Here is a 115,343-nt window from a genome sequence, read left to right as displayed (position 1 = left end):
AGTCAGCCGTTGACCGGCAGCCAGTTCAGCGGCTGGAACCACCTGGCCGGCGTCTACAACGCTTCGGCGCACACGATGAACCTGTACGTGAACGGCGTCCTGGTCGCCAGCGCTCCCTTCACCGCGACCACCAGCTTCACCGGCAGCATGGTGATCGGCGGCGCGGCGAAGTGGCAGACCATCGACACGGACTTCCTGAACGGGGACATCAGCGACGTCGTGGTCTACAACGGCAAGGCACTGGATCTCAGCGGGGTCCAGCACCTGTACATGGCCACCGCGCAGAGCGGTTCGCTGCCACCGGTCAGCGGTTCCGGACCGACGGCGCGGCTGACCCTGTCCGCCAACCCGGTGCTCGCCGGGAAGCCCGTGACCGCCGACGCCTCGGGATCCACCGCCGGCACCGCCGCGATCACCGGCTACACGGTCGACTTCGGTGACGGCACCGTGGTGGGCCCGCAGACCACGGCCTCCGCGAGCCACACCTACACGAACGCGGGTACCTACACCTACACCGTCAAACTCACCGTCACCGACGCCGCGGGCAACATCGCCATCACCACGGCACCGATCACCGTCGCGCCCACCGGCATCGTCGCGAACCCCGGGTTCGAGACCGGGTCGCTGGCCGGCTGGCCGCAGTCCTACAGCGCGACGGTCGCCGCCGCGCCTCGTTCGGGCTCCTACGCCGCCCAGATCACCGTCCCGGCCGGACAGGCCACCGGCGCCGCGGTCGAGCAGGTCATCAGTGGCCTGACCCCGAACACCCGCTACCACCTCAGCGGCTGGGTCCGCACGGACGGAGGCACCACCATCCTGGGCGCCAAGGGCTTCGACGCCACCGGCGACGACAGCAGCAACGTGACCACCGCGACCGACTGGGTCCAGATCAACAACCCGTTCACCACCGGACCGGCCGGCACCAGCGTGGACGTCTTCTGCTATCGGTCCTCGGTCGGCACCTCCAGCTGCGACGACATCCAGGTCGAGCCGGTCCCGGCGACGCCGGGCGCGGTCACCAACACCGGCCTGGAAACCGGCGACCTGGCCGGCTGGACCGGCTCGTACCAGGCCGGCCTGACCACCGCCAACCCGCACGGCGGCGCCTACGCCGCCCTGATCACCGCGCCCGCCGGCAGCGACGCGGCGCTCGAACAGGTCGTCACCGGCCTGACCCCCAACACCACCTACACTCTGCGCGGCTGGGTCCGCACCGACGGAGGGACCACGATCCTGGGCGCCAAGGACTACAACGCCGCCACCGGCGACAACGAGGACGCCACCACCACCAGCACCGGCTGGACCCTGCTCACCGACCAGTTCACCACCGGAGCGACCGACACCAGCGTCGACATCTACTGCTACCGATCCACGGCGGGCGCCTCCGCCTGCGACGACATCACCCTCACCAGCCCGTGACCGGACCGGTGCCGAGCGCGGGATGATCCGTCCCGCGGGAACGACGGTGGCCTCCCCGCGAATGTTCTCGCGGGGAGGCCACCGTCGTCTGTACGGCCCGGTGCGGCGGACGCCGCCGCATCGGGCCTTGCGTGCTCAGGCGGCCCGGCGGGGCAGCTTCCATCCCGGGCGCGGGAAGTGGCACGTGTACCCGTTCGGGTAGCGCTCCAGATAGTCCTGGTGCTCCGGCTCGGCCTCCCAGAAGGGCCCGGCCGGCGCGACCTCGGTGACGGCCTTGCCCGGCCACAGGCCGGAGGCGTCGACGTCGGCGATGGTGTCCAGGGCGATCCGCCGCTGCTCGTCGTCCAGGTAGAAGATCGCCGAGCGGTAGCTGGTGCCGATGTCGTTGCCCTGCCGGTCCACCGTCGACGGGTCGTGGATCTGGAAGAAGAACTCCAGGATCGTCCGGTAGTCGGTCTGCGAGGGGTCGTAGACGATCTCGATGGACTCCGCGTGCGTCCCGTGGTTGCGGTAGGTCGCGTCGGGCACGTCACCGCCGGAGTAGCCGACCCGCGTCTCCAACACTCCCGGCTCGCGCCGGATCAGCTGCTGCATTCCCCAGAAACAACCGCCGGCCAGAATGGCCTTCTCTGTGCGCTCAGGCGCCGTCATCGCTCTCCGCTCCTCTGCCGAATACTCACCCTACGGTGAGTTGAGCATCTCGCGGGCTCCGCGCATTCCACCGCATCCGTCGCACCCGACACTTCAGTCGCTCCCGCCCTTCGGAGCCACTCCGGTAGCACGTCATCCGGGGCAATATCCTGCGACCCCTTTCGAAAGAACCGTTTCGAGCGTAGCGTTTCGAAACGTGTCTTCCGACGAGCGCCCGCACCGCGAACTCACCGATCCCAAGGCCATGCGCGCGATCGCGCACCCGACCCGGCTGGCCATCCTGGAGGCGCTCACCCGGCGCGAGCCGCTGACCGCGACCGAGGTCTCGGAGATGGTCGGGGAGTCACCCACCAACTGCGCGTTCCACCTGCGGACCCTGGCCAAGTACGGGTTCGTGGAGGAGACCGAGGGCGGCGCCGGCCGGCGGCGGCCCTGGAGGCGGGCGCACATCGGCTTCAGCTTCGGGGACAGCGGCACGGCCGCGCCGGAGGCGCAGATCGCGGTCGACGCGCTCAGCTCCCTGCTCTGGGAGCGGTCGCTCAGCCGGCTCGCCAAGGTGAACGCGCTGCGCCACGGCTTCCCCGAGGACTGGCGGAAGATCACCGGCGTGTCCGAGACGGTGTTCTACCTCACCCCCGAGGAGGCCGAGAAGTTCCAGGAGGAGCTGCGGGCCGTGCTGTTCCGGTACCACGAGCGCCTGGAGGACCCGAGCCTGCGGCCGGCCGACAGCTCGCCGATCGAGCTCATCCAGTTCACGTTCCCGTTCGACGCCACCCGGACGAAAGGCGACTGACGCCATGAAGGCCCTGCTCGGCCACCGCGACATCCGTCTGCTCGTACTCGCGCGCTTCGTCGACATGCTCGGCGACAACATCATGTGGTTCGCGCTCGGCATCTGGATCAAGCAGCTGACGGGCAGCAACTCCGCGGCCGGGCTGTCCTTCTTCGTCTTCATCCTGGGCAGCCTGTTCGGCCCGGTCGGCGGCGTGTTCGTGGACCGGGTCCGCCGCCGGCCGCTGATCATGGGGCTGAACGCGGTCACGGCGCTGACGGTGCTGCCGCTGCTGCTGGTGCACGACCGGGGCGGGGTCTGGCTGATCTACCTGGTGATGTTCGGCTACGGCCTGCTCAGCAACGTCACCGGCACCGCACTGACCGCGTACACGCAGACCGTGGTCCCCGACGAGGAGCTCGCCGAGGCCAACGGTCTGATCCAGACCGTGCTCCAGGGTCTGCGCCTGGTCGCTCCGCTGATCGGGGCCGGGGTGCTCGCCCAGTACGGCATCAGGCCGCTCGTCATCGGCGACGTCGCCACCTTCGCGCTCGCGGCGCTGCTCCTGCGCGCCATCTCCATCCACGAGGAGGCGCCCGCGCCGCGTCCGGAGAAGGCGCGGTTCACCGCCGAGCTGTCCGCCGGGGTACGGCAGGTCCTGGACACCCTGGTCCTGCGCCAGGCCACCGCGGCGGTCATGGTGGCGGTGCTCGCGTTCGGGTTCTCCGAGTCGGTGATGTTCGCCATCGTCGACCAGGGGCTGCACCGGCCGCCGGCCTTCCTGGGCGTGATCTCCTCGGTCCAGGGGGTCGGCGCCATCGTCGCGGGCCTGCTGACCGGACGGCTGACCCGCCGGCTCGGCGAGAGCCACGTGATAGCCCTGGGAATGGGCGCCGCGGGGCTCGGTTTCGCAGCTTGCTGCGTTCCGTCCGTGTGGGTGGTGGGCCTGGGCGTGATGTCGATCGGCGTCTGCCTGCCGTGGATCATCGCCGGGCTGATGACGCTGCTCCAGCGCAACACGCCGTCGGAGCTGATGGGTCGGACCGGCTCCGCCGTCGGCGTCATGATCGCCGTCCCCCAGACCGCCGCCATCGCCCTCGGCGCGGCGCTGATCGCGGTGGTCGACTTCCGGGTGCTGCTCGGCACGATGACCGCGCTGATGGCCGCCGGATCGCTGTACCTGATCACCCGCGGGGTGCCGGCCCCCGAGCCGGGCCAGACCGATCCCGTCCCGGCACACTCGGCCTGAACCCGGCCTGAACCCGGCCTGGACCCGTTCTGGACCCGTTCTGGATCCGGTCTGATTCCCGCCTGGAGCGGTCCCCCGATCGTATGCCTCGTGGTGGCTATCGGTAGAAGCCTGATGTTTAATCAGGACTTATAGACCGGTAGTCCTACATGTGTTGGGGCGGTGAGGGTATCCAGTGTCCCGCCTGGGGACGGGGGAACGCATGGACGCCGAGATCCAGCTGCTCGGCCCGCCGCGGGTCACCGTCGGGGGCGTTCCCGTCGACATCGGCGGCGCCCGCTCCGACCGGGTGATGGCCGCCCTCGCGCTCAGTCCCAACACCGTGGTGCCGATCGGCCGGCTGGTCGACGTGGTGTGGGACCGGCCGCCGCGGTCCGCCCGCCAGCAGGTGCACACGACGGTCAGCCGGCTGCGCAGCCGGATCCCGACCGGGCGCGGGGTGGAGATCGTCACCGCCAAGTCCGGGTATCTGTGCGTGGTCGGAGCCGACCGGGTCGATCTCGAAGTGTTCCGCGCGGGCGTCCAGGAAGCCCGCAAACTCACGGCGCTGGACCGGCCCGAGGAGGCCGCGCGGACCCTCGAACGGGGGTCCGCTTTGTGGCGGGGCGAGCCGTTGTCCTTCCTCACCGGACACTACTTCGAGAGCGTCGCGCTGAGTCTGACCGAGGAGCGGATCGCCGCGACCGAGATGTTGTTGGAGCTCAGGATCGCCGCCGGGGACGGGGCCATGGTGGTAGGCGAGCTCATCCAGCTGGTCGAGGAGTACCCGCTGCGGGAGTCGCTGCGGGCCACGCTGATGTCGGCGCTGCACCAGTCGGGCCGCTCGGTGGACGCGCTCGCGGTCTACGAGAACTGGCGCCGGGAATCGGCGGAGGCGTTCGGTCTGGATCCGGGGCGCAAGCTCCAGGAACTGCACGCCCGGATCCTGCACGGCGGACCGGAGCCGGCCGTCGGCGCGGCGCCGGAGTTCCCGGCCGGAGCCGGCGGCGGGCCGGCGGGATCCGCCGGCGCCGAGGACGGCTTCCCCGACGACGGCTTCACCGCCGACGCGGCGCGCCCGGCCAAGCGCTACCTCCCGCACGACACCAGGGACTTCTCCGGACGGCGGGACGAGCTCAAGAAGCTGGTGGAGCTCGCCGCCGCGGCGGACCCGTCGCAGCTGCTCATCGTCGCGGTGACCGGGATGGGCGGCGTCGGGAAGACCGCGATGGCCGTCCGGTTCGCGCATTCCGTCGCCGCGGGGTTCGGCGACGGGCAGTACTTCGTCGATCTGCGCGGGTTCTCCGTCGCCTCCGGTCCGCTCGGCGCGGCCGAGGCCCTGGGCATCCTCCTCCGGCAGAGCGGCGTGCCCGGCGACGCCGTCCCGCCGGACCTGGACACCAGGAGCGCGCTGTGGCGGGCCCAGCTGGCCGGACGCAGGGCCCTGATACTGCTGGACAACGTCGTGGACGTGGAGCAGGTCCGGCCGCTGCTGCCGGGGGACGGCGGGTCGCTGGTGGTGCTGACCAGCCGGCGCCGCCTGGTCACCCTCGTCGGGTCGTCGTCGGTGTACCTGGGGCCGCTGGCCCAGGAGGACGCGACGGCGTTGTTCATGCGGATCGCCGGCGCGGAGCGGCTGGCGCAGGACGTGGCCGGCGTGCGCGAGGTCGTCGACCTGTGCGGCCGGCTCCCGCTGGCCATCCGGATCGGCGCCGCGCGGTTCCGCGAGCGGCCCAGCTGGACCCTGCCCCACCTGGTGCGGCTGCTCCGCAGCTCCGGCCAGCGGCCGTCGGTCCTGGAGACCGACGAGGCCGGAGTCGGCGCGGCGCTGGCGTTGTCCCACCGGCACCTGAGCAAGGAGCACGCCCGGCTGTTCCGGCTGTTGAGCGTCCACCCCGGACGCACCTTCGACACCTACGCCGCCGCCGCCATCGCGGACCTGGACGAGGACTCGGCGCTGGCCGGGCTGGAGGCGTTGTTCGACGACAACCTCATCCTCCAGGACCGCCTCGGGCACTACCACTTCCACGACCTGGTCCGCGAGTGCGCCGCCGAGCTCTGCTCGGAGATGGATTCCGAGGCCGACGCGCAACGCGCCCACGATCGCCTCGTGGACTTCTACACCGGCTGCGCGATGCAGTGGAGCCGGGGGCTGGCCCAGGGCCCCTGGGCGAAGGTCCCCGAGTCCCAGGCCGCGGACGGCCAGACCCCGCCGACGACCCTGGGCCGGGCCCGGCACCTGCTGTCCGAGAACGGCGCCAACCTCCTGGCGACTGCGAGGTCCGCGTTGCGCCGGAGTCCGCCGGAGCAGGCATGGCGGATGGTCTGCGCGCTCCAGCCGTACTTACGGATGCGCAACTATCCGGACGACTCCCTGGAGCTGTTCGAGCAGGCCGCGGCCCGGGCCCGCAGCGTCGCGGACGTGCAGGGCGAGGCGCTCTGCCTCATGGGCATGGCCCTGGTCCAGCGCGAGCGGTTCCTGGTGGACCCGGCGGTGGCGAGCCTGACCGCGGCGCGGAAACTGAGCCGTCGCGGCCACGACTGGGAAGCCGAGATGTACCAGCTGATCGAGCTGGGCATCGTCATGATCCACGGCGAGCGGTTCGCCGAGGCTCGCAGTGCTCTGCGGCAGGCACAGGAGGTCGGCGAGGTGCTCGGAGCCGGCGACGAGATCCTCGCGACGATCCACACCCACCTCGGCGTCGTCGCGCGCGCGACCGGCCACAGCGCCGAGGGCCTGGAGCACCTGGAACGCGCGCTGGCGACGCACACGGCGCTCGACGCTCCGCTGCTCCAGGCGTTCGACCACCTGACCGTCGGGTGCCTGCTGCTCCAGGACCGGCGGTTGGCCGAGGCCGAGGACCGGCTGATCGCGGCCTGGCATCTGGAGCGCGGCCACCAGGGCAGCGAGGGCCGGATCACCGCCACCGCCCTGGCCTGGCTGGCGGTGTCCCGCCGGCTGCGGGGAGACCGGCGGCAGGCGCTGGACCACGGCCGGACCGCGCTCGCGATGGCCTGGGAGGACCGCATGCCGGACGTCGCGTGCGCGGCGTTGTGCGCGATCGGCGAGGCCTGTCTGGACAGCGGTGACCTGGAGGGCGCGGAGACGTCCTTCCGCCAGGCGGCCCGCCAGGCCGCGGAGCCCGTGCTGCGCTCGGCCGAGGCCCGGGCCGAGGAGGGGCTCGCGCACCTCGCGCTGCGGCGCGGCCGGTTCCAGGAGGCGGAAGGACGGTTCAAGTCCGCCCTGGAGCTCTATCCGCCGGACGCCGTCGGAGCCCGGAACCCTTGCTTCCACCTGCTCGGCGACAACGCCGACACGGCGTGGTGCATGCGCTGCTCACTCGACTGACTCGACTGACTCGACCGGCTCGACTCGCTCGACCGACTCGACCGACTCGACTCGCTCGACTGACTCGACTCGCTCGACCGGCTCGACCGGCTCGTCCCGGCCGGACCTGTTGCCGGCCGGTTTCCGAGGTCGCAGACCCGGAATGCCGCCCGGTTCGATCATGCCGGATACCGGTGGCCTGCACCGTCGCTGACGGCTACTCGCGCGCTATCACGGGGATCCTCTCGCCCGGCGCCCTCGCGCGGCGCCGGGACACAAGGCTGCCAGTGGGCGGGAGTGCGGGTTCGGACATAGCCCGGTGATAGGGCACCGGTAGCCGGGCGGGCAACAATCATCAGAGTTCGGATCAAAACATGATTCCCGTTCTTTTCGGCGGTCAGACGGCGGCGCCGACACGGCGGTGCCCCCTGGACCCCGGGCTCCCCGGACGGCGCCGGCGTTTCCGTGTTCCACGGAGGCCGCCGGCGGTCCATGGACGGTCTCACTACCGCGTGCGCCAGTTCTGATCGGACTGACCACGCGTCCACTCGGTGACAGAAGGGTTGAACCGACGTTGAACCAAGAGGCGTTCCGGCACCTGCGCATCCAGCGGGGCCTGACCCAGGAGGAACTGTCCTACCGGTCCGGTGTCAGCGTCCGGACCATCCGCAACGTCGAATGCGGTCTCATCGAGCGACCGCGGCGCAAATCGGTCGACCTGCTGCTCGACGTGCTCGACCCCGAGCACCGGCACGTGCACCGGGCGCCGCTGGACCGGATCAGGCCGGGGACCGGGGCCTGGCGCGGCCCGCGGCCGCCCCACACTTCCTTGGTCGGCCGTGCGCAGGAGGTGCGGGAACTGGCCGATCTGGTGCTCGCCAACCAGGTGGTCACGGTCACCGGCCCGGGCGGGGCCGGCAAGTCGCGGGTGGCGCTGGCGGTGGCGGAGAACGTCGGCCCGCGGTTCGCCGACGGCGTGGCCGTCGTCCAGCTGGGCTCGGTCCCCCGCGAGCAGGACCTGGATCCCGAGTCGGCGGTGAAGCACGCCATGGAGGCGGTGCAGGACCTGCTGGCCGGCGCCGACGGCCCGGACCGCCCGGACCTGCTGCTGGTCCTGGACAACGCCGAGCACCTGGCGGCCACGGTGCCGGCGGTGGTCAACCGCCTGCTGAACGAGCATCCCCGGCTGCACGTGCTGGTCACTTCGCGCCGGGCCTGCCCGCTGCACGGCACCAGGATCTGGGAGCTGCGGCCGCTGTCCGCCGAGGCCGCGGTGGAGCTGCTCACCGAGCGGGTGCCGATGAGCTGCCCGGCCCTGGACCTCTCCGACGAGCAGCCCCGGCTCGCCGAGCTCACCGCGCGGCTGGACCGCCTGCCGCGCCTGCTGGAGTTCGCCGCGCACCGGCTGCGGACCACACCGCTGTCGCTCCTGCTGTCCCATCCGCACGGGATGGCGCTGCTGGGTTCCACGGACACCTCGGTGCTGCCGCACCAGCGCGGCGTCGAGGACAGCCTGCGGTGGAGCCTGGACCTGCTCGACGAGCGGCACCAGCAGGTGCTGGCCCGGCTCGCGAACGCTCCGGAGGGCGCCGCCCTGGACGTCGGCGACGCGGTGGCCGCCGGGTTCACCGTCGCCCAGACCATGGAGCTGCTGGCCGATCTGGTCGACGCCTCGCTGCTGGAGGTGAAGCGGGGCCGCAGCTACGAGTACCGGATGCTGCGGCATGTCAGGGCCCTGTTGGCGGACTCCGGGGCCCGCGAGGACCCGGCGGGCGGCCCGGCAGACGGCCCGGCAACCGACCCGGCAACCGACCCGGTGACCGGCCCGGTGACCGGCCGCGTGACCCGCCCCCGGACCGAACCGGCGACCGACCCTGTGACCGACCGTGTGACCGGCCGCGTGACCGGCCCCCTGACCGACCCGGCCCGGCGGCCCGGGACCGCCCCCCGCTGCGAACGCTGATTGCTGCCGGTTGCCTGTCAGTTGCCTGCCGCGCGGCCGGCACTGCCGGGTACGACGGCTAATCGCCGCCGGTTCTGCCTGTGACGGCGCGCCGCCACCGGCGACGATGAATTGCGGCCGGGCAATCGCACCGGTCCTCGGATTCGCCGGGCAGTCGGGCAGCGGCCGGGCCATGGCCAAGCAGTGGCCGGGCCGTCGTCGATCAGTCGTCAGGATGGAGCACGGCCATGCGCATCGTTGTGGTGTCCGGCGCGTCGAGCGGGATCGGACGCGCCACGGCGGAGAGGTTCGCCCGGGCCGGCGACCAGGTCTACAACCTGGACGTGACCGCGCCGCCGGACTTCTCGCCGGAATTCGCGGCGGACCTCGCGGCGGACCTCGCGGCGGACGCCGGCGGGATCCGGTGGCTGGAGACCGACGTCGCGGACTGGTCCGCCGTCCAGCGGGCCATCGCACACGTACACGACGAACACGGCCGGATCGACGTGGCGATCGCCAACGCCGGGATCAGCGTCCGCCACGGGGTCCTGGACATCGCCTGGGACCAGGCGCGCCGCGTCGTCGACGTCAACCTGCTCGGCGTGCTGGGGCTGTGGCAGGCCGCGGCGCGGCTGATGGTGGCCGACGGCGGCGGGGTACTGCTGGCCACCGCCTCGGTCAACGGACACCGCGGCTTCCCCTACTACGCGGACTACAACGCCACCAAGGCCGGGATCGCGGCGCTGTGCCGCACCTTCGCGGTGGAGCTGAGCCCGGTCGTGCGGGTGGCGTGCGTATCGCCGGGCGCCGTGCTGACACCCATGCAGCTGGCCGAGTACACCCCGCAGATGCTGGAGGACGTCAACGCGCGGATTCCGGCGGGACGGCACGCGGAGCCGGCGGAGATCGCGGAGGCCTTCCACTACCTGGCATCGGCCCCGGCCCGGTTCATCACCGGTCAGGAACTCGTCATCGACGGCGGTGAGATCGCCGGTTCCATGACCTCCGACAGCGGGACGGCGGTGGCCGCCCGGTCCGGCCGCCGGTAGCGGGTCGGCGAGCATTCGAGAAAGGTCAGGCAACCATTGTGCGCACCGACGAGTACCCGCTGAGCGCGGCCGAGGTCGACGACCTGCGGGTGGTGCTGGACGAGCTGGGCGGGGGCGGACTGTCGCCGACCGACCCGGATTTCTATCAGAAGTACCGCGGCTGCCACGAGCTGCTGCCCCGCGGGGTGCGCCGCTTCCTGTCCGGCTTCCGCGACGCCGAGGACTCCACCGCGTGCGTGGTGAGCGGGTTCCCGGTCGACGACGCGGCGCTGGGGCCGACGCCCGGCCACTGGGAGCGGGCCGACGGCCGGGACGCGACCCTGCTTCCGGACCTCTACCTGGCCATGTGCGGGTGGACCCTCGGCGAGCCGTTCGCGTGGGCGACGCTCCAGTGCGGCCGCCTGGTCCAGGACATCCTGCCGATCAAGGGCGACGAGCGCCGGGAGAGCGGGCACGGCAGCGAGGCGTTCCTGAGCCTGCACACCGATGACGCGTTCCGTCCCGACTCCCCCGACTACCTCCTGTTGTTCGGCCTGCGCAACCGCGACGCCGTGCCCACGTTCGTCTCCGCGTTGCGCGATGTGCGGCTGAGCGGGTCCCAGCGGCGGGTGCTGACGGAGCCGCGGTACCACATCGTCCCGGACCACGAGCACATCAGGCAGCTGGAGCAGCGCGCCCCCGGTGATCCGGCGTTGTTGCGGGCTCTGGAGATGCGCGACCGGCCGCAGCCGGTCGCGGTCCTCTTCGGCGATCCGGACCATCCGTTCATCCGGCTGGACACCCCGTTCATGTCCTGTGCCGGCGAGGACCCGCAGGCGCAGGACGCGCTGTCGGCGCTGCTGGCCGAGCTCGACCGGGTGCGGCGGCCGCTGGTCGCGCAGCCGGGGACGCTGCTGGTTCTGGACAACCGGAGCGTGGTGCACGGGCGGGACTCGTTCAAGGCCCGCCACGACGGTACCGACCGCTGGCTGCGCAAGGTCATCGTCGGCCGCCGGGCGCCGGGGTCGGCCGGGCAGCCGCTCGACCGGGTGCGGCTCTGACCGCCGAATCCCTGTCCGTGCCGCAGACCGCTTCCAGAAGGGGACGAGATGAACCAGGCCAGCCGCGTCGCCGACCTGCCGGAGCCCGCCGAGCCGCGGACCGCCGGGTCGCGGAGCAACGGGTCGCAGAGCACTGGATCGCAGAGCACTGAGTCAGAGGCGTTCGGCGCCGCGATTCAGGACTCGGATCCGGCCGGGGCGCGGGCGCACCGCCGGCGCGAGGAGCTGCTGTGCGGGCTGTTCGCGCAGGTGTTGGGCCTGGCCGAGGTCGATGCCGAGGACGACTTCTTCGACCTGGGCGGGGACTCGGTCGCCTCGATCCGGCTGCTGGCCGCGACCAGCCGCGCCGGCCTGCTGCTGGAGTACCGCGACGTCTTCGAGCTTCGGACGCCGGCCGAGCTGGCCGCGGTCGCGGACGAGGTGCCGGTCGGCGAGGCGGAGCCCTCAGGGGCGGCGGAGGACGTACCGGATCCGTTGGCCGACGCGGACCCGCGCGAGCGTTCGGAGATCCTGGACGCGTTCGGGCCGGGGGTCCAGGTGTGGCCGGTGACCCCGCTCCAGGAGGGCCTGCTGTTCCACGCCGCGTACGACCATGGCGCGGCGGACCCGTACCTGGTGCAGCATCCCTTTCGGATCACCGGTGCGCTGGATGTCCCGCGGTTGCGGGAGGCGTTCGCGAACCTGCTGCGCCGGCATGCCGGTCTGCGGGCCGGATTCGTGACGCGCCGGGACGGCGAGGTGGTCCAGGTCGTCCCGGCGGAGGTGGAGCTGCCCTGGCGCGAGGTGGACCTGTCGCTGGCGCCGGACGGAGGCCGGGACGAGGTCGCCGCGCTGCTGCGGCGGGACCTGCGGGAGCGGTTCGATCCGGCGGCGCCGCCGCTGCTGCGCGTGACGGTGGTGACGACGGCGCCGCGGGAGTATCTCCTGGTGGTGACCAGCCACCACGTCCTGTGGGACGGCTGGTCCACTAATCGGGCCCTGGCGGACCTGTGGTCGCTGTACGAGGGTGCCGAGCTTCCCGAGGCGGTGCCGTTCAGCGGGTACCTGTCCTGGCTCGCGCGGCAGGACGCCGAGTCCTCGCTCGCGGTCTGGGACGAGGCGCTGGCCGGGCTGGAGGAGCCGACGCTGGTCGCGCCCGGCCTGGACGGCGCGCTGTCCGGGACTCCGGGCCGGGTGGTCGCCGAGCTGAGCGAGGCGGAGAGCACGGCGTTGCTCGACGTCGCGCGGGAACGCGGCCTCACCCTCAACACTCTGATGCAGGGAATGTGGGCCCTGCTGCTCGCGGACCTGACCGGCTCCTCGGACGTCGTCTTCGGCGCGACCGTCTCCGGCCGCCCGCCGGGGATCCGCGGCGTCGAGGACATGGTCGGCCTGCTGATCAACAACGTCCCGGTGCGGGTCCGGGTCGATCCCGCCCAGCCGCTGGAGGACCTGCTCGCGCAGATCCAGCGGCAGCAGGTGGCGCTCACGCCGCACCACCACGTCGGGCTGCCCGCGCTCCAGCGGCGGACCGGGCACGGCCGGCTGTTCGACACCTCGACGGTCTGCCAGAACGGACCGGGCGACGACCGGTCGCTCCGGGCCGCCGGCCTGTCGATCAGCGGCCGGGACGCCGACGAGGACGAGGGCTTCACCCACTTCCCGCTGAGCCTGGAGGTGTTCCCCGGCGATCGGGTGCGGATCGAGCTCAGCTTTCGGCCGGAGGCCTTCGAGGCCGGCTTCGTCCGGGCCCTGGCCGACCGGGCCCGGCGGGTCTTCGAGATCATCGCCGCCGACCCGGGCCGGGCGGCCGGCCGGATCGACCTGCTGACCGCGGCCGAGCACGCGGTCCTGGACGCTTACAGCGGCGTGGACGGCGTCGACTGCGAAGCGGTGCTGCCGCCGTTGTTCCAGGCCCAGGCCGCGGCCACCCCGCACGACACCGCCGTGGTCGCCGCGGACGGGAAGCTGAGCTTCGCCGAGCTCAACGAGCGCGCGAACCGGCTCGCCCACGCCCTGATCGCCCGCGGCGCCGGGCCCGACGACCTGGTGGCGGTGCTGCTGCCGCGGACCGCCGACGCCGTCGTGGCCTGGCTCGGCGTGCTGAAGGCCGGCTGCGCCTATCTGCCGGTCGAGCCGGGCTGGCCCGCCGACCGCGTCGCGGCCATGCTCGCCGACGCGCGCCCGGCGGCGATGGTGACCGACGCCGACCACGCGCCGCCCGGGGATCTGCCGGTGCTGCGCGTCGATCAGGTCCAGCTGCCCGGGCACGGCCTGCCCGCGCACGATCCGACCGACGCCGACCGGGTCCGTCCGCTGCTCCCGTCGCATCTGGCGTTCGTCATCCACACCTCGGGCTCGACCGGGCTTCCGAAGTGCGTCGCGCTCACCCAGCGCGGCGTCGTGAACATGTACCACGGCCAGAACAGCGGCTACATGGACGAAGCGGTCGTCGCCGCCGGCGGCCGCCGGCTGCGCGTGGCCCTGGTGTCCGGGTTCGGATTCGACGCCGCCTGGGCCGACCTGCTCCGGATGGTCGCCGGCCACGAGCTGCACCTGATCGACGAGGAGCTGCGCAAGGACGCGGCCGCCCTGATCGACTACTCGGCGCGGCACCGCATCGACTCGCTGAGCGTCACGCCGCTGTTCGCCACCCAGCTGCTGGCCGCCGGCCTGCTGACCGCCCCCGGCCACCGGCCCGGCCTCATCTCGCTCGGCGGCGACCTGGTGGACGAGGGTCTGTGGACCGAGCTGGCCGAGAGCGGGGTGCCGAGCTACAACTTCTACGGCCCCACCGAGTGCACGATCGACTCGACGTTCAGCCTGATCGCCGCCGGGACCCGCACCCACGTCGGCCGTCCGGTCGCCAACGGCCGCGCCCACATCCTGGACAGCACTCTGCGACCGGTGCCGCCCGGGGCCCGCGGCGAGCTGTACCTGGCCGGTCCGGGCCTGGGCCGCGGCTACCTGAACCAGGCCGCGCTGACCGCCGAGCGGTTCGTCGCCTCGCCCTTCGGCCCGCCCGGATCCCGGCTGTACCGGACCGGCGACCTGGTGCGGTGGACCGCCGAGGGCGACCTGGAGTTCCTCGGCCGTGCCGACGACCAGGTCAAGATCCGGGGCTTCCGGATCGAGCCGGGCGAGGTGGAGGCCGTGCTGCGGGCGCACCCCGGGGTCCGGGAGGTCGCCGTGGTGGCCCGCGAGGACCGGCCCCGGGTCAAGCGGCTGGCCGCGTACATCGTGCCGGCCTCGGCATCGCAGGGCTCCTCCGGCGGTGCGGACGCCGCCGAACTCCGTGCGTACGCCGCGACGCGGCTGCCCGACTACATGGTGCCGGCCGCGTTCGTGATGCTGGACGCGCTGCCGCTGACCAGGACCGGGAAGGTGGACCGGCGCGCGCTCCCGGTGCCGGAGTTCACCGGGTCCGGGGCCGCCCGCCCGCCGCGCGACGTGCCGGAGCAGGTGCTGTGCGACCTGTTCGCCGACGTTCTGGGCGTCGCCGACGTCGGCGTCGACGACGACTTCTTCGAGCTCGGCGGCGACTCGATCACCTCGATCCAGCTGGCCGTCCGCGCCCACCGGTCCGGACTGCCGCTGGCGCCTCGGGACATCTTCGAACGCCGGACCGTCGCGGAACTGGCGTCGGCGGCGCGGGACCGGCCGTCCGACGCGGCGGGCCCGCGGGCGTCCGCCCGCCTGGCGGATCCGCTGGCGGACGCCGATGCCCAGGAGCGGTCGGAGCTGCTGGCCGCCTTCGGCCCCGGCGCCGAGGCGTGGCCGGTGACACCGCTTCAAGAAGGAATGCTTTTCCACGCCGCCTACGACCGCGAGAGCGTCGACCCGTACACCACGCAGATGCTGTCGGACCTCGAAGGCGTTCTGGACGTGCCGCGCCTGCGGGAGGCGTTCGCGGGCCTGCTGGCCCGGCACGCCAGCCTGCGGGCCGGCTTCGTGACGCGCCGCAGCGGCGAGCTGGTGCAGGTCGTCCCGGCGCGCGCGGACCTGCCCTGGCGTGCGGTGGACCTGTCGGACCTGGCGCCGGACGAGCAGCGGGCCCGGCTGGCCGAGCTGCTGCGGCGCGACCGCGAGGAGCGGTTCGATCCGGCGGTGCCGCCGCTGCTGCGGGTGACGCTGGTGACCACGGCGCCCGAACGGCATCTGCTGGTGCTGACCGGCCACCACGTCCTGTGGGACGGCTGGTCCAACGCGCGTGCGCTGGCGGATTTGTGGTCCCTGTACGAAGGGGCGGAGCTCCCCGAGGCGGTGCCGTTCACCGAATACCTGTCCTGGCTCACGCACCAGGACGCCGAGGAGGGCCTGGCCGCCTGGGACCGGGCCCTGGCCGGCCTGCCGGAACCCTCGCTGGTCGCGCCGGAGGTGGACGCCTCGCTGCCCGCGCTGCCCGGGGTGATCGCCGACGAGCTGGGGCCGGAGGCGACGGCGGCGCTCGTCGCGGCCGCCCGCGCGCGCGGACTGACGCCGAACACCCTGGTCCAGGGGGTCTGGGCGCTGGTGCTCGCGAGCCTGACCCGGCAGCCGGACGTCGTCTTCGGGGCGACGGTCTCCGGCCGCAGCCCCGAGGTCCCGGGCATCGAGGACATCGTCGGTCTGCTGATCAACACCGTCCCGGTGCGGGTCGCGCTCGATCCCGCCATGCCGTTCGCCGAGTTGCTGGCCACCGTGCAGAAGCAGCAGGCCGCGCTGAGTCCGTATCACCACGTCGGGCTGCCGGCCATCCAGCAGCGCAGCGGTCGCGGCACGCTGTTCGACACGTCCACCGTCTTCCAGAACGCGCCCGACAACGACGGGTCCGAGCCGGCGACGGGACTGCGGATCAGCGGGCGCGAAGCCGACCAGCAGGTGGCCGGCGTCCACTATCCGCTCAGCCTGGTCGTCGTCCCCGGCCCGAACTGGCGCGTCGAGCTGGGCTACCGCGAGGACGTCTACGACCGGAACGCCGCACAGCGGGTGCACGACCAGGTCCTGCGGCTGCTGGCGGCCTTCGCGGCCGAGCCGGACCGCGTCATCGGACGGCTGGATCCGCTGTCCGGGTCCGAGCGCGCCCTCGTCCTGCGGACCCACGGCGCCGGTCCGGTCCCCGCGGCCCCGGCCGGATCCGTGGTGGAGCTGTTCGCCGCGGTGGTGCGGCGGACTCCGTCGGCGACCGCGCTGGAGTGCGGCGAGGTCCGTGTCTCCTATCAGGAGCTCGATGAGCGTGCGGACGCTCTGGCCGCGCGCCTGACCGGGCTCGGGGTGGGGGCCGAGGACCGCGTGGGCGTGCTGGTGGAACGGTCGGTGGAGGCGGTGGTCGCGGTCCTGGCCGTGGCCAAGGCCGGGGCCGCTTACCTGGCGCTGGACCAGCGGGCGCCGGCCGAGCGGCTGCGCCTGATGCTGGCCGAGGCCGGGGCCGGGGTGCTGATCACCGACGCGACGTGGCGGGCCACGGCTCAGCTGGTACACGACGGCGCGCTGGTGACGGTCGGCGGACCGGATGCGGCGCAGCCGCCGGAGCCGGAGCCCAGTGCCCTCCCTGGGGCGAACACTGACACGAGTGCCGGGCCGGTCACGGCCGCCGCGCCGGACCGCCGGATCCACCCGGACCGATTGTTGTACGTCGTCTACACCTCCGGCTCGACCGGCACCCCCAAGGGCGTGGGCGCCCGGCACCAGGACGCCGTCGCCCTGGCCTTCGACAGCCGCTTCGACGGCGCGGCCCATGAGCGGGTGCTGATGCACTCCCCGTTGTCCTTCGACGCCTCGACGTACGAGATCTGGGTGCCTCTGCTCCGCGGCGGCACGGTCGCCGTGCTCCCGCCCGGCGACCTGGACCCGCGGACGGTGCGCCGCGCCGTCGCCGAGCACCGGCTGACCGCCGTGTTCATGACGACGGCGCTGTTCCGGCTGATCGCGACCGACTCCCCCGACGCCCTGACCGGCCTCCACGAAGTGTGGACCGGCGGCGAGGCGGTCCCGCCGGACGCGGTCCGCACCGTGCTCCAGGCCTGCCCCGGCCTGGCGGTCGTCGACGTCTACGGCCCGACCGAGGCCACCACCTACGCCACCGCGCACCGGCCGCTGACGGCGTCCGACTCCGTCCCGGACCGCCTGCCCATCGGCCGGCCGCTGGACGACACCCGGGTCTACGTCCTCGACGGCTGGCTGCGCCCGGTCGGGGCCGGGGTGCCCGGCGAGCTCTACATCGCCGGCGCCGGAGTGGCGCGCGGCTACCTCGGCCATCCCGGCCTGACCTCCGACCGCTTCGTCGCCGAGCCGTTCGGCCCGCCCGGCTCCCGGATGTACCGCACCGGGGACCTCGTGCAGTGGGACGCCGACGGCGCCCTGGTCTTCCTCGCACGCGTGGACAGCCAGGTGAAGCTGCGCGGGTTCCGGATCGAGCTGGGCGAGGTCGAGGCCGCGCTGGCCGCGCATCCCGCGGTGCGCGACGCCGTGGTGGTGGTGCGCGAGGACCGTCCCGGCGACCGCCGGCTGGTCGGGTACGTCGTGCCGATCGCGCCGGGCGACGCGAGCGGCCGGGACGGCCAAAACAGCCAGGACAGCCGTGGCTACCAGGACGGCCCAGGCGTCCCGGGCGACATCGACCTCGCCGCGGTGACCGAGTTCGTGCGCCGCCGCCTGCCGGCCTACATGGTCCCGGCCGCGCTCATGGCGCTCGATCAGGTGCCGCTCACCGTCAACGGCAAGGTCGACCACCGCGCGCTGCCGGTCCCCGAGGTCGAGGCGTCCACGGCCGGCCGGGGGCCGCGCACCGTGCCCGAACAAGTACTCTGCGACCTGTTCGCCGAGGTCCTGGGGCTGGAGCGGGTCGGGATCGACGACGACTTCTTCGACCTGGGCGGCCACTCGCTGCTGGCCATGCGGCTGACCAGCCGGGTGTGGACGGCCCTCGGCGCGCAGCTCACGGTCCGCACGCTGTTCGAGGCGCCGACGGTGGCCCGGCTGGTCCAGCGGTTGCGGGACGCCGGAGCGGCGCGCCCCGCACTGCGCGCGCTGCCGCGCCCGGACCGGATCCCGATGTCGTTCGAGCAGCGCCGCCTGTGGTTCCTCAGCGAGCTCGACGGCGCCGTCGCCTACAACATCCCGCTGGCGCTGCGGCTGACCGGACCGATTGACGACGAGGCGCTGCGCACCGCGCTGGCCGACGTCGCGGACCGGCACGAGGTGCTGCGCACCGTCTTCCCGGCCGCCGACGGCGGCGGGTACCAGCAGGTGCTCACCGGGCCGGCGGCGCGGCCGGAGCTGCGGATCGTGGCCACCGACCCGGACCGGCTGGCGGCCGACCTGGCCGCGGCCGCCGACGAGCCGTTCCGGCTGACGCACGAGCTCCCGATCCGGGCGTGGCTGTTCGGACTGGGGCCGCAGGACCATGTACTCCTGCTGGTCGTGCACCACATCGCCTGCGACGAGTGGTCGCTGGAGCCGATGCTGCGCGATCTGGCCGACGCCTACGAGGCGCGGCGGCGCGGCGCGGTCCCGAACCTGCCGGTGCCGCCTGTGCAGTACGCCGACTACGCCTTGTGGCAGCGGGACATGCTCGGCCGGGAAGACGACCCGGCCAGCCTGGCCGCCCGCCAGTCCGACTTCTGGCGGCGGACCCTGGCCGGCATCCCCGCCCAGCTCCCGCTGCCGTTCGACCGCCCGCGGCAGGTCGACGCCGCTCCCGTGGCCGGGATCGTCTGGTTCGCGATCCCCGCGCCGGCCGCCTCGGCGCTGGCGACGGTGGCCCGCGCCGGCGACGCCACGCTGTACATGGCGCTGCAAGCCGCGGTCGCGGTGGTGCTGTCGCGGTCCGGCGCCGGGGACGACATCCCGCTGGGCACGGCCACCTACGGCCGTCCCGACGAGGCGCTGGACGGTCTGGTCGGCTTCTTCGCCAAGACCGTGGTGCTGCGCACCGACCTGGCGGGCGAGCCGACGTTCGCCGAACTGCTCCAGCGGGTGCGCGAGACCGACCTGGCGGCGTTCGCCAACCAGGACGTGCCTTTCGAGTCCCTGGTCGAGGCGCTCAACCCGGAGCGCCTGCCCGGGGTCAACCCGCTGTTCCAGGTGAGCGTCTCGATGCAGACCGGCGGGTGGACCGGGCTGGAGTTGGCGGGCGTGGAGGCCGCCTGGCAGGACGCCGGTCCGGGCCTGGCGCCATTCGACCTGTCGTTCGTGTTCGACCAGCCGGGACCGCACAGCACCGATGGCGCCGCGGACAGTCCGGCAGCGCCGATCACCGCCTCGCTCCGGTACCGCGCCGACCTGTTCGACCAGGCGACGGCCGAGGACCTGGCCGACCGGGTGGTGCGGGTGATCGAGCAAGTGGGCGCGGCCCCGCGGACCCCGGTCGGCCGACTCGCCGTCCTGGCGCCCGAGGAGCGGCACCGGATGCTGGTCGGGTGGAACGCCACGGCCCGATCCGTGCCGCGAGTGACGCTGCCCGAACTCTTCGGGGCCCAGGCCGCCCGGACCCCCGACGCCCCGGCGCTGGTGTTCGGGGACGTCGTCCTGAGCTACGCCGAGCTCGACCGCCGTTCCAGCCGCCTGGCCCACGAGCTGATCGCCCGCGGCGCCGGCCCCGAGCGGCTGATCGCCCTGGCCCTGCCGCGCTCGGAGCAGCTCACCGTGTCCATGCTGGCCGTGCTCAAGGCCGGTGCGGCCTACCTGCCGATCGACCCGGAGCTGCCCGCCGAGCGCATCGCGTTCGTGCTCGGCGACGCGCAGCCGGCGGCCGTGCTGAGCACCGGGACGGTGGCCCCCGGGCTGCCGGTCGGGTCCGACACGCCGGTGCTCCTCCTGGACGACCCGGCGCTCGCGGCGGAGGTCGACCGGCGGCCCGCCGGCGCCCCGGCCGACGCCGACCGCATCAGCCCCCTGCTTCCGGCGCACGCCGCCTACGTCATCTACACGTCCGGCTCGACCGGCCGGCCCAAGGGCGTGGTGGTGTCGCACGCCGGAGTCCCGAGCATGGTCGCGTCCCAGGCGGCGGAACTGGCCGTGGACGGGGACTCGCGGGTGCTGCAGTTCGCGCCGGCGAGCTTCGACGCCTCGGTCTGGGAGACGTGGATGGCCCTGGCCACCGGCGGCTGCCTGGTCGTGGCCGCGGAGGCGGACCGCACGGCCGGCGACGGCCTGGTCGACTTCCTGCGGCGGCACCGGATCACGCACGCGACCCTGCCCCCGGCCGTGCTGCTCGGCACCGACTTCGACGCCGACGTGGCCGCCGGGGCCACCCTGGTGACCGCCGGCGAGGCGTGCACCAGGCAGGTGGCCGAGGCGGCCCGCGGGTTCGGCCGCGTCGTCAACGCCTACGGCCCCACCGAGTCCACGGTCTGCGCCACCATGCACCGGCTGGACCCGGGCCGCCCGGCGGCCGCGGCGCCGATCGGCCGGCCGCTGGCCAACACCCGGGTCTACGTCCTGGACCAGGCGCTGGCCCCGGTCCCGGCCGGAGCGCCCGGCGAGCTGTACCTCGCCGGCGCCGGACTGGCCCGCGGCTACCTGAACCGGCCGGGGCTGACCGCGGAGCGCTTCGTCGCCGACCCCTTCGGCGCGCCCGGCGAGCGGATGTACCGCACCGGCGACCTCGTGTCCTGGTCCCGCGACGGCGAGCTGGTGTTCCTCGGCCGGACCGACGAGCAGGTGAAGGTCCGCGGGTTCCGGATCGAGCCGGGCGAGATCGCCTCGGCGCTGACCGGGCACGACGCGGTCGCCCAGGCCGCGGTGGTCGCGCGGGAGGACCGGCCGGGCGACACCCGCTTGGTCGCCTATGTCGTGCTCGCGGCGGACGCCGCCTCCGGGACCGGGATCGGCCCGTCGGAGCTGCGGGACCACCTCGCCGAACGGCTGCCGGGCTACATGGTTCCGGCCGCGGTCGTCGTCCTCGACGCCCTGCCGCTGACCCCGAACGGGAAGCTGGACCGGGCCGGCCTGCCGGTGCCCGGTACCGGCTCCGGCCGGACCGACGGACCGGCCGGGCCCGCCTCGGCCCCGGACGCCGGTGTCGCCGCCGATACGGACACCGGCGACGACGCCGACGGCCGCACCGCGACGCTGAGGCGGCTGTTCGCCCAGACCCTCGGCGTGGAGCGGGTCGGCCCCGACGACGCGTTCTTCGACCTCGGCGGCCACTCGCTGCTGGCGGTCCGGCTCATCGGCCGCGTCCGCGCCCTGCTCGGCGCCGAGATCAGCATCCGGACGCTGTTCGAGGCGCCGACCCCGGCGGCCCTGGCGGCCCGGCTCGACGACACCCCGAGCGACCCCTTCTCGAACGTCATCGAGTTGCAGCGCGGCACCGGCCGCGGCCGGCCGGTCTTCTGCTTCCACCCGATCGGCGGACTGGCCTGGTGCTACTCGGCGCTGCTGCCCCACCTGGACCGCGACCAGCCGGTCCACGGCATCCAGGCGACCGAGAGCCACGGCCGGTTCCAGCCGGTGGCGTCGCTGGCCGAGCTGGCCGACCGGTACGTCGACCTGATCACCGCGACCCATCCGCACGGGCCGTACCTGCTCATGGGCTGGTCCCTCGGCGGCGCCCTCGCCTACGAGGTGGCCGGGCGGATCGAGGCGGCCGGCGGCCAGGTGGACCTCGTGGTGATGTTCGACTCGCGGCCCTACGAGCGGGCGCTGACCGCCGGCGCGGACACCGACGACTTCGTGGACTGGGTCGCCGGGGAGGTCCTGACCAGCGGCGGCGACGCGGTGCTCGGCGAGCGCCAGAGCAGGGCCCTGATGGACGCGGCACTGGCCATCGGGACCGTGCTCGGACCGCCCACGCCGGACGGCTACAAGGGACGGGTCCTGAGCTTCGCGGCCTCCCGGTCGGTCGCGGAGCTGGGGTCCGCCGAGGCGGCGTGGAGCCCGTTCCTGCGCGACGTCGAGCACCACACGGTCGACGCCGACCACGGCTCGATGATGACCAAGCCGGTCCTGGACCAGGCCGGTCCGGTCCTGCGGGCCGCCCTGGCCGAGCTGCCCGCCACCGACTGACGAAGCACTGGCCGGGACACATTCTCCAGAGAAAGGATCGTGGGAGGTGTCAGCACACCACGAAGGACAGGGGCTGCGGGACCGGGCCGCGCTGATCGGCTCCTGGCGGGCCGGGGCGGCGCGGGGCGCGGACATCCCGGACCCCGACGAGCCCCGCCCGCTCGGCGACGACCGGTGCGTCTTCATCCGGCCGGTGCTCGGTCCGCGCAGCAAGGTGGTCGCGGGCGCCTACTCCTACTACGACGCGTCCGAGGACACGGACGGCTTCGAGCAGGCCCGGGTCCGGTACGCGTTCGGCGCCCAGCGGCTGATCATCGGGAAGTTCTGCGCCATCGCCGCCGGGGTGACCTTCCTGATGGCCGGTGCCAACCACGTGTATCAGGGCCCGACCGCGTTCCCCTTCGCCACGTTCCCCGGCGACTGGCAGGCGGCCCTGCTGGATCCGCTGATCGAGCGGGGTCCGGCCGGCAAGGGCGACACGGTGATCGGCAACGACGTCTGGATCGGCCGCGGCGCGACCGTGCTGCCGGGCGTGACGGTCGGCGACGGCGCGATCATCGGCGCCGGCGCGGTGGTCGCCTCCGAGGTCGGCCCTTACCAGATCGTCGCGGGCAACCCGGCGCGGACCATCCGCTCCCGCTACGCGCCGGACGGTGTCGCCGCGCTGCTCGCCGCGCGGTGGTGGGACTGGCCGATCGACGTCGTGTCCGCGCACCTTCCGGAACTGGTGCTCGGCACTTCCGACGGCGTGCTCGGCGTGGCCCGCGCGCAGGGGCTCGCCGCCGAGGTCCGGTCATGACGGCGCTGTCGCCGGCGGACCCGGCCGCGATCGCCGCGATCGCCGCGATCGACCTGGCGGACCAGGACTTCGCGACGCGGGGCGACGCCGAGCAGGTGTGGGCGCTCCTGCGCCGCGAGCGCCCGGTCCACTGGAACACCCGGCCGGACGGCACGGGCTTCTGGGCGGTCACCCGCTACCACGACACCCTGCGGGTCCTGCGGGACTCCACGACGTTCCGGTCCGGCCAGGGGATGCGGCTGGACCACAATCCCGCCGCCACCGCGGCCGCCGCCGACAAGCTGATGATCGTCGCGGACGCTCCCCGGCACGCCAAGATCCGGCGGGTGGTCGCCTCCGCGTTCACCCCCCGGATGGCGGCCCGGCTGGAGGAGAACATGCGGGAGACCGTCCGGCAGGAGCTGGCGGCGATCGGCGACGGCGAGCCCTGCGACTTCACCGACGTGGCGTCCGTGCTGCCGCTCTCCGTCATCTGCGACATGCTCGGCGTGCCGCGGGCCGACTGGCCGTTCATGCTGCGGTCCACCCGGGTCGCCTTCGGCGAGTCGGACTCCGATCCGCTGGAGCGGCTGGAGGCGCACGCCCAGGTCCTGGAGTACTACCAGGACCTGGTGGCCGAGCGCCGCCGCCGGCCCCGCGAGGACGTCATCAGCACCATGGCCGGCGGCAGCGTGGACGGGGTCCCGCTCACCGACGAGGAGATCTTCCTGAACTGCGACGGCCTGATCTCCGGCGGGAACGAGACGACGCGGCACGCGAGCGTCGGCGGGCTGCTGGCCCTCATCGACCGCCCGGACCAGTGGCGGGCGGCGAGCGCCGCGCCGGAGGGTCTGGACGCGGTGGCCGACGAGATCCTGCGCTTCACCTCCCCGGCCATGCACGTGCTGCGCACGCCGTGCCAGGACACCGAGATCGGCGGTCAGGCGATCCGCGCCGGGGAGCCGGTGACGGTCTGGATGCCGTCGGCCAACCGGGACGAGGCGGTGTTCGACGATCCGGACCGGTTCGACGGGGCGCGGCACCCGAATCCGCACCTCGCCTTCGGGATGGGGCCGCACCACTGCCTGGGCGCCACGCTGGCCCGGATCGAGCTGCGGGTGCTGTTCGAGGAGCTGTTGCGGACCTTCGCCTCCGGGGAGCCCGCCGGGCCGGCCCGGCGGCTGCGCTCGACCCTGATCTGGGGCTACGAGTCCGCCCCGGTGCTGCTGCACCGGCGGTGAGGCCTGACGCCCGCCCTTCGCTGACATCCGACGCCTGACACCCCATCGAGAGGAACGTTGATGACCAACCCCTTCGACGACGCCGAGCAGCCCTTCCTGGTGCTGGTCAACGACGAGGGCCAGCACTCGCTGTGGCCCGCCTTCGCCGAGGTGCCCCAGGGCTGGGACACCGTCCACGGTCCCGCTGCCCGCAATGAGTGCGTCGACTACGTCACCGAGAACTGGACCGACATGCGGCCCAAGAGCCTGATCGCCGCCATGGACGCGGCCGGCTGAGCGCGGGGACGAGATGACGGACACCTCCCACGCCGAAACGGTCCGCCGCGGCTACGACTTCATCGACGCCGGCCGCTTCGACGACTTCTTGGCGTGTTTCCACGACGACGTGCGCTACGTCCGGCAAGGCGTCGGCGACCTCCGGGGCTTGGCCGCGATGAGCCGCTTCTACAAGCACGACCGGCCGATCGCCAGCGGGAAGCACGAGCTGGAGAAGATCATCTCGGACGGCCCCTGGGTCGCGGTCCGGGGCCGGTTCGTGGGGACTCTCAAGGACGGCACCGAGGCCGACTTCCCGTTCACGGACTGGGTCCACTTCCGTGGCGACCTGATCGACCTTCGAGAGACCTTGTTCCCCGCCAGGTAGCTCTGCCGATCCGAGCCGAGCCGGGATGACCGCGACAGCGAGGCCGCGGTCGTCCCGGCTCTTTCGTTCAGGTCACTAGGGGTTCGGCAGAGCGTCGCGGTCCACGGTGCCGTGCCGGCCGAGCGGAAGCCGGGCCAGGACGACGATGTCCGAGGGCACCTGGTGCGGCGGCAGCACGGCGAGGCAGAACCGGCGCAAAACCGCTGGATCAAGCCGTGCGGACCGGCGTCCGACGACGTATGCGGTCAGACGCCGGTCGCCGCCGGGCTGCTCCCGGGCCACCACGATGGCCTGCGCAACGTCCGGATGCGCGTACAGCCGGTCCTCGGTACGAGCCGGGGAGGCCGGCAGGCCCCGGACCGCGACGCGCTCATCGCGGCGGCCGAGGAACTCGATCTCGCCGTCGGCGCGCACCCGGGCCAGGTCTCCGGTCCGGAACATCCGCGCCGAGGGCACGAAGGGGTCGGCGAGGAAGGACTGGGCCGTCAGTCCAGGACGGTCCAGATAGCCGCGGGCCAGGCCGACCCCGGCGATCATCAGCTCGCCGGGCACGCCGACGGGTGCGTGGGCCAGCCCATCGTCGAGCACGTACAGGCGGACGCCGGGGACCGGGCGGCCGAGGATTCGGCCGTCGTCAGTATGCTGACCGGCGCGGCGCCGGACGGCCAGTCCGGCCGCCTCGGCCGTGCCGTAGACGTGGTCCACGAGGACGTCCCGGCTGATCAGGGCTCGGGTGTGCGCCGGGCTGCCCGGCTCCGCGCCGACGACGAGGGTGCGCAGGTTGTCGAGAGCTTCGGGCCCGGGCTCCAGGGCTGCCGGCAGTCGGCCCCCGGTGAGCCACGCCGACGTCGCGTCCTGCGGATGCAGGACGACGCGGGCACCGCTGGCGAGTGCGGCCCACAGGTGGAGAACAGCGGGAGCCGATTCCGGCGGGGCGGCCAGCAGATGAGCCTGGTCGGGGTGATGGTCGGTGGCCGCCACGAGACCGGCGATGTTCGCGTGCGTGAGCTGGACCGGTTTCGGTGGGCCCGTCGCCCCGGCGGTGAACACGATGTAGGCGGCGTTGTCCGGGTGGATGGTGTGTCCGGGCCGCGGCGCCGCCGGGGAGCTGAGCTGCTCCCAGGTCAGGACCGGAAGTTCCGCGAGCGCCGCGTGGTGGTTGGCGCTGGCCGCCGCATCAACGCTTATCACCACGTCGGGGCTGGTGGCCGCGAGGATTTCCGCGAGGTGCTCGGCCGACTGCCCGGCTTGGCAGAGCACGACGACCTGACCGGCGCGCAGGACACCGAGCGCGGCCACGACGGCGTCGATGCCGTGCGGGAGGTGGATCGCGATCCGGGCCTCCGGTCCCGCCGACACGGCGAGGTGGCCGGCGATCCGGGCCGACGCGGTGTCCAGGTCGCGGTAGGTCAGCTGCCTGCGACCGTCGTCCAGCGCGATCGCGTCGGGCTGCCGCTCGCACTGGCGGGCCAGCAGCTTCGGCAGTGCCACCACAGTCCCGACGCCGGGATCGGCGCCGGTCAGCGCCTCGGCCAGCCGGTCGCGCTCCGTCGCGGTGAGCAGCGGCAACCGGTCCACCGGGAGGTCGGGCCGCCGCAGCGCCTGCTCCACGACCGTGAGGTAGTGCCGGACCAGCCGGTCGACGGTGTCCGCGTCGAACAGGGCCGTGGCGTATTCGGCGACCCCGGCCAGGCTCCCGTCGGGGCGCTCCTCAAGATCGACGAGAAGGTCGAACTTGCTGGTGCCGGTGGCGGCCGGCAGCCGCTCGACCGCGAGGCCGGGCAGCGGCCACGAGGAGGTGCGGGCCGTCCGCAGCGCGAAGTCGAGCTGGACGAGGGGGTTGTGCGCGGCGCCGCGCACCGGACGCACCGCTTCGACGACCCGGTCGAGCGGGAGCTCGGGATGCTGGAGCGCGTCCAGGACCGTCTCGCGGGTCCGGGCCACCACGGTGTCGAAATCGGGCCGGCCGGCCAGATCGGCGCGCAGCACCACAGTGTTGACGAACAACCCGATCAGCGGCTCGGTGTCCGGATGGTCGCGCCCGGCCACCGGCGTCCCGACGCCGAAGTCGGACATCCCGGTGCAGCGCTGGACCAGGACGGTGAACGCGGCCAGCAGGACCATGAAAGCGGTCGCGCCGCGCTCGCGCCCGAAGGCGGTGGCGCGCGCCACGAGCTCGGCCGACACCGTGAACTCCCGCCGGGCGCCCCGGACGTCCCGCCGCGCGGGCCGGGGGTGGTCGGCGGGCAGCTCCACGATGGTCGGCATGCCCGCCAGCCGCTCGCGCCAGTACTTGACCGCGGCGTCCAGCTGTTCGCCCTGTTCGCGCTGCCAGAGAGCGACGTCGCTGAAGGTGACGGGGAGCTCTGCGAGGGTGTCGCCGCGCTGATCGGTGGGCGCGGCTTCGACGGCTTCGCCGTAGAAATGCGCGAGTTCGGCGGCGAGCAGTGACACCGACCAGTCGTCGGCCGCGATGTGGTGCAGGGACAGCATGAGCACGTGGTCGTCCGGCGCGACGCGGCCCAGCGCGACCCGCAGTGGCGGCTCCTTCGCCAGGTCCACGCCCTGTTCGGCCTGCTCGCGGACGAACCGTTGGATTTGTGCCTCAGCGATGTCGCTGACCGGCGGCAGCACCGGACCGGCCGGGTCGACCAGCAGCACCGGCTCCCCGTCGTCGTCCTCGACGATGCGGGTCCGCAGCGGCTCGTGCCGGTCGACGACCGCCGTCAGCGCGGCTACCAGCGCCGGAAGCCGCAGCGGACCGCGGATGCGCAGCGCGATCGGGATCATGTACTCCGCCGTGCCCGGCTGCAACCGGTCAATGATCCACAGCGGCCGCTGCAACGGTGACAGCGGCGCCGGACGGTGCTGGGCCGGCTTCTCGATACCGTCGGTCGATCGCTGGCCCGGCTCCCCCGGCTGGCCTGGCTGGCCTGGCTGGCCCGACTGCCTTGGCTGGCCCGGATGCCGGACGGAGGCGGATCGCAGTGACCTCCCACCGGAACCCTCGGAACCCGCGGCCCGCCGGGCCCGCTCCACCTCGACCGCCAGCAGCGCGGCGGTCGGCGCGTCGAACAGCGTCCGGGCCGTCAGCCGCACTCCGACCCGCTTTCCCAGCCGGCCCACCACCCGCGCCGCGGCCAGCGAGTCCCCGCCGAGAGCGAAGAAGTTCTCCTCGGGCCGGACCTGCGACAGCCCCAGCACCTCGCCGAACAGTTCGCAGACCAGCTCCTCGTCCGGGGTCGCCGCGGCGCGCCCCGACGGAACGCCGCGTTCCGGCGCGGGCAGCGCGGCGCGGTCGAGCTTGCCGGTCGCGGTGCGCGGCAGCGCAGGAAGCGTCAGGAAGCGAGCGGGCACCAGATGCGCCGGGAGCCGCTGGTCGACGTACGCCCGCAACCGGGCCTCGTCCACGTCGCCGACGACGTAGGCGATCAGCCGCGTCGCGGCGCCCTGCCCGAACGGCACCACGACGGCCTGCGCGACCGCGGGATGGCCGGTCAGCACCGCCTCGATCTCGGCCGGCTCCACGCGGAAGCCCCGGACCTTGATCTGCTGGTCCGCCCGGCCGAGGAACTCCAAGGCGCCGTCGGCCCGCTCCCGCACCAGGTCCCCGGTCCGGTACATCCGCTGCCCGGGGGCGCCGAACGGATCGGGGACGAAGCGCTCCGCCGTCTGCCCCGGGGCCCCCACGTAGCCGTACGCCAGCCCGGAGCCGGCCATGTAGAGCTCGCCCGCCGTGCCCGGGGTCACCGGGCACAGCTTGTCGTCGAGCACGTACCCGGTCTTGTGCGCGATGACCCGGCCGACCGGGATCGACGCGGTCGCGACGTCGTGCGGCGTGATGGTGTGGCAGCACGTGAAGATGGTGTTCTCGGCCGGGGAGTAGCCGTTCACCACCCGCACTCCGGGGTGCTCGCGCAGCAGGCGGTCGATGTGCGTCAGCGAGGCGCGCTCGCCGCCGGTGAGCACCTGCCGCAGGCCCGCGAACATCGCCGGGTGCTCGTCCAGCAGGAAGTTCAGCAGGCTGGCCGAGACGTAGACCGTCGTCACGGCGTGCGCGACGACCAGCGCGGCGATCTCCTCCGGTTCCGGGGAGCCCCCGGACTGCAGGACGCAGACGCCTCCGGACAGCAGCGGGCCGAACAGCTCCAGGGCGAAGGCGTCCCAGGACACCGGCGAGCACTGCAACCACACCTCGTCCGGGCCGAACTCCGCGTAGTCCTGCCCGACGAGCGTGGCCGCCAGGGCGGCGTGCGAGGTCAGGATGCCCTTGGGCGCGCCGGTGGAGCCGGAGGTGAACATCACGCACGCCGGGTCGGCGGCCCGGGTCCGCACGGGTTCTCGGCCGGGGTCCCGGACCGGGTCCGGGGCACCGTCGTACCCTGCCACCTCTTGGAACGGCACCGCGCGCGGCAGGTCCCGCCCCTGGGTCAGCACCACCGCGGCGTCCGCCGCCGCGACGACGCCGGCCAGCCGCCGGTCCGGGAAGGCCGGATCCAGCATCGTGTAGGCGCAGCCCGCCTTGAGCACCCCGAGCACGGCCACGACCAGGTCGATCCCGCGCTCCAGGCAGACGCCCACGGTCCGGCCGGGCGGCACGCCGCGCGCGGTCAGGCCGCGCGCCAGCCGGTCGGCCCGCTCGTCCAGGTCCGCGTAGCTGAGGTGCTCACCGGCGTGCACAAGCGCGGTCGCCTCCGGGCGCGCCGCGGCCTGCCGCCGGAACAGGTCGTGCAGGCCGCCGGAGTCGGTGCTCACCGCTCGGCGCCCAGCAGCCGTACCGGACGCAGCCAGCCGTCGGGGTCGGCGGCGCGGCCGTGCTGGACGTCGACCAGCCGCTCGCGCAGGGCCAGGGTCACCGGCCCGGGCCCGCCGTCGCCGATCGTCCACTGGCGGTCCGCGTCCCGCAGCCGCCCGATCGGCGCGACCACGGCCGCGGTGCCGCAGGCGAACATCTCGGTGATTGCCCCGGATGCGCAGTCGGCCAGCAGCGCGTCGATCGGGACCCGCTCCTGGCGCACGCGAAAGCCCATCCGGGCGCCGAGGGCCAGCAGCGAGTCGCGGGTGACGCCGGGCAGGAGCGTGCCGGTCAGCTCGGGGGTGACCAGCTCCGCCTCCGGTCCCCGGCCACGGACCAGGAACACGTTCATGCCGCCCATCTCCTCCACCCACCGCCGCTGCCCGGAGTCGAGCCACAGCACCTGCTGGCAGCCGGCCGCGGCGGCCTGCTGCTGCGCCACGAAGGAGGGCCCGTAGTTGGCCGCGCACTTGACGTCGCCGGTGCCGCCGGGCATCGCGCGGCTGTGGTCCCGGCTCACCCACACCGACAGCGCGCCCGGCTGGTCGCCGAAGAAGCCGCCGGCCACGAAGGCCAGCACCAGGAAGCGGTACTCGTGCGAGGGGCGCAGCATCAGGTTCGGCTCCGAGCCGTACATCACGGGCCTTATGTACAGGCTCAGTTCGTCGTCACCGGCCGGCAGCTCGTGGCCGTCGGCGGCGACCAGCTGGTCGATCGCCTCGACGAACATCCGGGCCGGCAGCTCCGGCATGGCCAGCCGGCGCGCCGAGCGCTGGAACCGGTGGGCGTTCTCCCACGGCCGGAAGACCGCGATCGCGCCGTCCGGCTGCCGGAACGCCTTCATGCCCTCGAACACGACCTGCGCGTAGTGCATCCCGAGCGTGCCGGGATGGGTGGGGATCGGGGCCAGCGGGAGCAGCTCGGAGGGCCGCCAGCCGTCCTGCGGGCTCCAGACGGAGCTGGTCATGTGCCCGGTGAACATGTCGCCGTGGCCGACGCGGGCCGAAGCCGCCGGGGCCTGCGGCGCCAGGGTGATCTCCTCGGTCATTGCGGTCCTCTCACCTGTACTCGGAAATCTTCCGGATCTGCGCGGGGCGGGGTTCACGGCAGGGGCCGGTCAGCACCGGCGGACGGTAGGCCGGGCAGCACCGTTCGACGGCGGCGGCCAGCGGGAGCAGGTCGGCCAGGCGCGACGGGCCGAACACCGACACCCCCAGCGGCAGACCGCCGTGCTCGGCCGCCGGGAGCGAGACGTTGGGATAGCCGGCCAGCGCCGCCAGCGCGGAGCTGGCCACCGGGCGCGGGTCCGGGCGGCCCGGGACCAGCGGCCAGGCCGGCGGATTGGTCGGGGCCAGGACGGCGTCCACGCGGTGCAGCGTGTCGTCGAGCAGGCGGCGCGCCCGGATCCGGGCCGCCCGGCCGGCCGCCGAGCGCCGCGCCCGGTCCTCGGCCGACAACGCCGCGGTCGCCTCGAACAGCCCCTGGTCGAACAGCCGCAGCTCCTCCGGGTCGGCGCGGTTCGCCGCGATCAGCGCCGCGAGGTTGTCCGGCACGCCGGGCCGGGTGCGCAGATACGCCTCCAGCGCGGCCGGGAACTCGGCCTGCATCGCGACGGCCGCGGTCATGATCAGGCCGGCGTACTCGGGGAACCGCACCTCGACCACCTCGGCGCCGACCGCCCGGACCGCGTGCGCGGCCGTCACCAGGGCGGCCGGCGGCAGCCCCGGGACGTGCCACAGCCCGAACCGCCGCCCGGCCAGCGGCACCGGCGCCGCCGCCAGCTCCGGGCGGCCGGTCAGCTCGGCCAGGCACAGCGCCGCGTCGCGCAGCCGGGTGGCGAACAGCCCGACGGCGTCCTGGGCCGGGGCGATCGGGACCACGCCGGCGCCCGGCAGCAGGCCCGGCTCCGGCTTCACGCCGACCACGCCGTTGGCCCCGGCCGGGCCGACGATCGACCCGTCGGCCTCGGTGCCCAGCGCCAGCGGCGCCATCCCGGCCGCCACCGCGGCCGCCGATCCCGCCGAGGAACCCCACGGGCTGCGGTCCGGGGCGTGCGGGTTCCGGGTCTGGCCGCCGACGCCGGACCAGCCCTGCGGCGCGTCGTGGGACCGCAGGTTGCCCCACTCGCTCAGGTTGGTCTTGCCCAGCACCACCGCGCCGGCCTCCCGCAGCAGCCCGACCACCGGGGCGTCGCGCAGCGCCGGCCGGCCCACCAGCAGGCGGGAGCCGGCGGTGCAGTCCAGCCCGGCCACGTCGATGTCGTCCTCGACCAGGACCGGCGTCCCGGCCAGCGGCGAGCGCGCCCGGCGCTGCTCGGCCCCGGCGGCCTGGTCCAGGGCTGTCGGATCGATCGCCAGCACCGCGTTCACCAGCGGGTCGTAGCGCTCGATGCGGCTCAGGCAGTGCAAGGTCAGCTCCAGCCCGCGGCGGGCGGTTCCGGTCGGCCCCGGCGCGGCCGCGCTCACGGCCGGCGCACGGCTTCCGGCTCCGGTACCGCCGGCCGGGGGCGCGCCGGCTGCCAGAGGTCCTCGGGCCGCAGGTCGCCGGGCGCGTACCGGCCCAGCGCGCTGATCAGCATCCGCATCTCCAGCGCCAGCGCCTGCACGAACCGCTCCAGCCCGGCGGCCCGGTCCTCGTCGGACGCGAGCAGCGCAGCGCGTCCGAGCCCGACCGCGCGGCAGCCCAGGGCCAGGGCCTTGACCGCCCGGGCCCCCTCCCACATCCGGCCGGACGCGAGCAGCGCCCCGGCGAAGCCGTCGTCGGGGCCGGCGCTACTGCCACCGCTACCGCCACTGCCACTGCTGCCGCCGCCGATCCGCGCCAGGCATTCGCCCAGCGGCAGTCCGACGTGATCCAGGAAAGCGTTCGGGGCCCAGCCGGTACCGCCCTCGGCGCCGTCCACCGTGACCGCGGCCGCGCCGGCCTCCCACGCCACCGCCGCCGCGACGGCGACGTCGCGGGCCGGAGGCAGCTTCACCCACACGTGGGCGCGCGGGAAGTTGTTGCGCATCAAGCGGATCTGCTGGCGCAGGATCTCCTCGGTGTACGTGCCCGGGCTGCTGCTGCGCAGCGACGCGCCGGTGCCGTCCACCGCCTCCAGCTGGTAGATCCCGCGCAGCCGGTCCGCCGTCGCCGGATCCACCAGCGTCATGCCGCCCAGGCCGGGCTTCGCGCCCTGCCCGACCTTGAGTTCGAAGGCCAGCCGGCCCGAGGCCAGCAGCGGCAGCGCCGACGGATCGCTGTAGACCAGGTTCCAGACCTCGGCGTCGGCGTCCTCAGTGCTCTGCTGCACCACGACGCCGCCGAACCCGTCCGGCAGCGCCTCGCCGTACGCGCGCATGCGCCGCAGCATGGAACGCTCGGCGTCGTCGTCGGCGGCGCGGCCGTAGCCGCCGTGCGGCACCACGTTCTCGCCGATCACCATCGGCAGCCCGAGCCGCCCGGCCTGCCGGCTGGCCGCGGCCCCGACCTCGGCGCTCGCCGCGCGGGTCGAGCCGAAGGCCGAGACGTACACCGGCAACGGCGAGCGCAGCCCGCCGACGTCGGTGGTCAGGTCCACGTCGCTGTAGAGCGGCTCGCGGCCGAGGTCGATCAGCTTCTCCAGCCGCTGCGGCATGAACACCGGCGGCACCAGGCGGGCCTGGTCCAGCGGGTCCGGCGATCCCGGCGATCCCGTGTCGGCCGACGCCGCGTCGCCGCTGTACGGCGCCCCGCCGAACAGCACCGAACCGTAGTCGGCGCCCGGCGGGAAGACCGCGGCGGCGCCCGCGCGCGCCCGGTGCCGTACCTGGTCCTCCGGGAACCCGTCCGCCCGAAGCGCGTTCACGCCGAGACCACCCCCGGCAGCTTGGGGAACATCGTGGCCTGCCACACCGCGTCCAGTCCCGCGATCCAGCGGGTCAGCCGCTGCACGCCGATGCCGAAGCCGGCGCTGGCCGGGATCCCGCCGCGCACCAGATCGAGATACCAGCCGTACTTGGCCGGGTTCTCGCCGGTCTCGCGCATGCGGGAGATCATCCGCCGGTAGTCGTACTCCCGCTCGCTGCCGCTGCACAGTTCGCCGTAGCCCTCCGGCGCGATCAGGTCGAAGTTGCGCAGCGAGCCCGGGTCCTCGGCGTTCTCGCGGTCGTAGAACCCGCGCGAGCCCTTGGGGTAGTCGGTGACGAAGAAGGGGCGGGGGGCGTCGGCGGACAGCAGCCGCTCGCCCTCCCAGTCGATCTCGGCCAGCGGGTCCTGCCGGTGCCCGAGGTCGTGCAGCCGCTGGACCGCCGCGCGGTGCGTGATCCGGTCGAACGGCTGGTCCAACCAGGCCGCCAGCGCGTCGCGGTCGCGGCCCAGCTCCTCGAGCCGGTCCTTGGACCGCTCCAGCACGCGGCGCACGGCGTGCGTGACCACGCCCTGCGCGACCGCGGTGGCCTCGTCACGGCTCGCGCCCGCGATCTCCACGTCCAACTGGTGGAACTCGGCCAGGTGCCGCGCGGTGTTCGCGGTCTCCAACGGCTCCAGGCGCACGTTCGGCGCGAGATAGAAGATCTTCTCGAACGACAGCAGCGACGCCTGCTTGTAGAGGATCGCGCTCGTCATCAGCTTGTAGCGGTGGCCGTAGTAGTCGATGTCGACCTGCTTGGACCCGCGCGCGCCGGGGTCGGTGACCGGTCCGATGACCGGCGCCAGCAGTTCGGTGAAGCCCTGGTCGGCCAGGTACTCGCGGGCCGCTTGCAGGATCGCCTGCTGGATCGCGATCGCGTCGCGGGTCCGGGTCGCCTCCAGGTGCGTGCGCAGGTCCGGGGGGACCGCGGCCGCGGCGGCGTCCGAGGCGATCTGGATGGTGGTCATCGTCCACTCCCGAAGGTCGATGGGTAGGGGTCCAGCCGGCGCCGGTGGAACTCCAGATCGGCCAGCAGCGATCGCAGGCCGACCGCGGCGCGCCCCCGGGCCGCGCCGGCCAGCGGCATGCGGCCGACGTCGCACCACTCCAGGCGGCCGTCCGGGCCGATGGCGCACCGGCTCTCGTTGCGGTTGTCCGGGTGCAGGCAGTACGGCACGTCGAGCAGCCCCTGCTCGAACGCCGCCGGCAGCGCCCGCGCCACGGTCGGCGCCAGGCTCAGCACGGTCTCGATCAGAGTTCGTGCTTGCTGGTACACCTCGGTGTCGCGGACCGTGGTCTTCGCGGCGTCGGCGGCGGCAGCACCGGCATCGTCGGAAGCACCGGCAGCACCGGCAGCGTCCGCAGCGCCGGCAGCGACCTCGGCGCCGGCGGCCACCGCGGTCCGGTGCGCCACCCGCAATGCCTCGACGTTCTCCTGGATCGTCGGGATCCGGTGCGCCTCGGCGACGGTCTTCACGATCAGCCGCTCGGTGCCGGTGCGGACCGCCAGCCGGGCGCTCTGCCGGAGCAGTTCCTCGGCGCCTTCGGGGCTGCGCGGATACAGCCCCATGAACGTGTACAGCACGACGTGCCAGTCCACGCCGGGCAGGAACTCGGCGCACAGCAGCCGCAGCGCGGCCAGCGCCTCCACGTCCTGCTCCGGACAGGTCTGCTGGGCATAGCTGGCCGACATGCTGGTGATGCCGTGTTCTGCGAAGAACGCGCACTCCAGCACCGAGATCGCGACCAGCAGTGCCGGCGGGCACAGCTGCCCGAGCATGCACCCGCCGAACGTCTCCAGGTGGCAGCGCACGCCGCGGTCGGCCTGCCGGGCCAGCAGCCGGGTCGCCCGCGACCAGGCCCGGACCGACTCCCGCAGCGGCACCCGGCTGTAGGGCAGGCAGTACGACACCGGCCCACCCTCGGTGGCCTCCACGCCCGCGGCCAGCATCGTCCGGAAGATCCGCTCCGGGCGCGGCGAACCGTGCCGCACCTGGAGCGGGAACCCGGGCCCGGCGATCCCGGCGAGCATCCGCGCGGTGCCCCGCGCGCCCTCGGCGACCAGCGGATACCCGTTCAGGTCCAGGCCCGCGGCCCGGGCCATCGCGGCCCGCTCGTGCTCGCCCTGCCGAGTGAAGCTGTCCAGGGTGACCGTGCCCACCGCGGGCACGCCGGCCGCGCGCACGGCCAGCAGCCCGGCCCGCATGACGGCCGGGTCGCCGAACCCCATCCGGGGCTGCACGATCAGTGTGCCCGCGCGCCGCCGCGCGGCCACGAACACACTGAAGGGCGCGTGCTCCACGGTCATCGCACCCGCTCGGCCCGGGCCGCGACGAAGGCCCGGAACCGGGTCAGTGCCCGCTCGGCGGACGCCCCGACCGGGAACACTCCGTCGTAGCCGAGGTCGCGCAGCTCGGCGCTGGGGTCGGCGTCGGCCTCCCCGTGCACGCCGAGCGAGCCGCCGATCACCACCGGCAGCCCGGCCAGCTCCGGCTCGGCGCGCAGTGCGGTGATCAGCCGGGCGGCGTCGATCCCGCCGAGCCCGTTGACGGTGCTGACCACCACGCAGTCCGGCGGTTCGGCCCGGCACTCCTGGAGCACCAGGGCCACCGGGGAGCAGGCGCCGAGGTTGCGGACCGTGTGGCCCATCTCCTCGATCAGCAGCTGCATCGCCACCAGGTTCCACATGTGGGAGTCCGACGGCAGCGTGCACAGCACGAAGGTCAGCGGCCGGCTCGCGCCGGGCTCGGCCTGGGCCGCGCCGGCGAACTCCATACCCGGCCCGCTCACTGCTGCTTCGCCAACAGCACACCGAACTGCAGTCCGGTGGAGTCCGCCCGCGGGTCCGGCTCGGCCGCGGCCTGGACCGTCAGGCCCAGACGCTCGAACATCTCGTCCCACCACGCCCGGGTCTGGAGCCGCTGCTGCGTGATCGAGTGGATCAGGAAGTAGGGGTTGTAGAAGTTCAGCGCCAGACCGTGGCTGCCCATCACCGGCGACAGCGGCTGGTGGTCCATCTCCACGATCAGCCAGCGCGCGGCCGGATACCGGTCGAACACCGCGGTCAGCAGGTCCTCCACGGCCTGCTGGCCGTCCTGCTCCATGACCTCCTGCAGCACGAAGGCGGTCATGAAGCAGATCCCGGCGCCGCCGTCGGGCAGGTCGAAGTCGACCACGCTCTGCGCGCTGCCCTTGACCAGCTCCATCCGGTCCTGGAGGCCCAGCTCGGCCCGGCAGCGCTCACCGAGCACCACCGACTCGGCGTGCGGCTCCACGCCGGTGCCGGACAGCCGGGGGCGGGTCACCAGCACGTCCATCAGGAAGCTGCCGTCGCCGCAGCCCAGGTCGATGATCCGCCGCAGTCCGTCCTGCGCGGTGTCGAGCAGGTTCTGCACCAGCGGCAGCGCGTCGTAGCCGCCAATGCCGCAGCTGCCCTCGCCGACCTTGGTGGTGTTGCGGGTGGCATACCGGGTGCCGTCCCGAAGCACCGCGCCGAGCTGGTCCATCGACGGCGCGTAGCCGCCGACCAGCATCTCGTACCAGGGGGCGAACGTCAGGACCTCCCGGCCCTTGGCGCTGAGCGACCAGCTGTCGCCCTCCAGCACCGTGTAGCCCTCGTTGCGCAGGTAGCGCAGCACCGCGCCGGTGCGGTACGGGTCCAGGTCCAGCCCCTCGGCCAGCTGGTCGGCGCCGCTGCCCGGCGCCTGGCGCAGCGCGTCGAGCAAGCCCTCGTGCATGGCGTGGTGCAGCGCCTGGGCCAGGAAGAACTGGCGGACCGGACCGGTGTGGTCGATCAGGCGGCGTTCGAAGTCGTCGGTCAGCGTGGGAGGCAGGTTGCCGGTGGTGGACATGGTCGCTTCAGCCTTTCGTCGTGGTCGTCACGCGGCCGAGGGCGTCGGCCAGGCGCTTCTGGTCGTCCGGGGCGCCGACGCTGATCCGCAGCCAGCCGGGCAGGCCGAGCACGGCGCAGTCCTTGACCCGGACCAGGTCGCGGTCGCATTCCCGGGCGAGGGCACCGGCCAGGGCCGGGGTCGGCCGGGCCAGCACGAAGTTCGTCTCGCACTCCACGACCTCGTCGAACAGGCCGCTGTCGCGCAGCAGCGCGCACAGCGCCGGGCGGGCCGTGAGCACGTGGTCGGCCAGCCGGACCATGAACTCCGGCTCCTCCAGCAGCCCGAGCGCGGCGTTCAGGCTGACCGCGTCGATCGGCATGAACCGGCGCATCGGCTCCAGCCGGGCGATCGTGGCCGCGTCCCCGACCAGGCAGCCGATCCGGATGCCGGCCAGGCCGGCGGCCTTGGAGAAGCTGCGGTAGACCAGGCGGCCGGGCGGCAGGCCGCCGGTCAGCGCGCTGGGCCGGGAGGAGAACTCGACGTAGGTCTCGTCGATCAGGACGAACTCGGCGCTCAGCGCGTCGATCCAGTCCTGGGGCAGCAGCAGCCCGATCGGGTTGCCGGGCTGGGCCAGGTAGACGATGTCGCCGGCGCCGAGTCCGGCCGGCGGCGCCGGCGGCTGCCAGCGCTCGTCGAGCTCCATGGCACCGAACGGCTTGCCCATCGCCGCGGCGCGCTCGGGATACCCGTCGAAGCCGGGCTGCACGCTCCAGGCCCGGTCGACCAGCGACAGCGTCACGTCCACGGCCTCGTCCACCCCGGAGGTGAGCAGCACCTGCTCGCGCGCCACTCCGAGGTGCGCGGCGCAGGACGCCGCGACCGTCTCCATCAGGCCGCGCGGATAGCGGTGGAGCCGGCCGGCCGCCTCCATGATCCGTTTCACCGCCATCGGCGGCGGGCCGATCGGACTCTCGTTCCAGTCCAGCAGAGCCTCACGGTCGTCCGACACGTGTGCTGCCACCATGGTCGCCTCCTGTACTACTCGCGGGCGCGCCGAGGACGAGATCGCCGAGCGGGCGCGCGATGGCCGGGATGTTGGGCGGATCGATGACGAAGAAGTGGTCGCCGGGCAGCGCCAGCACCTCGCAGCGTCCGGTGGTGCACGCCGCCCAGCCGGGCAGCAGGCTCGCGTCCACGTACGGGTCCTCGGTGCCGCCGAGGACCAGCAGGTCCTGCTCCAGCACCACCCCGTCCGCGGTCGCCCGCCAGGCCTGGGTGCCGAGCGCGGCGTCGCTGCGGAAAAGGGTGATCAGCTTCTCCCGCCAGAACGTGTCGGACAGCAGCTCCGGAGCGGTGTTCCCGGCGGCGGCCAGGAACTCCACGATCTCGGTGTCTTCCAGGTCGGCCGCGTCCCACGGCCCCCCGGGCGGGTCCTGGCCGCTGACCACCAGGCCGCCGAACAACTCCGGGTGGCGCAGAGCCAGCACCACGGCGAGGCTGGCGCCCATACAGTGCCCGAACAAGGTCGTCGGCACCGGCTCCCGGGCGGTGAGCTCGGCGACCACCGGCTCGACGATCTCCTCGATGCTGCCGGCGGGCGGCTCGCCGAACCGGCGCTCCCGGCCCGGCAGCGACACGCCGAGCAGCTCGACGTCCTCCGGCAGGCCGGTCAGGACCGGGCGCAGGGCGGTGGCGCCGGCGGCGGCGTAGGGGACGACGACGAGGCGGGAGCGCACCGGGCCTCCGGCGCGGCGCAGCGGCGAGAGCCACTCCGGCTTCGCGGCTGGTCGGTCACGCCGGGGCATGGGTGGTCGCCTCCTTGGGGGCGGTGTTCGGGGCGGCGGTGTTCGGGGCGGCGGTGGCCAGGTTGGCGGCGGTGGCCGTGTCGGTGTCATCCGCGTCGTCGGCGTCGTCCGCGTAGTCCGCGTCGTCCGCGCAGAGGACGGTGACCAGGTCGTCGATGGCCGGATAGCTGTAGAGGTCGCTGATGGTGATGTTCCAGTCGGGCAGGGTGCGGCTGAGGATGGCCTGCACGCGGATCAGCCGGAGCGAGTCGCCGCCGACGTCGAAGAACCAGTCGCTGCCCCGGAAGTCGCGGTGGCCGAGGACTTGCTCCCAGGCGTCGGCGATGGCGCGGGTCAGGCTGTCGTCAGCGGTGTCGACGGGAGTGTCGGCTCGGGTGTCAGCGGGAGTGTCTTCAGGGCGGTCAGAGTGATCGCGGCTGTCAGGGTTCTCCTCGGCCGGCGGCTCCGGGAACGGCCCCGCCAGCGCGGCGAGCCGGTCGACGTCGAGCTTGCCGTTGCGCGTCACCGGGAACTCCTCGACCGCCGCCCACTGCTTGGGCCGGCTGTAGCCGGGGAGGTGGAGCGCCGCGAACGTCCGCAGATCCGGCGGCAACGCGTCGCCGTGGAACGGGACCACCGCGGCCAGCAGCACCTTGTCGCCGTGCTCGCCGGGGACCACGGCCACCGCCGCGTCCCGGACGGCCGGATGCGCGCGCAGGATGCCCGCGACGTGGTCGGGCTCGACCCGGAAGCCGCGGATCTTGACCTGCCGGTCCCGGCGCCCGACGTACCGCAGGAAGCCGTCGCCACCCCACCGGACCAGGTCGCCGGTGCGATACAGGCGCCTGCCGTCGGGCCGCCCGAAGTCGCCGAAGGACGAAGCGGTCTCCTCCGGCAGCCCGGCGTAGCCGTCGGCCAAACCGTCGCCGTACGCGTAGAGCTCGCCGACGGCGCCCGGCGGGACCGGGCGTGCGGAGTCGTCGAGGACCAGCACGCCGGTGCCGTCGATCGGCCGGCCCACCGGCAGCGCGGCACCGGCCTCGGCCGGGTCGCCGACGTGGTGCACGACGGTGAAGCTGGTGTTCTCGGAGTGGCCGAACCCGTTGGTGATCGTCAGGCTCGGGCAGGCCCGTAGCACCTGGCGCACCTGCGCCGTCGGCACGACCTCACCGCCGGTCAGCACCTGCACCGCGCTGGTGAAGGCCTCCGGCTGGAAGTCCGCGACCAGGCGGAACAACCCGGACGACAGGTACAGGCCGGTAACGGCGCGGTCGGCAAGGAAAGCGGTCAGAGCGTCGACGGCGATGTGGCCCTCGGGGAAGATCTCCAGAGTGCCGCCGGCCAGCAGGACCGGGAACACCTCCAAGGTGAACGCGTCGAACGCCATGGGCGCGATGCGCAGGAACCGGGCGGTCGCGCCGGGCCGCAGCCAGGTCGCGCGGCGGGACAGGCGTACGACCGCGCGACACGGGATCACGGCGCCCTTGGGGCGGCCCGTGGTGCCTGAGGTGAAGGTCAGGTAGGCGGTGCGTGCGGGGTCCGGGGCTGCGGGGGCGGGGGCCTTTGGTGCGTCGTGGGCGTCGCGGGCGTCGCGGGCGCCCTGCGCAGCGCTGGTACCAGCCGGGGCGAGCACGATCCGGCCGCTCGCCGCCTCGCCCAGCACCGCGACCCGATCGGCGTCGCCGACGATCACGCGGACCTCGGCGGTGTCGAGGATCAGCGCCGCCGCCGCGGGCGGCATGTCGGTCTCGATGCCGACGTAGGCCGCCCCGATCCGGATCAGCGCCGCGACGGCGACGATCTGCTCGGCCGACCGGCGGACCGTGACCGCGACCCGGTCCCCTTCGCGGACTCCGACGGCGGCCAGGTCGGCGGACAGATCCTCAGCTGCCGCAACGAACTCCGCGTATGTCAGAGTCCGGTGTTCATCCCGCAGGGCGATCGCGTCCGAGTGCTCGGCGGCGGCCTGCTCGATGAGCTGCCAGAGCCCGTCTGTGGAGTCGACGTCCGGGCCGTGTTCGACGGCTGCCACACGCTCGGCCTGCTCGGCGGTGACCGTGGTGATGTCGGCGAGCGCGCCCCTGGGGTCGGCGATCAGATCCGACAGAGCTTGTGTGAAGCTGCCTATCAGGTCCGCGGCCTCTTGCGGGGACAGGACCGAGGCCGCGTACTCCAGTTCCAGCGTCCGGCCCTGGTCGTGGGCGCGCAGAACCGCGTCGCCGTCGATGCCGCCGAGCCGGGCGGGCCGTATCTCGAACCGGGTGGGGCCGGCGTGCACAACCCGCGGCTCGCCGACGGTTTCGAAGGCGAACTGCACCAGCCGGCGGCGCACGGCGTTGACGTCGGCGTTGGCATCGGCATCGCCAACGGCGTCGAGCGCGTCGGCCAGGTCGTCGAAGGCGATGCCGTTGTAGCGCCGAGCCTCGGCCATCGCTCGGGCGGTGTTTTCGAGGTACTCGGCGACGGTGGCATCCGGCGCAAGCTCGCAGGCGACCAGGCCGGTACCGTCGGCGGGCTGCGTCTCGACAAGAAGCCGGCCGACCCCGGCACGCCGACCGACAGTCAGAGCCCAACCGGCCAGCAGCACGGTGTCGAGCGGCACGTCAACGCGCTGCGCCAGTTCCGCGCAGCCTGCGTACAGCTCGGGGGACGGGGCGAAGGGCAGTCGTGCGGCGACGAAGGTCTGCGTCGCCGGGCGCGTCAGATCGCTGGGCAGTTCCACGACGCCGGGCCAGGCGGCTAGGTGCTGCACGCGCTCGGCGAGCAGGTCCGCGGTCGCGGCTGCGGTGACCGATGCGGACTCCGGCACGGCCGCCGCTTCGTCTGCGGGGTCCGAGGTAGTCAGGCCACGATATTCGGCCACGAGTTCGTCCCACAGACGCGTGGTCTCCCGAACACCGACAACGGCCTGGTGCGCCAGAAGCGTGAGCACCGCAAGCTCGGGCCCTACGTGGCAAAGCACGAAGACAACCGGCGGCCGCTCGAATGGCCGCAACAGCACAGCCGCCGCCGGAAGCAGCAACTCCTCAGCGACCTCGACGGGATCGGCCGCACTCGCCGGCAGTTGCTGCTCCAGCAGCGTCGGCTGCCACCCAGCGACCACCCGGCTTCGCGGCTCGCTTCCGCTATCGCCATTGCCATCGGTGTCGCCATCGGTGTTGCCATCCGTGTCGCCATCACCGGTGAAGACCGTGCACAGCGCCGGAAAACGCTGACCGAGCCGGCCCAGAGCTTGGCGCAGCAGGTCACCATCCAGCGGTCCGACCACCTCGGATGCGACCACCAGATGCCAGGGCGAAACCCCACCACCGGTGTCGACACTCAGCATCCTGCGCCGGGCACGGCCGACCCAGCCGTCACCGCCGTCCGAAGCATGCATGTGGGACGCCCTTCGTCAACGCGAGTCCCGCCCGCGGGTTCGCCACGGTCCACGCTCGGTCCATTGCATGCCGCGTCCGCAGACAACCGCCAGGCAACGCATCGGCAAATCTCCGACGTTCCCAGCAGCAGATGCCGGTCGGGGCGCCGACCAGGGCGGTTCGGTCGTGATGAGCGCTGTCTGCGCGATCGCCGAATCACCGCCTCAGCGGCGGGCTTCCATTCACAGGTCTCGGCGATGACTCTCTGTTTCGCTGCCCTGCCTCAGGCGCCTTCGAGGATCTGCGCCAGCCTCTCGGTGTCGGCGAGGTAGCGCTCATAAGGGAAGTCCGCCCTGAGCAGGCCCTCGCGCAGCTCGTCGTACAGCGGCTTGCCGCTGTCGTGGAACGCCTTCCGGCCCGCCTCGGTCGTCTCGACCAAACGCCGCCGCGCGTGCTCCGGATCGACGCGCACCTGCACGAGCCCAGCGGCCTCCAGCGGGCGCAACGCGCGGCTGACCGCCGGGTCGGAGACCGACATCGCCTGCGCCAGGCGGTGCTGCGTCGCGGGCTCGATCTCCTCCAGCGTGCCGAGGAGCCGTATCTGGCTGTAACTCAGGCCCGCCGCGTCGTCGGTCCGTCTCCGGGTGGCCTCGCCGAGGAGGTACACCACGCGGTGCAGCAGGTCTGCGAGCCCGTCGTCCATGAGACGAGCCTACCAGAAGTGTTGCGCGGTTAAAATTAACCATGCAAGATTCGAACCATGGACACCGTGACCTACACCCTCAAGTCCGCATTTCCCCTCTTCTGGATCCTGCTGGCCGTGGCTGGCGCGTTCGTCCGCACCCGCCGCAGCCCCTCGCAGCGAGCCGCGCTACAAACCTGGCAACGCTGGTGGGCCGTCGCCGCCCTCGGTTGCAGCAGTCTCTGGATGACGGCGGCCTTCCTCATCGGACCCGACACCATGGCCGACGCCATCGGCTTCACCCGCAGCCCGTTCCAATTCGAGATCGCCTTCGCGAACCTGGCGCTGGCCGTCATGGCCTTCCGAGCAGCCTCGCGCTCTGCCACCCCCCGCGAACGCCTCACCATCGGTATCGTCGCCGGCATGTTCCTCTGGGGCGCGGCCATCGGCCACGTCTACCAGTGGTTCGCCCACGCCGACCACCAACCGGGCAACACCGGCGGCGTGCTGGCGACCGACATCCTGCTCCCGGCGGTCATGATCTTCCTGGCCTGGCGCGAGCAGCGGCTGCCGGCTGCTGAGGCGGTTGCGCCGCCGGTACGGGCACAGCTCGCGAAGCACGCGTGACGAAGGACTAAGAACTTAAGGACTAAAGACTGAGGCGGCGCCCGCAAAGCCTGTTAAGGCGCGGGCGCCGCCGTCAGCGCGTCTTGGCCGCTCACTCGAACTCTGTCGAACAGTGTCAGCCGTTGGATTCACGCAATTTCGGAGAGAATGGCCAAACCTCCGTGAAGGCATCCCGCGGCACACCAGGCGGCAGAGCGTTGGAGATCGAGATGTACGCCTCGCCCCACGGCAACGTGACCCGCCAATCATCGAACTGGTCCAGATCAGAGTTGCAGTAGCGCACCAGCAGCTTGATCAACTGACGCATCTCATCGTCACTGAGCCGTTCCGTAAGCTCCTCCGCCATGGTCACATGATCCCACTAGCGAGGGCCGCCGCAATGACCGGCCCATCACAGACCCCCGCTTCATAAATCTATGGATCACTTGGTAGTAAAAGGGCGTTTCTCCCCAGCAAGTCACCAAAGATCTTGGATGATCTTGATCGACATGTGTATGCCCGGAACCACCTTTCGGTCCGGGCGTCATTCACTGATGCTGGAGGATCCATGCGTCCTGTTTTCCGTTCACGAACACGCGTGCTGGCCCTGGGGCTCGCACTGACAGCGACTGCCGCCCTTTCGCCCATGGGCTCCGCGAGCGCAGCGAACTCCTACGAGTGGGCCGCCCTGGGCGACTCCTACACCGCCGGCGGCTTCGTCGGAGACCCCCTGCCGGCCCTGGGCGACGCATCACGCGACGGCTGCGACCGCACCACCAACGCCTACCCCGACGTCGTCGACCGCGAGCTCGCCGAATTCCCGCCCGGCAAGCCCGTCCACCTGACCAACGTCAGCTGCGGCAACGCGACAATCGCCGACATCGCGACGGCGAAGCAGAAGCCGATCAGCCCGGTCCAACCGCCCGCCGACGGCTGGCCCGCAGTGGACACACAAATCCAGCGAGCTCACCTCACCACCAACACCGACGTCGTCACCATCGGCGTCGGCGGCAACAGCCTGCCCTTCGGCGGCATGCTCCTCACCTGCCTCCAGCAAGGCGCAATCGGCAAGTCCTGCCGCGACCACTTCACCAATCCCCCCGCCGGCGAGGAAAGCGTCCAAGAAAAGCTCGCCCGCGTCCAGGACGAGTACATCGAAATGCTGGCCCACGTCCACCAGGCCGCCCCCAACGCCAAGGTGATCACCGTCGGCTACCCCGCAGTACTGCCCGAAGCAGGCACCACCTGCACCAAGTTCAGCCTCACCCAAGTCGGCTCCATCAACGCCAGCGACATCGACTGGCTCCGCGAAGACGTCCTCAAGCAACTGAACAACACCATCGAGCGCGTCTCCAACTTCTTCGGCGACCGCTACGTCGACATCTACTCCTCCAGCATCGGCCACGACGCCTGCCAGCCCGCAGGCACGAAGTGGGTCGAAGGCATCTGCGGCGACGCCGCTGACTACTGGCCATCCAGCCTCCCCGGAACCCTGCTGAACTGCACCCTCCTCAAAAAGCGCATCACCCTGGTCCACCCCAACGCAGCCGGCTACGCCAACACCGCCGCGCACGTGGAACGAGCCATCCGCATCGCCCTGCTCGAAAGCTGATTTGCCGGGGAAGCGAATCAGGGCCGGTGCTGTCTGTTGGTAGGACGGTACCGGTCCTGGCGATCCCCAACGGAGCTGATCTTGCGGTGCTTGAACACCACTGCCGGGCGTGCCAGCTGAGGCAGCACCAAGTCGAACAGACGTCCACGCCGTCCGGCGCAGGAAGCCGGCGTTCGCCGGTCACGAGCCGACCCCCAGCATCACAGTGACAACACGACCACGACATGGATCACTGACATGGATCACTCGAACTCGTTGCGCGGGTCGGCAACGATATCGAGAAGGGTCTGGATCTCGCTGGTGGCGGGAAATTCGTCGCGGAGATGCCAGCGAACCCGCTGCTCGCACCACGCCGCGACACAGTCCTGATCAGCCTGCGAGATCGTCATGGCTTCAGGCTATGCGGTGCCGTGGAGACACCTGCCATTGGCACATTTGCAGAATCGGCGATGCCAGGGCTTCACACACGCGGCCAGCCATAGGCCAATCGGTTCGTTCTTGAAATTTCTGGAGATCGCCCCAGCAAAGAGAGATCATCCCCCTCTTGATCGTTAGCAGGCACCCGGCTGCCCGACCCCCCGCGCAGATATCTATTAAGGAGCTGATTGCGGATCGCGGAGGAGTCGCGAGCTGAGGACGAAACCGGCTCAGCCGCTACTCAAGTGGCTTACCGATCGACCGTCGGCGATCAGCGACTTCGGCTGTATAGCGCTCCCACTCGTCGAGGAAGTCGTCGTACTCTGCCAGGCCATCGCGGCGAGTCAGCTCACCAACCCAGTTCCGCGTCATCCGCGAGTAGGTGCGTCCACGCGACGTGCGAAGCCACACGCTTGCCGCTTCGCGGCTTTCGCCGTCGAGAACCAGGTTGAACTGATACAGGCGCTGGGAGCACAGGCGGGAGTCCCGAATCAGAGTCGCCTCGTCTTTGCTGCTGCGTCTGAGCTCCCACGGGACGCCAGAGGGTGATCGGTACGTTTCGGCCGGGTCAGCCTGGCTGAACGGTGCCAACGGGTGGGCCGGCGATGGGACCAGCGGCTTGTCGGGGTCCGGCTTGTCGAACCAGATGCCCCGTGCGATGGCTTCGACGAACTGATCGTGGAAGCTGAACAGGTAGTGCTGGTGGGTATCGAGCAGAGGCGTCCGGTAGTGGTGGTTCTCGTAGGCGTCGCGTTCGGCGAGCCACGGCGAGTCGGTGACCTCGAACACCCACTCTCTGGTCGCCACCGGCGCGGTGAGCGGAACGTTTCGTGGATACGGCAGGTGCTCCCCGCGTGACCCGCGAACAGCATCGAGATCCTCGAACGTCACCCGCCCCAGGCCGCCTTCGTCAGGAAGCAGAGAGAAGTAGATGGCGTTCGGCGGGTAGTCCTCGTCATCGGGGAACAACGGAAGATGGCCGAATGCCAGCCGTGGGGACAGCACCGAGTCAGCCTTCATCGGAACAGTGAGCGGACGAGCACTTGGGAACATGCGCGGAAGGGTACGTCAGCACGCCGCATCGGCTCACCATGGTTTCTGCGCTACGCAGCCTCGGCGACGAAGGCGGAGACGATACCGCTCAAGCTGGTCGATGAAGACCGGGCCGCGACTCGTCGGGCTTCTTCGCAACCCTGTACTACACCGGGCTGCGGCCGAGTGAAGTACTCGCGCTGCGGCTTCAGGACTGCACGCTTCCAAATTACGAGTCGCCCTTGGCCAAACGGCCCCATGATCTTCGCCCTGCCTGCCTGTCCCCCTGGCTGAACGCGGGTATCACCGCACCGCAAGTCGCCGAGTGGGCCGGCCACAGCGTCGAGATGCTGCTCAGCACCTACGCCAAGTGCATCGACGGCCAAGAGGAACTCGCACGCAAGCGCATCGAGGCGGCTTTGGAGTGGAGCGAGCCGGAGGCGGATGAGGACGCCTGATCGGGCCGACACTTCACCACGTATTCGCCACAGACAGCACCAAACCACGATCCAAAGCGAGTTTGGATGAGACCCGGCGTTCGAACACCCGTGGACGCAAAAACGGCCCTGACCTGGCGGTCGGGGCCGTTACCTGCTTGCGCGAACACCCCGGAGGATGTTCTTTGTGGAGCTTAGGGGACTTGAACCCCTGACCTTTTGTCTGCCAGACAAATGCTCTACCAACTGAGCTAAAGCCCCATCTGGTCCCCCGGCGAGATCTTCCGATCGATCTTGCTGATCTCCCCGGCGGGCGTTGCCTATATTAGCCAGACCTGGGGCGGGAAGGGAAATCGATTCGCGACCTGGGGTTTTTGGGTGGGGTTCGGGGGTGGGGTGGGGGTCGGTGGGTGGCGGGTTGCGGCGGTGTGGGGGCCGGCGGCGGCACTGGGGGTGGTGCGGGTGTTTTGGGCCGGGGTGGCGGAGAAGTATTCGGATGTGCGGATCATCGTGCCGGGTGTGGGTGGGTGACTGCTGTTCGGTGCGGTGGGTCTGTTGGCGGTGGGGTTGGTGGGGTTGGTGCGGCGGGTGTGGATCGGGTTGTTCCAAACCGGGGTGTGGGGGTGGGTGGGGGCGCGTGCGCGGGCGTGTGCAAGCCGGACGTCAAGTGAACGGCAAGCGGGATGGCAACCGGGGGTGGAAGCACTCTTGTGCAGACGGAACGGCCGAGGTCAGTTGCGGTTCGCTTGCCACCTGGGCGGTTGCTGGCCGGACAGCGGAGTCGTGGTCGGGGTGCCGTTTGCGGCTAGGCGCCGTGTCGGGGGGCCTACTCCGGGGGCGCGGGGGTGTTTGACGGGAGGAGGGGCGATGAGCCCGCAGTGTCAGGACCAGGACTGGGTCAAGAGCAGTTTCAGTGGTGGCACGGTCGACAGCGTGGAGGTGCAGCTGGTCGATGGTGAACGGGGGGTCGAGGCCCGGGTTCGTAGTAGTCGACAACCTGATGGGCCGGTGCTGGTGTTCGATCGTGCCGGCTGGGAGGCCTTCGAGCTGGGTGTGTTCAATGGCGAATTCACCATGCCGCGCTAGGAGAGGGTCGGGAGCGGGTCGGGAGGGGGCTTGGGAGTAGAGCGAGGGGAAGGCTGAGGACGTGGCGCGGCCCGGGCGGAGGTCATCCGTCCGGGCCGCGCGGCGTTCGGGGGTGTGGTGCGGGGGGTGTGGTGGCGGAGCGGGTCAGGCGGTGAGGGTGGGCTGTGCCTGAGCGGCGGGCGTGGTGGCGTCGGGTCCCGGGGCGTCCATGTGGTGGATGAAGGTCGCGGGGCGGACGGTGAACTGGCGCTGGACCGGGGCGGCGTCAGGGCCGCCGTTCATGTGGTGGATGAAGGTCGCGTCGTGGATGACGTACTGCGCCTGCGGCTGGTGCTGAACCTGCTGAACCTGCTGAGCGGGTGCGGTGCCGCGGGTGGCGGCCGAGGCCTGGGTGGAGGCACCGCTGATAATGATCAAACCTGCCGCCAGGGTGGCGACAGGTGCGGATATCCGCTTCACGCAACGACTCCTATTCGTTCAGAATGAACTTTCGCGCCATGGTCGTTTTCGCCATGAATCGCGCGTATGGTGCTGGGATATTTGCGTTACGGGCAGGAATGAGCACAAGGCCAGGTCAGGCACCATCGCCTACTTGACCATAGGGCAATCCTAGTGAGCCCTTCTCGGGAAATCCAAATGAAGAAATTCTCATTTCTTGCATTGTTTGGCCACGGCGTGCGGGATTCCCCCGACTGCCGCGGGTTTGATTCAGTGATCATTCGGGGAGGCCAGGCCAGGGCAATGTCCCGAGGTTTTCCACCGCCGGAGGATCATTCCGGCGGCCATGACGTGCGGGGTGTGGGGAATGGCTTTGCGGATCAACGTGGCGGCGCAGCGGCGACTACGAGAGATCCAATCGCAGCTGTTGCTGGCCAGGCGGGCGGCCGAGCTCTCGCAGGTGGCGCTGTCCAGCTTGGCGGGGGTGTCGAACCGGGCGTTGCAGGACTGGGAGCGGGGATCGGACGCGCCGAATCTGGATCACCTCATCAGTTGGGCGCGGGAATTGGGATTCCGGTTGGTGATCACGGAATCCCCGGGGGCGAGTCCGCCGCTGCCGCCGGTGGAGCCCGGTGACGGGGAGACGTGGGAGGCATGTGAAATGCGGCGGCTGGCGATGCCGTTGCGGGCCCAGCGCATGATTCGGAAACTTACACAAACAGATCTTGGCTTGTTGCTCGGGGTGAGCAGATCATCCCTGCAGCGCTGGGAAGATGTGCAAATGTTTCCGCGGTCGATCGCATTGATCGTCTGGGCCGACCGCCTGGGCTGCCGGGTGGAATTGGAGCCTGTTGCCTCCTAGCGGACGCCATTTGGCAGGAACCGCCTCTGGAGTCCGATAAGCGGCGGTGCGACCATTGGTGGCAGAGCGACGTCCTGCAAGTGCACGAGGGGGGCACCCATGCAGTACAACGTGCTCGGTCCGGTCGGCCTCGTCCTCGAAGATCGTTTCGAGGAGGCCGGTACGACCAAGGAACAGGCCGTATTGGCGATTCTGCTCATGGAACGCGGTCGCGCGGTCTCCGCGCGGACGCTCGCCGACCGGCTGTGGGACGAGCACCCACCGGAGAAGTTCAAAGCCACGCTCCAGGCCTACATCTCCCGGTTACGCCGGCGGCTGCGCGAGGCCGGGCATCAGGCCGAGGTCATCACCAGCAGCCGGGCCGGATACCGGATGGACGTCCCGGCCGGCGCGGTCGACGTCCACCGCTTCGATCTCCTGGTGTCGCAGGCGCAGGCCCGCGCCGGGGCTGATCCGCAGTCGGCCAGGAAGTTGTTCCGGCAGGCGGAGACGCTCTGGACCGGCGAGCCCCTGGCCGGTCTGGCGGGAGTGTGGGCGGACACCGTTCGCAGGGTCCTGACCGACAAGCTCCGGACCGCCGTGCTTCGGCGCATCGAGCTGGACCTGCGCAGTGGCGGCAGTGCCGACGACGCGGTGGCGGAGCTCACGGAGCTGTCGTCCGGCCGGATCGACCAGCGGGTCACGGAACTGCTGATGACCGCCCTGGACGGGGCCGGGCGTCCCGGCGACGCGCTGGCGCTGTACCGGGAGGTCCGGGAGCGGCTGCGTTCCGAGACCGGGACCGACCCGCGCCCTGAGTTGCGGATGCTGCACCAGCGGCTGCTCAACGGGACAACGTCGCAGCGCCCGCTCGCAGCCGGAGCAGCCGGGGCGGCCGGAGCAGGCGGCGCGGCCGGAACACCAGGAGCGACCGGCGCCCCGACCCCCGTCGACACCCTCGATCCCGACCCGCCCCACGTGGCCGGGCGCGAGGAGGACCTGGCCGCCCTGGTCGACGCCGTGACCGCGGACCTGCGGCCCGGGACGCGCGGCGCGCTGTTCGCGGTCGACGGCCTGGCCGGCATCGGCAAGACGACGCTCGCCGTGCACGCCGCGCATCGGCTGCGCTCGCGCTGTCCCGACGGCTCGTTGCAGATCAATCTGCACACCCACGACCCGCATCTCCCGCCGGTGGATCCACGCCAGGCGCTGACCCAGTTGCTGGAAGCGGTCGGGACGCCGTGGCGGCAGCTGGGCCGGGCGGACACGCTTCCGGCGCTGGCCGCCCTCTGGCGCAAGCGGACGAGCGGCCGCCGGTACCTGATCGTCCTCGACGACGCCCAGGACACGGCCCAGATCGAGCCGTTGATCCCGGCGGCGGCCGGCACGATCGTGCTCGTCACCTCCCGGCGGCGCCTGACCGGGCCCTCCGGGATCCGGCAGCGCACGCTCGGTCCGCTGCCCGACGCGGCGGCGACCGAGATCCTGGCGCACATCACGGACCGCACGCTGGCCGACGACGACGACCTGGCCCGGTTCACCCGGAGCTGCGGCGGCCTGGCGCTGGCCATCACGGTGGCCGCCGGGCATCTGCGCAGCCGGCCGGTGTGGACGGTCGGCGACCTGGTCGCGCGGTTGTCGACGACCTCGCGGGCGCTGGCCGAGGATCCGCTGACCGGCCCGATCCACACCGCGTTCGCGATGTCGTTCCAGGCGTTGAGCGCCCCGCTGCGCGATCTGCTGCGCTACATCGCCGCGCATCCCGGCCCGGACATCGGCTTGCCGGCCGCGGCCGCGATGTCGCGCGGCGAGCCGGCCGACACCGACGTCCGCCTGGACGCGCTGGTGGACCACCGGCTCCTGGACCACACCAGTTCGCACCGCTATCGGCTCCACGACCTGCTGCGCCAATACATCCTGGCGCAGGCCGGCGAGGAGGAGCTCCAGGACAACCAGCAGGGTGTCGACCGGGCCATCGCGTTCTACGAGGCGGCGAGCGCCCGGGCCGATCACGCCCTGCACCCGCGCCGTCGGGCGCTGGCCTACCCGGCGGCTTCGGCGCCGTTGGAGGGGGTTCGTCTGGACACCGCCGAGCAGGCGCGGACGTGGCTGGACGACGAGCAGCTCAATCTCGCCGCGGTGACGGGGTGGGCGGCGCAGGCGGGGCGGCGGGGCCAGATCGGGCTGCTCCCCCATGTCCTCGCGCAGCATCTGGATCGCAGGGGCCTGTGGCAGCAGGCGTTGCAGAGCATTGAGCCGATGATCGACGTTCCGGTGACAGAGACCGAGACCGAGACAGAGGCCGAGACAGAAACAGAGACAGAGACGGAACCAAAGGCGGAAACGGAAGCGGAAACGACTGTCGCAGCTGACGCCGAAGCCGACGCCGTCAGAGCGCGTTTACTCACCGACCAGGCAGGCATGTTCATCAGGACCGACGAGTTGGAGAAGGCGCTGCGGGCCGGGCACGCCGCCTTGGCCATCTGGGACGTCCTCGGCGACCGCTACGGCCAGGCCGACACCCACTTCCAGATCGGCCGCGCACACTACGTCGCGGAGGACCACGACCAGGCGGTCCGCGCCTACAGCACCGCCGCGGCGCTGTACGAAAGCCTCGGCGATGCGAGCCGGGTGGCGGTGACCGAGAACCTCTGGGCCGTCGCGACCTTCTTCCAGGGCCACCACGACCAGGCCTTCACCCGCGCCAACCAAGCATTGGCGATCGCCCGACGGCAGAACGACCTGGCAGTGATCTGCGATGTCCTGATCAACCTGGGCGAGCTGCACCGGCGCGTCGATCACCATCATGAGGCGCTGGCCTGTTTCCAGGAGGCGCACACGCTGTCCGGAACGCTCGGCGATCCGTTGATCACCGCCGTGCTGGGCAACAACATCGGAGCCGTGTACGAGCACGCCGGGGACCACGTCCGGGCCCTGGTCTCGTGCCAGGCGGCGTTGCAGGGGTTCCGGGCGCTCGGCGACCATCGCAGCGAGATCGACAGCCTCATCCTGGTGGCGTCGGCGCACACCCATCTCGCGGACCACCCGGCGGCGTTCGAGGCTCTGCGGCTCGCGGCCGAGCTGGCGCAGCAGACCCACGACCAGCGGCGTCAGTGCGAGGTGCATCTGGCAGTGGGCAGCACGCATCTGGCGGTCGGCGACACGTCCCAGGCGATCGCGGCGTACAACGCGGCGCTGGGCGTCGCGCGCCAAGCGGCGGCGTTGTTGGAGCAGACGCAGGCGCATCGTGCGCTGAGTGAGCTGTTCACGAGGCTGCGCAAGCTCGGGCTGGCCCAGGAGCACCGGCAACAGGCGGAGGCGATCGATCGGCGGCTGGTGTAGCGGTGTGAGTAGGCCGTATGCGTTCGACCCGCCCTTGACGTGCCCAGCGTTGCTACGCTGTGCGCTCCGGACCGTAAAGTCCCGAGTTTCGAGGAGTTGACGCGCATGAGCGCGGGTGGCAGTACCAGGGCCGTTTTGGCGGCCTTGGGAGCCAATGCGGGCATCGCGGTGAGCAAGTTCGTCGCGTTCGCCTTTTCCGGATCCGCGTCGATGCTCGCCGAGGGCGTGCACTCGATCGCCGACTCCGGGAACCAGATCCTGCTGCTGATCGGCGGCAAGCAGGCGAAGAAGAAGCCTGATCCGGAGCATCCGTTCGGCTACGGCCGGGAGCGGTTCGTCTACGCGTTCCTGGTCTCGGTGGTGCTGTTCAGCCTCGGAGGGTTGTTCGCCCTGTACGAGGGGTGGCACAAGATCGTCCATCCGCGCCCGGTCGACGACTGGTACTGGGCCGCCGGTGTCCTGGTGTTCGCCGCGGTGCTGGAGGGCAGCTCGTTCCGGACGGCGGTGAAGGCGGCCGAGGGGCTGCGCAAGGGCCGCTCGTGGATCGGGTTCATCCGCCACGCCACGACCCCGGAGCTGCCGGTGGTGCTTCTGGAGGACTCCGGCGCGCTGCTCGGGCTGGCCCTGGCGTTGTTCGGGGTGCTGACGTCGGTGGCCACCGGCGACGGCCGCTGGGACGGCGTGGGCACGGTCGGCATCGGACTGCTGCTGGTGACGGCCGCGCTGGTGCTCGCGGTGGAGATGAAGAGTCTGCTGATCGGCGAGGGCGCCGGACGGCGGGACGTGGCGGCGATCCGGCAGGCCGTGGTCGACGGCGGCACGGTCCTGGACGTGATCCACCTGCGGACCATGTATCTGGGCCCGGAGGAGCTGCTGGTCACGGTCAAGGTCGCGGTGCCGGACGACGACTCGGCGGGGCAGGTCGCCAAGGCGATCGACGCCGCGGAGGTGCGGATCCGCGCCGCGGTGCCGGAGGCGAAGGTGATCTACATCGAGCCGGATGTGCGACGGCCGGGGCCGCTGCCGGAGATCACGGGCTAGAAGCGTTAGAAGGTCCAGAAGCGCTAAAAGCGCTAAGCGCTAGAAGTCAGAAGGCAGTAGGTACCGAACGGTCGGGTGCTGGGCTCTGGACAGTGGCGCTCGTTCGCTACAACGGCTCTTTCGACCACTGCCAGTTGTTCCTCTGACGCGTCCACGCGAGGCGCGGCCACACCACGAACACGCCCAGCACCCACAGCGGCACCGCAAAAGCCGTCGCGAACGTCACGGCGTAGTTGTGCGCGAGGCTGGCCACCACCGCGATGAACAGTCCGAAGCCGGACAGCAGGTACGCCGGCACCATGCGCTCATGTTCCACCAGGAAGTACGTCAGGAACAGCCCTGCCACCGCCTCGAGTGCCACGGTGACGGCCAGACCGATCAGGAACCCGGCGTCATCGTTGCTGACGTGCCGGGCAGGGCTGTCGCTGGTGGCCACGTCGCCGTTCCCCTCCGTGCGGATGACGGCGCACCGGCCGTGCCACAGGATCGCCGTGACCGAGTCTCCGATGTCGGGTGCGAGGTAGGGCTTGACGTCGGTGGCGATCGGCGCGCCGCCGGCCAAGGTCAGCGTGACCGTCGCGATGCGGTTCTTGCCCGCGGTCACCCGAACCGCCGCCACGACCGCCGGGACCTCGGCCTTGCATGAATCAGCACGCTGAGCAACCGTCGTGCGCTCATTCGCGGTACCGGTGCACAGCGGCGCGGCGTCGAAGCGTAGCTTGTCGTCGTTGGCACTCTTCAAGGTGAAGGCGGCCCAGACCATCGCCATCGCCAGCGCTCCGGCGAGGACCGCGAAGACGCGGCCGATGCGGCGAGCGGAATCCGGCGTTATGGCCTGTTGCTTCCTTGCCATGCGCACTCCCCGTTTTTCCCGCCACTGGCACAACTACTGCGTGCTCAGTAGCCGTCGGCCGAAATCACGTTCGCTGTCCGGCCGATCGCACGTACTTCAGCATACTGATTGGGCTTCGATCCTCTATCGCCGCTCGTAAATGAGCAACGGGCACGCTTCCGCTCTGGCCCATTAAAGCCAAAGCATTGACACAACAGGCGTCGTTCACCAGACTCTCGCGGCGACGGCCGGCACATCCGTCCCGGACCACCTCCGGGGCGATCTGCCATTCCGCCCCACCGGGCGGACCGTTTTCGATGAGGACGATGTGACCTCTCTCGCCACCGCACCCGCCCCTCCCCGTCTCGCTCTCGCGCCGCCGGTGGACCTCAACGGCCACGGCCACTATCTGCACTGGGGCATCCTCCAGGTCTCCGTCGCCAACCTGGTCGTGGTCGCGGTCATCGCGGTCGCGTTCGTGCTGGCGTTGATCGTGCCGTTCCCGCGGCCGAGGGGACGGGGCGGACGATGACCGAGCAGTTCGCCGGGCCGACCCAAGAACCCGTCCAAGAACCCAGCCAAGAAGCCACCCCCGGCCCGGACTCCGGCGGCTGGACCGGTGCCCTGCGCCGCCGCCTCTTCGAGGCCCTGCCTCCGGAGCGCCTCCTCCCCGACACCCAGCCCGCGTATGTCGCCTCCTGGGCCTACGTCTTCGGCGTCCTGACCCTGACCGCGTTCCTGACCGTCGTCGCCACCGGTGCCGTGCTGGCGCTCAAGGGCGCGGCCTGGTGGCACGTGTCCGGCACCGGACACTACGTCAATAGCCTGCATCTGTGGTCGGTGGAGCTGTTCATGACGTTCATGTCGGTGCACCTGATCGCCAAGTTCTTCATGGCGGCCTGGCGCGGCAAGCGTGCCATGACCTGGATCACCGGGGTCGTGGCGCTCGGCTGCTCGGCCTTCACCGCGCTGACCGGCTACCTGATCCAGCAGAACTTCGACTCGCAGTGGATCGCGACGCAGGCCAAGGACGGGCTGAACTCGATCGGGGTCGGCGCCTACTTCAACACCATGGACTTCGGCCAGATGATCGTGTGGCACGTGGCGCTGCTGCCACTCGTCGTGTCCGTCATCGTCGTCTGGCACATCCTGCTCGTGCGCCGACGCGGCGTCGTACCGCCGCTCCCCTTGCCCGGCAGCGCTCCTCGCCACGTCTCGGAAACCGCCGCGGAAGCGGAGGTGTCAGCATGAGGCTCCGTACCCGCCGCCTTGGAAGCACCGAACCGGACCCGTACTCGTTCGGCTCCCGTCCCTACGACCTCGTCAAAGAGTTCGTCCTCGCCCTGGCAGCCGTCGTGGTGCTCACCGTCGCGCTGGCCGCCGTCTTCTCCTCTCCGGACGTGAAGCCGATGACGATCGCCTCCTGGGCGAACGCCGATCCGGGCGACTTCACGACGACCGCCCTCGCCGAGCTGGACGGCTCCAGCGACACCGCCGGCTACGGGCCGCCCTACAACACCGCGTCGGACGGGCAGAAGCTCGGTCCGTTGGCGCTGGCGAAGGCGGCGGGCGTCACGCATCCGATCGACACCGCCGAAGCCTTCGTCGTGCGGCCGTTGGAGTCGGTACCGCAAAGCCCTGTGGTCGCCGACGCGCTCCACACGTGGACTTCCGCCGGCCCCGACCAGCAGACGAAGTGGACGGACGCCTACTCCGACGCCCTGACCAAGGCCGACGGCGACCTGTCGAAGATCGCGCCGGGTGACTACGGTCCAGTGCCGACGATGCTGGCCGGGCTGACCTACCAGGCGCAGAACGGCTCGCTGGACAGCGAGCTGCTCGCGGAAGGCGGCTCGGGAAGCGGCTCCGAGAGCAGCTTCTACCATTCCGACTACACGCTGCCGCTGTCGTTCCTGGCCGACGGCAGCGACCTGTCCGCACAGGCGGAGACCCAGCATCTGACCGGTACCCAGTGGGGCATGATGAACGAGGTCGGCGACTTCCCAGGACAGGTATGGCTGGCGCCGTTCACGTTCTGGTACCAGATCTCACCGTACAAGACCTCTGACAACGGCGACGTCCTGGTCTGGGGCACGATGGCGGTCCTCAGCGCGATCCTGCTGTTCCTGCCGTTCATCCCCGGCCTCAGGTCGATTCCGCGGTTCGTCCCCGTTTATCGGCTCATCTGGCGTGACCACTATCGATCGCAGGCGGAGCAGGAATAGTCGAATCCCAAAGGCCGGAAGGCGCCATCGCGTTACCGATCAAGGTCGCGGTCTTGGGAGCGATGTCCTGTTCGCTGCCGATGAGGACCTCCGTGGTGATCGGCCTGGTCTTGGCGGACAGGTAGCTCTCCGTGGAGCGCGGGATCTCGTCCCGGTCGGTGTACAGGAGTGGGGCGTTCCAGTGAGCGGCGACCGCGCTGCCGGACAACGCGTCCGGCCAGTCGTGGCCATAAGTGATGACCGCCTTGGTGGGCTGGCTGACGAAACGCTCAGCGACGGCAACGGCGGTGGCGGCGTGGGTCGGAGCCGTGATGGCGGTGAAGTCGGCGGCGGGCCGCCACGTGCGGTGCGCCGCCGGCAACGCGGTGGCTGCGCCGCCGCCGATGGCGTAGAGCTTGGTCGCACGGGGGTCGACAGGGTCCAGGTAGGCCGCCGTGGCGGGCGGCATCTTGGTGCCGTCGGTCAGGACGACGACAGCCCCGTGGCGCGCGGGCTGCGCAGCGGTTGGCGAAGCGGATGCCGAGGCCGGCAACACGCCATCAGCTTGTTCGGCGCGAGCCTCGGTAGTGCCGAGCGTGCCTGCCGCCGCGCTCGCGGCGAGGGCGTCGTGGAAGTCGGAACCAGAGACGACAAGGATGCTGGACGGCATCAGGCCCCGGGAGATCGTCTGCGCGATCTGGACCGCCGTCTGATATCGATCGTGCCCTGCGATACGGACAGGCACGAAGCCCGCCGCTCGCACGCCGTCCTCAACAGGCTGCGACAGCGCGTCGGGACCACCGAGCAAGTAGACGGTCGCACCAGGAGCGAGAATACGGCGCAGTTCGGCGGTTGCCGCGTCGCCCAGGCGCGCAGTGGGCGTCAACAGCAACGGACCCCCGGACTGCGCCGCCAATGCCGCGCCGCCGAGCGCGTCAGCGTATCCGTCGTCCCGGGACAACACGGCCGACCTGGCCTGGTCGCGCCCGAGAGTGGCACACCCCGCGCAGTCGAAGGCGCGCTGCGAGACAGCGGCGGCCGTCGCGTCGCGGTCCCAACCGGCGAGGCGTTCGACTGTGCCGCGGTTCGCGGTTCCGACATCGATCCAGTCGCGGTCGATCGACAGGGTCACACCGCCCCAGGTCTCCTGGCGGTCTCCGTCCGACTGGTGCACCCGCTGGTGGTTGTTCCACTGGGTGGACTGGACGCTGGGGTCGTCGACCGTGTCGGCGCCGTTCCAATTGGCGATGTCCACCACATCGGGGGAATCCGCACCGTAGACCCGGGAAAGGTCGCGGATCCCGGAATCCGAACTCGAATACCAGCCGGAGCGGTAGCCCAGGCGGTGCAGCTCGGCGGTCCAGCCGCGCGAGTAGGCCAGGACCTGGGTGCGGTAGGTGCCCGGGTAGCCCTCCATGTCGTAGTAGAGGACGCTTCCGGCGGGGAATCCGAGGCCGGATGCCAAGCGCACGGCGTCATCGGCCTCGGTCAGCGCGCGAGCGTACGCCGCGTCCGTGGACAGGCCGTCGAAATCGCTGAGATGCGGCTGGTCGGCGGCGGCCGGATCGGCGGCAGCCTTCTGATCACCAGGCTTCTGGCCGGCCGGCTTCACACCAGCAGGCTTCACACCAGTCGGCTTCTGAGCAGTCGGCTTCTGAGCAGTCGGCTTCTTGGCCATCGCACCGGGCTTCGCCTTGGGTGGCGTGTTCTTCGCGTTGCCCTTCGGCTTGTCCGCATCCTTGGCCTTCACATCGGTCCCACCGGACGGATACCAAGCCTGGCTGCCGACATAGATCGGCAGGAACCGCCAGCCTTTCGCGGCCTGTCGGTGCACCCACGAAGGTGTGAGGTTCTGACTGTTCTCTGCGCGACAGCCGGTCGCATAACGAGGACCGCCGAGATACACGCCGATGGCGCGATACGGCGATTGCAGCCAGGCATCCATCTCCGAGTTGCTCGGCGCCCAGCAGGGATCGAATCCGGGCCCTGAATAGGCCGTCGACACGGTCACCGGTTCTGGATCGACCGCTCCGACGGCCGGCAGTGCCGTTCCGGCGGCCAACGCCACCAACGAACAGCACACCAACCACCGCAGGGCCCGCGAGCCAGCCACGATTGCCACCCACCACCATCCGTGTCGTCATCGGTCAGTTGGACCACCGGGCACAGTAGCCAACCACGTGACGATTTGGACTATTTGGTGTTATTCAGGGTGAAGGACGGCGAAGCTAGCAAAATGAGATCCCAGTCAGGGGCACATCCAGCCACCGGTGCGCTCCGCGACCGGCTTCGCACATTGGTCGTCCGATGAGCCGCCCAAGTAGTCCTGATGGCCGGAGTTAGACGTCGGCGGTCTCGTCGGACCGCCCCCGCCGGATGTCGCCGCGGCGGTGACGGCGACCGCCGCCCCGACCAGGGCGACCGTGGCGCCGACGAGTACGACGCGCCGCCGCGCGGGCTTGATCCGTGCAATCACCGAAGGACTCCCCGAATGTGGCGATCGGCCGACGGCTCGCTGTGCCGGCCGGCCGGGACGGCCACAGTAAAGCACCACCGGAGCAGGCGTGTCAGGGAACGATGAAAGCTGACGCTCGACCCGGGGCCTACCGCCCCGACCCTACTTTCACCGTTCATAGCGCCATCACCCACCGGAAGTCGCGCGTTCGGCCCATGTCGGAACGGTCTTGGCGGCCCGTCACTTCGACCCCTTGAGGACCGCCCAGTGACCGTATTCCGCACGTTCCGCCAGCAGCGCAGCATCCGTCTCTTCCTCGCCGCCGCCGTGGCGCCGGTACTGGCCGCCGCCGTGGTGGCCGCCCCGTCCGCGCGCGCCGCGGCTTCGGACGACATCCGGATCAACGAGGTGGTGAGCACCGGCAACGTCAACGACTCGATCGAGCTCTACAACAAGGGCGCGGCGGCCGTCGACGTGTCCGGGTGGATCCTGAAGGACAACAACAACAGCTCGAAGTTCAAGATCGCGGCCGGGACGACGATCCTGCCCGGCGGGTTCAAGGCGTTCGACGTGCACGGGTCGTTCGGGCTGGGTTCGAGTGACAGCGCGCGGTTGTATCTGGCCGACGGGTCCACGCTGGTCGACAGCTTCACGTGGACGCAGCACTCGAATGTGTCGTGGTCGCGCTGCTCGGACGGCACGGGTGCGTTCAAGCAGTCGGCGGCGGTCAGCCTGGACGCGCCGAATGTGTGCGGCGCCCCGGCGGCGGTGGCTTGGCCCGGCGGGAGCGCGGTGAGCACGGCGGACGCGGCGAACGTGTTCGGCACGGATCTCAGTGGCCTGTATCAAGAAGGTTCCGTGTTGTGGGGCGCCCAGAACAGCGGGTCGCTGTGGCGCCTGGTGCCGAACGGGTCCGGGGGCTGGACGCCGGACACAGCGAACGGCTGGGGCGCGGGCAAGGCGCTGCACTTCCCGGGCGGTTCGGGGACGCCGGACGACGAGGGCGTGACGCTGACGGGCTCCGGGTCGGTCTCCGGCGGGGTGTTCGTGTCCACCGAGCGGGACGCCAACGCGTCGGGGACCAGCCGGTTGTCGGTGCTGCGCTACGACGTGACCGGCTCCGGCACCTCGCTGAGTGCGACGCGGGAGTGGAATCTGACCTCTGATCTGCCGGCCGTGGACTCGAACCTGGGGCTGGAGGGCATCACCTGGGTTCCGGACTCGGCGCTGACCGCGGGCGGTTTCAAGGACGTGTCGACCGGCGCGGCCTACGACCCCGCGCGCTACGGCGCCCACACCGGCGGCGTGTTCTTCGTCGGCGTCGAGGCGACCGGGATGGTGTACGGCTACGTGCTGCTGGAGGCGGGCGGGTTCACGCGCGTGGCCGCGTTCAGCACGGGGATGCCGGCCGTGATGGAGCTCCAGTTCGAGCCGCAGACGTCGCGCTTGTGGGCGGTCTGCGACAACACGTGCAGCGGCCAGCACCGCACGCTCCGGATCGACGCCACCGGGGTATTCGGCGTGACGGCCGTCTACAACCGGCCGTCGGGCATGTCGAACTACAACAACGAGGGCTTCTCGCTGGCCGGCGCCGACCAGTGCGTCGGCGGCACGAAGCCCGTGTACTGGTCCGACGACAGCAATGACGGCAGCCACGCTCTCCGCAAGGGCACCGTCAACTGCTGACGACGTGACGGCGTCACGGTCGCGACGTCGCGACCGTGACGCCACGACGAGTGACGACATGACCGCCGCCCTGCGCCCTACGTGCTACGTGCTACGTGCTCGACCGTCCGGCATACCAGCGTTCGAGGTCGGCCGGACTCACCCGCAGGGCGGCGGCCAGTTTGTCCCTCGGCACCGGCTCCGGCCCGGAGACCGCCATGTTCAGCACGGCCTGGAGCATGGAGTTGACCACGCTGCGGGCTTTGACCAGCGATTCCAGGGCGCTCTCGTAGCCGCCCTGGTCCACCGACCGCAGGATCATCGGCAGGCCGACGTTGACCAGGCCGGTGAGGCGGCCGCGCAGCTCCGGGTCGAGCTCGCCGGGCAGCGAGACCCGGCCGTCGGCGTGGACCTCGGCCAGGGCCGCGCCGTCCTTCTCCCGGACCATGGCGCGGACCTTCCGGTACGCGTCGTGCCGCAGTGAGAACGACGGCACGTCCCCGGGCGGGGAGAAGTTGTGTTCGGCGAAGTCCTGCAGGCGTGACACCAGCGCCAACGCGTAGTCCTTCAGCGCGTCGAGGTCGTTCAGCGGTTTCGGGGTCACAGCGTCCACCGCCGCGGTGGTCCATAGGGTCGCTCCAGCAGCGGCGTACACCGGGTCCGGATGCGCGATGCGAATGTCGTACTCAACCCGCTCCGGGTGGAACCGTCGAGCCATGTCCAAAGGCTCGCCGAGCATTGTGAAGTCCGGGGGTGTTTCGGGCTAAGGCCGGATGTTCGAGGCGCGATTTAGCCACTCGCGAGCCGCGGTGGCGCTCGGGATCCCGGATCCCCGCGTTGGGCCGTCCGAGGGCTGCGAGGTGTCGAGGCGGACGGACGCGGGAACCCGAGGGCCGTGAGCACCGGACACGGCATCAGGGGGTTGCGCTGAACGCCGCGCGCCCGGAGCCGGAGGCCGCCGGGCCGGTGCTGCCGCGGATCGCGCGGCTCTTGGCGCCCTATCGCGGTCCGCTGTCGTTGGTGGCGCTGGCGGTGGTGGTGTCGGCGGCGCTGACCTCGATCGCGCCGTTCCTGACCCGCGCGGTGTTCGACAAAGCGCTGTTCCCGCCGGGCGGCCCGCCGGACCTGCGGCTGTTGACGTGGCTCGTGCTGGGCCTGATCGCGATCCCGGTGGTTTCGGCGGCGATCGGCATCGGCCAGAACTATCTGACGGCGAAGGTCGGCAACGAGGCGATGGCCGATCTGCGCGGCGAGTTGTTCGCACATTTGCAGACGATGGAGCTGGCGTTCTTCACGTCGACGAAGACCGGGGCGATCCAGTCCCGGCTGGCCAACGACGTCAACGGCGTGCGCACGGTGTTGACCAGCACCGCGACCACCATCCTGGCGAACGTCGTGACGGTCGGGGCGGCGCTGGTGTCGATGGTGCTGCCGTCGTGGCAGCTCACGGTCATCACGCTGATCCTGCTGCCGTTGTTCGTGGTGGTGCAGATCCGGGTCGGGCGGCGCCGGCAGCGGCTGGCGCGGCGGACGCAGGAGTCGCTGGCGGAGATGACGGCGATCACCGAGGAGTCGCTGTCGGTCTCGGGGATCCTGCTGGCCAAGGTGTTCGACCGCGCGGACGCCGAGACGCGCCGCTACCGGCGGGAGAACCGGCGGCAGACGCGGTTGCAGGTGAAGGCCGCGATGGCCGGGCAGAGCTTCTTCGCGCTGGTGGGGACGTTCTTCGCGATCACGCCGGCGATCATCTACTTCGCGGCCGGGCAGATGCTGGACGACAGCGTGGGCGGACTGACGGCGGGCACCGTGATCGCGTTCACGACGTTGCAGGCCCGGCTTCAGGGCCCGCTGATGCAGCTGATGCGCGTCACGCTGGACGTGCAGACGTCGCTGGCGTTGTTCCGGCGGATCTTCGAGTATCTCGACCTGGAGCCGGCGATCACCGAGCGGCCGGACGCGGTCGTGCTGGACCCGGCGGCAGCGCGCGGCGAGGTGGAGCTGCGGGGAGTGTGGTTCCGGTATCCGGCGCCGCGGCCGTTGCTGGACGTGCCGTCGGGGCGCTCCGGGCGGCGCGGCGGGCCCGGGCCTGGGCCGGTCGACAACGCGCCCGCCGACGCGCCTGCCAACGAGCCTGCCGATGCACCTGCCAACGAGCCGGACGACGCACCCGCACCGGATCCCGCCCGCTGGATCCTGACCGACCTCAGCCTGCGCGTCCGGCCCGGACAGTTCGCCGCGATCGTCGGCCCCTCGGGGTCGGGCAAGACCACGACGACGTATCTGGTCCCGCGCTTCTACGACGTCGACCGCGGCGCGTGCCTGCTGGACGGCATCGATGTCCGGGACCTCACCCTCAGCTCGCTGGCGCAGACCGTCGGCATGGTGACGCAGGAGCCGTATCTGTTCCACGGCACCATCCGCGAGAACATCGCCTACGCGCGCCCGGACGCCGGCCCCGAGCAGATCGAGCAGGCGGCCCGGGACGCGAACATCCACGACCGGATCATGAGTTTCGAGCTGGGCTACGACACGGTGACCGGGGAGCGCGGCTACCGGCTGTCCGGCGGGGAGAAGCAGCGGCTGGCGATCGCCCGGGTGCTGCTGATGAATCCTCGGGTGCTGATCCTCGACGAGGCGACGTCGGCGCTGGACACCGAGACCGAGCGGCTGGTGCAGGAGGCGCTGGCGCGGGCCGCGCGGGACCGCACGACCATCGCGATCGCGCACCGGCTGTCCACGATCATGGCCGCCGACGTCATCTTCGCGCTGGAGGGCGGCCGGCTGGTCGAGTCCGGCACGCATGCCGAGCTGCTGGCCCGGCGGGGCCTGTACTGGCGGCTGTACACCGAGCAGTTCGGCGGCGGCAAGGTCGAGGGCCATTTCGCCGACGGCGTCGTCTACACCGACGGCACGGTGTTGTGCGACCGCGGGCCGCACCGGCACAGCGACTTGTGCGTGTAGGCCGACTGTGACCTCGGCCACCTCCGGGCCGGAACGAGTCACAACCGGCGTTCGGGCGACGTCTCCTGGCTGTGAGTACGATGCACCGACTCCGACAGCGGGTGTTCCCGGACCACTGGACCGTGTGGCTGGGCCAGATCGTCGTGTACGCCTTCGTCCTGACCATGCTCAGCGGGTTCTACCTGGTGTGGTACTACGAGCCCTCGATCGGGCGGACTACCTATCAGGGTTCGTACACCCCGCTGGCCGGCGCGGAGATGTCCCGCGCCTACGCCTCGATGCTGAACCTGTCCTTCTCCGTGCGGGCCGGGCTGCTGGTCCGCCAGATCCACCACTGGGCCTCGCTGGTGATGATCGCGGCGCTGCTGCTGCATCTGCTGCGGATCTTCTTCACCGGCGCCTTCCGGGCGCCGCGGACCAACAGCTGGCTCCTGCTGTTCGGGATCCTCACCGCCGCCATGGGCGCCGGGTTCACCGGCGCGGTGCTGCCCGACGACCTGCTGTCCGGGACCAGCCTGGCCATCATGGACGGCACCTTGAAGGCGATCCCGCTCGTCGGCCCGAACCTGTCGTCGATCGTGTTCGACGGCGGGTATCCGGGCGATCCGCTCCGGCTGTTCTATCCGCTGCACATCGTCGTGCTGCCGCTGGTCCTGGTCGGCCTGCTGGTCCTGCACGGCCGCGAGGCGCTGCGCCACCGGCCGGCGCAGTTCGCGGGGCCGGGCCGCACCGAGGACAACGTGGTCGGGCTGCCGTTCCAGGTGATGGCGGTCAAGAGCGCCGGGCTGTGCCTGCTGGTCGCCGGACTGGTGACGGTGATCGCCGGCACGGTGCAGGTGAACCCGGTGTGGAAGTACGGGCCCTTCAACCCCGGCGACGCCAGCGCCGGCGCCGCGCCGTTGTGGTACCTGGGTTTCCTGGACGGCGGACTGCGCCTGATCCCGCCGGGGTGGGAGTTCGTGTGGCTGGGCCGCACCTGGACGCTCGCGGTCCTGATCCCGGTCGGCGTGGTCACGCTGTTCCTGACGGCGTTCGCGCTGTTCCCCTTCATCGAACGCTGGCTCACCGGCGACCGGCGCGAGCACCACATCCTGGAGCGGCCGCGGAACAACCCGGCGCGGACCGCGATCGGGGTCGCCGGGATGACGTTCTACGGCGTGCTGTGGGCCACGGCGTCGGCGGACACCGTGGCGACGCACTTCCACCTGTCGGTGGAGGACGTGCTGCACGCGTTCCAGGTGCTGGTGCTCGCCGGACCGGTCGTGGCGTTCGACGTCACGCGCCGGATCTGCCTGGGCCTGCAACGCCGGGACCGCGACATCGCCCTGCACGGCCGCGAGTCGGGCGTGATCGTGGCCACCGAGGACGGCGGGTTCGCGGAGGTCCATCAGGCTGCTGATCCGGCGGAGCAGTGGCTGCGGGCCTCCTTCGAGGAGCACACCCCGCTGGAATCGGGCCACGGGCCGCGAGCGGTGCTGTCGCGGGCGTTGTACGGGGACCACGTGGACCCGCTGGTGCCGGCCGGGGGACGGACGGTGCTGACCGCTCCGCCCGGCGACGACCCGCCCCAGCCGCACTCCCCCGACTGACGCCGGGCAGAGGTCGGGCGGTCGGATCACTGCCCGACCGCCACCGGCGCGGACTCCAGCAGCGTGTCCACCCGGTCGCTGACCGGGCCGTCGCTGTCGAGCACCATCAGCATCGGCAGCAGCGCCACCAGCTTGTACTGCCCCGGGTCGGCGTAGATCGCACGCCAGTCGGCGCCGGCGCAGGCGGTCCAGCGCGAGGTGACGATCTGCTCGATGTGCGGCTGTCCCGGGGCGACCGGCCAGCTACGGGCCTCCAGGCCGTCGCCGTAGTGCTGTCCCGGTTGCGGGGTGAAGTCCTCGGGCCACTGCGAGCCGCCGATCCGATCGACGATCACGCCGTCGTGCAGCACCACCACCTGGATGCCGAGCTGGTGGGCGGAGCCGGAGACCGTCAGGGAGCTGATGGCGGTGATGTCGACGTCGACCTCCGGGGCCGCGCCGGGCTTCGGATGCACGGCGGCCACCACCGCCTTCACACCGGCGGGCGCCGCGGGCTCGTACCGCGCCGTCAGCTTCTGCCCGCACACCACTCCGGGGCGGTCCGGCTGGAGCTGTGTGGCGGCCGAACCGCCGGCGCTCGGGTCTCCCGAGCTCGGCACCGGTCCGTTCGGCGACGCGGCGGTCTTGGTCTTCGTCCCCGGAGCGGCTCCGGACCGTGTCCCGGACCCGCCGAAGGGCTGCGCGACCGCCACGGCCACCGCGACCACCGCCATCACCGCCGTGGTGGCGCCGCCGGCCTGGGCCAGCGCGCGCCGCCGCCGGCGGCCCCGCACGTACTCGGTCATCGTCGCGATGTCCGGGCCGCGGTCCAGCGGCCGGTCCGCGACCTCGCCGACCGCCGCTCGCAGGAAGTCAGGATCGGGTTCTTCCCAGTTGTCGGTCACCGTTCTCACCGCCTTCCTCGGGCGTCCGCAGTTGTTCGGCCAGACGCCGGGCGGCGTCCGACAAATGGCGTTTGACCGTTCCCTCGGCCAGGCCGAGCCGGGTGGCGATCTCCGGCACGGTCAGGTCGTCGTAGTACCGCAGCACGGCGCAGACGCGCTGCTGCGGCGACAGCGTCTCCAGCGACGCGCGCGCGTCCATCCGCTCCGCGCTCGCCTCGGCCGTGCGGCCTTCGTCGTGCGTCGGCATGGCGAACCGGTGTCGCACCTTCAGCCAGCGCTGGTGCCGGCGTCCGGTGTCGATCACCAGGTTCGCCATGATCTTGCACAGATACGCCTCCAGGCCTTGCGGGCCGACCTTGTATCCGCGTCCTGCGAAGAGGCGCGCCAGGGCTTCCTGGAGCAGATCGTCGGCGTCGTGCTCGTTCCCGCACAGCAGCACCGCATAGCGCCGCAGCGCCAGTCCTCGGGCCTGAAGCAGGTCGACCAGCGTGTCCGCCCAGTCAGTCACGGGCCTCTGTCCTCCTCACACCTCCAATAACGAGCCGGGCCCCCGTTTCGTTGGGGCCCCGGCACTACTTGATTTAGTCTAGTAGTAGGTGCAGTCTAGTAGTCGTGATCCCCAGCCATGATCCCCAGCTCCTCAAGGGCGTGCTGTCGATGGTGCTGCTCCACCTGCTGGCCGAGCAGGAGTCGTACGGCTACGAGGTGGCGCAGCGCCTGCAGGCGGCCGGCTTCGCCGACGTCCTGGAAGGCACGGTGTATCCCGCGCTCACGCGGCTGGAGCGGGAGGGACGCCTGGCCACCCGGCTGGTCCCCTCGCCGAGCGGGCCGGCGCGCAAGTACTACCGGCTCACCCCGGCCGGCCGGGACGCCCTGGCCGCCGCGAACAGCGCCTGGACCCGGCACGTCGCCGCCGTCGAGGGCGTGCTCGCCCGTCCGCTCCCCGACACCGGCAGCGACACCAACACCGCCACTGCCACCGCCGCCACCAACACCGCCACCACCCGTGAAAAGAAAGGCCCCTGAGATGACCGAGACGCTGACCGCCTTCGACCGGATCCGCATCGAGCGCCTGGTGTGGTCGCTCGACCAGCGGCTCTACGACCTGCCGCGCCGCTCGCGGATCGCCAAGCGCCGCGAGGTGCGCGCGAACCTGATCGCGGCGTCCGGCGATCACGGCGCCCGCGAGGCGCTGCGCCGGATCGGCTCCAGCCAGGCCCTGGCCCGGGAGTATCTGGGCGCCGAGCTCGGGGACGGTCCCCGGCATTCGTGGATCTCCGCGACGTACTTCGCCGTGCTGACGCCGCTGGTCCTGGACTTCGCGCTCGGGGAGGTGGCCACCGCGTACGGCAAGGGACTGGTCGCCTCGCATTCGGTGACCTCCGGGACGTTCACCTGGAGCGGGGTCAGCTATTTGCAGAGTCCGCTGACGTTCACCGTCAAGCTCGGACATGTCACCAGCCAGGTCGGCGGGGCGTGGACGCCGTGGGTGTACGCGGGGTGGGCCGTCGGCGTCGTCCTCGTGGGCCGGCTGTGGCGGTTGCTGCCCCCGGCGAAGCGCCGGGCGGGGACGATGGCGGGCGCCGCCGCCGTCGAGGGCTGACGCCCGAGCGCCGACAACCTCGCCGATGCAGCACATCGGCGAGGCCGACGCGTTCTCTATGCAGCACACCGAATCGCACCGGGACCCGCCGCTCCGAAGGACACTGATGACGACTGGCACACCGACGTTCGACGACTACGTCGCGTCCCGGGGAGCGGCCTTGCTGCGCCTGGCCTTCATGCTGACCGGCGACCGGCATCTGGCCGAGGACCTCACCCAGGACACCCTGGTCCGGGTCTACGGCCGCTGGTCGCGGATCGCGGGCATGGCGCAGGTCGACGCCTACGTACGCCGGACGTTGGTCAACTCGCACGTGAGCTGGCGGCGCCGGCGCTCCAGCGGGGAGTTGCCGCTGGCCGAACCGGCGGAGGCGACCACGCCGAACGCCGGTGCGGACGTCGCGGCGGACGGCGCCGAGGCGTCGGCCGATCGCGACGAAGCCTGGCGGCTGTTGGCGACGCTGCCGCGCAAACAGCGCGCGGTGCTGGTGCTGCGGTACTACGAGGACCTGTCGGATCAGGAGATCGCCGGGGTCATGGGCTGCTCGCCGGCAACGGTGCGCAGCCAGGCCTCGCGGGGGCTGGCGACGTTGCGCGGGAACCTGCGCGGCGTCGCGGCCCTGGGCGGCGTGGGAAAGGACTGAGGACCATGGACGAACTCGACGACCTGCTCAGAGGCACCTTCGCGGCACGGGACCGGGAGACGGTCGGGGTCGCCGCGACGGGAGCCGTCGGACTGGCCGACGCCGCACGGCGCGGACACACCCGGCGCACGGCGAAGCGGCGGCAGCTGATGGCGGTGGGGACGGTCGGGGTGCTGGCCGCCGGGGGCAGTACGGCGCTGGCGTTCGGCCGCCACGGGCCGAGCAAGCCCGTACCAGCCGTGGCGGTGCAGACGCTGAACCCTGATTCGACGCACCCTTCCAGCGCCGCGGCCGGCGGTGCTCCAGGTTCTCCGAGTCCGGCAGGCGCCACGAGTTCTCCGGGCTCCTTGGGCTCCCTGGGCTCCCTGGGCTCCACCGCGCCGCCGCAAGGCGTCTCGACGGCGAGCCCGCTGCCGGTCACGGGAAGCCGGGCGTGGTCGTCGCACGGGTTGCAGGTCCGCGTGCCGGAGAAGTGGAAAGCCAACCAGGAGCACTGCGGGGAGGCGTCCGAGGACACCGTCCTGATCGGCGGCGGCCCCTCGGAGGCCTGCCTGCTCGCGAACCCGCCGGTGGTGAACGTCGTCAGCTTCGGCAGCGCGAGCAACCTCGACCGGTCGGCCCTGTCCGCGCTTCCGGCGCTGCACCCGGCGACGGTCGGCGGGAAGGCGGCGCAGTCCGCCGCCGGGCGGCTGAAGGACGGGCGGACGGTCGTCGTCATCGTCGTCCCGGATCTGGACATCTCGGTGACGGTGAAGGGCAAGGACGCCAAGCTGGTCGAGCAGATCGCGGCCACCGCGCAGCTCGTGGACGCCGATGCCAACGGCTGCGCGTCGCGGGTCGGCACGGTGCTGCCCGTCGGACCGCCGACCCGTCCCGGAGCCACGACCACGATGGTGCCGGGGACGCCGATCAAGGCGGTCGTGTGCCACTACGGAGACGGCTTCCTGGGCGAGCAGAAGCCGACCGACGGTCCGACACTGCTCACCAACGGCAGCCCCATCGCGGCGAACCAGATCGGCGGACTCACCGCGCTGCTCAACGCGCTGAAGCCGGGGTTGGGGAAGTGGTCGGGGCTGCCCGGGTCGTGTCCGCCGGCCTCGCACGACGGCTACGTGTTCCGGTTCAGCTATGCGTCGGGGCCGCCGGTCGACGTCTATCTGCACACCGACGACTGCGACCAGTTGGGGTTCAGCAACGGGGCCGTGACCGGGCTGATCCCGAAGGCCTTCACCGACCACATGCAGGACTACATGCCCGACATGGCAGTCGTCGTCGACGCTAACGTCGGTCCATGACTGCTCAGCTCGCCGCACTCTGTTTCGACGCCCGGGATCCGGTCCTGCTGGCCGGATTCTGGTCCGGCGTCCTGGGCTGGGAGGCGGCGGATCCGGCCGGCGATCCGCGCGGCGACGTCACGCTCCTGCCGAACGACGACACCGGGTTCCGGATCGTCTTCCTCGCCTCGGAGGCGGAGAAGACCACGCAGAACCAGATCCACTTCGACCTGACCAGCACGTCGGAGGCGGACCAGCAGCGGACAGTGGCCCGGGCGCTGGAGCTCGGCGGCCGGCACGTGGACGTCGGGCAGGGGCCGGACGCGACGCATGTGGTGCTCGGCGATCCCGAAGGCAATGAGTTCTGCGTCATCGCGCCGGGCAACAAGTTCCTCGCCGAATGCGGCTTCCTGGGAGCGCTCGCCTGCGACGGCTCGCAGGACGTCGGCTACTTCTGGAGCCGCGCGCTCGGGTGGCCGCTGGTGTGGGACCAGGACCAGGAGACCGCGATCCGTTCGCCGCACGGCGGTCCGAAGATCACGTGGGGTGGACCGCCGTTCGCCGCGAAGACCGGCAAGAACCGGCTCTGCTTCGAGGTCGCTGTCGCCGCCGATGCTCAGGAGGCCGAGATCGATCGGCTGGTCTCGCTCGGCGCGACCCGGATCACCGGTGCGACCCGAATCACCGGCCGGACCAACTCGGTGGCCATGGCCGATCCGGACGGCAACGAGTTCTTCGTGTCGCCGTCCGGACCGCCCCGCTCGCGCTGACCCCCGCTCGCGCCGCTCACACCAGCACGTCGACCGGTGCCGTCGGCCGCACCGGGGTGTCCCGGAAGCCGTCGCAGATCTGGCCGCGTTCGCGCCGCAGGTTCCACAGGGCGAGCACGAAGATGACCGAGCCCGCGACGTTGGCCAGGAAGTGCCACCAGATGCGATAGGTGGTGGCGCCGGGACCGGGCTGGAGCTGGCCGAACCAGGTCGACAGGCCGACGGCCTGCTTGGCCCCGAGCCAGACCGAGATCGTCAGCGCCAGATGCTCCAGACCGTGGATGCCCTGCATCCACACACCCATCCGGCCCCAGTGCCGGGTGCGCGTACGGCGGGCCCGGCGGGTGATCACCATGACGGCGGCCAGCCCGGCCAGGAAGATGAAGTTGCCGACCAGGTGCAGGATCTCCATGCCCAAGGTGGCGCGCGAGCGGTCGATCTGGCCGAAGCCGCGGGCCATGCCGGTGCCCCACGGCGTCATCCACGCCGGGGCCTCGGGATGGCCGATCCAGTAGACGGCCTGCGCCACGTGTTCGAGCAAATGGCCGATCTGCCCGGCGACGCCGATCAGGATGACCGCGAGGCTGGACTTGTAGACCCACATCCGCCGGCCCTGGCGATCGGCGAACGCGAGCCCGGCGACCGCCAGCCACATGGCCACGGCCCAGGCCAGCAGGCCCAGCGCCCCGAGCGTGTCCCAGAGCGGCACGCTGTGGGCGCCGCTCTGCATGCCTGGCATCCCCGGCATGTTGGGCATGTTCGGCATAATTGGCATCGTTTCCCCCTTCAATAGAGCTTCTGGGGGGAACGTAGGGAGAATCAGCCGCCGGGAGCTTCTTCGAGCGTGCCGCGGCCCGCGGCGGACATCACGCGTCCGAGGCCGGCCGAAGGGCTGGGCGCACGGCCGTCCGGAGCAGCCCCGGATGCGGACCGCCCCGACCCGGACCATGATCGAGACATGGGTTGGGTCATTCTGATCATCGTGCTCGCCTTGATCTTCGGCGTCCTGGGCGTCGTGATCAAGGGTTTGCTGTGGCTGCTGGTCATCGGCATCGTGCTGTTCGTCGTCGGTGCGGCGATCGGCGCGGTCAAGAGCCGCAGCCGACGCTGACGGGAGCGAGAACAGAGCTGTGGCGCCACCGGAGACCGGCGGCGCCACAGCTGGGTGTCAAAACGGCTGGATGTCAGGACCGTCGGACATCAGGACTGTGAGAAGTCCACGTCCGCGGCGTTCACCCATGCCATCCGGTGGTTGAACTGGATCAGGTAGAACTGCGTCGTCCCGACCACCTCGGTGCGGTCCAGCGGCGCCGAGCCGTCGATGTTGCGCGCGTACCAGTACTCACCGTTCACCGCCGGCCCCGAGGTCACGTACCCCTGCCCGGCCGCGATCGAGTACTTCGTCAGCAGCTTCGGCGTGCGCAGGTCGACGTCCGCGATCGGCTGCGGGTAGGCCGAGGCCTCCGGCGCGGCGGTCGCGTACACCGGGATCGACGCCAGCCCGGCCTTGGGCTTGACCACGCCCGCCGTGGACGGCAGCGCGGCGAAGTTCGTCCAGGGGCTGGCGAACCAGGCCTCGCGGCCGCCGTACCAGATGGCCGTCCACACGCCGTCCCGCGTGATCCTGCGGTCCGCGACGACGAACTTCTGCCCGGTCACCGCCTTGTCGCCCCAGTCGTCGGCGGAGTCGGTGCCGGCCGAGCCGTCGGCGTGCAGGTACGGCTCCGACAGCAGCGGCGCGGCCGGGTCGGGCGCGGTGCGCAGCCAGACGAAGTTCGAGGCCTGCGAAGGCTGCTCGCCGCACTGGCCCGGCGTGGTGCCCGGTGTCGGATCGTTGGCCTCGGTGCAGCCGGACACCACTTGCAGGTTGCCGCGGAAGTTCGGCTTGACGACCACCACCGAGCCCAGCGGATTGAACGAGGGATCGACCAGGCGCGCCGCGTCGGTGCTGTGCGAACCGGCCGGGAACGACGGCAGGATCGGGGCGCCGAGCAGGTCCATGAAGTGCGACCAGTCCCAGTACGGTCCCGGGTCCCAGTGCTGGAGCGTCTGGTTGGCGTCCTTGGACCCGGGCACCTCGTCGTGGCCGAAGATGTGCTGGCGGTCCAGCGGGATGCCGTACTTCTTGGCCAGGTAGCGGACCAGTTCCGCGGTGGTCTCGTACTGGGCCTCGGTGTACCAGGCGGCGCCGTGGATCGCCCAGCCCTCGTGCTCGATCGAGATCGCGTGCTGATACACCGACCAGTTGCCGGAGTCCCAGGCGATGTCCTGCGTCGGGACCGTCTGGGTGACGTGGCCGTCGGCGGATCGGATCACGTAGTGCGCCGAGGCGTAGGCCGCGGGGTTCTGGAACCAGTTCACCGAGCCGGCGAAGCCGCCCTCGGTGTCGTGGATGGTGATGTAGCGGATCTGCGAGTGGTTCGGCCGGTCGGCGGGGTCGTAGTTGCCGTAGCTGGACAGGTCCGCCGGGTTGTTCAGGGCGAGCGCGGCCGGGACGTAGTCACAGTTCAGATCGGTCGGGCACTCCGGGAGCGCCGTGCCGTCGGCGGCCTTCGCGGCGGCGGCGCGGGCCGCCGGGGCGGGGCCGGTCAGGTGCAGAGCGTCCAGCGACGCCGGATCGGTCCGGACGGCCGGGTCGGCGGCGACGGCCAGCCCGGCGACGCTGATTCCGGCGCGCACCCCGTTGAAGACCCGGTCGGCGAACTGCTTGGCGGTCGCAGTGTCGGCGGCGCCGCTGTACCGGCCGACGGCCGCGTACCACGCTCCGGCGTCGGCGGAGGTCCGGCCGCCGTTGAGCGCCTTGGCGTAGGAGGCGAGCAGCGCGGCGCCGGCGCGGATGTTCAGCGTGTCGTCGCGCTTGACGTCGGCGACATCGGCGCCGATCAGCCGGGCCGCGGCGCGGGCGGTGTTGAGACGGGGGTCGGCCTCGACGGCCGCGGCCTTGGCGCTGTCGGGGTCCAGGCCGTCGAGGGTCGCGGCCGAGATCTCGGTGAGCTGCATGATGCCGTAGCCGCCGGAGGTGGACGGCGCGCCGCCGTGGTCGTTCCAGGCGGATTCCTGGTAGGCCAGGGCCTCCAGGACGTTCAGGGGGACGCCCGATTCGCGGGCCGCGGCGGCGAAGGCGCCGGGCAAACCACCGCCGCTTCCGCCGCGCTGCGCGGTCGCCGCCGCACCCGCAGTCGGCGCGGCGGCGACCACGGCGGTCGCGGCCAGCGTGAGCGCGCATCCGGCGGCCCACATGGTCGTGGCCCTGCGCAGTGGCGCACGGTGGCTGGTTTGAGTACTCAGCATGGTTCTCCCGGGGTGGTGGCGCCATAAGGGTTCTTCCCTTAGGACGCTCGCGGGGATCGCAATGTGTGTATTCAGTAAATCACAGTTCTGTCACAGTCCTGTGGATTCGAGGGAGGATTGTCGAGGGTTGCCGAGGACTGCCAAGGGTTGTCGGCACGTGACGCTACTTGTCCGGGAGTTGACTTCCCCTCTACTTTCAGGTGAACGGAGAGTCAACACGAGGAGTCGTCATTCCATGGTCGACAGCATGCCCGACAGCGCGTCCGACAGCGCGTCCGACAGCGCGTCCGACAGTGTGTCCGTCAGCGCGTCCGACAGCACTGTGAAGCACTCGTCCCGGAAGCTCGCGGTGCTCGGCGCCGTCGTCGCGGCCGCCCTGGTGGCCGGCGGCGGACTGGCGCTGGCCGACTCGGCCCCGCGCACCGACAAGCAGATCACGAACATGACCACCGAGGTCGCGAACATCAAGGCCTACTACGGCGACACCGTGGACGCCGCGGGCAAGCACTGGCCGTCGGCGCAGAGCAACTACGCGATCCAGGTGACGGGCATCGAGGCCAAGGCCGAGAAGTACCTGGCCGACAAGGCCAAGCACGACGGCGGAGGGAAGAAGGCGATCGTCCTGGACGTGGACGACACCTCGCTGTCGACGTACAACTACGAGTTGGAGACCACGTTCGTCTACAACCCGGTGAGCAACGCGCAGTACATCGCGACCAAGACGATGCCGGCGGTGTTCGGCATGAACGCCCTGGCCGCGAAGGCCACCTCGGAGGGCTACACGGTCTTCTACATCACCGGCCGCCCGGAGTCGCAGCGCTCGTACACCGAGGCCAACCTCGGCGCGGTGGGCTTCCCGGCGGCCGGGGCCGAGAACCTGTTCATGAAGAACAAGGACAACCCGCCGGCGTATCTGCCGTGCGGGGCGACCTGCACCACGACGCAGTACAAGAGCGGGACCCGGGCCCACATCGAAAGCCTCGGCTACCGCATCGTGGCGAACTTCGGCGACCAGGAGAGCGACCTGGCCGGCGGGTACTCGGCGAAGACGTTCAAGATCCCGAACCCGATGTACTTCATCCCTTAGGACCGACCAGGTTGACGCATTGACCTGTTCATGATCCCCCGCTAGACAAGGGCTCTGGCATTTTCGGGCGCGTGTTTTCCCGAGGGGGATCAACAGTGTCAAAGAGCAGTCGGGCCCTGCGCAAGAACGGCGCCTGGGGCGTCGCGGCCGGGCTCGGAGTCGTCAGCGGCTTGGCATCGGCGCTGGTCGCGGCGCCGGCGCAGGCCTCGGCCGCGGTTCCCGGGGCGGCGAACGGGTCGCTGTACTACGAGCGGGACGGGTACTCGGCGACGGCCGAGTACCACGCGGTCTCCGAGACCGGCACCGGCGACCAGGCCGTCGCGCTGCCGCTGAAGCCGGCCCAGGGCATGTCGTGGTCGGCGGACGGCAAGCGGGTGGCGATCGCCGACGACGACGGCGTGCTGGGGATCTACAACGCGGACGGCAGCACCGTGACGGTGCTGACGCCGACCGCGGGCTCGCACATCCGCTTCACCCATCCCAAGTACCTGCCGGACGGCACGGTCGCCTTCGTGCACGAGGACACCGCCACGCTGCCCTCGCACCTGACGCTGTGGCGGCTGCATCCGGACGGCACCTCCGGGCCGGTGGCCGTGCCGGGGGCGGCCGGGGCCGTGGTCTCGCACTTCGACGTGGACCAGAACGGCACGTACTACTTCCGGGACGAGTCGGCCGGGTCGCCGTTCCGGGTCGTCAGCTGGCATCCCGGGGACGCCGCGGTCACGCCGATCGTGGACGGCACCGCGGCGGCGCCGGTCGCGGCCGGGATCGCGGTCTCCCCGGACGGATCGAGGCTGGCGGTACAGTTCAGCGATCCGACGCATCCGTCGGTCAACTCGCTCAAGCTGATCGACCTGCCCGCGCACACCGTCCACGCCCTCGACACCACCGTGTCCTTCGAGGAGATGGCGTTCTCGCCGGACGGCAAGAAGCTCGCCTACAGCAAGCTGGACTCGGCCACGGCCGGGTCGCTCTCGGACCACGCGGTGGTGCGCGATCTGGCGAGCGGGACGATCACCGCGCTGGCGGCGGCCCCGGCCCCGGTGAACCACTTCACGGCGGCGCTGGCGTGGCGTCCGCAGACCCGCGTGCAGGTGGACCGGGTGGCCGGCGCCGAGCGGGTCGGAACCTCGATCGCCACCTCGCAGCTGGCGTTCAACGACCACGGCAAGGGCGGCCGGCAGGCCGGGGCCGCGGTGCTGTCCCGGTCCGACCTGTTCGCCGACGCCCTGGCCGGCGGCGCGCTGGCCGCGCACAAGAACGGTCCGCTGCTGCTGACCGGGACCGCGGGCCTGGACCCGGCGGTGAAGGCCGAACTGCAGCGGGTGCTGGCCCCGGGCTCGACGGTCTACCTGCTCGGCGGCACCAGCGCGCTGTCCGACCGGGTGTTCTCGGACGTCGCAGGCCTCGGATTCGTGCCGAAGCGGATCAGCGGCGGCGACCGGTACCAGACCGCGGCGGCGATCGCCCAGAACAGCGCGCCGACGCCGCACGTGTTCCTGGTCGGCACCGGCGTGAACTTCCCCGACGCGCTCGCCGCCGGGGCTGCGGCCGGTGCCAATCCGGACGCGGTGGTGCTGCTCAGCTCGGACCGCACGCTGCCGGCCGCGACCCGCGACTACCTGGCCGCGCACTACCACGCCGGCGACATCCTGCTCGGGGTCGGGGTGCAGGGCAGCGACGCGCTGAAGACCGCGTATCCGACGCTGCCCATCGCCAACCAGCTGCGCGGCGTCGACCGGTTCGACACGGCGGCGAAGCTCGCGAACTTCTTCTACAGCGGGCCGTACCCGGCGCGGACGGTCGGCCTGGCCGTCGGCGGCAACTGGCCGGACGCGCTGGGCGGCGGGGCGCTGCTCGGGGCGCACCCGGGGCCGCTGCTGCTGACGGACGCGTCGGGGATCCCGGCGTCGGAGCGGGCGTATCTGAGCACGAACTCGGCGGCGGTGAAGGAGATCGTGGTGTTCGGCGGGACGCGGGTCGTGTCGGACGCCGCGCAGGCTTCGGTGGCGAACGGCGTGGCCGGGGCCGGGGGGTGGGACGGGTATGTGAACCGGTCGCAGCCTTCGCTGCCGTAGTGGTCTCGATGTAGCCGGGGTTGGAGGCCGCGCTGTCGGGCGGCCGCTGGGCCGGGAGTCTCTTTGCGACTCCCGGCCCTTTGCTGTGCCGTCGCGTCCCCGGGGCGGAAATCAGTCTTCGGACATATGCGTGAAGACCTTGGTCAGCAACGTCTTCAGCTGATCGCGCTCGTCCGTGCTGAGCGGTGCGAGCACCTCGTCCTGGACCGCGGCGGCCTCCGCGTCCAGCTCGGCCAGCAGGGCCCGGCCGGCGTCGGTGAGCGTGGCGGTCACGCGGCGCCGGTCGGCCGGGTCCCGGACCCGGTCGACGCGGCCGTCCCCGGCCAACTCGTCGAGGATCTTCGCGATGTCGCTGGGGTCGACCGCCAGGCGGACGGCCAGCTCGCGCTGGGCGTGCGGGCCGAAGTCGGACAGCGCGGCCAGGACCGCGTGGTGCCACAGGCGCAGGCGGCGCTCGGCGAACCGCCCAGCCAGCAGGGACCGCGCGGTCTTGCCGGTGCGGGACAGCAGATAGGTGGTGAGCGCGGTGAGCGAGGGTGGGAGCGCCTGCGGGTCGTCCATGGTATGACTATAGGCGATAACCCATGATGGGTTTACACCCACGATTTTTGGAGGGCTCATGGACGCGCTGCATCCTCGGCTGCTGGTGGATCGCTTCCCGGAGATGTTCGAGTTCTACCAGGCTGTGCTGCCGGAGCTGGTCGGGGCGAAGCTGGTCAAGGGGACGGCCGACGGTTACTACGCGAACTGGGATGTCGACGAGCAGGCGGTCCTGGTGCTGTTCGCGCGCGCCGGGATTGCGGGGGTTCTGGGGGACGGCGGCGGAGCGCCTGGTGAAGGTGGGCCGGCGCGGGACGGCGTCATGTTCGTCTGCCGGGTCGACAACGTGGACGCCGGGGCCGAGCTGTGCGTGCGGCACGGGGCGACGCTGGTCGCGCCGGCCACCGACCGGCCGGACTGGGGGCCGACGCTGCGGACCGCGCATCTGCGGGACCCGGAGGGGCATTTGATCGAGCTCCAGTCGTACGAGGGCTGAGGCGGGAGGCGGCCGGACCTGCGGCGGGAAGCGGCCGGACCTGCGGCGGGGGCCCACAGGCGCCCGTGGGGGTGTGACGCCCGCCGCACCCGGGTCGAGAGGTGTTCCGGGCGGTGTTACCGTCCACCCATGTCCACCCCTGACCCCTCCGCGCCCGGTTCCGGACCCGGCCGCGCCCCGAGCCGGGGCGAGGCGCGCTCGGGGATGCGGGACGCGCTGGTCGCGGCGGCGGTGGCGCTGTTCGGGGAGCGCGGCTTCGACGCCACGACGATCGACGACATCGTGGCGCGGGCCGGCGTGGGGCGCCGGTCGTTCTTCCGGTACTTCCCCTCCAAGGAGTCGGTGGTGTTCCCCGACCACGAGGGGACGCTGCGGCGGATGTCGGAGTTCCTGGCCGACGAGTCCGGTTTCGGCCAGGACCCGGTGGCCCGGGTCTGCGACGCGGCCCGGATGGTGGTGGCGATGTACGCCGCCGACCCGGCCTTCTCACTGGCCCGCTACCGCCTCACCCGCGAAGTCCCGGCCCTGCGGACCCACGAGCTGGCGGTGGTGCGGCGCTACGAGAGCGCACTGGCGGCCTTCCTGCGGGCCCGGTACGCGGGGCGCGCCGACGGCGGCCTGCGCGCGGACGTGGTGTCGGCGGCGGTGGTCGCGGCGCACAACCACGCGCTGCGCAGCTGGCTGCGTTCGGGCGGCCGGGGCGACCCGGCCGAGGAGGTGGAGCACGCGTTGGAGTGGGTGCTGGCCACGTACTCGGACGAGGTGGCGGCGGCGCCGCGCGGGGGCGAGGCCGAGGAGGACGTCATGGTGGTGGTGGCGCGGCGGGGGACGCCGATGTGGCGGGTCGTGCAGCGGGTTCAGGACGCCCTGGACTGAGGGTTCCGGTTCTCGGGCGGGTTCCGGTTCTCGGGCGGGTTCGGGTACCCGGGCGGGTTCCGGTTCTCGGGCGGGTTCGGATACTCCGACCGGCTGACGATCGCCGCCGGCTCATAGGCGAACAGCCCCCACACCGCCGCGACGGTCGGATGCGCCGGATCGGCCTGGTACGCCAGCCAACACGCCCACCGCCCGCGCAGCGTGAACCAGCACTGCACATGCCCCGGATACCACCGCCCGCCGATCCTGACCCAGATCGCGTTCTCCCGCGGCTCCACCCGCTTGGCGTCCTTCGGCGGCCGCTGCAACCGCCGCGCGTCCCGCCACGGCCCGCTCAATTCGGGTAGACGCGCAGCCGCCCGGCCCCGTCCTCCTCCACCCGCAGCCGCACCCGCCCCAACGCGTGCCGCAGCCGCGCCGCCACGTCCGGGCCGGCCAACCCCTCCACAACGACCACCGCCAACCGCTGATCGATGTGAACGGCGGCGGGAAACGCGTCGAGCCGATCGACTTCGGACGCCACCGCTCGGGCAAGGGGGATGAGGGGTTCCACGCCTCCGGATCTTACTCGAACAAACGTTCGCATCAAGCGGGCGGGACGGAACAGGCGGGTGATGGCGGTTTCGGGTCGCGTGGCTGGTAGGCGGTACTTTGATCCGGTAGTTGACACCGAGATCGCAGCCAATCGCAGTCAGAGGTCACGAAGGGACATCGCCCTTCGCAAGCGCGGGAACCTCGTGGTCCGGAAACAGGCCGCTGGCGCGCATGGCCTCGGCGATACCCGGGTTCAGCAGCAACACGAGGCCGTCATTGCCGCCTGCGTACAGGGTGTGAGCCCGCACCGGGGATGCTGCGGCATCTTCGAGCAACTGGTTGACGACCGCCAACGGGCGAGTGGTCGCCATAGTCCACGTGTCACTACCGTCCTGGCACTCCACTCCCCGCCAGACCACGCACCGAAGGCCGTTGATCGACACCACGTAGTCGCCGACGTCCGGGGCCGAGAACTCCACCGGTTCGACTTGCAGCGACACCCCGTGGCGCACCAAGGCCGGCGCAAGGCTCGCCAGGAACCGCTCAACACCGCCTTCGGAGAGATTCTCCCCGTCCGCGCAGAACTCGACCTGCTCGTAGAGGAGGTCGAAATCCAGCGGATAGCAGCCGGTCGCGACGTCGGCGAAGGCGGCTCTCCGCTGCTCAACCGGCAGGTGATCCCACAAGCCGAACCGATCTAGCGCCTCAGCCAGCATCCGATGACGCTCATCGCCGCGCCAGGCGCCGTCGTCGTCTCTGGACCGAAACTGCCTCGACTCAAAACCGGTCACTGGTGGACCTGGATCTCGACACGGTGACGGATGTACTCGTCAGGATGAGACCGGGCAATCGCCACCGCGGTGTCGACCAGAGCTCGAACCTCGGGCGGGTAGGACTCCGGGTCGAGGCGAAGCCCGGGCAGGATGCACCGGCGGACGTCCAGATTCTCGTTGCCCACGAACTCCCGCAGCGAGGCCTCACGCCAGGCTGTCACGACGTCGAGTGCCTCGTCCGCCCCGTCGTCCATCTCCTCGGCAAGAGTGCCGGCCCGCAATTTCTGGTGCCGCAGTGGAAGCCCCGTCCAGTACCACGCCCGCGCCGAACCTGCCCGCTCCCGGTCTGTGCCGGTTCGCAGAAAGGTCAGCAGCTCCACGCGGACGCGGCGACGTCCGAAGGCGTTGATCGCCGGCTCGACGAACCAACGGTTGAAGCTCGGGTCCGGCTCGTAGACAGCAGCGCCGATCAACGGCTCGAAGAAGTCCTCTGACAGCCCGCCCGACCGCCTGATGAAGGCCTCGCGCAACGCGTGCCCCGCGACATGACTCCACTTACCGGTTTCCGACTCGGGAGGAACCTCGATCCCGAGCAGCCGGATCAACTCCCTCAGATTCCGCCGGAGGACTCCCTTGCCGCCCTGCGGCCGCTCCGGCAGCGGGAGGAGCTCCCGCACCTCCTCAACCGTGCCGTCCTCAGCCATTGCCGCTCCCTCCTGGGTCACGTCTCATGGGTCTGTCCGCGCTCGTCGTGTTCAGCGGCTGCGAACGAAGTCCGATCGCGGGTCGTGGGGAATCCGCGGGTCCCCGTCGACGAGCAGGTCGGCGCGCTGGGCCGCCTGGTCCTGTTCGAAATGCCGATCTTCATCGGCCATCCATCCCTGCCACAGGCCCAGGGCTTCCTGTCCGTCGCGCTCAAGACCGCGTTGCAGCCGTACCTGCGGATCGACCTGAATCCACACCGCGTATGTCAGTCGTTGCGCAACTGCTCGGCGAGCGCTGGAGACGCCTTCAAGGATCACCACGCCGACGGCCGGGACCTCGTGCCAATCGGCGAGGGCGCGACGGTCCCAGTCGTAGCGTTGGAACCGGCCTGTGTGCCCGGCCTCCAGCGGTTGCAGGACCTGCTGTTCCAGACGCGGCCACCAGTTCAGCGGGTTGTCCCAGGAGGCGAAGTCATCGGTATGCACTACGGATGCCTGCCCCAGACCATCGGCCAGGCGGGCGGCGAAGGTGCTCTTGCCCGCACCGCCGGGACCGTCGATCGCGATCAGCCGCACCGGCCCGCACCGCGCGGGGCGCGCCAGAATCCGGGCTGCGAGTTCGGTGAAAGTCTCAATATCCGAAGACATGGCTCGCACCATACCGGCCGCGCCGCTCCCGTCGCTGCGCCGATCGACGACGTGCTGAGACGCCCCCTCACCCAGCAGCCGAAGTGGGCGAACTGGACGAGGTGGCCGAAGTCGCCGAACTGGAATCGGTAGCAGCACCCACATCGTGCTCTGCGTCGCTCACCGCTATCACCCCGCCTGCGGCGTTGTAGGACACCGCGCGGGACGGTGGTCGGTCCAGGTGCAGGAAGGACGCGGCAAAGTGGATGCCGCCGATCACTACCGGGGTGACCTGTTCGTGGGTGCCGTCCGGGTATTCCAGGACGATGTGGTCCACGGCGGTGGAGACCTCGTTGGCGGCCCAGGCGGAGCTGTGGTTCAGCTGGAGTTCGTCGAGGGCTGCGCGGATGTCGAGGCCGTTGTGGGGGGCTGGTTTCGATGGGCCGAGTGAGAGTGAGCCTTCGTCCAGGTAGACGCCGAAGGGGCCGACGTAGGCGGTCACCTTGTCCGCCAGGTAGGACTTGTCGTGGCCGGTTCGGGTCGCGATGACGCCGGAGGCTGTCGGCACGTCGGGGACGGCCCCGTCCGGGTACCAGGCTCCCCAGGAGAGGGCGTGGCCGGGCACGTTCAGCGCGATGGCGGTCTGGTCTCCGGACGGCTGGTGGGCGACCACTCGGGCGACCGGGTAGGCGCGGGGAAGCCGCAGGATCGCGAGGCCCTGTCCGGCGTAGGCCGCCGGCAGGAGGCGGAGGACGGTCCCGTCGTCGAGGTGGACGTCGACGGCGGTCACCGTCGATTCCATCCCGATCAGATAGGTGTCGAGGTCCGAGCCGTAGGAGGCCTCCTCGATACCGGCCGGCTTGGGGACGTACTGGCCCGGGTTCGGGTTCAAGCACGGGAAGTCGACGGTGCCGCAGATCAGCGACAGCCCTGGGGCCATCACCACGCCTGAGGACGAGGTCATCGGCTGCGCCGTCCAGCGGACTCCGTCGACCGAGCCGGACCAGACCGGCAGGCCGTTCGTCGCCGATTGCGGCTCGTCGACCGTCACCGTGTGGTGGGCCGTCACCGGATGGTTGGTCCAGGGCGGCGGGACGTCGGCGGGCTGGGAGCGCAGCGCGAAGGGCAGGGCCACGCCTGCCGCCGCCACCGCGGAGAGCACGCCTGCCCGCACTGCGCGGCGGCGCCTCTTCATCGCCGTGCCCCAGCCCATGACCGGGCCGATCGGCGCCGAGCCGACGTCGAAGGCCCCGAGGTCGGCGGTCAGGCGCTCAGTCAGGTCGGCCAGGCCGATCACACCCGCCGGATCGGCCTCGGCGGTCCAGTTCTCGTTCGTCACGCCAGGCTCCCGTCCCGCAGTTGCGCGCTCGTCCGCAGTTTCGCCAGCGCCCGCGAGGCCTGGCTTTTCACATTGCCCACGGAGCAGCCGAGGATGGTCGCCGTCTGGGCCTCGGTGAAGCCGTCCCAGTAGCGCAGGATGACGACTGCGCGCTGCTTGGGCGGCAGTTCCATCAGTGCCGCGACCAGCGCCGAGCGTTCGTCGAGCGAGCCGGTGCCGTCCGCGACCGCCAGGTCCGGCACGACGGCGGTGAACCGCTCCGGGACGCGGGGACTGCGGAAGCGGCGATGGTTGAGGTTGATCAGGATCTTGCGGACGTAGGCGTCCGGGTCCTCGGCCGCGCGCACCCGGCCCCACGCGGAGTAGGCCTTGGCCAGCGCGGTCTGGGCGAGGTCCTCGGCATGGCCGCGATCACCGGTCAGTCCGTACGCGAACCGGACCAGCGTGGGCCAGCGGCCGAGCATGAAGTCGCGAAACTCGGTGTCGCGGTCCGGCGGCACCGGCAGCTCCGGCGACACCGGCTGCACCGGCGACACCGCCGACTCCGGCGACACCCCGCCGACGGGATCGATCTGGCTCAACGCCGCCTCCCCCCTGCTCCCCATATCCCTGGAGAGGCCACGCGGTCCACGGAAGGTTGCACGTCTGATATGCAGGGTGCTCAGGGATTTTCGAGCATCGGACCGTCCGGGGGAAAGCGTGGAGCAGCCAGAATTCGGCGTGATGCTGACCCGGGCCGGCGGTCGGAGGTCGGACCTGCTCCAGGCGGTTCGAGCGGTGACCGACCTCAGTGCGTGGCAGAGCAGCCAGCTTCTCGAATCGCTGCCGACCGTCCTGCTGGAACCGACCCGCTTCGACATCGCCATCGAGGCCGCAGGTCGCATCCAGGCGGCCGGCGGCGAGGCCGTTCTGTCGTGCAGCGGGTGCGCGCGGCAGATCGCGCCCGATGCCATTCCCGTCAGCCCCGAGCCATGTGCGAACTGGTCAACGCCGCCACGCTGTCCCGCGGGCCGTTGGCCGGCTGCGTGAGGGAACGGCCGCGCTGGTCGATACTGCCAGAGTGAAACGCAGCGCGGGCATTCTGATGTATCGGATCAAGGACGGCGAACCGCTGGTGCTGCTGGTGCACCCGGGCGGCCCGCTGTTCACGAAGCGGGATCTGGGCTGGTGGTCGATCCCCAAGGGCGAGTTCCTCGCCGACGAGGACCCGGTCGCGGCGGCGGTGCGGGAGCTGCGCGAGGAGACCGGCGCGGAGGTCGACGCCGCGCAGCTGGTGGAGCTCGGCTCGGTGCGCCAAAAGAGCGGGAAGGTCGTGTCGGCGTGGGCCGTGGAGGCCGACTTCGACGTGACGGTGCTGGTCAGCAACATGTTCGAGCTCGAATGGCCGCCGCGGTCCGGGGTGGTGCGGGAGTTCCCCGAGGTCGACCGGGCCGAGTGGTTCGGGCCGGAGGCGGCGCGCGAGAAGATCAACAGCGCGCAGGCGGCGTTCATCGACCGGCTGGAAGCGCTGCTCGGAACAGGTGGACAGTCCCGGCCGACCAGCCCCCCGCCCGCCGGTCCCGCCGACTAATCCCACCAGTCCCGCCGACTAATCCCACCGCACCGGCAGGTGCTTCAAACCGTTCTGGAAGTTCGACGTCAGCCGCACCGGATCGCCGTCCAGGCGGATGCCCGGCATCCGTGCGACCACCTGGCCGAGCATCGCACGCATCTGCGTCTTCGCCAGGTGCGCGCCGAGGCAGTAGTGCGGCCCGAAGCCGAAGCTGACGTGGTCGTTCGGCGTGCGGCCGATGTCGAAGCGATCGGGGTCGGGGAACACGCTCTCGTCCCGGTTCGCCGAGGCGTGGTAGACCACGACCTTCTCCCCGGCCCGGATCTCCCGGCCCCCGAGCGTGACGTCGCACGTCGCCGTGCGCCGGAACTGCATCACCGGCGGCCAGAAGCGCAGCATCTCGTCGACCGCGGGACCGAGGAGGGCTTCCGGATCGCGGCGCAGCCGGTCGAACTGGTCGGGGTGCCGGAGCAGACACAGCAGGCCGCCGGGGATGCCGTTGCGCAGCGTCTCGTTCCCGGCCACCGCGAACAGGAAGAACATGTTCTCGAACTCGTCGTCGGTGAGGCCTTCGGCGAGCAGGCGTCCGACGATGCCGCCGTTCTCAGGGTTCTCGGTGCGCGGGTCGCCGTCCTCCCCCGCGCGGTCGCCGGTCGCCAGCCCGTGCGCGTACGCGTACATGTCCGCCAGTCCGGCCCGGGAGCGCGGGTTCAGCGGCCGCCCGTCCGGCCGCGTCATCGACGCCGGGCGCACGGCGAGCGCCTCGCGTCCGAGCGGGCTCAGCGCCTCGGCGTCGGCGGTGCTCAGCCCGGCGTAGTCGGCGTCCTGATATCCGATCACTCGGTTGGCCCAGTCGTAGAGCAGCCGCCGGTCCCGGTCCGGGATGCCCATGATCCGCGCCAGCGTCCACACCGGCAGGTCGGCGGCGACGTCGACGAAGTCGGCCCGGCCGCGGTCCACGGCCGCGGCGACGAGTTCCCGGGCCCGGTCGGCGATCGTCTCCTCCAGCTGCCGCACCGCGCGGGGCGTGAACGCGGCGGCGACGACGCGCCGCAGCCGGGACTGGTCCGGCGGGTCCTGGTTGAGCATCATCGCGCGGACGAACCGCAGGTCCTCGGGCGTCTCCGGGTCGCGGATCTGGGTGCCGCCAAGGTGGGAGGAGAAGGTGTCGGAGTCGCGCAGCACGCGCTTCACGTCGGCGTGCGCGAACACCCCCCAGTAGCCGGGTCCGGCCGGCCACGGGCCGACGGCCGGCTCGTCGATCCAGCAGACCGGGGTGGTGCGGCGCAGTTCGGCGAAGCGTTCGTAGGGGACCGCGTGGGTGTAGGTCCGGGGCTGGAAAATCTCCACGGTCACCGGTCCAGCGTGCCGCACCGGGAGGTCAGGGGAAAGCCCTGACACCCCCGGCGGGCCGGGCCCCGCTCGTCCTACTTCAGCGCGCCGAACATCGCGGCGATCTCCGGACCGGCCTCGTCGTCGCCGTGCCCGCCGCCCTCCACCAGGCACGCGACGGCGACGTCGCTGCTCGGCTGGTACGCGATCATCCAGCTGTCGTTGTTCGCCGTGCCGGTCTCGGCGGTGCCGGTCTTGGCCGCGACGCCGGGCACGCCGCGCAGCGAGGCCGCGGTGCCGTCGGTCACGGTCTGCCGCATCATGTCCCGCAGCTGCCGGGCCACGCCGGAGTCCAGCGCGCGGGCCGTCGCCGTCGGCTTGGTCCCGGGCACCAGGTACGGCTGGTGGAACGTCCCGGCCTCGACGGTGGCCGCGACCGAGGCCATGATCAGCGGCGAGACGGTGATCCCGCCCTGCCCGATCATCTCCCGCGCGAAGGTGCCGTCGGTGGCCGGCGGGACCTGGGCGTCGGTCTCGGTGCCGTAGGTCTGCGGCCCCAGCCCCAGGTCCCACTTCTGGTTCAGGCCGAAGTAGGTCGAGGCCTCCTTGGACAGCGGGCTGTCCGACAGGACGCCGAGCTGCCCGGTGAAGGAGGTGTTGCAGGAGTGGGCGAAGGCCCAGGCCAGCGTGGCCTTCGCGTTGACCAGGTCGGGCGTGTCGTTGTGGATGCCGTTCTTGTCCACCGCCACGCACGGGGCCGGGCTGGACTCGGTCAGGCCGTTGCGCAGCAGGTCGGCGGCGGTGATGACCTTGAAGGTGGAGCCCGGGGCGCGCTCGGCGCTGTAGGCGAGGTAGGGCAGGCCCTGGGAGGCCATCGCGAGGATCGCGCCGGTGCTGGGCCGCAGGACCACCATGCCGGAGTCCGGGTGGCTGGACACCGCGGTGGCGGCGGCCCGCTGGTACCGCGCGTCGATGGTGGTGACGGTCCGCTCCCCGGCCGGGAGGGCGTCGTCGACCCGCGCCAAGCTCGGGAACTGCGACAGCGGGGTGACGCCGTCGGAGGCGTAGGCGCCGGTGGAGTCGGGTCCGCCGGGCGTGGCGCCTTGAGCGGGCGTGGAGTCCGTCGCGGACGGTGGGGCGGCGGGGGACGTGGACCCGGAGGCGGCGCCGTCGGGCGCGGACCCGCTGGGAGTGCCGGTCGTGGACGTGCCGGTCGTGGACGTGCTGGTACCGGTGCCGGTCGCCGCTGTGCGGGCTGACTTGTCAGCCGACGAATCACCGCCGCTGAAGGCCGTGGCGGCGAGCGCGACGACGCCCGCGACGCCGATCGCCAGCCCGGATATCAGCAGCGGTTTCCTGGACGTGCGCATAAGAGTGCCCCCGATCCCCGTGACGAACTGTCAGAAAGCACTCTCTCACTCGTTCGGCGGATCCCCGCCTCCGGGGTGGCGGGGCCGGTGTCGCGTTGCTCACAAAGCCTTGATCCAGCGTGACCATTCGGGCTGCGGTGCGTAGCCGCCAGCCTGCCAGGCGTGGTGCGCGAGGGTGTTCTCGTCGAGCACCATGGCGTCGGCGCGGGTGCCGCCGAAGGCGCGGAACCGGTCCTCGGCGGCCGCGACGAGGCGCCGCCCGATGCCTTCGCGGCGCCGGCCGGGGTGCACGGCGAGCCGGTAGACGTGGCAGCGCCAGCCGTCCCAGCCCGCGATGACGGTCCCGACCAGATCGCCGGACTCGGCGTCGACGGCCAGGATCAGCGCGTCGGGGTCGCGCGCCAGCAGCGCTTCCAGGGCGCGGGAGGAGTCGGCGGGACGGTGCGCGTCCTCGGCGGCGGCCTGCCAGAAACCGAGGACGGCGGGCAGGTCGGCCGGGGCGGCGGGGCGGAGGATCGGTTCGGCCATGCCGGCCAGGTTAGGGCGGCGGCGCGGGCCGCCGGAACCGGGGACCGTGATCCGGACCCCGCCGCTCGTCGGCGCGGACGCTGCTCGTCGTCCTCGGGACGCTGCTCATCGTCCCCAGGACGCCGCTCGTCAGCCCCGGAACGCTACTCGTCGTCCCCGATCACCGGCTCCAGCAGCGATCCGGCGTTGTGCTCCAGCAGCCGCCATCCGTTGCGGGCCTCGCCCAGGACCGACCAGCAGCAGTTCGACAGCCCGCCGAGGGCGCCCCACAGCTCCTCCGGCAGTCCCATCATCCGGCCCAGCGCGACGCGGGCCGCGCCGCCGTGGGTCGCGACCACCAGGACGCCGCCGGGCGGGACCTTCTCCAGGCCGCGCAGGATCGCCGGGACCACCCGCTCGGCGACCTCGCTCTCCAGCTCGCCGCCGCCGCGCCGGATACGCTCACCGCGGCGGAAGGCCTCGAACTCGTCGGCGTAGCGGGCGCGGATCTCGTCGTCGTCCAGGCCCTGCCAGCGGCCCGCGTAGGTCTCGCGCAGGCCCTCGTCCAGGCTCACCGGCAGATCGGTGAGGCGGGCCAGGGCCTCGGCGGTGCGGGTGGCGCGGATCAGGTCGGAGGCGACGATGACGCTGGGGCCCAGGCCGGCCAGGACCCGGGCGGCACGTTCGGCCTGGGCCACGCCGACCTCGTCGAGCGGGATGTCGGTCTGGCCCTGGAAGCGGCGCTCGAGGTTCCACGCCGTGCGGCCGTGGCGCCAGAGCACCACCTGGCGCGCGTCCGCCGACGGACGGCGGTCGTGGCCGGTCCCCGCGGGGGCGGTCTCGGTCGGCTCTATGCCGCTCGCGCTCCTGCTCACGCGTCCGGTCCGGCGGCGACGGCGTCCGCATCGTCATCGGCGTCGGCCTCGTGGCCGAGCTCCTCGTCGATCCCGTGGTCGGCCTCGGCCTCGGTCTCGTCGATCAGCCCGTCGTCGACCCGCCCGGAGGCCGCGGCCGCGTCGGCCGCCGCACCGGCCGCCGGCGTCGGCCGCTCGTTGCGGCCGTTGGTCACCGAGTCCGGCAGCTCGATCAGCGGGCAGTCCTTCCACAGCCGCTCCAGCGAGTAGTACGTGCGCTCCTCGGCGTGCTGGACGTGCACCACGATGTCGATGTAGTCCAGCAGGACCCAGCGACCCTCCTGCTCGCCCTCGCGGCGGGCGGGCTTGGCGCCGATCTCCAGCAGCCGCTCCTCGATGCCGTCGACGATCGCGCGCACTTGGCGGTCGCTGTTGGCGGAGGCCAGGACGAAGGCGTCGGTGATCACGAAGACATCGCTGACGTCGTACGCCACGATGTCGTCGGCCACCTTGTCGGACGCCGCCTGGGCCGCCGCGATGGCGAGCTCCCGGGCACGGTCGGTTGCGGTCATGAGGGGTGTCTTCCGTTCGTGGTTGCTTGCGGGGCTATTACCAGGATCTCATGAGCCGTCGGCACACCGGCCGTCACTCACAGCCGTTCGCTCCCGGCCGACCGCTCCCAGGCGCTCGCTCACTGCCGGCCGCTCACTGCCGACCGCTCACCGCGTGCTGCTCGACGTCGGCTTGCGCGACGTGCTCGCCTTGCCGCTGCTGGACTTGCCGCCGGTGTCCGCGCCGCTCGGCGCGCCGGCCGACGCCGACGGCGAGCCGGAGGCGTTCGCCGCGGGCGCCGTGTCCGAGGGCGAGGGCGCCTGGTCGGCCGGGACCTGCCCGATCTGGGTCCAGTCGGCGCCGAGCACCACCCGGACATCGGTGAGCGTGGTGTCGAAGGGCTGCACCCGGACCTCGGTCTCGGCCAGGCCCAGCGCCAGCGCCACCTGCTTGCCGACCGAGGTCGCGTCCTGGTTCGGCACCAGCACGTACGTGGTCGGGGTCCCCGCCGCGACCCCCTGGTCCACCGGCGTGTAGCCGTAGCCGAGCAGCTTGGAGGCGGCCATCGCGCGGCTGGTGACGGTGTCGGCGCGGCCGGTGCCGTCGGCCACCGAGACCCGGGTCAGGCCGCCCTGGTCCTTGGCCCGGGCGGCGCCGCCGAGCAGCTGCTTGACCACGCCCGAGGCGGCGTCCAGGTCCATCACGCCGGAGCCGTCGGCGCGCAGCGGCAGCGCCTGCTGGTCGAAGCGCTTGGTCTGCTCCTCGCCGCCGAGGGCGGTCAGGATCGCGGCCAGCCGGTCGTTCGGCAGCGCCGGGTCCGGCACCGCGGCCAGGCTGTCCAGCACGGCGGCGGTGGTCGAGGCCTGCTTCGGGATCCGGGCCAGCATGCCGTCCACCACCTGGCCGAAGCGGGCCAGCTGCTTGGCCGGCGCCTCGCCCTTGGGGCGGTAGGTGGCGTAGTAGGCGGCCTTGTCCCCGGTCATGTCCTGCTTGCCGGGCTGGAACACCGGCCGGCCGGACGGGTCCAGGACCGCCGCGGCCGAGGCCGGGTCCACGTCGATGGTCACGCCGATGAGGTTGTTCAGCAGCGAGGCGAAGGTCAGCGGGTCCAGCGACCACACGCCGTCGACGTCCACGCCGATCAGCGCGCTGAGCGCGTCCTTGCCGGCCGGGGACGTGGTCGGCATGGCGCCGCCGAAGGGCTGGCTGTCCAGCGCCGTGGACTCCACGGTGAGCTCGGCCGGGATCAGCAGCGCCGCGCCCCGGGCCTTGGCGTCGGTGCCGCCCGCCACCTCGGTCTTGGCCGCGACCAGCACCACGTTCCCGACGGCGTTGCCGTCGGCGTCCTTGACCTGGAGCAGCACGGTGGTCTGGGTGGCCTTGGCGCCGTCGTCGCCGCCGAACAGGAGCCACGACCCGACGCCGGCGACGACCAGCAGCACCAGCGCGACGGCGCCGGAGATCAGCCGGACGCGGCGGCGGCGGGCCCGGTCGGCCCGGCTGTCGCCTTCGAGGAAGTGGAGCCAGTTCGAGATCTCGCCGTCGTTGTCCTTCTCCTCCGGTTCCTTCTCCGGTACGACGACCGGTTCGGGCATCGGGGGGAGCCGCTGCTCATGGGACGGCTGCTCGTAGGACGGAGCGGACTGCTCGAACGACGGCTGCTCGAACGACGGAGCGGGCTGCTCGTAAGAAGGCTGCTGGGCCGGGACTGTCGGCTGATAGAAGCCGGAGGAGTTGGGACTCCCGTACGCGGCGGGCGCCTCGGCCTCGGCATAACCCGGGCTCGCGTAGCCGTACGACTGCGCCTGGTAAGGGGCCTGCGGCTGCTGCTGGTAGGAGTCCTGCTGATAGGAATCCCGCTGATAGAAGCTCTGCTGCTGATACGGATCAGGAGCCGGCTGGTACGAGTCCTGCGGCTGATACGTCCCCGACTGGTAGTAGGCCGGCTCCGCGTACCCGCCGTACTGGTCGTACTGGTCGTACTGACCGGACTGGTCGTAGGCCGCCGCCTCCTGCTCGGCCCGCGCGACGTACTCCGCCGGCCGCTCGAACTCCCCCGAACCGCGCCGTCCGGTTCCGCCCGGACTCTGTGCCGCCTGGTGCGGGTCCTCCGCGGGACTGTCGGCGCGGCGCCGCCGTCCGCGTCCGCCACCGCCCCCGGTCGGCGGATCGTTCTCCCCCGGCCAGCTCATGTCGTCCCTGTCCCAGGGGTGTCCCGATAGAGCCCCCGCTTGTTGATGTACTGCACGATCCCGTCCGGCACCAGGTACCACACCGGCTCGCCGTGCCGGACCCGCTCGCGACAGCCGGTGGAGGAGATCGCCATGGCCGGCACCTCCACCAGCGAGGCCTTCCCCGGCGGCAGGCCCGGGTCGGCCAGCTGGTGGCCGGGCCGGGTGACGCCGATGAAGTGCGCGAGGTCGAACAGCTCCTCGGCGTCGCGCCAGGAGAAGATCTGCTCCAGCACGTCGGCGCCGGTGATGAAGAACAGGTCGGTGTCCGGGCCCCGTTCGGCCGACAGCTCGCGCAGCGTGTCGATGGTGAAGGTGGGCCCGCCGCGGTCGATGTCCACCCGGCTCACCGAGAACCGGGGGTTGGAGGCGGTGGCGATCACCGTCATCAGGTACCGGTCCTCCGTCGGGGAGACCCGGCGGTCGGACTTCTGCCAGGGCTGCCCGGTGGGGACGAACACCACCTCGTCGAGCCCGAACAGGCTCGCGACCTCGCTGGCCGCGACCAGGTGGCCGTGGTGCACGGGGTCGAAGGTGCCGCCCATCACGCCCAGCCGCGCGCGCCGGCGGCGCTCAGGCGGCGCGGCCTGCGGCCGGGACGGGACAGGAGTGGTCATGGCGGGTCACCCTACCCGGTCGGGGGCGGGCGGTGGGACTACCGGTCCCTGTTGAGGCGAGTGGTGATGAACAGCAGAACCAGCAGGACGCCCAGCACGATCGCGCCGTTCAGCGGCGGGTTGATGCCCGGGTGCTCCTTGCCGTCGGTCCCCTCGGCGAGGAGGGCGTTCGCGGCGTGGACGGCGGAGTGATAGCTGACCATGGTGGCCAGCATAGGGGGTGCCGGGACACGCGACCCCGGCAGGGTGGGCGCCAAGTCCGCCGGTGTCAGCCGCGCGGGCTATTCGCCGGGTTTCGGCCCGGTTTCAGGACGCTGCCGAGCCGTGCCGGGGGCGCCGGGGCTACTGGCCCTCGGAGTCCTTGTTCCGGTAGCCGCGCAGGCACAGCCAGGCGATCGCGATGATGAGCGCGACCGTGCCGACGAAGAACCACCGCAGCCAGCCGGCGGTCTGCGGACCGGTGCTGTGCGGCGGCAGCTTGGTCGGATCCGCGAGGTAGAGGGTCTGTGCCAAACGCATGCCGCCCACAGTACGCCCCGCCCCTTGGGAACTCGCTGGCAGGCCCGCACGTCCCACCTTAGTAAGGCTCCCAGCCCCGCCGCCGGGGGATCCTACGGGGACACCGTCGGGGCTACTGTGAGCTCAAGACACTTCTCAAGGGGGTTCCAGGCATGCCGGAACGCGAACGGTCGGAGAACTCACCGGAGCGGAACCGCCGCCGGTTCCCGGGAATCAGCTCCCGGGCGTACGAACACCCCGCCGACCGCACAGCGCTGGTGGCGCTGCGCAAGATCGACGGCTTCGACATCCTGCTGCGCAAGCTGTCCGGCTTCATCGACGAGCGCAAGATCCGGCTGTCCCTGCTGGCCGACGGGGTCAAGGTCGGCGACCTGCAGTTCCCGCGGCTCCAGGCGATGCTCCAGGACTCGGTCGACGTGCTGGACCTCGGCTTCCTGCCGGAGCTGTACGTGGTGCAGAACCCGCAGCCCTACGCCTTCACGATCGGCATGGACCGGCCGGCGATCGTGCTGTCCACCGGCCTGTACGAGCTGATGGACGAGGAGGAGATGCGCTTCGTCATCGGCCACGAGACCGGGCACGTCCTGTCCGGCCACGCCGTGTACCGCACGATGCTGTTCTGGCTGACCAACCTGGCCACCAAGCTGACCTGGATGCCGGTCGGCAAGTGGGGCATCGACATGTTCATCAACGCCCTGCTGGAGTGGTACCGCAAGGCCGAGCTGTCCTGCGACCGGGCCGGCCTGCTGGTCGAGCAGGACCTGGACGCCGCCATGCGGTCGCTGATGAAGCTGGCCGGCGGTTCGCACCTGGCCGAGATGAACCCGGTCGCGTTCCTGGAGCAGGCCCGCGAGCACGAGGGCGGCGGCGGGGTCCGCGAGTCGGTGCTGAAGCTGCTGAACCTGCAGGGCCGCACCCACCCCTACACCTCGATCCGCGCGCTGGAGCTGACGCGGTGGGTGGAGTCCGGGGACTACCAGCGGGTGATGGCCGGGGAGTACCCGCGCCGCGAGGACGACCAGCGGGCCAGCGTGCGCGAGGAGGCCAAGGCGGCGGCCTCGCAGTACAAGGAGAACTTCGAGAAGACGACCGACCCGCTGCTGTCGAAGGTGCGGGGGTTCGCCGACGAGGTGGCCGGGGTCGGCAGCCGAATAGGCGAGACGATGTACCGGAAGTGGGGTCCGACGCGGGGCGGCGAGGAGGCCGGCGCGGGCGAGGACGGCGAGGACTGAGTCCGGACGCGGGAGCGGGTGTTGAGGATCGACGCCTGATTCTTGAGGTTCGCCAAGCTGAGGTTCGACCGTGGGGACGGCCCTCGGGCCCGGGAGGCATTCCGGGGCCCGAGGGCCTTTCCCGCGCCGGACCGGGTTGCCCGCTCATCGCGGTACGCGCCGGTTCCGATTCGCGCCGGTCGCCGGGCCGCTAGATGGTGCCCACCGGATGGCAGCCGTCCGACCCCGAGTCTGACGCCGTTCCCGACGCACCGGTGCTCGGCGGGGCCGTCAGCGTCCCGTAGGGGTCCACCGGCGCCCCGGTCGGCTCGGCGCCGTCGGCCGCCCGCCCCGTGAACTGCGGATTGAGGTAGCCGTTGTACACGTCGCAGGCGCTGTTGGAGAACTGCGACAGATACCGGGTCAGCGCGTGGGTGCCCGCGGGGACGCGCGCGTCCGGATACAGCGTGAACTGGATCCGGCGGTGCACCAGGACTCGGGCCCAGGATCCCGGGTCGCCCTTGTGCGCCACGATGTAGACGAAGCGGTAGTCGCCCTCGATCTGCAGGTCGGCGCCGGACAGCGTGGCGGTCATCGTCCCATCGGTCTTCACGGTATGGCCCATGAGCATGGCCGTCCGCGGGTCGAAGCGGGTCACCAGGTAGGTCGGATCGCCGTCGGGGCTCGGCTTGGCGGCCCAGCCGTCGTACTCGGCGCGCAGCCTCTGCTCCGGATCGAGGAGCGCGAACATCGCCCGGGGATCGCCGCCCATCAGGACCGCGGGATCGAGGTTCTCGGCGACCAGGAACGTCTTGAGGGCGGCGTAGCCGGCCCCGACGGTCTGGGCCGAGTAGCCGCCGACCGCCACCGCCGCCGGCGGCACGATCCCGGCCGCGCCGTCGGCCCACTGCTGGGACGGCGAGCCGTCGAAGTACTGCTCGTCGGACGTCACCGCCCTGGCCCTGGCGGACGCGGCCGACGCCGTCGACGCTGTCGACGCCGACGACAGGGACGACGCGGCCGAGGCAGCCGTCCCGGCGCCGGACGCGGTGCCGACCGGCACCGCCGGCGACGCCCCCTCGGAGCCCTTCGACGAGGAGAACAGCTTGGGACCGCCGATGATCGCCACGGTCACCAGCGCCGCCACCAGGGCCCAGACCAGGTTCCGCAGCCAGGGCCGCCGGTGCCGCACGGGCCGGGGCGCGGACTTCGGGCCGCCACCGCCGGGCTTCGGGCTCAGGTCCGCCGGCGGTCCATCGGTCCGCCAGCCGGTGTCCTTGGGCTCGTCCTTCTTCCACTTCTCGGTCAGCTCGCGCTGCCGCGCCGACGGTTCCTTGTAGGCCGCGCTCTTGGTCGACTCCTTGGTGAACGACCGTTCGAGGTCGGCCCACTCCTGGTCGGAGAGCAGCGGCTCGTCCCCGGGGTCGCCGGCGCGCTTGTTCTTCTTCGTGGCCACTGAGGCCTTCCCCCACCGTGATCGGGCCCGGCCTCCCGGCCGCGCTGCGGATCTGTCGGGCGGAAGGCTACCGGGAGCGGGGTGACACCGGATGAACTGGGGTCGGACCCCCGCTGTCGCAGGGGCCTGATTCGTTCTGCTCCGGCCGGCGCGGGCTACTCCCGGATCTGGCCGTCGCCGACCATCAGGTACTTCGTGGAGGTGAGCTCCGGCAGCCCCATCGGGCCGCGGGCGTGGGTCTTCTGCGTGGAGATGCCGATCTCGGCGCCGAAGCCGAACTCGCCGCCGTCGGTGAAGCGGGTGGAGACGTTCACCCCGACCGCGGCGGCGTCCACCCGCAGCTGGAAGGCCCGGGCCGCGTTCAGGTCGCGGGTGACGATCACGTCGGTGTGGCCGGTGTTGTAGGCGTTGACGTGCTCGATCGCGGCGTCCAGCGAGTCCACGACGGCCGCCGACAGGTCCAGCGACTCGTACTCGGCGGCGAAGTCCTGCTCGGTCGCCGGCACCACGGCGGCGGAGTACGCCGCGACCCGCTTGTCGCCGTGCACCGTGACGCCCTTGTCCGCCAGCGCGGCCAGCGCCCCGGGCAGGAACGCGTCGGCGACGTCGGCGTGCACCAGCAGCGACTCGGCGGCGTTGCAGACGCTGTAGCGCTGGGTCTTGGCGTTGATCAGCACGCGCAGCGCCGTGTCCAGGTCGGCGGAGGCGTCGACGTAGACGTGGCAGTTGCCGGTCCCGGTCTCGATGACCGGCACCCGCGCGTTGTCCACGACCGACCGGATCAGCGCCGCTCCCCCGCGCGGGATGAGGACGTCGACCAGGCCGCGGGCCGCCATCAGGTGGTCCACCGCCTCGTGCGAGTCGCCGGGGACGAGCTGGACCGCGTCGGCCGGGAACCCGGCGGCGGCGAGCGCGTCGCGCATGACGGCGACCAGCACGGTGTTGGACTCCTTGGCCGAGCTCGACCCGCGCAGCAGCGCGGCGTTCCCGGACTTCAGGCAGATGCCGGCGGCGTCCACGGTGACGTTGGGCCGCGCCTCGTAGATGATGCCGACGACGCCCAGCGGCACCCGCACCTGCCGCAGCTCGATGCCGTTGGGCAGCACCGTGCCGCGCACCGTCTCCCCCACCGGGTCGGGCAGCGAGGCCAGCTGCCGCAGCGCTTCGGCGATGGCGGCGACCCGGGCCTCGGTCAGCGTGAGCCGGTCGACGTAGCCGGCGGCCGACCCGCCGGCCCGGGCCCGCTCGGTGTCCCGCTCGTTGGCGGCGACGATCTCCGCGGTGCGGGCCACCAGCGCGTCGGCCATGGCGTGCAGCGCCGCGTCCTTCGCCCCCCGCGGTCGCTGAGCCAGCTCGGCCGCGGCCTTCTTGGCTCGGCGGGCGCTGTCGAGGACTTCGGTTCGCAGGTCGGTCATGGTCCCAGCCTACGGCGGCGACGAGAGGCACGGCGGGAGTTTCAGGGGGTGGGACGCCGCGCCACCGGCCGCGCCACCGGTGGCGGCGCGGCCGTCCGCCCGGCTACGGCACCACCAGCGGCTTCACGGTCAGCTGGTAGTCCTCGCTGATCCGGCCATCCTCGGCCAGCGCCAGGAACACGCGAGCCGACCAGGCGGTCTCGCCGACCGGCCCGGTGGCCTCGGTGGCGTGGTCGAGGCGGATGGTGAAGACCACGATGTCGTCGTGGCGGGTGGCGTCGTCGCCGCCGGAGGCGGTGTAGGCGCCGGTCGCGATGAAGGCTTCGTGGGCCTCGGCGACGCGGTCGGTGAGGGCGGCGTGGCCGTAGTACTGGTTGCCCTCAACGAATTCGACGCCGTCGGGGGTCCAGAGGTCGGCCACCGCCTTGGCGCGGTCGTCGGGGTCGGCGACGGTCCAGACGGCGAGGTAGCGGTCCACGACGTGGGCGAAGTCGGCGGTGAGGTCGGTAGTGGTGGCTGCGGTGTTCGTCATGGCTGCGACTCTGCGGGCGACCGTAGCGGGAGGGTCAAGGCGCCGGAGCGGGCGAGACTCTCCGGTAAGGGGAGACGCCACAATCGGGGCATGGCCTTGTTCCTGTCCATCGGCGACTTCTCGCGCGCCACGCACCTGACCGTCAAGACCCTGCGCCACTACCACGAGCTGGGACTGCTGGAGCCCGCCGACGTGGATCCGGCGACCGGCTACCGGCGGTACTCCGTCGGCCAGATCCCGGCCGCGCAGGTGATCCGCCGGTTCCGGGAGCTGGGGATGCCGTTGGAGGAGATCCGCACCGTCATGGCCGCGCCCGACCTCGGGACCCGGAACCGGCACATCGCCGCGCATCTGAGCCGGCTGGAGGAGGAACTCGGGCGGACCCAGCGCGCGGTCGCGTCGCTCCGGGCGCTGCTGACGCCGTCGGACGCCGACGCCGTCGCCGACATCTCGTTGCGCGAGGTGCCCGGGGCGTCGGCGGCGGCGATCACGGAGACGGTGGACATGAGGGACGGCGCGGCCTGGATGCAGGGGGCGCTGGGCGAGTTGTACGCGACCGTGGCGGGGCAGGGGCTGGCGCAGACCGGACCGGCCGGAGGTCTGTTCAGCGAACCGGTCTTCACCGAGCACTACGGCGAGTCGACGATCTTCGTCCCCTGCGACGGGCCGGTGCGGCCGATGGGGCGGGTACGGCCGATCTCGGTGCCGGCGGCCGAACTGGCGGTGATCGAGCACGCCGGTCCGCCGATCGAGTCGGACCGGGCCTACGGGGCGCTGGCCGCCTACGTCTCGCGCCACGCGCTCGCCGTGCAGGGCCAGATCCGCGAGTACTACCTGGTCGGACAGCGGGACACCGCCGAGGTCGCGCGGTGGCGGACCGAGGTGTGCTGGCCGGTGTTCCGGGTCGGGAGCTGAGCTTCGCCGAGCACTGAGCTTCGCCGAGAACTGAGCCTCGCCGAAGACTGAGCTTCGCCGAGGACTGAGTTTCGCGGAAACCGGGATTCGCCAGGCGATGCAACGGATCGCGGGCCCGCCCGGGTCTGGTGGGTGTCAGCGAGCGGGGCCGCGCAGCCCCGGGACAGGAGTGCGACACCCATGGCGCGAGCCGAACGGGACGCGGAGTTCAGCGAGTACCTCAGAGCACGGTCGGCGTGGCTGTGCCGCGTCGCCTATTTGCTGTGCGGCGACTGGCACCGGGCCGACGATCTCGCCCAGACCGCCGCCGTCCGGCTCTACCGCCAATGGCCTCGCGCGTCGCGCGCCGAGAACATCGACGCGTATGCGCGCCGGACGCTGGTGAACGTCTTCCTGTCCGAGCAGCAGAGCGGCTGGTTCCGCTTCGCCTTCCCGCACCGCACGCCGATCGAACGGGAGGCGCCGGCACTCGACGCCGACGTCTCGCTGGATCTGCGCGCGGCCTTGGAGCGTCTGGCCCCGCGCCAGCGCGCGACCGTGGTTCTGCGCTACTACTGCGACCTGTCGGTCGCGCAGACCGCGGAAATCCTGGGGTGCTCGGAGGGCAACGTCAAGAGCCAGACCTCCCGCGCGCTGGCCACCCTGCGGACGCTGTTGGCGCCCGCGACGGCCGCGGAATTGGAAGGGATCACGGGATGACGGAGGAAGCTTCTGAAGGGTCCGGCGGCCTCGCCACCGGGCTGCGCGATCTGGCGGACGGCGAGCCGCCGCGCATGCTGGACGTAAAGCACATCGTGCACGTCGGCCGCTCCGGTCTGGTGCGGCGGCGGATGGCGGCGATCAGCGGCGGGACCGTCGCTCTGGTCGCGACCGGGCTGGCGGTGGGGGTCCTGGTGCCGGCCGGGAGTGCGGGGCGGGGCGGGTCGGCCGTGGGCGCCGGGGTGCCCGCCGCGACGCCGAGCACGACGCCCGCCGGGGCCGCCTCACCGTCGGGCGACGCGCCGCTGCCCGCGCAGGTGGATCCGCACGATCCGGCGGTCACCCAGTGGCAGTTCGGGTACCTGCCGGACGGGATGGGCGCCACCGGCGGCGGCGGTGGCACGGCCGGTGGCGGCACCGTGGGGGCCTATGCCGACTCGGGCTTCCGGCTCCAGCTCGGACAGCTGAACGGCGAACCGGAGCTGCATCAGACCACGGACGGGTCGGCGCCGACGACGAAGATCCCGGCGCGGGTCACGGGGGCGGTCAAGGCGCTGTGGCTGGGGTATGCCGACGACCGCGTCCTTCAGCACACGGGCATCGTCGGCGACTTCGCGACCCTGGCGTGGGAGCGTCCGGACGGGCAATGGCTGCGGATCGACGTCGCGCACGCCGAGAAGCGCGCGGATTGGCAGGAGCAGACGCTCAAGGCCGCGGCGAAGGTGGTCCGGCAGGACCGGTCGGTGCCGATGCCGATCAAGCTGTCGAGTGTGCCGAAGGGCTTCGAGTCCATGGGGGCGAGCACCACGCGCGACAGTGGGAACGCCACCGCCGAGTTGAACTTCTGGACGGCGCCGGACCACAGCTCCGCCCCGATCGTGATGATCGTCGCCTTCAAGACCGGCAGCTGGAAGATCGGCGACTGGGTCCCGCCGCAGAACAAGAACACCTGCGAGGACTCCAACGGCCTGACGGTGTGCGTCAGCTCCCCGGTGCCCGAGCCGGGGCCGCTCACCGACGCCGGCGGGGCGAAGGGGCTGCTGGGCCGGGTCACGTCGCTGGGCAACGATCCGAGTCACTGGACGACTGCTGTGCTGCCGTAGGCGAGGGCGGGGCCTTCGGCAGTCTGTGGACGTCCGGTCCGCGGAACTGGGACTTAGTGATGCAGCCGGAGGCCCTGCTACTGCAAACGCCGACCTCAGCGCAGCACGACCAGGTCGTCCCGGTGCACCAGCTCTCGCTCGTACTGCGGCCCGAGCGCCGCCGCCAGCTCACGCGTGGACCGTCCCAGCAGCTCCGGCAGCTCGCTGGCGTCGTAGTTCACCAGCCCGCGCGCCACCGGCACCCCGGCGGCGTCCACCAGCTCCACCGGGTCTCCGGCGTTGAAGGACCCTTCCACGGCCGTCACGCCGGCGGGCAGCAGCGACAGCCGCCGCTCGACCACGGCCTGCACCGCGCCGGAGTCCAGGCGCAGGGCGCCCCGGGTGTCGGCGGCGTGGGCCAGCCACAGCAGGCGCGTGGGGGTGCGCGAGCCCGTGCGGTGGAACAGGGTTCCGACCACCTCGCCGCGCAGGGCCCGGGCCGCGTGCGCGGCCGAGGTCAGGACCACGGGGATGCCGGCCTCGGTGGCGATCCGGGCGGCCTCGACCTTGGTCGCCATGCCGCCGGTGCCGACCCCGGCCTTGCCGGTCCCGCCGATCGAGATCCCGGCCAGGTCCTGCGGCCCTCGCACGTCGGCGACCTGGGAGGTGCCGGGCTTGGCCGGGTCGCCGTCGTAGAGCGCGTCGACGTCCGACAAGAGCACCAGCAGGTCGGCGTGGACCAGGTGGGCCACCAGCGCGGCCAACCGGTCGTTGTCGCCGAAGCGGATCTCGTGGGTGGCGACCGTGTCGTTCTCGTTGACGATCGGCAGCACCGCCATGTCCAGCAGGCGGGCCATGGTCTGGTGCGCGTTCTGGTAGTGCGAGCGCCGCGTCATGTCGTCGACGGTCAGCAGCACCTGGCCGACGGTGCGGCCGTAGCGGGCGAAGGAGGCCGTGTACCGGCCGACCAGCAGGCCCTGGCCGACCGAGGCCGCCGCCTGCTGGGTCGGCAGGTCCTTGGGGCGCTTGCGCAGGCCCAGCGGGGCCAGGCCGGCGGCGATGGCGCCGGAGGACACCAGCACCAGCTGGGTGCCCGGGACGCCGAGCCGCGAGGCGATCGCGTCGACCAGGGCGTCGACCCGCTCCCCGGACAGGCCGCCGACCGCGGTGGTCAGCGACGAGGAGCCGACCTTCACCACGATCCGCCGGGCGGCGGTCACCTCATCCCGGGAGCCTTCCCCGGATCCCACGGTTTCGCGCAGCTGGCCGGACACGGTCGCTCAGGGCCCTTACTCTTCGTCGTCGGAGAACACGTCGATTGTCCCATCGGCGCGGCGCCGGTGGGCCTTGCGGTACTCCGCGTCTCGCGATGTGGGCCGCTCCTCGTGCAGGCGCAGGCGCGGGTCCTCGCCGCGGCGGCCGCCGGTGGCGGTGACGCCCAGGGCGGCGGCCCCGGTCGGGATCGAGGGCTGCCAGTCGAAGACCACGCCGCCGCGCGGGCCGTCGCCGATCACGACCGTGTCGCCCTCGTGCGCGCCCATCTTGACCAGCTGGTCCTCGACGCCGAGCTTGTGCAGGCGGTCGGCCAGGTAGCCGACGGCCTCCTCGTTGTTGAAGTCGGTCTGCCGGACCCAGCGCTCGGGCTTGGTGCCGCGCACGAAGTAGGCGTCCTCGGCCTCGTCGTAGCTGATGGTGAAGCCGACCTCGTCGACCGCCTTGGGGCGGATGACGATGCGCTCGGGCTCCGGCTCGATCCGGGCGGCGCGGGTCGCCTCGACGATCTTGGCCAGGGCGAAGGACAGCTCGCGCAGGCCGGCCCGGGAGACCGCGGAGACCTCGTACACCGTCAGGCCCCGGGCCTCCAGCTCGGGCCGGACGATGTCGGCCAGGTCCTTGCCCTCGGGGATGTCGGTCTTGTTCAGCACCACCAGGCGCGGGCGGTCGGACAGCCGGCCGTAGACGCCCCACTCGGACTCGTCGCGGCCGGCCTCGTAGGCGAGCAGCTCGGCCTCGATGACGTCCAGGTCGGAGATCGGGTCGCGGTCGCTCTCCAGGGTGGCGCAGTCCAGGACGTGCACCAGCACCGCGCAGCGCTCGATGTGCCGCAGGAACTCGTGGCCCAGGCCCTTGCCGTCGGAGGCGCCGGGGATCAGGCCCGGGACGTCGGCGATGGTGTAGACCGACTCCCCGGCGCTGACCACGCCCAGGTTCGGGACCAGGGTGGTGAACGGGTAGTCGGCGATCTTCGGCTTGGCCGCCGAGACCGCGGCGATCAGCGAGGACTTCCCGGCGCTGGGGTAGCCGACCAGGGCCACGTCGGCGACCGACTTCAGCTCCAGGGTGAAGTCGCCGTCCTCCCCCGGCTCGCCGAGCAGGGCGAAGCCCGGGGCCTTGCGCTTGGAGGTGGCCAGCGCGGCGTTGCCCAGGCCGCCGACGCCGCCGTGCGCGACGACGAACCGGGTCCCGGTGCCGATCAGGTCGGCCACCACCTCGCCGAAGCCGTCCTTGACCACGGTCCCGGCCGGCACCGGCAGCACCAGGTCGGCGCCGTTGGCCCCGGTCTGGAAGTCGCCGCCGCCGGGCTTGCCGTTGCCGGCCTTGCGGTGCGGGGAGAAGTGGTAGTCCAGCAGCGAGTTGGTGTTCGGGTCCACGACCAGGACGATGTCCCCGCCGCGGCCGCCGTTGGCGCCGTCCGGGCCGCCGAGCGGCTTGAACTTCTCCCGCTTCACCGAGGCGCAGCCGTGGCCGCCGTTCCCGGCCGTGACATGCAGCTTCACGCGGTCGACGAATGTCGCCATGGTCAGCGCCTCCTTGCTGTGGGTACTGGGGGTCGAACAAGCGCAAGGCGGGCCGGGGATTCCCCGGCCCGCCTCGCAGAGCTGGCTGTCGCGCCGGTGGCTACTCCGCCGCCGGGACGATCGACACCACGCGGCGCCCGCGCAGGGTGCCGAACTCCACCTTGCCGCCGGCCAGGGCGAACAGGGTGTCGTCCTTGCCGCGGCCCATGTTCAGGCCGGGGTGGAAGTGGGTGCCGCGCTGGCGGACGATGATCTCGCCGGCGTTCACGTTCTGGCCGCCGAAGCGCTTCACGCCGAGGCGCTGGGCGTTGGAGTCGCGGCCGTTCTTGGAGGACGATGCGCCCTTCTTGTGTGCCATTGGTCAGCCGCCCTTTACTTGTTGCCGCTGTCGATAGCGGTGATCTTGATCTGGGTGTGCTTCTGGCGGTGGCCCTGGCGCACGCGGTAGCCGGTCTTGTTCCGGTACTTGAGGATGTGGATCTTCGGCCCCTTGGTCTCCTCGACCACCTCGGCCTTGACCTTCACGCCCTCCAGGACCCACGGGTCGCTGGTGACCGAGTCACCGTCGACGAGCAGGATCGCGGACAGCTCGAGCTCCTGGCCGGCCGGGGCGCCGGGGAGGCGGTCCACCTCGACGACGTCGCCGACAGCCACCTTGTGCTGCCGTCCGCCGCTCTTGACGATCGCGTACACCGCGAAACTCACTCTCTTCTCGTCGACTGTAGGTCGATCTAGGTCGATACCACACGCTTTGACCAACTCATCCGCTGGTCATGAGCGCCCGGCGCTTCTTGGCGAGGCGCGGACTTGACGACCCATCGAGCCGATCATCATCCGGGCCGCATCTGCTCTCGCAGGAGCCCTGTGATGGAGGCACACGTATCGCATGCCGAAGCTCAAGGGTACGGAAGTCCCCACCTCAGGGTCAAACTGAGGTCCGGGCTGCTCCGGCCCGGCGCACGGCCGGGCCGGAGCAGGGCGTCAGCTGTGCGTCGCCGGCGGGCCGGCGGGACGCTTGGCGGCGCGGCGGACGCGCAGCCCGCGGCGCTTGGGCGCCTCGTCGGTCTCGGGGTCGGCGTCGGCGTCGGTGTCGGCGTTGCCGTTGGCAGCCGGGGCGGAGGCCGTGGCGGGCTGGGCGGCGGCGGTCGCCGGCTGCCCGGCTTCCTCGACCTGCTCGGCCTGCTCGGCCTCGGTCTCCTCCCGGTCCGCGACGGCGGCGCCGCCGTTCGCCGGCGGGACGTAGACCGTGTGGGCCTGGACGTCGCCGACCGCGAGGCGCTCGGTCACGTCCGCCTCCTCGACGGCCACCACGTCGCCGGCGGTGACCACCGGGGCCACCACGTGGGCGTGGTCGGCGACCTCGTCGACGTGGCTGTGCTCGGAGACGGTCACGACCTCGGCGCCGTCGGCCTCGGACCGGTCGTCCGCGCCGTCGTCCTGGGCGTCGTCGTCCTGGCCGCCGCCGCTCGCCGCGACCTTCCGCACCGAGCGCACCGTGACCGGACCGGCCAGAGCGGCCTCGCCGTCGGCGAAGTCCCGGAAGTCCTCCGGCACGCCGTCGACGTCGTACTGCGGGTCGAAGTGCTGCTGGCGGTCGACGTGGCCGTGCGACTTGCGCCGCTTGCGCCGGCCGCGGCCGGTCTCCGGCTCGTCGTCCAGGCCGTCGTGGCCGTCGTGGCCGTCCTGGCCGGCCTCGGACCGGGCCTCGCCGGTCCGGGTGGCCTCGGCGGCGCCGGCGGCACCCCGGGCGTCGCCGGACCCGCCGCGGCCGCCCTTGCCGCCCTGCCGGCCGCCGCGGTCGTGCTGGCCGTCGTCGTGGCTGTGGCCGTGGCCGACCGGCACCGGCTCCATGTGCACCAGCACCCCGCGGCCGTTGCACTTGTCGCAGGTCTCCGAGAACGCCTCCAGCAGGCCCTGGCCGACCCGCTTGCGGGTCATCTGCACCAGGCCCAGCGAGGTGACCTCGGCCACCTGGTGCTTGGTCCGGTCCCGGCCCAGGCACTCCAGCAGCCGGCGCATCACCAGCTCGCGGTTGGACTCCAGGACCATGTCGATGAAGTCGATGACGATGATCCCGCCGAGGTCCCGCAGCCGCAGCTGGCGGACGATCTCCTCGGCCGCCTCGATGTTGTTGCGGGTGACCGTCTCCTCCAGGTTGCCCCCGGAGCCGGTGAACTTGCCGGTGTTGACGTCGATGACCACCATCGCCTCGGTGCGGTCGATGACCAGCGAGCCGCCGGAGGGCAGCCAGACCTTGCGGTCCAGCGCCTTGGCCAGCTGCTCGTCGACCCGGTGCACGGAGAAGATGTCCAGCTCGGAGGTCCAGCGCTCCAGGCGCGGGGCCAGGTCCGGCGCCACGCCGCCGACGTAGCCGCGGATGGTGTCCCACGCCTCGTCGCCGGAGACCACCAGCTGGCTGAAGTCCTCGTTGAAGATGTCGCGCACCACGCGCACGGTCAGGTCCGGCTCCCCGTACAGCAGGGTCGGGGCCGAGCTGGCCGAGGACTGCGCCTTGCGCTGGATCTCCTCCCACTGCGCGGACAGCCGCTCCACGTCGCGGCGCAGCTCGTCCTCGGTGGCGCCCTCGGCCGCGGTGCGGACGATGACGCCGGCGTTCTCCGGCACCACGGCCTTCAGGATCGCCTTGAGGCGGTTGCGCTCGTTCTCCGGCAGCTTGCGGCTGATCCCGGTCATGGTGCCCTCGGGCACGTAGACCAGGTACCGGCCGGGCAGCGAGATCTGGCTGGTCAGCCGGGCGCCCTTGTGGCCGATCGGGTCCTTGGTGACCTGGGTCAGGACCGCCTGGCCGCTCTTGAGCACGCTCTCGATGCGCTTGGCGTGGCCGGTGACGCCGGCCGCGTCGAAGTTGACCTCGCCGGCGTACAGCACGGCGTTGCGGCCCTTGCCGATGTCGACGAACGCCGCCTCCATCGAGGGCAGCACGTTCTGGACCTTGCCCAGGTAGACGTTGCCGACGTAGGAGGAGGACTGCGCGCGGTTGACGTAGTGCTCGACCAGGACGCCGTCCTCGAGCACCGCGATCTGGGTGCGGTCGCCGCTCTGGCGCACCACCATCACCCGCTCGACGCTCTCCCGGCGGGCCAGGAACTCGGCCTCGGTGATCAGCGGCGCCCGGCGGCGGCCGGTGTCCCGGCCCTCCCGGCGGCGCTGCTTCTTCGCCTCCAGGCGGGTGGAGCCGCGCACGCCCTGGACGTCGTCGTCCACCACCAGGCCGCCCTTGCGGTCCCGGCTGCGGACCCGCGACTCGCGGACCTTCACCACGGTGTTCGGCGGGTCGTCCGGGCTCGCCTCGACGGCCTCGCCACCGGCCCGGCGGCGCCGGCGGCGGCCCCGGCGGCTGGAGGAGCCGCCGCCTTCCTCGTCGTCGTCGTCCTCGTCGGCGGCGTCGGCCTCGGTGTCGGCGGCGGCACCGCCGCTCGGCTCGACGGCCTCGGCCTGCTCGGCCCGGTTCCGGTTCCGGCTGCGCGTCCGGGTGCGGCGGGTCGGGGCCGGCTCGGCCTCCTCCTCTTCCGCCTCTTCCTCGTCCGCGGTGGTGTCGGCCTTCGCGGCCTTGGCGGCGGCCTGCTGCGCCACGGCCGCGGCCAGGTCCGGCGCCTGGAACAGCAGACCGGCGGCCGGCGCGGCGGCCCGGGCCTCGGTGTCGGCACGGGCGCGGTCGGCCGGGGAGAGGCTGTCGAGGTCGACGGTCTGGGCGGCGAGCGCCTCGGCTTCTTCGTCTTCCTCGGCGGTGGTGTCGGTGGTGGAAGTGGTGGCTGCGGCGGCTGCGGCGGTCTGGGCCGCGGCGGCGGACTTGGCGGCCCGGGTGTCCTGGGCGCGCGGCGGGCCCGCCGGGGCGCTGGCGGCGCGGCGGCGGGTGCGGGTCTTGGCCGGCTTGGCCTCGGCGTCCGGCTCGGGGGCGGACTGGTCGGCGGCGGCGTCGGCGTCGGCGGTCGCGGTCGGGGTCGCGGTCGGGGCGGCGGTGGAGGCGGTCACGGGGTGGGATGCCGCGGTGGACGCCGTGGTGGACCCTGCGGTGGCCGGGGCGGCGGCACCGGCAGCGTTACCGGCCCGAGAGGCGTCGGCGGCCGGCTTGGTCTGGTCGGCCTTCGGCGCGGACTGCTGCTTCGTGGTCTTGTCCGGCACCGTCGGCGACGAGAAAGGGCTCACGAAAGGAGAGCCGAGGGCTGCGGCCCGGGACGTGGTCCTGGGGGCGGAGCCTTCGGTGGTGGAGCCTTCGGCCGCGGAGGTGCTGGCCGTGGAGGTGCTGGACGCACTGGACGCGGCGGTCTCGGTGGTCGAGCCGGCTGTTCCGGCGTCCTCGGCCGAGGACGCGTCGGCACCGCGACGGTTGCGGGTGCGCGAGCGGCGGCTGCTCTGCTGGTCGGCCGACTCGGTGTCGGCGCCGGCGTTGGCGCGGCGGCCGGTCTGCTGGTCGGCAGCGTCGGCGTTGGTATCGGTGTCGGTGTCGGTGCCGCCGGTCTTGGCGGTGGAGTCCGAGGTGGACTCGTCGGCCGCGGACGCCTCGTCGGCAGCGGAATCCCCGCCACCGCTCCGGGCAGTGCGGCCGGAAGCGGTCTTCGCGGCGCGACCTCGGCCGCGGCCCCGGGTACCGGTCTCGGACGCCTCGGCGCCCCCGTCCCCGTCCCCGGCGGAGTCCTGCTCCGACCCAGCGGACTGGGTCTCGGTCTCGGCCTCGGCGTCGCCGATCGTCTGCTCGGACGCGACAGCCTTCTTCCGCGTACGCGTCCGGGTGGTCTTCTTGGCAGCGGGCGCCTCGTCGCTGTCCGCACCACCGGCATCACTGCCGGCCTCGGCCGCGTCACCATCGACCGCGGCCGGTTCCGGCGCGGCGACCTTCTTGGCAGCGGTCTTGCGGGCCCGCTTGGGCTTGGTGGCCTCCGGCTCGTCCTCCCCCGCCGGAGCCGCGGAGGCCCCGGCCGGGGCGGATTCCTCCGCCGGGGCCTGCGGCGGTCCGGCCGGCCGGCTGGCCGCCCGGCGGCGGGGGCGCTTGGGCGCCTCCGTCCCGCCTTCGTTCGTCGCGGCCGTGGTGGCCGCCTCCTGCACATCATGCGTCTGCGCCGGCTCATCGCCGGGGACGCCGGTGGGCTCGTTCTCGAGCATCCGGGCGGTTCTCCCGTCATGCCCCCCGGGCGCGCGCGAAGCGGTGCCCCACATCATCCGCCGGATACAGCGGTCGATGGGCACAGCCGGCGAATCCCTGACAGATCCGGGTGCTCTGCGGCGCCACACAGGTGGCTGTTGTGGTCTTCACCTCGCCGGTCCGGGGCCTGCCCGCATCACGGGATCCGGCCTCCGACCTGACGAGAAGTCTGGTTGGGTCGTGCGCGCGACGTCATCGCTCGGTCGTCGGCCCCGCGGCGGCCCGGTCCGGATCCAACGGATCGGACAACGCCTCCACGCTCACACTGGCCGTCACCTCGAACCCGTCCCGCAGCGGACCCTGCGCCAGCCGCGTCACCTGGGGCGGGACGGGCGGCACCAGGCCGGCCACACGACCGAGTCCGGTCAGGACGTCGTCGGGTCGAACGGCGGGTGTCAGGTGCCGCACGACTAGTCGCAGTATCGCACAGGGCCGCTCCACATGCCCGTCACCCCGGCCGCCGATGCCCTGACCTGCGGAGACTCCGTCACCCGGAGCGTCGCCGGGCGCGTCGTCCTGGCCGACGGCGCCCTTCCCGTCGGCCACGCCTGTTGTGTCGGCCAGCGCGGAGATCCCGACGACCGCCGAGCGCGCGTCGAAGGTACGCACCCCGTTCTTCGTCATCCGCTCCACGGGCACCTCCCCGGCGGCCAGGAACGCCGCGACGGCCGCCGCGGCCTCCTCCGGCGCCACCCCGGGCAGCCGGATCTCCCAGACCGAGGCCTCCAGCCGCTCCATCAGATTCGGCGTGGCGGCCGCGACCACCTCAAGAATGTCCAGGTCCGGCGGCAACGACCCGTCCAACGCGGCGGCCAGCTCCGCAGGATCCAGCACCCGCGTCACCCCGATCTCGACGTACTCGGCCTCACTGGCCACCCCGGTCGGCGCCGCACCGGCCCACGACACCTTCGGATGCGGCGTGAACCCGGCGGAGTACGCCATCGGCACCCGCGCCCGCCGCAACGCCCGCTCGAACGCCCGCTGAATGTCGCGATGACTGGTGAACCGCAGCCGGCCCCGCTTGGCGTAGCGGATGCGGAGCTTCTGAGCGGTCGGCGGCGGGGGCGGGCCGTCGGGCATGCGGGCCACGGAGCGGGCCTCCTCGGTGATGCGGATGGGTCGGGTCGGTGACTGACGGTCAAGGATAGCGGGCGCGGGAGGGCGGTCACATTGAGTGATGGGTGGATGACCCTTAGAACGGACTGCGCCCTTGGTCGGATCCGTGCGGATCCAGCCAAGGGCGCAGGTTGCGTGGTGCCTGATCTGTTGCCTGTTGCCTGTTGCCTACTGCGGGCAGGGCCGGGGCGGGGCGGTCGGCTTAGCGCGGGCCGGGGTGCGCGCCCGGGTTGTTCCGCGCGTAGATCCACTGGCCGGGCTGCCCGATGAGATCGCCGACCTGGTTCTTCAACCCGTCGTCGAGCACCGCCGGACCGCCGAACATGACGGCGTCGGAGATGGAACCCGAGGCGTTGCGCAGGTAGTCGGCAGTCTCCGACGGCAGCGCGGTCGGCCCCGTGAGCAGCAGCGGCCCACCGACCGAACCGGCCAGCACCCCACCAGCCAGCGCATCCGGGAACTTGTACCCGGTCGCGATCCCGACGACCTGCGGCCCACCGAAGAACGTGTGCGCAACCGTCGCCGCCGTCACGAACCGGTCAGACCCCCACACCGCCCCCGCCGGAATCCGCACCGACGCCAACGCGTCCACACCCTGCTTCCCGACCCCGTACACCGTCCGCTGCGGCACCGCGTTGATGAAGTTGAGCGTCGCCGCCGGCATCACCTTGTCATCGGTCAACACGACAACAGTGTTCGGCCGCGACGCAGCAACAGCACCGGCAGCAAGCGCGTCCGGAAAGTTCATACCAGTGGCGGTCAGAATGGTCACCGGGTCATGCGTATACGTCGGCACAATCGTCTCGGCCACATCCACAGCCGTCTCGAACCGATCCCGCCCACCAATACGCGTCGGCCGGAACCCGGCATCAGCAATCTGCTGGAACGTATGCGCCGAAATAGCCTGCGTCTGCCCGAGCACATAAACGAACGCACCCGGCTTCAACGTCCGATGCAGCTCAGCCAACGTCCGCGGATCCAACGACCCGGTATCCGTCAGCAACAGCGGCCCCCGACCACCCTTCAACTGCCGCGCAAGCGCAGTACCAGCGAGAGCGTCAGCCGCAAGGTCGGACCGCGCAATCACAGCCATGTCCGCCTGGCGAGCAGCCGGCGGATTCGAAGCAGCCGGGTCCCACGACCAGTGCGAGATCTGAATCGCGGTCTCGATACGGTCGAGACCGTCGAGACGCTCGACGAGGTTGACGGGGTTGGCGCCGTTGGGGAGGTTGCCGGGGTCGCCGTTCGGCTGCCAGGAGAGGCGGCCCGTGATGGCGGGTATCCGGGGATTCTCCGGGGCGTCCTGCTGGGCCGCCATGACACGGACGTCGCCGCCGGCGTTGAAGGCGATCTGGGAGCCGTCCGGCGACCACACCGGCGTGTTCGACTTCTGGTTCGTGGTCTTGTCGTGCGTGAGCTGCACCGGCGACGTGCCATCGCTGTTGATGGTCCAGATCTGGTTGATCGGGACAGCGGCCTGGTCGGGGAGCATGAACGCGACGCTCTTGCCGTTCGGCGAAATGGACGGCGTGAAGCCCAGGTGGTTCAAACCGATAGCAGTGTCCTGGTATCCGTCGTAGATCCAGATACTGGAGTACCCAGCGGAGCTGATCCGCTGGAAGACGAGCTTTCCGTTCGCGCCGCCTTGCGGGGCGGAGTCCTTGTCGCCCGACTGGTGACCCGCGGAGAGCTTCTCCACCGCGCCGCCCAGGCTGGGAACCTTGTACAGGTCGCCGCCCATCGCGAAGACGATGAAGCTGCCACCGTTCAGCCATGTCGGGTGCGTCGGCGCCGCCGACAAGCCGCTGGCGATGACAATCCGGTCTGTACCGTCCGCGCGCACCGAGACGACCTGGTTGGCCTCGTCGATGTAGACGACCCGGCTGCCATCGGGTGCCCACTCGGCATCGGTGACCTTCTGCGAAGGCATCGCCTCGCTGCCGACGCCACCGTTCTGGCTCGCGTCGAAATGCAGTTGATTGTCACCGACGGTGACTGTCAACCGTCCGTTGGACGCTCCTGGAAACGTATGTGGCGTCGGATTGGCATGCGCTGGCGCCGCCAAAGAAGTGGCTGCGGCGAGGGCTGTCGCGGCGGCGGTGGTGAGCTTCTTCGCGGACACCTTGTTCTCCCCTGAACGTAGATCCGGGTACTGAGATCCGGTTGGTCAGCCTATCCACCTCGGGGGCGGGGGTCTACCCTGCGCGATATGGCGGTCGCCGGGCGCCATCATCGGGGGGTGGGGCGGGGCTGATCAAGGTTCTGACTTCTTCGGTGGGCGAATTGTCGAGGTGGACAGGGCGAGCAGGGTCAGGCCGGTGAGGAGGCCCCAGAAGGGGGCGCCGATGCCGGCGATGGTTATGCCTGATGCCGTGGTGACGAAGGCTGCTGTCGCCGCTTCTCTATGACGTGTATCACTCAGTGCTGTCGTCAGGGATGCGCCCAGGGCGGGGAGGAGGGCCAGGCCTGCGACGCCTTCTATCAGGAGGGGTGGGGCGGCTATGAGGAGGGTGGTGGCCATGGCTGCGCTCAGGCCGAGGGCTATGTAGAGGGCGCCCGCGGTGGTGGCGGCTATCCAGCGGCGGCGGGGGTCGTGGTGGGAGTCGGGGCTGGCGGCCAGGGCGGCGGTGATGGCGGCGAAGTTGATGGGGATGCCGCCAAGGGGGGCGGCGAGGGTGCTGGCGGTGCCGGTGCCGATGAGGACTTCGCGGATCGGGGGTTCGTAGCCGTAGCTGCGCATCACCGCTATGCCGGCGAGGTTCTGGGACGCCATCGTCACCAGGTAGAGGGGGACGGCGAGGCTGATCAGGGTGCCGGGGTCGAAGTGGGGGGCGGCGGTGGTGAGGGTGGGCAGGAGGCCGCCGGTGAGGTGGCCGCGGGTGGTGGGGTCCAGGGCCAGGCCGATGAAGGCGGTGGCGAGGGCGGCGGGGACGGCCCAGCGTTTGGCGAGGCGGCCGAGGAGGACCCAGACGGCGATCGCGGGCAGGGCCAGGCGGGGCAGGTGGACGGCGGCCTGGGCCGATTCCAGGCAGATGGGGGCGATCACGCCGGCCAGCATCGCGGCGGAGATGGGGGCCGGGATCGCGGCGATCCAGCGGGTCAGGGTGCGGGAGAGGCCGGTCACGGCGATCAGCAGGCCGGTCACGAGGAAGGCGCCGACGGCTTCGCGGTAGCCGGTCGCGCCGCCGTGGCCGGAGTGGGCGCGGCCCGCGCCGACGCTGACCAGGAGCGCCGCGCCGGGGGTGGACCAGGCGATGCTGATCGGCATCCGGTGCCGGACGCTGAACACGATCGCCGTGGCGCCCATCAGGACACAGACAACCAGGAGCCCGGACGCCGCCTGCCGTTCGGTGGCGCCGACCGCGCGCAGGCCCGCGATCACCACCGCGAAGGAGCTGGAGAAGCCGACCAGGGCCGTGACGACGCCCGCCCCGAACGTCGGACCCAGTCCGGCGAGCCGGCCGCCTCCGGAGGGTTCGGCCCCGTCAGCGGATGTTCCCCCTATGGAACCCGATTCCGGCCCCGCCGAGGGACCCCCTACCGACCCGGATGACTCGATGGCACTCATCACGACCCTCCCCTGTTCCGTACACGGAACAAGCTAGCAGCTCCACTTCGTGTAGGTTGCCCCTTATGGGTGACGGCACGGCGGCGGACTTCGCCACGCAGATCGGCGAGCGCATCAGACGTCTGCGACGCGAGCGCGGCGTCAGCCTGTCCGCCCTGGCGGCCGGCGCCGGCGTGGGCAAGGCCACGCTGTCCGGCCTGGAGGACGGCTCGCGCGGCAACCCGACGATCGAGACCCTCTACGCCATCGCCGGCCACCTCGGCGTCCCCATCAAGGCCCTGCTTCCCGACCCCGCCCGCCCCGGCGACGCACCGCTGGAGACGATCCACGGCACCGCGGTCTCGGCGTCGCTGCTGGAAACCTTCTCGGACGCCGACGTGGAGACCGAGCTGTTCCGCCTCCACATCCGCCCCGGCCACAAGCAGCTGTCGCCCGCGCACCCGCCGGGCACCGTCGAGTATCTGACGGTCTTCACCGGCACCGCGCGCGTCGGACCGCCGGACGCCCTGTTCATCGTCCCGCCCGGAGGCCACGTCTCGTGGGCCGCGGACATCCCGCACACCTACAGCGCGATCGGCACCGACGACGTGTATGCCAGCCTACTGATTCGCACGCCGCGCACGCACATTCCACGCGTATCCGAAGCCTGATACGCCAGCCGGCTAGCCCCGGCTAGCCCCGCCTAGCCCCGCCTAGCCCCGGCCGCCACGTCCGGTCAGCGCGCGCCGAATGTCCCGCCGCGCCGCCCGCAAGGCGCCCAGCACCGGCTCCGTGATCTCGTGCCGGTACCAGGTCCGGACGGCTCGCAGCCGCCGCGCGACCGGCTGGGCGACCGCCCGCATCCCCCGGCCCACCCACTTCGCCGCGTCCCAGAATCCCTTACCGGCAAAGCGAATCGGCACCCACACCGAATGCGTCCACAACCACACCGCACCGCGCCCGATCCTCGCGCCGACGCGCGCCGCGAACTCGAAGGCCTGGACGATGACGTGGAACAGTCCGACGATCCAGTGGCCCAGCACCTTCAGCAGGTGCCACAGGCCGCGCGCGAGCAGGACGAACGGCCGCGACAGGTGATACAGGCCTCGAACAATGACGCGTCCGATCGCCCGCGCGGCTATGCCGATCGGGTGCAGGATCCACCGGTGGATCTGGCGCCCGACCCAGCCGAATCCGTCGCGCACACGCCGCGCGACGGCCGCGATCCCGTGCCCGATCGGCGTCAGAATGGAGAAGTACACCCAGGTGATGACGAAGCTGATGCCGCGCCCGACGGCGTCGACCCCGGCGGCGATCACCCGTACCGTCGCGGCGATGCCATGGCCGATCGGCGTGAGGACGACGCGGTAAATGGCGGCGAGGCCGTGCCCGAGGGCGACGAACACCTTCCCCGTGCCGCGTCCGGCCCACCGCAGCGGCCACCACAGCACCCGCGTCGCGGCCCAGCCGATCGCCCGTCCGACGGCGCGGAACGGCCGCCCGACCACGGACGCCGCCTTCCGGATCCCGCGTCCGGCTTTGCGCAGCCCGCGCCATCCGACGCGGCCGACGGCCTTCACCGACTCCCAGGCGACCTGGAACGGCGCGATGACGATGACCGCCACGATCCGGATCGGCCAGCGCAGCACGGTGCCGAGCCAGCCCGGCTCGTAGTCGTCCTCGTCGCCGTAGTCGTCCTCGTCGGGACCCCCGAGGAAACCCTCGCCAGAGTCGTCGCGCGCCGGATCCGGCTCCGCACTCCCCCGCACCGCGACGCCCCGCGCCGGATCGGCGGCGCCGAGCAGCGCGAGATCGATCAGCTCGGGTCCGCGAGCCGCGGTCTCCACGTCGTCACGGACAGGTTCAGCCATGACAGCACTTTACCGGGGCCGCCACCAGCGACAACGTCGATCACACAGGGTAGCCGCGCCCTCATCGCCCGCCATTGACGCGGGTGAACCAGGACATTACCTTGGCTCGCGAATGTCCATCGCTGATCAACGTCAGCAACGCCGCTCTGGGAAGGCACGGGCCTGTCGATGACCCGCATACCGGTTGGCACGATCGGCCTCGTCAGCGCGCTCCTCGCCACCGGCGCCGCACTCTCCGCACTCTCCGCGTGCAGCAGCGACCCGGCGGCCGCGAGTCCGAACAGGATCCCCGAGGGCCAGGCGAAGACGGCGGTCGCCGCGCACGTGGCCGAGTTGTACCAGGCCGCCGGGCTGACGCCGACCTCGTCGGTCGCGCCGGCGCTGGCCGTGTGCGGCCAGACGGGCCAGCAGACCCCGGACTACTCGGTCGGCACCAGCATCCGGTTCCCGATGTCCTCGCCCGACGACGCGAAGCAGGCCATCACCAAGGTCCAGACCTTCATGGGCGCGCACGGCTACACCAAAATCAGTACCGTGATGAACGACTCC

The 115,343-nt window shown here is 71.8% G+C and carries 95 protein-coding genes, 1 tRNA gene and 2 pseudogenes (2 of these 98 only partly in view); 43 read left to right on the top strand and 55 right to left on the bottom strand.

Annotated features, from left to right (window positions below):
* Window positions 1-1,419 carry the 3' portion of a carbohydrate binding domain-containing protein gene (locus ABD481_RS06365; RefSeq protein ID WP_344664578.1) on the top strand. 5,001 nt of this gene lie to the left of the window's left edge, so only the last 1,419 of its 6,420 coding nucleotides appear in the window; its start codon lies beyond the left edge, outside the window; the stop codon is at window positions 1,417-1,419.
* Window positions 1,420-1,554: 135 nt separating this feature from the next.
* Here ABD481_RS06365 and msrA read toward each other — a convergent pair whose 3' ends face one another.
* Window positions 1,555-2,070 carry a peptide-methionine (S)-S-oxide reductase MsrA gene (gene msrA / locus ABD481_RS06360; RefSeq protein ID WP_344664577.1) on the bottom strand — a complete coding sequence of 172 codons (516 nt, stop codon included), beginning with the start codon at window positions 2,068-2,070 and terminating at the stop codon, window positions 1,555-1,557.
* Window positions 2,071-2,266: 196 nt separating this feature from the next.
* On the opposite strand from msrA, the gene ABD481_RS06355 reads away from it, so the two are divergent.
* The 11 genes from ABD481_RS06355 to ABD481_RS06305 all read left to right on the top strand — a co-directional run bounded on the left by ABD481_RS06355 (window position 2,267) and on the right by ABD481_RS06305 (window position 25,059).
* Window positions 2,267-2,863: a winged helix-turn-helix domain-containing protein gene (locus tag ABD481_RS06355; RefSeq protein WP_344664576.1), complete on the top strand. Its 597-nt coding sequence runs from the start codon at window positions 2,267-2,269 to the stop codon at window positions 2,861-2,863.
* A 4-nt stretch (window positions 2,864-2,867) separates the two neighbouring features.
* Window positions 2,868-4,091 (top strand): MFS transporter, encoded by a 1,224-nt coding sequence (locus tag ABD481_RS06350; RefSeq protein WP_344664575.1) that lies wholly within the window; start codon window positions 2,868-2,870, stop codon window positions 4,089-4,091.
* A gap of 202 nt (window positions 4,092-4,293) precedes the next feature.
* Window positions 4,294-7,419: an AfsR/SARP family transcriptional regulator gene (locus ABD481_RS06345; protein ID WP_344664574.1), complete on the top strand. Its 3,126-nt coding sequence runs from the start codon at window positions 4,294-4,296 to the stop codon at window positions 7,417-7,419.
* A gap of 553 nt (window positions 7,420-7,972) precedes the next feature.
* Window positions 7,973-9,361, top strand: coding sequence for an ATP-binding protein (locus tag ABD481_RS06340; RefSeq protein ID WP_344664573.1), 1,389 nt, complete (start codon window positions 7,973-7,975; stop codon window positions 9,359-9,361).
* Between the two features lie 227 nt (window positions 9,362-9,588).
* The gene (locus tag ABD481_RS06335; RefSeq protein ID WP_344664572.1) at window positions 9,589-10,389 is read left to right on the top strand and encodes an SDR family NAD(P)-dependent oxidoreductase; all 801 of its coding nucleotides are present in this window, start codon (window positions 9,589-9,591) and stop codon (window positions 10,387-10,389) included.
* Between the two features lie 38 nt (window positions 10,390-10,427).
* On the top strand, window positions 10,428-11,429 hold the full coding sequence (locus ABD481_RS06330; RefSeq protein ID WP_344664571.1) for a TauD/TfdA family dioxygenase: 1,002 nt from the start codon (window positions 10,428-10,430) through the stop codon (window positions 11,427-11,429).
* 48 nt (window positions 11,430-11,477) lie between these two features.
* Window positions 11,478-22,397 (top strand): amino acid adenylation domain-containing protein, encoded by a 10,920-nt coding sequence (locus ABD481_RS06325; RefSeq protein ID WP_344664570.1) that lies wholly within the window; start codon window positions 11,478-11,480, stop codon window positions 22,395-22,397.
* Between the two features lie 46 nt (window positions 22,398-22,443).
* A complete protein-coding gene (locus ABD481_RS06320; RefSeq protein WP_344664569.1) occupies window positions 22,444-23,196 on the top strand; it encodes a CatB-related O-acetyltransferase in 753 nt (250 codons plus the stop codon).
* Window positions 23,193-24,416: a cytochrome P450 gene (locus ABD481_RS06315; RefSeq protein ID WP_344664568.1), complete on the top strand. Its 1,224-nt coding sequence runs from the start codon at window positions 23,193-23,195 to the stop codon at window positions 24,414-24,416. The genes ABD481_RS06320 and ABD481_RS06315 overlap by 4 nt, the downstream gene beginning before the upstream one ends.
* A gap of 60 nt (window positions 24,417-24,476) precedes the next feature.
* The gene (locus tag ABD481_RS06310; protein WP_344664567.1) at window positions 24,477-24,692 is read left to right on the top strand and encodes an MbtH family protein; all 216 of its coding nucleotides are present in this window, start codon (window positions 24,477-24,479) and stop codon (window positions 24,690-24,692) included.
* A 13-nt stretch (window positions 24,693-24,705) separates the two neighbouring features.
* Window positions 24,706-25,059, top strand: a complete 354-nt coding sequence (locus tag ABD481_RS06305) for a nuclear transport factor 2 family protein (protein ID WP_344664566.1) — start codon at window positions 24,706-24,708, stop codon at window positions 25,057-25,059.
* A 75-nt stretch (window positions 25,060-25,134) separates the two neighbouring features.
* Here ABD481_RS06305 and ABD481_RS06300 read toward each other — a convergent pair whose 3' ends face one another.
* The 12 genes from ABD481_RS06300 to ABD481_RS06245 form a co-directional block, all read right to left on the bottom strand.
* A complete protein-coding gene (locus ABD481_RS06300) occupies window positions 25,135-29,814 on the bottom strand; it encodes an amino acid adenylation domain-containing protein (RefSeq protein WP_344664565.1) in 4,680 nt (1,559 codons plus the stop codon).
* On the bottom strand, window positions 29,811-30,902 hold the full coding sequence (locus ABD481_RS06295) for a branched-chain amino acid aminotransferase (protein WP_344664564.1): 1,092 nt from the start codon (window positions 30,900-30,902) through the stop codon (window positions 29,811-29,813). Before ABD481_RS06295 ends, ABD481_RS06300 begins: the two co-directional genes overlap by 4 nt.
* 10 nt (window positions 30,903-30,912) lie before the next feature.
* Window positions 30,913-32,319, bottom strand: a complete 1,407-nt coding sequence (locus ABD481_RS06290; RefSeq protein ID WP_344664563.1) for an amidase family protein — start codon at window positions 32,317-32,319, stop codon at window positions 30,913-30,915.
* Entirely contained in the window at window positions 32,316-33,680 is a 1,365-nt protein-coding gene (locus tag ABD481_RS06285; protein ID WP_344664562.1) for a glutamate synthase-related protein, read from the bottom strand. Before ABD481_RS06285 ends, ABD481_RS06290 begins: the two co-directional genes overlap by 4 nt.
* Entirely contained in the window at window positions 33,677-34,690 is a 1,014-nt protein-coding gene (locus ABD481_RS06280) for an asparagine synthetase A (protein WP_344664561.1), read from the bottom strand. The genes ABD481_RS06285 and ABD481_RS06280 overlap by 4 nt, the downstream gene beginning before the upstream one ends.
* The gene (locus ABD481_RS06275; protein WP_344664560.1) at window positions 34,687-36,030 is read right to left on the bottom strand and encodes a methylaspartate mutase; all 1,344 of its coding nucleotides are present in this window, start codon (window positions 36,028-36,030) and stop codon (window positions 34,687-34,689) included. The genes ABD481_RS06280 and ABD481_RS06275 overlap by 4 nt, the downstream gene beginning before the upstream one ends.
* Window positions 36,027-36,497, bottom strand: a complete 471-nt coding sequence (locus ABD481_RS06270) for a cobalamin B12-binding domain-containing protein (RefSeq protein ID WP_344664559.1) — start codon at window positions 36,495-36,497, stop codon at window positions 36,027-36,029. The genes ABD481_RS06275 and ABD481_RS06270 overlap by 4 nt, the downstream gene beginning before the upstream one ends.
* 11 nt (window positions 36,498-36,508) lie before the next feature.
* A complete protein-coding gene (locus ABD481_RS06265) occupies window positions 36,509-37,573 on the bottom strand; it encodes a 2-ketoarginine methyltransferase (protein WP_344664558.1) in 1,065 nt (354 codons plus the stop codon).
* A gap of 7 nt (window positions 37,574-37,580) precedes the next feature.
* Window positions 37,581-38,579 carry a pyridoxal phosphate-dependent aminotransferase gene (locus tag ABD481_RS06260; RefSeq protein WP_344664557.1) on the bottom strand — a complete coding sequence of 333 codons (999 nt, stop codon included), beginning with the start codon at window positions 38,577-38,579 and terminating at the stop codon, window positions 37,581-37,583.
* Window positions 38,548-39,360 (bottom strand): thioesterase II family protein, encoded by an 813-nt coding sequence (locus ABD481_RS06255; protein WP_344664556.1) that lies wholly within the window; start codon window positions 39,358-39,360, stop codon window positions 38,548-38,550. The genes ABD481_RS06260 and ABD481_RS06255 overlap by 32 nt, the downstream gene beginning before the upstream one ends.
* Complete coding sequence (locus tag ABD481_RS06250) at window positions 39,347-42,718, bottom strand: amino acid adenylation domain-containing protein (RefSeq protein WP_344664555.1); 3,372 nt, start codon at window positions 42,716-42,718, stop codon at window positions 39,347-39,349. Before ABD481_RS06250 ends, ABD481_RS06255 begins: the two co-directional genes overlap by 14 nt.
* A gap of 263 nt (window positions 42,719-42,981) precedes the next feature.
* Window positions 42,982-43,401: a MarR family winged helix-turn-helix transcriptional regulator gene (locus tag ABD481_RS06245; RefSeq protein WP_344664554.1), complete on the bottom strand. Its 420-nt coding sequence runs from the start codon at window positions 43,399-43,401 to the stop codon at window positions 42,982-42,984.
* Between the two features lie 57 nt (window positions 43,402-43,458).
* Here ABD481_RS06245 and ABD481_RS06240 point away from each other — a divergent pair, with 57 nt between their 5' ends.
* Window positions 43,459-44,007 (top strand): DUF6790 family protein, encoded by a 549-nt coding sequence (locus ABD481_RS06240; RefSeq protein ID WP_344664553.1) that lies wholly within the window; start codon window positions 43,459-43,461, stop codon window positions 44,005-44,007.
* Between the two features lie 115 nt (window positions 44,008-44,122).
* Here ABD481_RS06240 and ABD481_RS06235 read toward each other — a convergent pair whose 3' ends face one another.
* Window positions 44,123-44,353, bottom strand: coding sequence for a hypothetical protein (locus tag ABD481_RS06235; RefSeq protein ID WP_344664552.1), 231 nt, complete (start codon window positions 44,351-44,353; stop codon window positions 44,123-44,125).
* Between the two features lie 231 nt (window positions 44,354-44,584).
* On the opposite strand from ABD481_RS06235, the gene ABD481_RS06230 reads away from it, so the two are divergent.
* A complete protein-coding gene (locus ABD481_RS06230) occupies window positions 44,585-45,598 on the top strand; it encodes an SGNH/GDSL hydrolase family protein (RefSeq protein WP_344664551.1) in 1,014 nt (337 codons plus the stop codon).
* Window positions 45,599-45,840: 242 nt separating this feature from the next.
* Here ABD481_RS06230 and ABD481_RS06225 read toward each other — a convergent pair whose 3' ends face one another.
* Together ABD481_RS06225 and ABD481_RS06220 are read right to left on the bottom strand one after the other, a co-directional pair.
* Window positions 45,841-45,987: a hypothetical protein gene (locus ABD481_RS06225; RefSeq protein ID WP_344664550.1), complete on the bottom strand. Its 147-nt coding sequence runs from the start codon at window positions 45,985-45,987 to the stop codon at window positions 45,841-45,843.
* A 265-nt stretch (window positions 45,988-46,252) separates the two neighbouring features.
* A complete protein-coding gene (locus tag ABD481_RS06220) occupies window positions 46,253-47,035 on the bottom strand; it encodes a hypothetical protein (protein WP_344664549.1) in 783 nt (260 codons plus the stop codon).
* A gap of 248 nt (window positions 47,036-47,283) precedes the next feature.
* Here ABD481_RS06220 and ABD481_RS06215 point away from each other — a divergent pair.
* Window positions 47,284-47,505: pseudogene (locus ABD481_RS06215) on the top strand (integrase); the annotation flags it as partial.
* 167 nt (window positions 47,506-47,672) lie between these two features.
* Here ABD481_RS06215 and ABD481_RS06210 read toward each other — a convergent pair.
* A tRNA-Ala gene (locus ABD481_RS06210) sits at window positions 47,673-47,745 on the bottom strand.
* A 606-nt stretch (window positions 47,746-48,351) separates the two neighbouring features.
* Between ABD481_RS06210 and ABD481_RS06205 the strand changes: the two genes are divergently transcribed.
* Complete coding sequence (locus ABD481_RS06205; protein WP_344664548.1) at window positions 48,352-48,570, top strand: DUF397 domain-containing protein; 219 nt, start codon at window positions 48,352-48,354, stop codon at window positions 48,568-48,570.
* Between the two features lie 144 nt (window positions 48,571-48,714).
* Here ABD481_RS06205 and ABD481_RS06200 read toward each other — a convergent pair whose 3' ends face one another.
* Window positions 48,715-49,029 carry a hypothetical protein gene (locus ABD481_RS06200; RefSeq protein WP_344664547.1) on the bottom strand — a complete coding sequence of 105 codons (315 nt, stop codon included), beginning with the start codon at window positions 49,027-49,029 and terminating at the stop codon, window positions 48,715-48,717.
* 346 nt (window positions 49,030-49,375) lie between these two features.
* Between ABD481_RS06200 and ABD481_RS06195 the strand changes: the two genes are divergently transcribed.
* The 3 genes from ABD481_RS06195 to ABD481_RS06185 all read left to right on the top strand — a co-directional run bounded on the left by ABD481_RS06195 (window position 49,376) and on the right by ABD481_RS06185 (window position 54,232).
* The gene (locus ABD481_RS06195; RefSeq protein ID WP_344664546.1) at window positions 49,376-49,870 is read left to right on the top strand and encodes a helix-turn-helix domain-containing protein; all 495 of its coding nucleotides are present in this window, start codon (window positions 49,376-49,378) and stop codon (window positions 49,868-49,870) included.
* Between the two features lie 99 nt (window positions 49,871-49,969).
* Window positions 49,970-53,191 (top strand): AfsR/SARP family transcriptional regulator, encoded by a 3,222-nt coding sequence (locus ABD481_RS06190; RefSeq protein ID WP_344664545.1) that lies wholly within the window; start codon window positions 49,970-49,972, stop codon window positions 53,189-53,191.
* Between the two features lie 105 nt (window positions 53,192-53,296).
* The gene (locus tag ABD481_RS06185; RefSeq protein WP_344664544.1) at window positions 53,297-54,232 is read left to right on the top strand and encodes a cation diffusion facilitator family transporter; all 936 of its coding nucleotides are present in this window, start codon (window positions 53,297-53,299) and stop codon (window positions 54,230-54,232) included.
* Window positions 54,233-54,338: 106 nt separating this feature from the next.
* Here the strand turns inward: ABD481_RS06185 and ABD481_RS06180 are convergent, their stop codons facing one another.
* The gene (locus ABD481_RS06180; protein WP_344664543.1) at window positions 54,339-55,085 is read right to left on the bottom strand and encodes a hypothetical protein; all 747 of its coding nucleotides are present in this window, start codon (window positions 55,083-55,085) and stop codon (window positions 54,339-54,341) included.
* A gap of 307 nt (window positions 55,086-55,392) precedes the next feature.
* Between ABD481_RS06180 and ABD481_RS06175 the strand changes: the two genes are divergently transcribed.
* From ABD481_RS06175 to ABD481_RS06165, 3 genes are read left to right on the top strand one after another with little or no spacing between them, the layout of a single operon-like run.
* Complete coding sequence (locus ABD481_RS06175) at window positions 55,393-55,596, top strand: hypothetical protein (protein WP_344664542.1); 204 nt, start codon at window positions 55,393-55,395, stop codon at window positions 55,594-55,596.
* The gene (locus ABD481_RS06170; RefSeq protein WP_344664541.1) at window positions 55,593-56,315 is read left to right on the top strand and encodes a cytochrome b N-terminal domain-containing protein; all 723 of its coding nucleotides are present in this window, start codon (window positions 55,593-55,595) and stop codon (window positions 56,313-56,315) included. The genes ABD481_RS06175 and ABD481_RS06170 overlap by 4 nt, the downstream gene beginning before the upstream one ends.
* A complete protein-coding gene (locus tag ABD481_RS06165; RefSeq protein ID WP_344664540.1) occupies window positions 56,312-57,289 on the top strand; it encodes a hypothetical protein in 978 nt (325 codons plus the stop codon). The genes ABD481_RS06170 and ABD481_RS06165 overlap by 4 nt, the downstream gene beginning before the upstream one ends.
* Here the strand turns inward: ABD481_RS06165 and ABD481_RS06160 are convergent.
* Together ABD481_RS06160 and ABD481_RS06155 are read right to left on the bottom strand one after the other, a co-directional pair.
* On the bottom strand, window positions 57,246-59,390 hold the full coding sequence (locus ABD481_RS06160) for a glycoside hydrolase domain-containing protein (protein ID WP_344664539.1): 2,145 nt from the start codon (window positions 59,388-59,390) through the stop codon (window positions 57,246-57,248). The two genes, ABD481_RS06165 and ABD481_RS06160, sit on opposite strands and share 44 nt — an antisense overlap.
* Before the next feature lie 126 nt (window positions 59,391-59,516).
* On the bottom strand, window positions 59,517-59,744 hold the full coding sequence (locus ABD481_RS06155; protein WP_344664538.1) for a hypothetical protein: 228 nt from the start codon (window positions 59,742-59,744) through the stop codon (window positions 59,517-59,519).
* Between the two features lie 246 nt (window positions 59,745-59,990).
* Here ABD481_RS06155 and ABD481_RS06150 point away from each other — a divergent pair, with 246 nt between their 5' ends.
* Window positions 59,991-61,409 carry a lamin tail domain-containing protein gene (locus tag ABD481_RS06150; RefSeq protein WP_344664537.1) on the top strand — a complete coding sequence of 473 codons (1,419 nt, stop codon included), beginning with the start codon at window positions 59,991-59,993 and terminating at the stop codon, window positions 61,407-61,409.
* A 91-nt stretch (window positions 61,410-61,500) separates the two neighbouring features.
* On the opposite strand, the gene ABD481_RS06145 is transcribed toward ABD481_RS06150, so the two are convergent.
* Window positions 61,501-62,106, bottom strand: coding sequence for a hypothetical protein (locus ABD481_RS06145; RefSeq protein WP_344664536.1), 606 nt, complete (start codon window positions 62,104-62,106; stop codon window positions 61,501-61,503).
* 272 nt (window positions 62,107-62,378) lie between these two features.
* On the opposite strand from ABD481_RS06145, the gene ABD481_RS06140 reads away from it, so the two are divergent.
* Together ABD481_RS06140 and qcrB are read left to right on the top strand one after the other, a co-directional pair.
* The gene (locus ABD481_RS06140) at window positions 62,379-64,349 is read left to right on the top strand and encodes an ABC transporter ATP-binding protein (protein WP_344664535.1); all 1,971 of its coding nucleotides are present in this window, start codon (window positions 62,379-62,381) and stop codon (window positions 64,347-64,349) included.
* A 65-nt stretch (window positions 64,350-64,414) separates the two neighbouring features.
* On the top strand, window positions 64,415-65,938 hold the full coding sequence (gene qcrB / locus ABD481_RS06135) for a cytochrome bc1 complex cytochrome b subunit (RefSeq protein WP_486323362.1): 1,524 nt from the start codon (window positions 64,415-64,417) through the stop codon (window positions 65,936-65,938).
* A 26-nt stretch (window positions 65,939-65,964) separates the two neighbouring features.
* On the opposite strand, the gene ABD481_RS06130 is transcribed toward qcrB, so the two are convergent.
* Both ABD481_RS06130 and ABD481_RS06125 read right to left on the bottom strand, forming a co-directional pair.
* Entirely contained in the window at window positions 65,965-66,822 is an 858-nt protein-coding gene (locus ABD481_RS06130) for a hypothetical protein (RefSeq protein ID WP_344664533.1), read from the bottom strand.
* A complete protein-coding gene (locus ABD481_RS06125) occupies window positions 66,791-67,330 on the bottom strand; it encodes an RNA polymerase sigma factor (protein WP_344664532.1) in 540 nt (179 codons plus the stop codon). The genes ABD481_RS06130 and ABD481_RS06125 overlap by 32 nt, the downstream gene beginning before the upstream one ends.
* A 104-nt stretch (window positions 67,331-67,434) precedes the next feature.
* Between ABD481_RS06125 and ABD481_RS06120 the strand changes: the two genes are divergently transcribed.
* The 5 genes from ABD481_RS06120 to ABD481_RS06100 all read left to right on the top strand — a co-directional run bounded on the left by ABD481_RS06120 (window position 67,435) and on the right by ABD481_RS06100 (window position 71,112).
* A complete protein-coding gene (locus tag ABD481_RS06120) occupies window positions 67,435-67,848 on the top strand; it encodes a PadR family transcriptional regulator (RefSeq protein WP_344664531.1) in 414 nt (137 codons plus the stop codon).
* A gap of 1 nt (window position 67,849) precedes the next feature.
* On the top strand, window positions 67,850-68,425 hold the full coding sequence (locus ABD481_RS06115; RefSeq protein WP_344664530.1) for a hypothetical protein: 576 nt from the start codon (window positions 67,850-67,852) through the stop codon (window positions 68,423-68,425).
* A 106-nt stretch (window positions 68,426-68,531) separates the two neighbouring features.
* Window positions 68,532-69,068 (top strand): SigE family RNA polymerase sigma factor, encoded by a 537-nt coding sequence (locus tag ABD481_RS06110; RefSeq protein ID WP_344664529.1) that lies wholly within the window; start codon window positions 68,532-68,534, stop codon window positions 69,066-69,068.
* A gap of 5 nt (window positions 69,069-69,073) precedes the next feature.
* Complete coding sequence (locus tag ABD481_RS06105) at window positions 69,074-70,363, top strand: hypothetical protein (protein ID WP_344664528.1); 1,290 nt, start codon at window positions 69,074-69,076, stop codon at window positions 70,361-70,363.
* Window positions 70,360-71,112: a VOC family protein gene (locus ABD481_RS06100; protein ID WP_344664527.1), complete on the top strand. Its 753-nt coding sequence runs from the start codon at window positions 70,360-70,362 to the stop codon at window positions 71,110-71,112. The genes ABD481_RS06105 and ABD481_RS06100 overlap by 4 nt, the downstream gene beginning before the upstream one ends.
* A 16-nt stretch (window positions 71,113-71,128) precedes the next feature.
* Here the strand turns inward: ABD481_RS06100 and ABD481_RS06095 are convergent, their stop codons facing one another.
* Entirely contained in the window at window positions 71,129-71,869 is a 741-nt protein-coding gene (locus ABD481_RS06095) for a DUF6008 family protein (RefSeq protein ID WP_344664621.1), read from the bottom strand.
* A gap of 201 nt (window positions 71,870-72,070) precedes the next feature.
* Between ABD481_RS06095 and ABD481_RS06090 the strand changes: the two genes are divergently transcribed.
* Entirely contained in the window at window positions 72,071-72,223 is a 153-nt protein-coding gene (locus ABD481_RS06090; protein WP_344664526.1) for a hypothetical protein, read from the top strand.
* A gap of 89 nt (window positions 72,224-72,312) precedes the next feature.
* On the opposite strand, the gene ABD481_RS06085 is transcribed toward ABD481_RS06090, so the two are convergent.
* Window positions 72,313-74,403, bottom strand: a complete 2,091-nt coding sequence (locus ABD481_RS06085; protein ID WP_344664525.1) for an N-acetylmuramoyl-L-alanine amidase — start codon at window positions 74,401-74,403, stop codon at window positions 72,313-72,315.
* 235 nt (window positions 74,404-74,638) lie between these two features.
* On the opposite strand from ABD481_RS06085, the gene ABD481_RS06080 reads away from it, so the two are divergent.
* Window positions 74,639-75,490, top strand: a complete 852-nt coding sequence (locus ABD481_RS06080) for an HAD family acid phosphatase (protein ID WP_344664524.1) — start codon at window positions 74,639-74,641, stop codon at window positions 75,488-75,490.
* Window positions 75,491-75,585: 95 nt separating this feature from the next.
* Entirely contained in the window at window positions 75,586-77,568 is a 1,983-nt protein-coding gene (locus ABD481_RS06075) for a cell wall-binding repeat-containing protein (RefSeq protein ID WP_344664523.1), read from the top strand.
* 111 nt (window positions 77,569-77,679) lie between these two features.
* Here ABD481_RS06075 and ABD481_RS06070 read toward each other — a convergent pair whose 3' ends face one another.
* Window positions 77,680-78,129 carry a MarR family winged helix-turn-helix transcriptional regulator gene (locus tag ABD481_RS06070; RefSeq protein ID WP_344664522.1) on the bottom strand — a complete coding sequence of 150 codons (450 nt, stop codon included), beginning with the start codon at window positions 78,127-78,129 and terminating at the stop codon, window positions 77,680-77,682.
* A gap of 58 nt (window positions 78,130-78,187) precedes the next feature.
* Between ABD481_RS06070 and ABD481_RS06065 the strand changes: the two genes are divergently transcribed.
* A complete protein-coding gene (locus ABD481_RS06065) occupies window positions 78,188-78,604 on the top strand; it encodes a VOC family protein (protein WP_344664521.1) in 417 nt (138 codons plus the stop codon).
* 129 nt (window positions 78,605-78,733) lie between these two features.
* Window positions 78,734-79,480, top strand: coding sequence for a TetR family transcriptional regulator (locus ABD481_RS06060; RefSeq protein WP_425559117.1), 747 nt, complete (start codon window positions 78,734-78,736; stop codon window positions 79,478-79,480).
* Here ABD481_RS06060 and ABD481_RS06055 read toward each other — a convergent pair.
* From ABD481_RS06055 to ABD481_RS06025, 7 genes are all read right to left on the bottom strand, one after another.
* Window positions 79,462-79,818, bottom strand: coding sequence for a hypothetical protein (locus ABD481_RS06055; RefSeq protein WP_344664520.1), 357 nt, complete (start codon window positions 79,816-79,818; stop codon window positions 79,462-79,464). The two genes, ABD481_RS06060 and ABD481_RS06055, sit on opposite strands and share 19 nt — an antisense overlap.
* A complete protein-coding gene (locus ABD481_RS06050; protein WP_344664519.1) occupies window positions 79,815-80,033 on the bottom strand; it encodes a hypothetical protein in 219 nt (72 codons plus the stop codon). The genes ABD481_RS06055 and ABD481_RS06050 overlap by 4 nt, the downstream gene beginning before the upstream one ends.
* Window positions 80,034-80,178: 145 nt before the next feature.
* On the bottom strand, window positions 80,179-80,730 hold the full coding sequence (locus ABD481_RS06045) for a hypothetical protein (RefSeq protein WP_344664518.1): 552 nt from the start codon (window positions 80,728-80,730) through the stop codon (window positions 80,179-80,181).
* Window positions 80,731-80,801: 71 nt separating this feature from the next.
* On the bottom strand, window positions 80,802-81,392 hold the full coding sequence (locus ABD481_RS06040) for a hypothetical protein (RefSeq protein ID WP_344664517.1): 591 nt from the start codon (window positions 81,390-81,392) through the stop codon (window positions 80,802-80,804).
* Window positions 81,393-81,542: 150 nt separating this feature from the next.
* The gene (locus ABD481_RS06035; protein WP_344664516.1) at window positions 81,543-82,151 is read right to left on the bottom strand and encodes a uridine kinase family protein; all 609 of its coding nucleotides are present in this window, start codon (window positions 82,149-82,151) and stop codon (window positions 81,543-81,545) included.
* Between the two features lie 55 nt (window positions 82,152-82,206).
* Entirely contained in the window at window positions 82,207-83,457 is a 1,251-nt protein-coding gene (locus ABD481_RS06030; RefSeq protein WP_344664515.1) for a hypothetical protein, read from the bottom strand.
* Window positions 83,454-84,038: a SigE family RNA polymerase sigma factor gene (locus ABD481_RS06025; protein WP_344664514.1), complete on the bottom strand. Its 585-nt coding sequence runs from the start codon at window positions 84,036-84,038 to the stop codon at window positions 83,454-83,456. Before ABD481_RS06025 ends, ABD481_RS06030 begins: the two co-directional genes overlap by 4 nt.
* Before the next feature lie 118 nt (window positions 84,039-84,156).
* On the opposite strand from ABD481_RS06025, the gene ABD481_RS06020 reads away from it, so the two are divergent.
* Both ABD481_RS06020 and ABD481_RS06015 read left to right on the top strand, forming a co-directional pair.
* Window positions 84,157-84,486, top strand: coding sequence for a ribosomal protein L7/L12 (locus tag ABD481_RS06020; protein ID WP_344664513.1), 330 nt, complete (start codon window positions 84,157-84,159; stop codon window positions 84,484-84,486).
* A gap of 31 nt (window positions 84,487-84,517) precedes the next feature.
* Window positions 84,518-85,027: an NUDIX hydrolase gene (locus ABD481_RS06015; protein ID WP_344664512.1), complete on the top strand. Its 510-nt coding sequence runs from the start codon at window positions 84,518-84,520 to the stop codon at window positions 85,025-85,027.
* 18 nt (window positions 85,028-85,045) lie between these two features.
* Here the strand turns inward: ABD481_RS06015 and ABD481_RS06010 are convergent, their stop codons facing one another.
* From ABD481_RS06010 to ABD481_RS05970, 9 genes and pseudogenes are all read right to left on the bottom strand, one after another.
* Window positions 85,046-86,365, bottom strand: coding sequence for a cytochrome P450 (locus tag ABD481_RS06010; RefSeq protein WP_344664511.1), 1,320 nt, complete (start codon window positions 86,363-86,365; stop codon window positions 85,046-85,048).
* A 71-nt stretch (window positions 86,366-86,436) separates the two neighbouring features.
* The gene (locus ABD481_RS06005; protein WP_344664510.1) at window positions 86,437-87,711 is read right to left on the bottom strand and encodes a penicillin-binding transpeptidase domain-containing protein; all 1,275 of its coding nucleotides are present in this window, start codon (window positions 87,709-87,711) and stop codon (window positions 86,437-86,439) included.
* A 99-nt stretch (window positions 87,712-87,810) separates the two neighbouring features.
* Window positions 87,811-88,239, bottom strand: a complete 429-nt coding sequence (locus ABD481_RS06000) for a GNAT family N-acetyltransferase (protein WP_344664509.1) — start codon at window positions 88,237-88,239, stop codon at window positions 87,811-87,813.
* Window positions 88,240-88,382: 143 nt separating this feature from the next.
* Window positions 88,383-89,003 (bottom strand): histidine phosphatase family protein, encoded by a 621-nt coding sequence (locus tag ABD481_RS05995; protein WP_344664619.1) that lies wholly within the window; start codon window positions 89,001-89,003, stop codon window positions 88,383-88,385.
* Between the two features lie 230 nt (window positions 89,004-89,233).
* Window positions 89,234-89,644 (bottom strand): annotated as a pseudogene (rsfS, locus tag ABD481_RS05990) (ribosome silencing factor); the annotation flags it as partial.
* 147 nt (window positions 89,645-89,791) lie between these two features.
* Window positions 89,792-91,816 (bottom strand): LCP family protein, encoded by a 2,025-nt coding sequence (locus ABD481_RS05985; RefSeq protein WP_344664508.1) that lies wholly within the window; start codon window positions 91,814-91,816, stop codon window positions 89,792-89,794.
* Window positions 91,813-92,472 carry a nicotinate-nucleotide adenylyltransferase gene (gene nadD / locus ABD481_RS05980; RefSeq protein WP_344664507.1) on the bottom strand — a complete coding sequence of 220 codons (660 nt, stop codon included), beginning with the start codon at window positions 92,470-92,472 and terminating at the stop codon, window positions 91,813-91,815. The genes ABD481_RS05985 and nadD overlap by 4 nt, the downstream gene beginning before the upstream one ends.
* Before the next feature lie 38 nt (window positions 92,473-92,510).
* Window positions 92,511-92,675, bottom strand: a complete 165-nt coding sequence (locus ABD481_RS05975) for a hypothetical protein (RefSeq protein WP_344664506.1) — start codon at window positions 92,673-92,675, stop codon at window positions 92,511-92,513.
* A 139-nt stretch (window positions 92,676-92,814) separates the two neighbouring features.
* Complete coding sequence (locus ABD481_RS05970) at window positions 92,815-92,991, bottom strand: hypothetical protein (protein WP_344664505.1); 177 nt, start codon at window positions 92,989-92,991, stop codon at window positions 92,815-92,817.
* Between the two features lie 152 nt (window positions 92,992-93,143).
* Between ABD481_RS05970 and ABD481_RS05965 the strand changes: the two genes are divergently transcribed.
* On the top strand, window positions 93,144-94,223 hold the full coding sequence (locus ABD481_RS05965; protein ID WP_344664504.1) for a M48 family metallopeptidase: 1,080 nt from the start codon (window positions 93,144-93,146) through the stop codon (window positions 94,221-94,223).
* Between the two features lie 190 nt (window positions 94,224-94,413).
* Here ABD481_RS05965 and ABD481_RS05960 read toward each other — a convergent pair whose 3' ends face one another.
* The 3 genes from ABD481_RS05960 to ABD481_RS05950 form a co-directional block, all read right to left on the bottom strand.
* Complete coding sequence (locus ABD481_RS05960) at window positions 94,414-95,658, bottom strand: hypothetical protein (RefSeq protein WP_344664503.1); 1,245 nt, start codon at window positions 95,656-95,658, stop codon at window positions 94,414-94,416.
* Between the two features lie 155 nt (window positions 95,659-95,813).
* Window positions 95,814-97,073 carry a glutamate-5-semialdehyde dehydrogenase gene (locus tag ABD481_RS05955; RefSeq protein ID WP_344664502.1) on the bottom strand — a complete coding sequence of 420 codons (1,260 nt, stop codon included), beginning with the start codon at window positions 97,071-97,073 and terminating at the stop codon, window positions 95,814-95,816.
* A 103-nt stretch (window positions 97,074-97,176) separates the two neighbouring features.
* Window positions 97,177-97,605: a hypothetical protein gene (locus tag ABD481_RS05950; RefSeq protein WP_344664501.1), complete on the bottom strand. Its 429-nt coding sequence runs from the start codon at window positions 97,603-97,605 to the stop codon at window positions 97,177-97,179.
* 90 nt (window positions 97,606-97,695) lie between these two features.
* Between ABD481_RS05950 and ABD481_RS05945 the strand changes: the two genes are divergently transcribed.
* From ABD481_RS05945 to ABD481_RS05935, 3 genes are all read left to right on the top strand, one after another.
* A complete protein-coding gene (locus ABD481_RS05945; protein WP_344664500.1) occupies window positions 97,696-98,520 on the top strand; it encodes a MerR family transcriptional regulator in 825 nt (274 codons plus the stop codon).
* Window positions 98,521-98,700: 180 nt separating this feature from the next.
* Window positions 98,701-99,219, top strand: a complete 519-nt coding sequence (locus tag ABD481_RS05940) for a SigE family RNA polymerase sigma factor (protein ID WP_344664499.1) — start codon at window positions 98,701-98,703, stop codon at window positions 99,217-99,219.
* The gene (locus tag ABD481_RS05935; protein ID WP_344664498.1) at window positions 99,216-100,322 is read left to right on the top strand and encodes a hypothetical protein; all 1,107 of its coding nucleotides are present in this window, start codon (window positions 99,216-99,218) and stop codon (window positions 100,320-100,322) included. The genes ABD481_RS05940 and ABD481_RS05935 overlap by 4 nt, the downstream gene beginning before the upstream one ends.
* A 95-nt stretch (window positions 100,323-100,417) precedes the next feature.
* Here the strand turns inward: ABD481_RS05935 and proB are convergent, their stop codons facing one another.
* The 8 genes from proB to ABD481_RS05895 form a co-directional block, all read right to left on the bottom strand.
* Window positions 100,418-101,521, bottom strand: a complete 1,104-nt coding sequence (gene proB / locus ABD481_RS05930) for a glutamate 5-kinase (protein WP_344664497.1) — start codon at window positions 101,519-101,521, stop codon at window positions 100,418-100,420.
* A gap of 69 nt (window positions 101,522-101,590) precedes the next feature.
* A complete protein-coding gene (gene obgE / locus ABD481_RS05925; protein WP_344664496.1) occupies window positions 101,591-103,099 on the bottom strand; it encodes a GTPase ObgE in 1,509 nt (502 codons plus the stop codon).
* Between the two features lie 100 nt (window positions 103,100-103,199).
* Entirely contained in the window at window positions 103,200-103,457 is a 258-nt protein-coding gene (rpmA, locus tag ABD481_RS05920; RefSeq protein WP_344664495.1) for a 50S ribosomal protein L27, read from the bottom strand.
* Window positions 103,458-103,471: 14 nt separating this feature from the next.
* Window positions 103,472-103,792: a 50S ribosomal protein L21 gene (gene rplU / locus ABD481_RS05915; RefSeq protein WP_344664618.1), complete on the bottom strand. Its 321-nt coding sequence runs from the start codon at window positions 103,790-103,792 to the stop codon at window positions 103,472-103,474.
* Window positions 103,793-104,080: 288 nt separating this feature from the next.
* The gene (locus tag ABD481_RS05910; protein ID WP_344664494.1) at window positions 104,081-108,220 is read right to left on the bottom strand and encodes an Rne/Rng family ribonuclease; all 4,140 of its coding nucleotides are present in this window, start codon (window positions 108,218-108,220) and stop codon (window positions 104,081-104,083) included.
* Between the two features lie 232 nt (window positions 108,221-108,452).
* On the bottom strand, window positions 108,453-109,340 hold the full coding sequence (locus ABD481_RS05905; RefSeq protein ID WP_344664617.1) for a TIGR03936 family radical SAM-associated protein: 888 nt from the start codon (window positions 109,338-109,340) through the stop codon (window positions 108,453-108,455).
* Between the two features lie 238 nt (window positions 109,341-109,578).
* The gene (locus ABD481_RS05900; protein ID WP_344664493.1) at window positions 109,579-111,498 is read right to left on the bottom strand and encodes a cell wall-binding repeat-containing protein; all 1,920 of its coding nucleotides are present in this window, start codon (window positions 111,496-111,498) and stop codon (window positions 109,579-109,581) included.
* Between the two features lie 132 nt (window positions 111,499-111,630).
* Window positions 111,631-112,944 carry a benzoate/H(+) symporter BenE family transporter gene (locus ABD481_RS05895; protein ID WP_344664492.1) on the bottom strand — a complete coding sequence of 438 codons (1,314 nt, stop codon included), beginning with the start codon at window positions 112,942-112,944 and terminating at the stop codon, window positions 111,631-111,633.
* 65 nt (window positions 112,945-113,009) lie between these two features.
* Between ABD481_RS05895 and ABD481_RS05890 the strand changes: the two genes are divergently transcribed.
* Window positions 113,010-113,594 (top strand): helix-turn-helix domain-containing protein, encoded by a 585-nt coding sequence (locus ABD481_RS05890; protein ID WP_344664491.1) that lies wholly within the window; start codon window positions 113,010-113,012, stop codon window positions 113,592-113,594.
* A 42-nt stretch (window positions 113,595-113,636) separates the two neighbouring features.
* Here ABD481_RS05890 and ABD481_RS05885 read toward each other — a convergent pair whose 3' ends face one another.
* A complete protein-coding gene (locus ABD481_RS05885) occupies window positions 113,637-114,794 on the bottom strand; it encodes a hypothetical protein (RefSeq protein WP_344664490.1) in 1,158 nt (385 codons plus the stop codon).
* Window positions 114,795-114,962: 168 nt separating this feature from the next.
* Between ABD481_RS05885 and ABD481_RS05880 the strand changes: the two genes are divergently transcribed.
* On the top strand, window positions 114,963-115,343 hold the 5' portion of the coding sequence (locus ABD481_RS05880) for a hypothetical protein (RefSeq protein ID WP_344664489.1). Its footprint extends 144 nt past the window's final position; only the first 381 of its 525 coding nucleotides appear in the window; the start codon lies at window positions 114,963-114,965; its stop codon lies beyond the right edge, outside the window.

Origin of the sequence: Catenulispora yoronensis, from assembly GCF_039531695.1 — a bacterium.
GTDB classification, from domain to species: Bacteria; Actinomycetota; Actinomycetes; order Streptomycetales; family Catenulisporaceae; genus Catenulispora; species Catenulispora yoronensis.
Note: the sequence above shows the minus strand (reverse complement) of the source record. Positions and strands in the feature narration are given on the sequence as shown.

Coding starts and splice junctions, on each gene's coding strand:
- msrA (WP_344664577.1), bottom strand. CDS start 2,070: ATGACGGCGCCTGAGCGCACAGAGAAGGCCATTCTGGCCGGCGGTTGT.
- ABD481_RS06350 (WP_344664575.1), top strand. CDS start 2,868: ATGAAGGCCCTGCTCGGCCACCGCGACATCCGTCTGCTCGTACTCGCG.
- ABD481_RS06345 (WP_344664574.1), top strand. CDS start 4,294: ATGGACGCCGAGATCCAGCTGCTCGGCCCGCCGCGGGTCACCGTCGGG.
- ABD481_RS06335 (WP_344664572.1), top strand. CDS start 9,589: ATGCGCATCGTTGTGGTGTCCGGCGCGTCGAGCGGGATCGGACGCGCC.
- ABD481_RS06325 (WP_344664570.1), top strand. CDS start 11,478: ATGAACCAGGCCAGCCGCGTCGCCGACCTGCCGGAGCCCGCCGAGCCG.
- ABD481_RS06315 (WP_344664568.1), top strand. CDS start 23,193: ATGACGGCGCTGTCGCCGGCGGACCCGGCCGCGATCGCCGCGATCGCC.
- ABD481_RS06310 (WP_344664567.1), top strand. CDS start 24,477: ATGACCAACCCCTTCGACGACGCCGAGCAGCCCTTCCTGGTGCTGGTC.
- ABD481_RS06305 (WP_344664566.1), top strand. CDS start 24,706: ATGACGGACACCTCCCACGCCGAAACGGTCCGCCGCGGCTACGACTTC.
- ABD481_RS06295 (WP_344664564.1), bottom strand. CDS start 30,902: ATGACCGAGGAGATCACCCTGGCGCCGCAGGCCCCGGCGGCTTCGGCC.
- ABD481_RS06280 (WP_344664561.1), bottom strand. CDS start 34,690: ATGACCACCATCCAGATCGCCTCGGACGCCGCCGCGGCCGCGGTCCCC.
- ABD481_RS06275 (WP_344664560.1), bottom strand. CDS start 36,030: ATGACCGTGGAGCACGCGCCCTTCAGTGTGTTCGTGGCCGCGCGGCGG.
- ABD481_RS06270 (WP_344664559.1), bottom strand. CDS start 36,497: ATGGAGTTCGCCGGCGCGGCCCAGGCCGAGCCCGGCGCGAGCCGGCCG.
- ABD481_RS06265 (WP_344664558.1), bottom strand. CDS start 37,573: ATGTCCACCACCGGCAACCTGCCTCCCACGCTGACCGACGACTTCGAA.
- ABD481_RS06260 (WP_344664557.1), bottom strand. CDS start 38,579: ATGGTGGCAGCACACGTGTCGGACGACCGTGAGGCTCTGCTGGACTGG.
- ABD481_RS06255 (WP_344664556.1), bottom strand. CDS start 39,360: ATGCCCCGGCGTGACCGACCAGCCGCGAAGCCGGAGTGGCTCTCGCCG.
- ABD481_RS06250 (WP_344664555.1), bottom strand. CDS start 42,718: ATGCATGCTTCGGACGGCGGTGACGGCTGGGTCGGCCGTGCCCGGCGC.
- ABD481_RS06245 (WP_344664554.1), bottom strand. CDS start 43,401: ATGGACGACGGGCTCGCAGACCTGCTGCACCGCGTGGTGTACCTCCTC.
- ABD481_RS06240 (WP_344664553.1), top strand. CDS start 43,459: ATGGACACCGTGACCTACACCCTCAAGTCCGCATTTCCCCTCTTCTGG.
- ABD481_RS06235 (WP_344664552.1), bottom strand. CDS start 44,353: ATGGCGGAGGAGCTTACGGAACGGCTCAGTGACGATGAGATGCGTCAG.
- ABD481_RS06225 (WP_344664550.1), bottom strand. CDS start 45,987: ATGACGATCTCGCAGGCTGATCAGGACTGTGTCGCGGCGTGGTGCGAG.
- ABD481_RS06220 (WP_344664549.1), bottom strand. CDS start 47,035: ATGAAGGCTGACTCGGTGCTGTCCCCACGGCTGGCATTCGGCCATCTT.
- ABD481_RS06205 (WP_344664548.1), top strand. CDS start 48,352: ATGAGCCCGCAGTGTCAGGACCAGGACTGGGTCAAGAGCAGTTTCAGT.
- ABD481_RS06195 (WP_344664546.1), top strand. CDS start 49,376: ATGGCTTTGCGGATCAACGTGGCGGCGCAGCGGCGACTACGAGAGATC.
- ABD481_RS06190 (WP_344664545.1), top strand. CDS start 49,970: ATGCAGTACAACGTGCTCGGTCCGGTCGGCCTCGTCCTCGAAGATCGT.
- ABD481_RS06185 (WP_344664544.1), top strand. CDS start 53,297: ATGAGCGCGGGTGGCAGTACCAGGGCCGTTTTGGCGGCCTTGGGAGCC.
- ABD481_RS06180 (WP_344664543.1), bottom strand. CDS start 55,085: ATGGCAAGGAAGCAACAGGCCATAACGCCGGATTCCGCTCGCCGCATC.
- ABD481_RS06170 (WP_344664541.1), top strand. CDS start 55,593: ATGACCGAGCAGTTCGCCGGGCCGACCCAAGAACCCGTCCAAGAACCC.
- ABD481_RS06165 (WP_344664540.1), top strand. CDS start 56,312: ATGAGGCTCCGTACCCGCCGCCTTGGAAGCACCGAACCGGACCCGTAC.
- ABD481_RS06145 (WP_344664536.1), bottom strand. CDS start 62,106: ATGGCTCGACGGTTCCACCCGGAGCGGGTTGAGTACGACATTCGCATC.
- ABD481_RS06115 (WP_344664530.1), top strand. CDS start 67,850: ATGACCGAGACGCTGACCGCCTTCGACCGGATCCGCATCGAGCGCCTG.
- ABD481_RS06110 (WP_344664529.1), top strand. CDS start 68,532: ATGACGACTGGCACACCGACGTTCGACGACTACGTCGCGTCCCGGGGA.
- ABD481_RS06105 (WP_344664528.1), top strand. CDS start 69,074: ATGGACGAACTCGACGACCTGCTCAGAGGCACCTTCGCGGCACGGGAC.
- ABD481_RS06100 (WP_344664527.1), top strand. CDS start 70,360: ATGACTGCTCAGCTCGCCGCACTCTGTTTCGACGCCCGGGATCCGGTC.
- ABD481_RS06095 (WP_344664621.1), bottom strand. CDS start 71,869: ATGCCCAACATGCCGGGGATGCCAGGCATGCAGAGCGGCGCCCACAGC.
- ABD481_RS06090 (WP_344664526.1), top strand. CDS start 72,071: ATGGGTTGGGTCATTCTGATCATCGTGCTCGCCTTGATCTTCGGCGTC.
- ABD481_RS06085 (WP_344664525.1), bottom strand. CDS start 74,403: ATGCTGAGTACTCAAACCAGCCACCGTGCGCCACTGCGCAGGGCCACG.
- ABD481_RS06080 (WP_344664524.1), top strand. CDS start 74,639: ATGGTCGACAGCATGCCCGACAGCGCGTCCGACAGCGCGTCCGACAGC.
- ABD481_RS06070 (WP_344664522.1), bottom strand. CDS start 78,129: ATGGACGACCCGCAGGCGCTCCCACCCTCGCTCACCGCGCTCACCACC.
- ABD481_RS06065 (WP_344664521.1), top strand. CDS start 78,188: ATGGACGCGCTGCATCCTCGGCTGCTGGTGGATCGCTTCCCGGAGATG.
- ABD481_RS06060 (WP_425559117.1), top strand. CDS start 78,734: ATGTCCACCCCTGACCCCTCCGCGCCCGGTTCCGGACCCGGCCGCGCC.
- ABD481_RS06045 (WP_344664518.1), bottom strand. CDS start 80,730: ATGCTGGCTGAGGCGCTAGATCGGTTCGGCTTGTGGGATCACCTGCCG.
- ABD481_RS06035 (WP_344664516.1), bottom strand. CDS start 82,151: ATGGTGCGAGCCATGTCTTCGGATATTGAGACTTTCACCGAACTCGCA.
- ABD481_RS06005 (WP_344664510.1), bottom strand. CDS start 87,711: ATGCGCACGTCCAGGAAACCGCTGCTGATATCCGGGCTGGCGATCGGC.
- ABD481_RS06000 (WP_344664509.1), bottom strand. CDS start 88,239: ATGGCCGAACCGATCCTCCGCCCCGCCGCCCCGGCCGACCTGCCCGCC.
- ABD481_RS05985 (WP_344664508.1), bottom strand. CDS start 91,816: ATGAGCTGGCCGGGGGAGAACGATCCGCCGACCGGGGGCGGTGGCGGA.
- nadD (WP_344664507.1), bottom strand. CDS start 92,472: ATGACCACTCCTGTCCCGTCCCGGCCGCAGGCCGCGCCGCCTGAGCGC.
- ABD481_RS05975 (WP_344664506.1), bottom strand. CDS start 92,675: ATGGTCAGCTATCACTCCGCCGTCCACGCCGCGAACGCCCTCCTCGCC.
- ABD481_RS05970 (WP_344664505.1), bottom strand. CDS start 92,991: ATGCGTTTGGCACAGACCCTCTACCTCGCGGATCCGACCAAGCTGCCG.
- ABD481_RS05965 (WP_344664504.1), top strand. CDS start 93,144: ATGCCGGAACGCGAACGGTCGGAGAACTCACCGGAGCGGAACCGCCGC.
- ABD481_RS05955 (WP_344664502.1), bottom strand. CDS start 97,073: ATGACCGACCTGCGAACCGAAGTCCTCGACAGCGCCCGCCGAGCCAAG.
- ABD481_RS05950 (WP_344664501.1), bottom strand. CDS start 97,605: ATGACGAACACCGCAGCCACCACTACCGACCTCACCGCCGACTTCGCC.
- ABD481_RS05945 (WP_344664500.1), top strand. CDS start 97,696: ATGGCCTTGTTCCTGTCCATCGGCGACTTCTCGCGCGCCACGCACCTG.
- ABD481_RS05940 (WP_344664499.1), top strand. CDS start 98,701: ATGGCGCGAGCCGAACGGGACGCGGAGTTCAGCGAGTACCTCAGAGCA.
- ABD481_RS05935 (WP_344664498.1), top strand. CDS start 99,216: ATGACGGAGGAAGCTTCTGAAGGGTCCGGCGGCCTCGCCACCGGGCTG.
- obgE (WP_344664496.1), bottom strand. CDS start 103,099: ATGGCGACATTCGTCGACCGCGTGAAGCTGCATGTCACGGCCGGGAAC.
- rpmA (WP_344664495.1), bottom strand. CDS start 103,457: ATGGCACACAAGAAGGGCGCATCGTCCTCCAAGAACGGCCGCGACTCC.
- ABD481_RS05910 (WP_344664494.1), bottom strand. CDS start 108,220: ATGCTCGAGAACGAGCCCACCGGCGTCCCCGGCGATGAGCCGGCGCAG.
- ABD481_RS05905 (WP_344664617.1), bottom strand. CDS start 109,340: ATGCCCGACGGCCCGCCCCCGCCGCCGACCGCTCAGAAGCTCCGCATC.
- ABD481_RS05895 (WP_344664492.1), bottom strand. CDS start 112,944: ATGAGTGCCATCGAGTCATCCGGGTCGGTAGGGGGTCCCTCGGCGGGG.
- ABD481_RS05890 (WP_344664491.1), top strand. CDS start 113,010: ATGGGTGACGGCACGGCGGCGGACTTCGCCACGCAGATCGGCGAGCGC.
- ABD481_RS05885 (WP_344664490.1), bottom strand. CDS start 114,794: ATGGCTGAACCTGTCCGTGACGACGTGGAGACCGCGGCTCGCGGACCC.